Raw genomic sequence first — 115,343 nt, 5'->3', positions numbered from 1 at the left:
AGCCTGACGCTCTTCCTTTTTCTCTTGTTTGTCTTTCTGTTTTTTTAATCGTTTTTTTTCGTTCTCTTTTTTACTGTATGTTGCCTGAGATTTAGCCATATATATTTAATTGTTTTGTTTTTTAAAAAGGTGAGTGGAAATGGAGATTAATGCAAATATAACAATACTAAAACTAAAACACGACTTTATTCTATTGAGCGCCGTTGATAATTCGTGAAATGTTAGTTGCTTTCTGCTAAGTGTTTAACAATAGCTATTACCTGTTTTCCCATTTAGCTTTATCAATCTGATATTCAAAATTCCATTTCAGGGGTTCGCCATAATAGGCTACCTCAATTTCATTTACTTTTACCGCACCTAGTTTTTCTGTTGCCTTTTGCGATCGATAGTTGGTGGCGCCAATGTGCAAAATCACTTTATCAACAAACTGAAAGGCATAATCTAACATTAGTTTTTTTAAAGCAGTGTTATGTCCCTTGCCCCAAAAATTGCGGCCAATGAAGGTATAGCCCACCGCGACAGAATGATTCTCTTCATTGGGCTCGTAATATCTCGAACTGCCAACAACATTGCCGCTGGCCTGATCGTAGATGATAAAAGCGCCTTTAGATTCCATAGCGCCTTTGAAAAAGTTTTCGAAAACTTCACGTTTATACCGATCTTTGTTTGGGTGTTGTTCCCAGATCAGTGGGTCGGAGGCAACTTCGTATAATTTCTCAAAATCATCGGCTTTTAGGGGAACAGCCTTAATCAGCTCATTTTCCAAGGTAGGTTGTAAATCGAAAATCATTTTCTTTTGATATAAAAAAGGCTGGCTAATTAGCCAGCCTTATAAACTATTTAACGATACAAATTTTTAGCTATTGATGCGCTCATTAACAAGGAGCGTAAGTCATCCTAAAATGATCGAAAGTATTTCTACAGGATCATGAAGATGACTAATCTACTAATCCTTCAATCTCTACCACCTCATTCGCTTCTTTTTGGTAATCCACCTTGTCAATTTCGAAACCAAAAAGACTCAAAAAATCTGAGCGATAACCAGGTAAATCGCCGATTGCGGGTAACGTTTCGGTTGTAGCTTCTTCCCAAAGTTGAGCAACTTTAGTTTGTACATCGTCACGCATTTCCCAATCGTCGATTCTTATTCTTCCTTTTTCGTCAACCGGAACTTCGCCGCCGGTATATAATCGCTCAGCATATAAACGCTGAATCTGTTCGATTGTACCTTCGTGAATACCTTCTTCTTTCATTATTTTGTATAACAACGAAATGTATAAAGGAATTACCGGAATGGCAGAACTTGCCTGTGTAACCAAAGCTTTGTTTACCGAAACATAAGCCTTACCGTTAATATCTTTCAACTGATCAGCAATGGTAAATGCTGTAGCTTCCAAATCATCTTTAGCACGGCCAATGGTTCCTTTACGGTAAACCGGTTCGGTTAATTTAGGACCGATGTATGAATAAGCAACAGTTGTAGCACCTTCAGCCAACAAATTTTCTGCTTTCAAAGCGTCAATCCACATGGCCCAATCTTCGCCACCCATTACGGCTACTGTATTTGCAATATCTTCTTCGGTAGCAGGCTCGATAGAAATTTCACTAACGTTGCCTGTATGAAAATCTACCGTTTTATTGGTGTATGTGCCACCGATTGGTTTTAGTGTAGAACGGTGTAAAACTTCGGTATCAGGGTGTTTTCTTACTGGAGAAGCTAAACTATAAATTACTAAATCAACCTGGCCTAAGTCGGCCTTAATTAATTCAATGGTTTTTGCCTTTATTTCTTTTGAAAAGGCGTCTCCATTAATGCTTTTCGCATATAAACCAGCTGCATGTGCTTCCTTTTCAAAAGCTGCACTATTGTACCAACCTGGTGAAGCTGTTTTGCCCGCCGAAGGTGCCTTTTCGAAAAATACACCAATGGTAGCAGCATCCGAACCGAAAGCTGCAGTAATTCTGGATGCTAAACCAAAGCCTGTTGAAGCACCAATTACCAATACTTTTTTAGGTCCGCTAATCGCACCCTTTGATTTAACATATTCAATTTGGTTCTTAACGTTTTGAGCGCAACCATCAGGGTGTGCAGTCAAACAAATAAAGCCCCTCATTCTCGGTTCAATAATCATTTTGTTCTTATTTTACGTTTTGTGATGTCGAAATTGGCTCTTCACAGTGTGATGTAAAAGCCAAATCTTTAACGAAGATAAATTTTTAATTCCTTACGGCTAAATGAAATTTAAATAATGCTTGCTATAGCACAACATTAAAGTAAAGATATTGTTAAGGTAATATTAATTTAATGTTATTAGAAGTCTTTCTTAGAATTCTATTATTTTAGCGGCACACAGATAAACCGAATATATTTATGAGAAAATTAATACTTTCCACAGTCTTTTTACTGGGGATAATTGGAAAGCTTTTTGCGCAAACACAATACCAGAACTCTGGATGGTTCATGTTTGTTAACAACACCAAATTTAACGAGAAATGGGGTTTGCAATTTGATGCCCAAGTTCGCTCTGCTGATGATTGGGACCATGTTCGAAACACTTTGATCAGACCAGCTTTACAATATTTTATCAATAAAGATCATAACGTGGCTTTAGGGTATTTATGGCAAACTACCCAAAACCAGGTTGAAGGCACTTCAAATACTTTCCTGCATGAACATCGAATTTTTGAGCAGTATATTTTTAATCATAAACTCAGCTCTATTTATGCCAGCCATAGGGTAAGGGTAGAACAACGTTTTATAGAGCGTACCAATGATGATGTTTTTGCGCAACGCTTTCGTTATTTCTTCCGATTAATTCAGCCTTTACAAAAAACAGCGGCAACATTTGATCGGGGTGCATTTGTAGCCTTGCAGAATGAGGTTTTTTTGAATATCCAGAATAAAGATCGAATTAATAAAAGTGTTTTTGATCAAAACAGGCTTTATCTGGCCGGCGGATATCGGTTTTCGAAAAAGGTAGATTTGGAAATTGGCTACATGAATCAGGCTGTGAAAAACACGACAAACTACACCAATAATAGTATAGTACAATTTGCTGTTTATACCAGGTTCTAATATGTTATTAATGTTTTAAAGTCATTTTTTGTAAATCGGCAACTACAAAATGTTAAAGATGTTGTAATTGATTGCGGTTTTTGCTCAATTTGCCGCGTGAAAAAATTCTCGATCCTATTTTTAGCACTCTTGTTTGGCAAGCGGATGCAAGCACAAGAGGTGAAAACTTCGTCTATTAATAATACACCTAGTTCAAAAAGTTTATTCAACCCAGAAAACAAAAGAAACTTTTCCCGGAAAGGAGATTTTTATTTCCATTGGGGTTATAACAGTTCATGGTATGGCAAAAGTGATATCAGATTTCAGGGGCCAAATTACGATTTTACGCTGCATGATGTTGCTGCACACGACAGGCAATCGAAACTCAATTGGTCATATTTGAACCCGAGTTTAATTACCGTTCCACAATATAATATTCGCGTAGGTTATTTTATTAAAGATAACTACAGTATCTCAATCGGCTGGGATCATATGAAATATGTAATGGATATTCCTCAGGCGGTTGCCATTACGGGAACTATTGGGGCAAATATTACACCCGAAAATGTATCGACAGGAGCCATGGCCGGAACCTATAATGGTCAAACCATTAATGTTAAAGAAAGCATGCTAACTTATGAGCATACCGACGGTTTTAATTATGCCAATGTGGAATTGGAGCGTTACGACGACATTTGGGTTGCACCGGGTGGAAATACATCTTTAACATTAGAAACGGGAATAGGCGGCGGCTTAATGGTACCGCGGACAGAAGCCCACCTTTTTGGTTTAGGTAGAAATAACCATTTCAGTATTTCGGGTTATGGTGTATCTGCTAAAATCGGATTGAAATTTTACGTTTGGAAACATGTATACCTGCAAAATTCTACCAAATTCGGGGCAACTAATTTAACCCGGGTACATACCACAGGTTACGATGAGTTTGATAAAGCAAGCCAGAAAATAAACTACATTGAAAATTTAACCGTTATTGGCGTACAGTTTTAAGTTTACTAATCATTTAAACCTTTACCACTGAGTATTTGCTGTATATATTTTTCAACTCTTGCTGTTCTGGTTTTTGATTGTTTAGGCGCTGAAAAGTAAATGTTATAAGCCCGCTGTCGGCCAGGCGTTAATGCGTTAAACGCAGCTTTCAGGTTAGGGATATCAGTTAGTTTACGTTCAAATTCTTCCGGAAGCCTCATCTCTTCAGGCTGAGCAGCTTCCACCTTTAATCCTGTTTTTTCAATTTCAATGGCTTCGAAAATATTGGCCTTAATAACGGCCTCCATTTCAATGATATCTTCCGTATTGGTAAACCGGATCTGCCGGCCTACACGTGTGTTCTCGCCGGTTTTAACTAAAATGCCATTTGCATTGCTCATTAACATCCCTTTAAAAAACAAAAGGGCACAATAGTCTTTAAAACCCTGGATGACAATAATGTTAGTTCCCTGGAAAATATAGCAGGGTTTACTCCATTTTAATTCTTCAGTTAAACCGCAGTCGAGGAGTATTTTTCGCAGTTGCAGCATCTCTTCCTGCCATTTTTTCGCTGAGGTAAAGAAGAGGTCAACCTGGGGATTAGTATTCATTGTATTCTTGTTGTTTTTCTTTGATGGTCGGCTAATTTTGTACAGAGTAAAGTTATCATTTATCCTCTCGGATGAATTTCAATCATGTTTTACTGCAGATCAAGCATTTTTTTAATGAGCACAACCTGCCCAAGGTGATAATAACTGTGTTCAATTACACCTTCAATATTTCGTAAATAGGTATCGTATTTTTTATCGATGAATATTTCATCTAAACGACTGTTGTCGAGCGCTAAAACTGCGTTTGCAAATTTTTCCGCATTGCTGATGAAATCCTTTACGAGATTATTCCAATCTTCCGCTGATGCGATCGGCTGAAGGTCAAAACTAAACCGATCATTAATTTCGAGTTTACCGTTTGCCAAAGCTTTTAACAATCCATCTAAATAATAATTAATATGAAAGGTAAGCATTGCAATTGAGTTTATGTTGCCTATTTTTTGAACGGCTTTTTCCCAGTTTACATTAATTATCTGTTCTTTAAAGTTTGTATTGGCAATCCACTTTCCATTTAAAAGAACCTCTCTTATTCTATTCGCAAGGAATAATTTTCTTGTCATTAACGATTTACTTTTGAATGTTTTAACTCAGATAATTTAATAAATAAAAATTGAATCGCCAGAAAATTCAGATTTATCATCAGGCTGTGCCGTATAAACCCGATAAAGTGGAAAGCCCACAGCGAGGAACGAGCGAGGACTTGAAACGATAGCGGGACTAACGATAAATTAAATACGGTAATTGCTTTTCAAAAAAAAACGCCCCAAATTTCTCCGAGGCGTGAAAATAAATGTTTAATCCTTAAATTTTTCTAACTCTTCCAGAACCGATAATGGTTTTATCTACAGTTGCATTTCCAGAATAATTTACGCTTCCCGAACCGCTGATGACTGCTCTGATGGATTGATCTGCCTTGATATTAACTGTTCCTGAGCCACTAATGGTGGTGGTTAAATCATTTACTGAAAGTCCTTTCCCTTCGAAAGCCCCCGAACTGCTGATCACTACTTTTGCACGATCTGCACTTCCCGTAATGTTTAGGGAGCCCGAACCACTGATTACGCCGTTGTAGTGATCGACATCGGCAGCTGCCTTGATGCTTCCAGAACCACTCACGGTAGTTGTTAAATCTGTCATGCTGATTTTTCCGTTAACCACCATGTTTCCTGAACCACTCATGGTTAAACTTGCCAATTCTCTTGCCGATACGTAAGCCGTTATTTTTTTTCCTTCGTATTTTCTAGACCAACTGGTTACACTATTTTGAGGACGGATAATCAACACGTTTCCTTTTACTTCTGTGATGATGCTTGCAATGGCTTCAGCATCTCCTTCCAATCGGCAACTCTCTTTGCTGCCCAGTGTAACTACAACATTTATCGGCCCTGCCGAGGCAATGCCGTTAAAATTTCTAACATCCCGGTCATCATCGCTATGTTTTGATGAGCTGATGTTAATTTGATCATTCGCTATTGCATTAACACTTGTTAATAATGTTGATGCGGTAAATAAGAGTGTGAATAGTTTTTTCATAGGTATAATTTTTCTGCCATTTAAGGATCGACTTAAACAGTTAATGACTTAATTTTTGTTTATAAGACGATCATTTTTATAAAAAGTTGCATGGCCGATGAAATTTCTTGATTTTAAATCGCTCCTCCCGACGCTCATGTGCACTTCGTTTCTGGTCAGCTTAACCCTTTTTTATATCGATGTAAAAGGCAGGATCATTTTTAAAGTTCTCTGCATTTACACTGGCATCAACTTTTATTGTTTTCCAATCGTTTGTAGGTTTAATTAAAGAAAAGGTGCCGCTTTTTAAGGTTACCCTCACAGGCATATCAAAGCCTTTCACATCTGTTAGCCAGCGGTAAGAAAGTATTCCCTTATCAATTTTATATTCCAATACCGGTATTTTAGTGTATCTCAGGTATTGGTCGAAAACTTTATCGAGCTTTAATCCACTTTGTTTCGCGATGTAATTTTCGATTTCAGCTGTAGTTACGGTTTTATGATAGAAAGTTTTGTTTAACCCACGCAGAATCTGTCTGAATTTTTCGTCGTTATTGATCAGTTGGCGGATGTTGTGAATCAAATTGGCACCTTTTGGGTACATATCGCCAGAGCCTTCTTTGTTTACGCCATAAGGCCCAATGATTGGAATATCATTACTAATGCCTCTTCTGATGCCAATCACATATTCATCTGCTGAAGCTTTGCTGTCAGTACATTCGGTAAACAGCGTTTCAGAATAATTGGTGAAGCCTTCGTGCACCCACATATCGGCAATATCTTTTGTGGTGATGTTGTTGCCAAACCATTCGTGGCCGCTCTCGTGAACGGTTATAAAATCCCACTTCAAGCCATGACCAGTTCCGCTCAAATCTCTTCCCAAATAGCCTTTTTTGAATTGATTGCCATAAGCCACTGCACTTTGATGTTCCATGCCTAAATGTGGCGCTTGTACCAATTTGTAGCCGTCTTTATACCAGGGATAAGGACCAAACCAATATTCGAAGCACTTCAACATGGGTTTCACATCTGCATCCCAATGAGGACGAGCTTTTGCACTATCTACCTGCAAAGCCCAGTAATCAATGCTCAGTTTTCCGTTTTCACCGTCATAGCTATCCGTCCAGTGTGCATATTTTCCAATATAAAAAGATACATCGTAATTGTTAATCGGGTTGCTTACAAACCAATTGTATTGTCTGTAACCATCAGGCTTTTCTACGGTGCTTCTTAATCTGCCATTTGAAACTTCCTGCAAGGTATTTGGTACGCTAATGCTGATCAGCATACTGTCTACCTCATCGCTTTGATGATCTTTATTAGGCCACCAAACACTGGCTCCAAGACCCTGGCAGGCCACAGAAACAAATGGGTTACCCGCTGAGTCTTTCTTGAAAATGAAACCACCGTCCCAGGGTGCGTTTTTAGCCACACGTGGATTTCCAGCGTAAAAAACAGTGAATTTATCTTTACTTCCTTTTTTGATGGTTTTAGGAAAGCTAACAAAAACAGCATTGTATTCTCGTGAAAACTTCAAATCACTGCCCTGGTAAACTACTTTTTCTACTTTTAAATTGTCAAAAAGGTCAAATTGTAATTTGTTGAAATCCTGAGTGGCGGTAAATGCAAACTCGTTACTTCCCGCAACTGATTTTTGATCGATGTCGATTTTAACATCTAAATGGTAATAGTTGATGTCATAACAAGTACGAAGTGGCGTGAGCGTTCCACGCAGACTATCTGCTCTTGAGTTTACCTGGTTTTTGCCAAGCATTTGTGCCTGTGCATTTGCCACGCATAGCGTAATAGCTAAAACTGCGAGTATTTTTTTCATTTAATGTTTATTTACGTCATTGCGAGGCACGAAGCAATCTCACAAAACAAATTAAGTGCGATCGAAATGGAGATTGCTTCGTACCTCGCAATGACGATCGCGTTTATCAATTTTACTTCAAAACCGAAACCGTAACAAAAGAACTGTTATTCACGTCATGATAAATTCTGTGTGTTGCTTTTTGAAAATCACCTGGTTCTGCCTGATAAATATCCATAAATTTTTGTGGATTTCGATCAGCTAAAGGGAACCAAGAATTTTGAATCTGAATCATAATTTTGTGTCCTTTTTTAAAGGTGTGTGCTACATCTGGCAGCGGATAATTTACTTTAGTGATAATGCCAGGCGTAAACGCTTCAGGTTTTTCGAAGCTGTTGCGGTATTTTCCACGCATAATTTCTCCGCGTACCAACATCTCATAACCACCCATTACCAAATTTTTAGGGTTAGGATTTGGGTTTGGTGCATCCTCAGGATACACGTCAATCAATTTCACCACATAATCAGCGTCAGTGCCAGTGGTAGAAACCACCAGATTGGCCAATACAGGACCAGTTAAAGTAATATCTTCTGTTAGTGCGTCTGTTTGGTAAGTTTTTACATCCGGTCTGCGGGCCGCAAAACGCTGGTCGTCGATCATATATTCCCGGGTTCTTCTGGCCTGAATGCCATCCTGATAAGGAACAGGGTTATTCGGGTCACTCACGTATTCGTCCCAACTATCCGTTCTTTTCACCTTTTCAAAACTTAGCTTTCCGTTAGGCTGTAAATAGAGGTTTTTGCTTTCCACATCTTGTGGTGGCCAGCTGGCGAATTTTTTCCACTCGTTGCTTCCCGTTACAAAAATATTAGCCTCAGCAGCGTTGAATTCGCCTTCTCCTTTTAAGTGGTGTTTGAAAAAAGGCAATTCGTATTGCGTTTGATAATCTATACTCGTTGTTCTTCCAAATGGGATATCTCCAAAATATGAACCATCACCGCGAACCCAGCCACCATGAAACCAAGGGCCGGCAACTAAAATATTATTCGCTCCCGGATTTTGTTTTTCAATGGCCTTGTAAGTATCAAAAGTGCCATAAGCATCTTCCGCATCAAAGAAACCACCAACCACCATAACCGCTGGTTTAACATTTTTTAAGTGTGGGGTAATTAATCTTGCTTTCCAAAAGGTATCTAAGTTTGGATGTTTAAACAAGTCGTTCCAAAATTTGATGCTATCGGCAAAGTACTTATCCTTTAGGTTTTTTAATGAGCCTGCTTCTAAATAAAATCTGTAATTATCTTGGATAGGAAACTGAAAACCTTTGGGTCCTTTATCTGGTGTGATGGGTTTTGGGCGGGGAACGCCAAAGCTACTCATAAAACTGAATGCATCCATCACAAATAAAGTTCCGCGATGGTGGAAATCGTCGCCTAAAAACCAATCGGTAACCGGCGCCTGTGGAGAGACAGCTTTTAAAGCCGGATGTGCATTGGGTAATGAAGTAGTGGAGTAAAATCCCGGGTAAGAAATTCCATAAATTCCTGCCTTGCCATTATTGTTTTTGATGTTTTTAACCAACCAATCTATGGTATCGTAAGTATCTGTACTTTCATCGATAGCTGTCTTGCCTTTTTTTGTTGTTTGCGGACGAATATCCTCAAAAGTACCTTCACTCATCCATCTTCCCCTTACATCCTGGTAAACAAAAATAAAGCCTTCACGCATCATGGCAGGGAAATTTCCTAAACTCAGCTTATACTTATCCGCTCCATAAGGCGCTACAGTATAAGGTGTTCTGTTAATTAGAAAAGGAAATTTTTTGGTTTGATTTTTGGGTAGGTATATCGACGTGAAAAGTTTAACCCCATCTCGCATGGGGATTTGGCGCTCTATTTTGGTGTAGTTTTCTCTAACAAAAGCCGAATCAGTTTGCTGAGCCAACAATTCATGAGAAACAAACAGACAAAATATAAGACAAAAAAATCTTGAAAGGTTCATTTGGGATTAGTTTTAGGTAATAAAATTTAAATATAGGCGATTAAGAATTGATTAGAAAAAACATCCCGTAAAAGGTTTGTTAGTTGTAGAATTGGCCTGGTCATTATTTTATCAAAATTTAGTTAAATAATGTTAAGGCGTAATCTTTTAGCATTTTTTATCGTCATACCAATATTAATTAAACACATACAATGAAAAGGTTATTAAGTAAAGGATTGTTAGTTTTCGCTGCAGCAGCGATGATTACAACTTTAAATTCGGAAGATGTTCTTGCTCAACGGCCAAGTAGAGCTGGTGGGGGCGGAGGTTCAGTTGGTGGTGGTCGCTCAGGTTCGGTTTCACCATCCAGAGGTGGATCTATATCCAGAGGTCCATCTGTCCAAACGCCCAACAGAAACGGATATGTGCCACGGGCGAATGGAGGAAGTATCAGATCAGGCCGCTCAGATTATGGCTATAACAGGCCGGGTTATCGCCCGGGCATAGGTTACAGATATGGCTATCGTCCGGGCTATGGAAGAGGTTATTATCGGCCATATTATAGCTATTATAATTTCTACAGACCGTTTTTAGGTTTCAGAATTGGTGTGTTGCCGTATGGCTATTATCCCTTTAGTTTTGGTCCTAATCAGTTTTATTATTCCGGAGGATTATTTTACCAGCAAAATAACAATCAATACGAAGTTGTGGTGCCACCGGTAGGAGCAGAAGTACCAAACCTGCCACAAGAAGCAAATTTGGTTACCATTGATGGCGTAGACTATTACGAATACAAAGGTGTTTATTATACTGAAGGGCAAAATGCTGATGGCGCAAGGGTTTATATTGTAGCCGGGAAAGATGGTATTTTGAATACCACCGATGGGCCGGTTGATACACATCAAATTGGTGAAATTATTGCTCAATTGCCAGAAGGCTGTAGGGAAGTGACGATCAAAAACGAGAAATATTTTGTTTCTCCAAACGATGTTTATTACGAAGAAGTAGTAGATGGAAAAAATATTTCTTATCGTGTGATCGGAAAATTATTCTAATTACTCAAAGTGAATAAATTTAAGCCGTTTCATCATTTTGGAACGGCTTATTTATTTCATCAATTTCGATACTTTTGCAATAAAAAAGCAATTTGAAAAAAATACCTTCTAAAATCTCCCTTCTCCTGTTTACTGTTGCAGTTATGCTAAGCGCTTGTTCCACAACAAAAAATGTGGCGAAGCAAAAGGAACGCAATATATCATCAATCAAATTTTTGAGTGAGTACATTATGCCACTTAATGGTACTTTTCAAAATACGCTGGTTGGCGGTTTATCAGGTATTGATTACGATGAACAGAATGATCAATATTATATGATCAGTGATGATCCGTCACAATTTAGTCCGGCAAGGATTTACACGGCAAAAATTCCCATCAAAGAAAATAAAATAGATACTGTTCAGCTTACCGGCGTAACATTCATATTGCAGGAAGATGGAACCCAATATCCTAAATACCAATTCGGTAAAAACTCAAAAGCCGATGGAGAATCCGTTCGTTACAATCCAACAAAAAAAACTTTTGTTTGGAGCAATGAGGGTGAAAGACTGTTTCGCAAAACGGATACGACCATTGTTCAGCCTGCATTAACTTTCATTTCTACCACAGGAAAATACCTGGATACCGTTCCATTGCCTGCCGGTTTTCATATCACCAAGCAAAATTATGGGGTACGTAAAAATGCATTTTTTGAGGGATTAAGTTTTGCTGATCAATATAAAACCTTATACGCCAGTTTGGAAGAGCCACTTTATCAGGATGGTGAACAATCTCACTTTGAGTTTGATGGGGCATTAACCAGAATTTTAAAATTTGATGTAGCGAAGAGAAAAAATGTAGCTCAATATGCTTACAATTTGGATGCTTTACCTATTAAACCCACTGTTGAAAGCGACTGGAATTTAAATGGTATTTCTGAAATACTGGCGATTAATAACCACACATTATTGGTAATGGAGCGTGCCTGGGCAAAAGGCCGGGATGATCATTCATTCGTGAAACTCTATTTGGTTGATTTAAACGGAGCGGAAAACGTCATAAACAATTCTTCCTTCATCAAAAATCCACCTAAACCATTAACCAAAAAATTACTTTTTGATTTTGACACCTTAAATACACATATTGACAATATTGAAGGGATTACTTTTGGTCCAAGATTAGCTAACGGAAACGAATCGTTGGTGTTTTGTGTAGATAATAATTTTGGTAAAACGCAAATTCAGCAGTTTTTTCTGTTTGAAGTAATACCTTAATTGCCGGAGGTCCGAAGTCGCGAGTCCGAAGTCGTGAGTGCGAAGTTGTGAGTCCAAAGTCGTGAGTCCGAAGTTAAGGAGTCGAAGAAAAAAATAATCAGTGTAATCCAATAATCTGTGTAATCAACCCAACGAAGAAATGAGTAAAATAAAAGCATTATTATTTGATTTAGATGGAACACTAATAGATTCAGAGAAATTTCATTTTAATTGTTGGAATGAGTTTTTGGAACAATATGGGGTAACACTCGATTTCAAAGATTGGTTAAGCAATTATGCAGGAATTCCTTTACCTCAAAATGCCAATACCATTATCAAAAAGTATAAAATAACGGAAGATCTGGAGGGTTTTATTGAGCGGCGTGAACAATTAACTTTTGAAGGATTCAGGACAAAAGATATTGAGCTAATGCCCCATGCCTTAGATTTTGTGAAGTATTTTTATGAAAGAGGTCTTACCCTGGCTGTTGTTACAGCAAGCCCCCGCATGGATGTAGAAGCGGTTTTTGAACGGAATGGCCTAGCTAGATATTTCGAACTTTTTATTACCCGAACTGATGTTTCGAAAAGTAAACCTGACCCGGAAAGTTATAATACCTGCGTTGAAAAACTGGGTTTTGCAAAAGAAGAGTGTATTGTTTTTGAAGATACACTGAATGGCGTAAAATCTGCAGTTGCTGCGGGCATTACAACTTATGCCGTTCAAAACAATATCAGGGCACACCAAAAATTAAAAATTGCTGATCAATTATTCTTAAATTTCTCCCACGTAAAAAATTACATTTTGGAGCAGCGGTTGCTATCCTGATCAGTTAAACTAGGGTCTTTTAATTTAAGACACGATAGAACCGCTATCTTCTGATAGCGGAAATTAGAATGGTATTAAAGATTTTTTGTGCAATCCATTTTCATTGTAAAATTGTGCTTTTTGTGCTTAGTGTTTAAGCTTTTGACTTTCAGCTTTCCGCCTTTTTTCCCTACATTTGGGCAATCAAAATTCTAAAGAAATTATGCAATACGATGTCGTTGTTATCGGTTCAGGGCCGGGCGGTTATGTTGGCGCAATCCGTTGTGCTCAGTTAGGTTTAAAAACTGCAGTTATAGAAAAATATAAAACTTTTGGAGGTACTTGCTTAAACGTAGGTTGTATTCCATCAAAAGCTTTGTTAGATTCTTCTGAGCATTTCCATAACGCTGCTCATACTTTTACAACTCACGGTATCAACTTAAAAGATTTAAAAGTTGATATGAAACAGATGATCGCCCGTAAAGATGATGTTGTTGCTCAAAATACGGCCGGTATTACTTATTTATTCAAAAAAAATAAAATCGATTCTTACGTAGGCCTTGGCTCTTTTGTAGATAAAAACACCGTTCTGATTACTAAAGAAGATGGTTCTACCGAAACGTTAACCGCCAAAAACGTAATTATTGCTACAGGTTCTAAACCAACGGCTTTGCCATTTTTACCAATTGATAAAAAACGCATCATTACTTCAACCGAAGCTTTAAATATTAAAGAAGTTCCAAAATCGATGGTTGTAATTGGTGGTGGTGTTATTGGTTTAGAGTTGGGTTCTGTTTATGCCCGTTTAGGTACTAAAGTTTCTGTAGTTGAGTTTTTACCATCGATCATCGCTACCATGGATGCTGGTTTAGGTAAAGAGCTTCAGCGTGTGTTGAAGAAAAACTTAGGCATGGAGTTTTACATGGGGCATAAAGTTACCGGCGCAACTACAAAAGGCAAAACCGTTACCGTTACTGCTGAAACGCCAAAAGGTGAAACCATTTCATTAGATGCTGATTACTGCATTGTGGCGGTTGGTCGTACGGCTTACACTGAAGGTTTAGGTTTAGATAAAATCGGAATTACCATAGAAGAACGTGGTAAAAAAATCCCGGTAAATGAGCATTTAGAAACTTCGGTTAAAGGCGTATATGCTATTGGCGATGTGATTACAGGTGCGATGTTGGCACACAAGGCAGAAGACGAAGGAACTTACGTTGCTGAAACTATTGCCGGGCAAAAACCGCACATCAACTATAATTTAATTCCGGGTGTAGTTTATACCTGGCCAGAAGTTGCATCTGTTGGTTTAACCGAAGAGCAATTGAAAGAAAAAGGAACAAAATACAAAGCAGGTTCGTTCCCATTTAAGGCAAGTGGTCGTGCGAAAGCAAGTATGGATACCGATGGTTTCATCAAAGTTTTAGCTGATGCTTCAACGGATGAAGTTTTAGGCGTACACATGATTGGTCCACGTGCTGCGGATATGATTGCCGAGGCGGTGATAGCAATGGAATTCCGTGCTTCAGCAGAAGATATTGCCCGCACCTGCCATGCTCACCCAACTTATACAGAGGCGTTAAAAGAAGCTGCATTAGCGGCTACGGATAACAGAGCAATACATATTTAATACAAACCCGTCATGCTGAACTTGTTTCAGTGTTACTTTTTAAATAATAGAGCCGATAAGAAATTGTCGGCTTTTTTTGTGGCAGAGGTTTGAAATCAAAAATTACTTATTGCCATCTGTTATAGCTGACGGTTAATAAAAATTCTGGGCATGCCTCAATCCCGAAGAAATATGGAGAAAGAATCGGGCTATGCATTCAAATAAACCTCGCAGGTTTTCAAAACCTGCGAGGTTTCCACTATCAGCCCAACAAAAAGGATTTCCACTGCATCCCTCATGCAAAACCCACCTTAAAATAAAACGGCTGATATATTAATCAGGTCGTCATTTCGATCGTAGTGGAGTAATCTTTTAAAGTTGCTACCTCTTGTGTAAAACCTCCCATGAATGCAAACCGCCCTATGCAATTATTTTATTGTATTAAAATGATAAATACATCTTTCAATTGCCGATTGATTTAAGGAACTTTGCGGCGCAATCCCGTTCATATAAAAAAAACAAATTTTGGAAGACACAAAGGCTAATCAGGAAATTTTAAATCAGCTAGAAGTTAAACCTTTGCCCATCCAGAGCGCTCCAAACAGAATTCGTTTAGCTGTTTCATTGTTTTATTTTGGGCAGGGCATTGCCTTTGCATCCTGGGCGAGTCGAATTCCCGATATCAAACACAGTTTAAATTTATCAGATGGAGAATTAGGGAGTATTCTGTTGGCACTGCCGCTGGGTCAGTTGGTTACTATGCCAATTTCTGGTGGTTTGGTAACTAAATACGGAAGTAAAGCAATCCTTACCATCACTGCTCCCTTGTACGTTTTAGCTTTAAGCAATTTAGGTTTAGCAACTGCATCCTGGCACCTGGCTGCTTTTCTTTTTCTATTCGGTGTCATTGGCAATATGTGTAACATCGCAGTAAATACTCAGGGCTCTGAAGCAGAAAAATTATTCGGCCGACCAATTATGACTTCCTTTCACGGTGCCTGGAGTATTGCCGGCTTTACCGGGGCGCTGGTCGGATTATTAATGGTTAACCTTCACATTGTTCCGTATCATCACTTCTGGATTATTGTTGCGCTAATTTTCATCAACGTATTTTTAAATTATAAACATCTTGTCCCTGGTAAAGGCACCCGAACAGAACGCAAAGGAAAACTCTTTATGAAACCTGAAGGCATACTTTTACAATTAGGGATCATCGGTTTTTGCAGTATGGCTACAGAAGGAGCAATGTTCGATTGGAGCGGTGTTTACTTTAAGGAAATTGTTAAAGCACCATCATCGTTGGTTATTTTGGGTTATGCATCTTTTATGGTGATGATGGCCACTGGCAGATTTGTGGGCGATAAAATCATCGCTAAGCTAGGCCGAAAAAAAACTATTCAGATCAGTGGATTAATCATATCTACAGGGATGTTCATCTCGGTATTTTTGCCTTATGTGGTAACCGCCACCATCGGTTTTATGCTAGTTGGAGTAGGGGTTTCGAGTATTGTTCCAACCGTTTACAGTGTGGCTGGAAAAAATGGAAAAATCTCTGCAGGGATGGCGATTGCCATGGTTTCTAGTGTGAGTTACCTAGGTTTTTTAATGGGCCCGCCATTAATTGGATACATTTCTGCATTATCCAGTCTGCAGTATTCTTATGCCGTAATTGGATGTTTCGGGTTATTTGTGAGCTTCCTGGTTACAAAAATGAAGGCTATTGAGTAGGTGGATTTTTAGTTAAGCTATCTTTCTGGATCATGGGGTTTTCTTTTTTGATGAGCCCATGTTCTTTCAACGTTGCTATCGCCAGTTCGATCAACCTTAAATTTTCTTCCTGATGCCCGTGTTGTACCTCTACGTTAATATATGGAATGTTCTGTTGCATGGCATAAACCGATAAGGAGCCATCATTTTCTGCAAATTTTGATTGCAGAATCACATTTACATTCGCTTTTTTTAAACTCGTAAATAAGCGTGCTTCGGTAACGTAAAGTAAATCATCGCCATCCATCCCAAAGTTAATAAATACTGAGTCAGCTGTGCTGGATAAATCGTAACCCGGAAGGTAAGATGAAATGCCAAATCCGCCATCGGCATTGTTATGCAAAGTTAAAATGTAGCCCAACGATTTTGGATTGTAAAAATCCACAATCTGCTTGCCGGCATCCAAAATCAGTTTTTCTACTTCGTTCGAACTGAAGTAATCTTTTTTTAATCTGCTGCTTACACCACGTTGGGTATAAATCGCGTTTGGATCGATGCGGTATTGATCATCCATGTGGCTAAAAACGTAATCTCTCACGCCACCATATTGGCTGTCAATCAGCTCGCCGCCGCTCCAGCGGATGTAATCAAAACCCGCTTTTACACCCGTATCTTCATTATCATGAACTACTAAAAACCTCACGCCATTAGGCTTGTATGAATATTTTACGAGGTTGATATTTAAATCGGAAATTTTAATAAAGGATGAATCGGTGGTCATTGCTGCAAAAACCGGAGGGTGCTGGGCTTTTGCCAAAAAAGATGCGCTGACTAAGAGGAGGGATAAAACAACTTTAAGCATACCTCTAATATACAATGTTGTATATTATTTTGTTTGATACAGAAGATATTGCACCTTACTTTGTTCCTAAACTGGATGGAAGCGGTATCCTTATATTGGTTAAAGTTTACTAACGCCAATAACTATATCGCCGGTTAGCGTGAGAACTTGGCCAATAAAAGATTTAGCGGACAGCCCGGCTGTACCACCCGATGAAAAGCTTTAGCACCTTTTCCAAAAAAAAATAAATAAAAAAAGGTCGCCTTTGGGGGGCGACCTAATCGATTGTTAATTTGGATGGTATTATATTTTAATGTCCGTGATCTAAATCGTATTCGTTCACATCTTTGTGTTTGTAAGGTTCAACCAGTAAATCATCAATGGTTTTTCCTTTTTTATCAAAGCCAAATTTATGAAGCATGTTATCGAAAATCTGGTACATCACGGGTACAACAACTAAAGTCAGAAATAACGAACTCGTTAATCCGCCGATGATTACCCAGGCCAAACCGTTTTTCCAGTCGGCACCCGCACCGCTTGCCAATGCAATCGGCAACATACCAATTACCATGGCAATGGTTGTCATCAAAATCGGGCGTAAACGGGCATGGTTGGCTAAAATTAGCGCTTCATGTGTAGATTTTCCTTGTGCTTTCATCTGGTTGGTAAAATCGACCAAGATAATCGCGTTCTTTGCCACCAAACCCATTAGCATGATAAAACCTAAGATGGTGAAAATACCCAATGCATTATTGGTTAGGGCCAGGGCAAGCAAGGCTCCAATTAAGGCTAGCGGCAGCGAGAACATTACCACAAGAGGATACACAAAACTATCGTACAAGGCAACCATAATTAAGTATACCAATACAATTGCCGCAAGTAAGGCGATACCCAAAGTACCAAAACCTTCACTTTGATTTTCCTGATCACCCGCCCAGTAGAAACTGATACCCGCAGGTTTTTTTAACTTGTCTAATTCAGTTTGGAAGTTGGTTACCACCGTACCTGTTGGAACACCTACAGTTTGTGCTTTAACCGTTACCGAAGTTGATTTGTTTAAACGCTCCAATAAACTTGGTCCGGAACCTTCTTTAATATCTGCAAACTGCGAAAGTTTAATCTGCGCACCAGCCTGATTGGTGAAAATCAGGTTACGTACATCATCGATATCTTTTCTGTCGAAATCCTGATACTGAATGTTGATGTCGTACTCATACTCACCCTGGCGGAATTTACCATCGGTGTTACCGGCAAAAGCAGTTTGCATGGTTGCACCAACCGTTTGTAAGGTTAATCCTAAAGCCGACATTTTATCACGATCTACCTTTACGTTAATCTCGGGCGTTCCTTTTTCAACCGAAAGTTTAGTTTGCGTAGCACCTGGTATTTTTGCAAGTACATTCTGCGCTTTTTGTGCAAAAGCCAATACGCTATCTAATTCAGAACCCATTACTACCAACTGGATTGGCGCATCATCTGCAGTACCCAAAATACCGATTGGAACGGTCTTGATTTTAGCACCTACCAACACTTTCTCCAATTCACGGGTGTAAGTAGTAGAGATGATATCTGAAGAAAGATTTCCACGCTCTTCTTTTTCTTTCAGTTTTACGTTAATCTCTGATTTATAAGCGGTAGACTGACTAGCACCCATACCTTCACTCGATTGACCAACCGTAGCGATGGTTTGGATCACATCTTTTTGTTTACTTAAGTAATCTTCCGCTTTTTGCGTGTAGAAGTTGGTTTGCTCTAAAGAAACATCTTTAGGCATCTCAATTTGTAATAAGAACTCACCTTTATCAGATTTAGGGAAGAATTCGAAACCGATGTAACCGCCAGCTAATAAACCACAAGATGAGAAGAACAATACCACCATCATCACCAAAGTAAGTGCTTTGTGTTTTAATGTCCACTCCAATAGGTTTGTAATCCACTGGGTAAATTTGCGCAATTGTTTCTCAAACCAAAGGATAAATTTACCGAAGATGTTTTTACCTTCAATACGTTCCAGCTTACCAAAACGAGAGAAAATTAACGGTACAATGGTAAATGAAGCAACCAATGATAACAAGGTTGAAATAATTACCACCACACAGAACTGGCGTAAAATGTTGGCTACCATACCTGTACTTACTGCAATAGGGAAGAACACTACCACAATTACAAACGTAATGGATACAACGGTGAAACCGATTTCGCGGGTGGCATCAGAAGCTGCCCTAACCTTGTTTTTGCCCATTTCCATGTGGCGTTGGATGTTCTCCAAAACCACAATCGCATCATCGACCAGGATACCTACCACGAGAGATAAACCAAGTAACGACATTAAGTTTAGCGTATAACCAAATAAGGCAATACCGATAAATGTTGCAATTAACGATGCCGGAATCGAAATCATTACGATTACCGCATTACGTAAACTGTGTAAGAAGAAAAGCATCACGATAGCCACCAACACAACGGCAAGCATTAAATCGTGGATAACCGCATCGGCTGATTCTAAGGTATAAACCGAACTATCATTTACAATTTTAATATCCAAACCAACATTTTTATAGTCGGCTTTAAGTTGTTCAATGGTTTGCTTGGTACCCTCACTTACCGTTACGGCATTGGCATCACTTTGTTTAATAATTTGTACCGCAATAGAGTTGGCACGGTTAATACGGGCAATTTTTTCTGTTTCTTTCTGTGTATCCTGAACATCAGCGATGTCTCCCAGACGAATCTGTGCGCCATCTTTGCTGGTGCTTACAACAAGCTTACGCATGTCTTCTACATTGGCATACTTACCAGATAGACGAACTAAGATATCCTGAGCTTTTGTTTTTACACTTCCGGTAGGGAAATCTAAGTTTGATGATAAAATAGCTTGTTGAACTGCAGGCACTGATAATCCGTAACCTTGCATTTTTTTAGCGTCTAACGCTACTTTAACTTCACGTTCAGAGCCACCAATTAAGTTAACCTGGGCAACCCCTGGTACACGTGAAATGATAGGCGCAATACGCTTGTCCATCAAATCGTAGAACGAAATATCATCCATGTTTCCTGAAGCAGACATGGTAATCACCGGGAAGTCATCCAATGAGAACTTACTTAACGATGGTTGTTTTACATCATCAGGTAAATCTGCGAGGATTGCATTAACTTTCCTTTGCGCATCATTCAGTGCAATATCTATTTCTGCTTTATCTGTTAGTGTAATAATTACTACTGATAAACTTTCGTAAGAGTTTGCATTGATTTTTTTGATGTTTTCCATTGAAGAAACGGCATCTTCAATTTTCTTGGTAACCGTACTTTCAACCTCATTAGGTGAAGCACCCGGGTAAATGGTTGAGATAGACACCACATTGGAACTGAACTTTGGTAAAAGCTCATATCCCAGGGAGAAATAACTCAACAGACCCATCAAGGTTAATGCGGTAAATACCACAATTACCAGTGATGGCCTTTTTATAGATATGTCAGTAATTTTCATTGTATTACTTATAGTTTTAATTGTGATGAAGCTAATCCGATTTTATTTGATTGGTTTCATTTTTTTAGTGTTGTGTTTAGCGCCCAGCGTTTTAAGCACGGAGCTTTTTACTTTGTACTTTCGACTTTTTACTTTATTACAGTAACCGCTGTACCGTTGTTCAGGTTAATCTGGCCACTTGTAATAACAGTTTCACCTTCTTTTAGGCCATCTACAACCTCAACACTTTCGCCTAAAATACGTCCTGAAACAACTTTACGCGTTTGAGCGGTATTATTCGCTTTGTCTAAAATATATACTTCGTTACTGCTTACACTACCCACGAAAGCCGTACGAGGAACCAAAATAGCTGGAGCCTGTTTAGGGAATTTAAATACTGCTGTTCCGTACATTCCTGCTTTTAAGCTGTTTTTAATATTGTTGGTTACCACTACTTCGATAGGAAAGTTTAAAGTTTCATCAGCTTTAGCCGCAATGAAAGTTACCCTACCTGAAAATTTATCCTGAGGGAATACTGACGACTGGATTTCAACCGCATCACCAAGCCTTAAATTAGCTACCTGGGTTTCGTTTACGTTAACTTTTAATTTCAATTTAGAAACATCAACCAGTTCGAACAACTGCGTTCCAGGAGCTACAACTGCACCAACTTCGATCATTTTTTTATTTACGATACCGTTGATAGATGATCTGATGTTTGCATCATTTAATTTACGTTGCTGAGATTGTAAACGAAGTTTAGCATTTTGGCTATTTAAACGAGCCTGATCAACCTGCTGTTGGGTTACACCACCAGTTTTGAAAGAGCTTTCGTAACGTTGCAAATCTTTTTGTGCATTTTGATAAGTAGCTTCAGCAGTTTCTCTATCGGTATTTAGAATTTCAGCATCAATCCTAGCCAATACTGTTCCCTTGCTTACACGGCTACCTTCTTCAACATATATTTTGCTAACACGACCAGAGTTTTCTGCCATAAAGTTTAATTCCTGGTTTGCAGCAAAAGTTCCATTTACTGTAAAGTCTAAATTAATTTCTTTACGTTCAACCGAAGCTGTTTTTACAGCAACAGCACCACTGCCTTTGGCAATAAAAGCTGTTGTTTCTTCTGCTTTCTTCTTGTTGTTATTTAAAACATAAGCAATTGCGCCAAGGGCAACAACAACTACAACAATGATTATAATTACTCTTTTCATTTCTATTGTACTAGCGATTTAATATTTCCGTTTGATTTTATTAATTGTATTTCGGCTATTTTATAATTTAATAAAGCCTGGGTATAACTGTTTTGAGATGAAGTAAGTGAATTTTCTGTATCTAATAAATCAGTTAAAGTAGCCAACCCATTATTGTAGTTGTTTTGTGTACTTCTGTAAATTTCCTGAGCCAGCTCAACGTTTTTGCGTTGGGCATTAATGGTATTTAAGTTATTACGAAGTTGGATCTTAGCATTTTCGTAAGCTAAATTCAGAGAGTTAACACTTTCTTTTCTATCTTCTTTTGCCTTCATAATCTCCACATTGGCCTGGCGTACTTTTGAACGTGTTAAAAAACCATTGAAAATTGGAACGCGTAAAGTTAAGCCGATGGCCGATGCGCCGTAGCCAATCGCTGCTGCATTTGAACTTAAAAAGTCGAAGCCATCACTCTGGCTGGAATAAGTGTAATTTCCTGTTAGTGATAATGATGGATAATATTCAGCCAAATAAGCTTTACGCTGTAAACTCAATAACTTATCCTGCGTATCCAGAATTTTCACCTCTGTTCTGTTTGCCAGATTAACTGAATCTGCAAAAAGAGGAAGTTGCGTAACCTGAGTTAACTCAGTTGCTGGTAACTGAATAGGATTACTCACCGGCATACCCATCGAAAATTTCAATTGATTTTCCAATTGTACAATAGCGTTAACCACTTGTTCCCTTTGCGTATTTAGGTTTGTTAAGTTAACACTGATCCTGTCAACATCAATTTTTCTGGCTAAACCATTTTGGAATTGATTTGATATTACCTTTTCAACCGTTTTAACGTTTTTAATGTTGGTATCCAGCACACTTAACTGTTCTCTGTTCACTAAAACCTGATAATAGTTATTGGCAACCAGTTCGATGATTTGCTCTTCTGTTAATTGAGAAGTAAGATTGTAATATTCTTCACTAGAACGTGCAGCCTGCAAACCCGTAAAAACCTGTTGGTTAAATAACTGTTGCGAAAGTTGTACCCCAGCGGTAGAATTCCAGTTCTGACCCAATTTAATGGCTTGTGCCTGTCCGCCAAAGTCGGCTACCAACTGCCCAATAATTGGGTTGTAGGTTAAGCCAGCATTACCAGTAAGTTGTGGTAAGGCCTGTGCCCGCACTTCCTGAACCTTATATCGGCCGCCTTCAATGTCGAGTTTCGCTTTACGAACACGGGCATTATTTTGAAGCGCATAGTTAAGCGCATCTTTTAGGGTAACCTGCTGTTGTGCAGCTACCAATCGTGGTAAACCAATGCCGATAATTAATACGAGCATTAATTTTACCATTTTTACTCTAAGCATAATGTATTGTTTTTTTTGTTTTTGGGTTCTTGTATAGTATAAAGTAGTTAGTATTAAGTATCAAGACGTACTGCAAACTATATCTGATTTATTGCTGTGCTGCTCTTTAATCCTTAATCTTTGCTCTTTTTTCTTTGCTCTTTGCTCTTTGTTCTTTGCTCCTTAATCCTTGCTCCTTATTCTCCCTAGCACCTTAATCCTTTTGTGAAAATTGAAGAAAGGTCTTTCTGCTTCTGCGACATCTTATTAAGTGCTTTTTTGTCAGGGAAAATATCTTTAGCCGTTTCCATTACGCACATGGTAGTTAAACCCATCAAACTCTCCAGGTATAATTCGGCCAGGTGCGGCATGTCTTCGTGAGCTATTTCACCCTTTTCTTTAGCGCTACCGAAAACCTTTGCGAAGAAATCCTTTTCGATATCTTTTAATCCGTTAAGCTTGGTTTTGATGGTTTCATCGTTAAGTAAATCAGGAACACCTTCTGCAATTTTTAACATGTAGTATTTCTGAAAAAAAGTATTTCTCACATCGATGGTGTGGATCAATATCGTTTCTAGTTCCAGTTCAGGATTATATTTCTTTTGTATGGCTTCGAAAAATTCGTTGAAAATCTTTTCAATAACACCAAGAATCAAGTGTTTTTTATCCGGAAAATAATAATACAGAGATGGTTTTGACACCGAAAGATCTTCAGCAATATCATTCATTGTTGTTTTACCAATTCCGAAATGACTAAATCTCTTAATGGCGCCTTCAATAATTTGTTCTCGCTTTTTATCAGCTACAATCATTTTACTTTTCTACTTTCTGACTTTTTTAATATTTTGGTCAAAAATAGATCTAAAATTTTAATTGTTAATCGATTGATTGATAAATTGTCATAAGCTTACAATGTAATGACATTAAAAACGCTTTTCGTTGGTTTCTATATATTTACGATGTAGATTTACCCTTAATGAATGTAGTTACAAGCTTAATTATCTTACTGTTCACCATTATAGCAATGGAATGTCTATCCTGGTTTATCCATAAATATTTATTCCACGGGCCACTTTGGTTTATGCATAAAAGTCATCATCAAAAAACACATTCATTTTTTGAGTGGAACGATTTATTCGCTTTGCTTTTTGCAGGGCTATCGCTTTACTTGATGTACATTGATCGCAAAAATTTCGGTTTAAAATTTTTCATCGGAATGGGGATTACGCTATATGGCTTAATTTATTTTATTGTTCATGATTGGTTTGTTCACCGCAGATTCAAAACTTTTAAAAGCAATAATGCCTATTTAAAAGCCGTGAGGAAGGCACATAAGATCCACCACAAAAATCAAGGGAAAGAAAAAAGCAAAGCTTTTGGTTTGTTGTTTGTAAGAAAGGATATTTTAAACAGTTAAATGCAGATCACCAAATTGCTCCCTAACATTTATAAACTTCTGATATGAAAAAAATCATTTATCTTTTGATGATGACATTGTTAATTTATTCCTGTTCAAAAAAAACAGATAAAGACCGGGCAATTGAACTGGTTGAATCAAAATATGAAAGTTCAGATCAAAAACTAAATTTCGATGAAGCCTCATTAGACAGTCTTTATAACATCCATCCTCAGGCTTACGCAGACAGTATTAAAAAAGGCAATGAGTTAGATGACACACTTGCTGTTTTAGAAAGTCAGATTGAACATCTCAGCCAAAAGGAATCAGATAGTGTTGGTTTAATTAGTGCTGCGCTTACCAAAAGACGTTATCAATTGCTTGAACTTGCAAAAACAAAGCAGTTTGTGGGCTGGAAGTTATCGGGCGTTAGGATAAAAGACGTTAAAAGAGAGGTGATCAGTTTTAATTTTGATAAGGCGATTACGGAAATTGTGGATTAATCCATTCCCTCTCCGGTGATTTGATTGATGATATCACCCCTTTTTATTTACTTTTGTGGGCAAACACAAAATCAATATGCTTCAAATTCAGGAAAACATTTCGCTTAAGCCCTATAATTCATTTGGTATCGATGTTAAGGCAAGTTATTTCGCAGAGATATTTTCTGAAGCAGATTTAAAAAGTTTATTTGAAAACGAGATCACCAAATCGCAAAAGCTTCTAATTATCGGTGGAGGAAGTAATGTGCTCTTCACAAAAGATTACGATGGGTTAGTTATCAAAATCAGCATCAAGGGAATCGAATCAATAGCAGATGGTGAGCATATTTTGGTTACTGCGGGTGCAGGCGAAGTTTGGAACGACTTTGTAAATTACTGTGTTCAACACAATTTTGCAGGCGTAGAAAATTTAAGTTTAATTCCCGGAACAGTTGGTGCATCGCCCATTCAAAATATTGGTGCTTACGGTATTGAGCTTAAAGATGTTTTTGAAAGCTGTACAGCTTTTGAAATAAAGACTGGAAAAATCAAAACCTTCAATTTCAGCGATTGCCATTTCGGATACCGCGAAAGTATTTTCAAGGGTGAGTTTAAGGGTCAATATATCATCACATCAGTAACTTTCCGTTTATCTACACAGCCTGCTATCAATACATCTTATGGCGCAATTGAAGCTGAACTACAAAACAGAGGAATAGAAGAGCCAACTATTGCCGATGTTTCTGCTGCGGTTTCGCATATCCGGGTAAGTAAACTGCCAGATCCTTCAACCATAGGAAACGCCGGCAGTTTTTTTAAAAACCCGGTAATTGATAAACATGAGTTTGCGGAAGTAGTAGCTAAACACCCTGATGTGGTACATTATCCAACAGCCGACAATAGGATTAAGCTTGCCGCAGGTTGGTTAATTGAGCAATGTGGTTGGAAAGGTAAAATAATCGGTCAAACCGGAACATGGAAAAATCAGGCTTTGGTACTGGTAAACCATGGCAAGGCAACGGGCTCAGAAGTATTCAATTTTTCTGAACAGATTATAGACAGTGTAAAGTCTACTTTTGGAGTCACTTTAGAACGCGAAGTAAATATTCTGTGACGAAAATGCGTATTAAACGGGTTTTAAACTTTTAAGCCTGTGCCAGAAAAAGTTGGTATTAAGTTTGTTTAGGTTATCACGAATGAACATCAATTCATTTTTTTAATCTTACCTAAAGCTACATATCATGACAAAATTTGAATTCAACCATCTGGTTAACCATCACTCAGTATCATTAAGATCATATGCTTTAAACTTCACTAAAGATGCGGAAGATGCAAATGATTTAGTTCAGGATACGATGTTGAAAGCAATCACTTATTACAATAAGTTTAAAGAAGGTACGAATTTGAAAGGTTGGTTATTTACCATCATGAAAAATACCTTTATCAATAACTACCGTCGTTTAGTTAAAACAAATACCTTGATTACGCAAAGCGAAGATATCTCTTCGGCAAACTTATCATACAGTGCAACAAAAAATCAGGCAGAAAGTAAATTTGTGCTTGGTGATATCGATAAAGCATTGGCGCAATTGCCAGAAGAATATTACGTGCCTTTTATCCGCTACTTCGAAGGTTATAAATACCATGAAATTGCAGATATACTACAAATTCCAATCGGTACCGTTAAAACCCGTATTCACGTAGCAAGAGGAATCTTGAAAAAATACTTAAAAACATACGCTAAAGATACTGCCCTTTCTGAAGTGGCTTAAAACACATCAAATGAAAAACAGAAACGTCTCAATGAAAATTGAGACTTTTTTTATGATATTTTTTTGAATGATAGCAGTGCAGCAAATTAATCTTTTTAGATAGTCTAGGTAAATCTGCACTCCATAAAGTTTGGTAAATATTTAACTGTAAAGAATATTATAGAGTCTGCAAAAAAAATCGTGTAAAGCAAAAGGCCTGGATATTTTCCGGGCCTTATTTGCTTATCATATATTTGGTTAGTTGATTCTTATGTTTGCTTTCAACAATTCGCCTTCTCTTTCGTTTCGAAACAAATGCAAACCTCGAACAATATTGCGTTTTAAAGGTTATTTGCAGTGTTTTTGTTTTGTGGATATAAAGATAAGGGAAATTTTAAATTTGTCAAGCTTTTTTTAACTTTTTTATTATTTCTTTTGCTGCCACTTGACCTGAGATGATAGCTGGAGGCACTCCAGGGCCTGGAACGGTTAATTGTCCGGTATATAACATGTTTGTTACCTTGTTATTTTTCATTTTTGGTTTCAAAAAAGCCGTTTGTTTCAAAGTGTTTGCCAGTCCGTATGCATTTCCTTTGTAGGCATGGTAATCTGCAACGAAATCATTCATGGCATAACTTCGTTTAAAAAGAATGTTTTTGCTAATGTCGTTTCCGGTTAAATCTTTGAAACGCTGAACAAGCAGATTGAAATATTCTTCGCGTTTGGTTTCGCTGTCTTGCAATCCCGGCGCAACGGGGATCAGAAAAAATAAATTTTCACATCCCGAAGGAGCAACATGCTCATCCGTAACCGATGGGCAGCAAGCATAAAATAAAGGTTTGGCCGGCCATTTGGCATCAGTATAAATTTCCTCTGCATGTTTATCGAAATTTTCATCGAAAAATAAATTATGATGAAGTATGTTTTGTAATTTTTTATCTAAGGCAATATAAAATAGCAAACAGGAGGGAGCCATGGTTCTGGATTCCCAATATTTTTCATCATAATTTCGGTAAGCTTGGTCTAACAGGTGTTGATCAATGTGATGATAATCTGCGTTGCCAATTAAAAAGTCGGTTTTGAAGTTCCCCTTATCGGTGATTACCTCTTCTGCAACATTATTTTTAACTACAATTTTTTTTACTTCGGTATCAAATTCAAATTTTACACCCTGCTGTTCGGCAATGGTTTGCATGGCAGCTACAATTTTATGCATGCCTCCGATAGGATACCAGGTGCCCAGAATCAAGTCGGCATAATTCATTAAACTATATAAAGCAGGTGTGTTTTGTGGTGTGGCACCTAAAAATAAAACCGGAAACTCCAACAGCTTACGCAGTTTTTCATTTTTAAAAAGCTGATGTACATGTTTACGCATATTGCCCAACAGTTGCAGTTTAATGCCGCTGATGGCCAAGCGGGGATCAAAATATTCCATTACACTGTGTGATGGCTTGAACACATATTCGTTCATGCCAACATCGTATTTGTATTTGGCTTGCTTTAAAAAAGAATCAAGCTTGGTACTGCTGTTGGGCTCCAACCTTTCAAAAAGCTGATAAAGTTCTCTTTGTGTGGATGGCACATCAAGTGTATCTTCTTTTCCAAAATAGATCCTATAAGATGGACTCAATCTTTTTAAGTGATAGAAATCAGCAGTGGTTTTTCCGAAAATTTGATAAAAATTTTCAAATACATCAGGCATCCAATACCAGCTCGGACCCATGTCGAAAATAAAGCCATCTTTTTCCCATGTTCTGGCCCTACCTCCGGCCATTTCATTTTTTTCTAAAACAGTAACATCAAAGCCATCTTTAGCTAAAAGTGCAGCAGCAGAAAGCCCTGAGAAACCAGCACCAATAATGGTTACCGTTGGTTTTTTATCCATAATGTAAATAAAAGAATTTTTGATGGTTTTGTTTGGTCTAATTTGCTTCACCTTATTAAAAATGATATAAAGTTTTTAATGTAGCATTGAAATGTTATTTTGTGGCATTCCTTATTTTATTGTACATATCCGTTAAAATCAGTCATTAAATTCAAATTCGTTATGAGATCCGCTGCTATATTTTCACTTTTCACTTTTGCTTTCATGTTAAATTCTTTTGCTCAGGAGATTGATACGAAAAAGTTAGACAGCTTTTTTTACGCATTAAAGGATCAAAATAAAAGCATGGGCAGTTTTGCCGTCGCTAAAAACGGTAAAATTGTTTATGAAACATCTATAGGGTATAGCGCTTTAAGTCCAGATAGCATTTTAGCCAGTTCGGCTACACAATATAGAATAGGCTCAATTTCTAAAATGTTTACAGCTGTAATGGTCTTCCAGCTTATTGATGAAGGCAAGCTATCTTTAGATACCAAATTATCTAAATATTTTCCTCAGATGCCGAGGGCAGAAGAGATCTCGATCAGGAATTTACTGTCACATACCAGTGGCTTAATGGATTATGTGAATGATGTTGTGGATAAAGATTGGATTACCAATCCGCATCCGGCAGCAGAATTGCTGGATACGATTGCTAAGCGGAAATTGCATTTCGCTCCCGGAGAAAAGCAGCAATACAGTAACTCGGGTTACTTGTTAATGGGTTACATTCTCGAAAAAATAACTGGTAAAAAGTATAGCAAGCTGTTGGAAACAAGAATTGTAAAAAAGATAAATCTAAAAAATACCTTTTCTTCAATAGCGAACAACCTCGGAAAAGAGGAAGCTAAACCTTATAGAATGATTAAGAACTGGAGTGATATTAAAGATATCTACTTTCCGAATGTAATTGGTGTTGGCGATATTTTATCTACACCTGCAGATTTGCTCGTCTTTATAAATGCATTATCAACAGGCACACTAATCAGTAAGGCAAGTTATGCTCAGATGAGTACTTTTAATGGTCGAAATAGTTTTGGTATGGGTTTAATCAGCGTTCCGTTTTACAGCCAGGTAGGTGTTGGGCATAATGGTGGTACTTATGGTAGTTACAGCGCAGTTTACAATTTTAAAGAAAGCGGCATCTCGATTGCGTCTTGCATAAATGGCCTAAACTATCCCTTAAATGATATTAATATTGCGGTATTGCAAATTAGCAATGGGATGCCGTTTAAAACACCCAATTTTAAAGCAATGCAATTAACTGCCGAAGAATTGAAGGCTTATCCAGGTGTTTATGTCAATAAAATACTTCCTTTTAAAATGATGATTGCTGAAAACAATGGTACATTAACCGCTCAGGCAACAGGTCAATCGGCATTTCCAATAGAAGCTGTATCGAAAGGTGTATTTAAGTTTGATGGTGCAGGAATTGTTTTAGAATTTAATTTAGAGAAAAAAGAAATGACTTTAAAGCAAGGCGGGCAGAAGTTCGTTTTCAATAAACAGGATAATTAATGAAGGGTAAATAGGTAGCATAAATGACCTTTATCATAAGAAGTATACATCTTATCAACGATCTATTAAACCAATTCCCTATTCTTACCTTTGCCCCAACACATGATTAAAAATAGTATTTTATTTCTCCTGCTTCTGGTCTCAACATCCATTTGCAAAGCTCAACTGTCGGGCAAAGAAATTGCGGTTTTAAAGAGCGATTTAGTTAAGGCGGTAGAAAGTTCTAAGCTTACAGATTCTTTGCATGAGAAACTTTCGAAATTACCGAACCGATCAGGACTTCTTACTGCTTATTTAGGAACTTTGGAAGCGCTAAAGGCAAAACACGCATGGAACCCCTACAATAAAATAAAATACGTTAAAGTTTCTTTGAGAACCATGCAAAAAGCTATCGACATGGATAAAGAGAATTTAGAAATCCGTTTCATGCGCTTTTCAATAGAGCATTTTACACCTGGTTTTCTGGGTTTTAGTAAAGATTTGAATGTAGATCGGAAAGAGATTATAAAACATTACCAAAACCGCAATTTTGGAATAGCTGATGATGGCTTAATAAAAAGTGTTGCTAAATTTATGATCGATAGTAAACGTTGTACCGCCGAAGAAATTAAAATTTTAAAGAAATTTATTTAAATGAACTACATTTATCTCCTCATAAATATTGCTGTTATTTTTTTTCCATTCATATTGTCGTTTGATAAGAAGGTACACTTTTTTAGCAAATGGAAATTTGTAGTGCCCGCCATTTTAATAACGGGTATCATTTTTTTAATATGGGATTTGCTGTTTGTCAAGCTAAACGTGTGGTCTTTTAATCCTGATTATTTGGTTGGCATAAGCTTATGGGGATTACCGTTAGAGGAAATGTTATTTTTCCTGACTGTGCCATATGCCTGCATTTTTATCTATGAATGTTTAAATGCCTATTTCCCTAAAAATGAATTGCAAAAATACAGTTTGGCCGTAAGCCATGCCCTGCTTGGAATTTGTTTCGCCATTCTTTTTTTCGGCTACAGCCGTTGGTACACACTTATTAACTTCGGCTTTTTGTTCGTGGTGTTGTTTGCAGTAGAATATGTAAATCATAAACTGAGGTTTATGTACAAATTTTACCGGGCATATTTGGTTTCATTAATTCCTTTTTATATCGTTAATGGCTTTCTAACAGCCATTCCGGTGGTAATTTATAATAATAATGAAAACTTAAATTTCAGGGTCGGCACCATTCCTTTCGAAGATCATTTCTATTTAATGTCGTTACTTTTAATGAATGTTTATTTATATGAGTATTTTAAAAGCAGGGCAGTTAATAAAGAACTTTCTTAAGATTTTTTGGAAATGAAAGGGCAGAAGTGTTTGGCGGTTCTCGGTCCTGCCATTCGTTTCAATCTTTTTTGGCAACATGAAAGCATATTTGTGGCAACTGCTGCAAACAAGTATTTCCACTGTTGTCAGGTTTAAAAACGATGTTTCTGCACCTTGCAACCCGAAAAATGAAAAGCAAATTTTGCCATTTAGCCCCGATTGAAGCGGGCACGAAGTAAAGCGGAAAGCGGGAAGAAAGTTATTACTTTGCACAACAACTGCGCTGCTAAACATTAGAAAAATTAATAAATGGATTTACCGGTTTACACCAAACAACAACTTGCTTTGCGGAACGGACAGGACAAACCGCAGATTTGGGTAGCTTACAAAGGCCTGATTTACGATATGACGGAGAGCCGTTTATGGCGAAATGGAAAACATTATGAGCATTGGGCCGGACAAGATTTAACAGATGAATTGCCCGATGCGCCGCATACTGAGGCGGTTTTTGAGAAGTTTATGCCCATAGCCAAAATGATCTAAATAAGAAGCCGCAGGTTTGCAGATTATTTTTAATCGGCAAACCTGCGGCTAAATCTTTATACCAAATTAAGCTTCGATTGTGAACGAACTTAAACTTACAAATTGCTGAATTCTTGCTGCAACTTCTTCTTCGGTTAGGTTTAACAATTTCTCTGTACCAAATTTCTCTACACAGAAAGATGCCAATGCTGAGCCGTAAATAATTGCGTTTTTCATGTTGTTGAAATTGATGGTTCCAACTTTTGCTAAATAGCCAATAAAACCGCCTGCGAAGGTATCGCCTGCACCTGTTGGATCAAACACTTCAGCCAATGGCAATGCCGGAGCAGAGAAAATCTGATCTTCGTGAAACAATAATGCGCCATGTTCTCCTTTTTTAATAATCAGGTATTTTGGTCCCATTGCAAGAATTTTCTTGGCGGCCTTAACTAACGAATATTCGCCAGAAAGCTGACGTGCTTCAGCGTCGTTAATGGTTAAAACATCTACTAATTTGATGGTTTCTAATAAATCATCCATCATAATGTCCATCCAGAAGTTCATCGTATCCATTACGATTAATTTCGGGCGGTTTTTTAAACGTTTAATTACCGTTTGCTGTACTTGCGGTGTTAAGTTGCCTAACATTAAATATTCGCAATCCTGGTAGCTTTCCGGAATAATCGGGTCAAAATTTTCCAATACATTTAATTCAGTGATTAAAGTATCGCGGCTGTTCATGTCGTTATGGTATTTTCCCGACCAGAAAAACGACTTTTCGCCAGCTTTAATTTGTAAGCCTTCGGTATCAATGCCGTGTTTGTTAAACGTATCTATATCCGATTTTGCGAAATCATCTCCTACAACTGCCACGATTTTTGCTTTGTTATAAAAGTAGGAAGCAGCTAAACTTGCATATGTTGCCGCACCACCTACAATTTTATCCGTTTTTCCGAAAGGAGTTTCAATAGCATCAAAAGCTACAGTACCTATGATTATCAGACTCATATATTTTATTTTGAATTTTTTTAAAAATTTTTCACTGCAAATATTGCATAAATAATTTAAAAGCCCTAATATTGCATTCCCAAAACGAACAAGGGTATGCAAGCTGCAAAGCACACAGAACCTCGTTTTAGGAAACAACCAGCACTCCTTCTTAGCTCAGCTGGTTGAGTCCCGCACTTGCGGGATTAATCAGAGTTAAGAATGCTAAAGGATTTTAGCGATTTTTTTTACAAACCAGAATAAATATTCCTTCTTAGCTCAGCTGGTTAGAGCATCTGACTGTTAATCAGAGGGTCGCTGGTTCGAGCCCAGCAGAGGGAGCAAAATCCTCACAGTAATGTGGGGATTTTTTATGACAAAATTGCCAAAGGATTTTGGTAAGTTTACCAATAACCAGGAAAAATATTCCTTCTTAGCTCAGCTGGTTAGCGTCCCGTAGGTACGGGATTAATCAGAGGGAAAGAAGATGCGAGAAAATATTCCTTCTTAGCTCAGCTGGTTAGAGCATCTGACTGTTAATCAGAGGGTCGCTGGTTCGAGCCCAGCAGAAGGAGCTTGAAAATTCAAGCCAAGCCCCCACTCCGTCCGAGTGGGGCTTTTTTTTTGTCTTTAATTTTCATTTTTTTTCTAGCTCGGCTGGGTTAACGTCCCGTAAGTACGGGATTAATCAGAGGGTTGCTGGGGAGTATGATCCCGATTATTCGGGAAGCCCAGCAGAAGGAGCTTGAAAATTCAAGCCAAGCACCACTCCGTCCGAGTGGGGCTTTTTTGTTATATTGATGTTATGTTTTACATCTATATTCTTTACTCCCAAAGCGCTGATAAATATTATGTTGGTTATACAAACAATGTTGAGAAACGCTTAAATGAACATAATAGCAGCGATCGAAATACCTATACCTCAAAGCATAGACCCTGGGTTTTATCTGCGGCTTTTGAATGTGGGGATATAGCAGCTGAAGCCATGAAAATTGAAAAATTTATTAAAAAACAAAAAAGTCGTCAACTTATCGAAAGGATAATTGGTGGAGACAAACTTACTGGGATCCTAGCTCGGCTGGTTAGCGTCCCGTATTTACGGGATTAATCAGAGGGTTGCTGGGGTTACGATCCCGAGTATTCGGGAAGCCCAGCAGAAGGAGCTTGAAAATTCAAGCCAAGCCCCACTCCGTCCGAGTGGGGCTTTTTTTTGTCTTTATTTTTCATTTTTTTTTCTAGCTCGGCTGGGTTAGCGTCACGTATTTACGGGATTAATCAGAAGGACGCTGGGGTTATGATCCCGAGTATTCGGGAAGCCCAGCAGCTTGAATTTAATCTGATCAGGTATCCTTTTTCGTTATTAGGGTTTAGCAAAAATCTAGTTTAAGGTTTCGAATTTTCTTTGAAAAACTTAATGATTACTTCATCGGCAGCTGCCGGATAAGTATGGTTACCGGCATGTGAATACCATACAAAAGGATTATTGGTTTTGGAAGGGTAAATTATCGCATTTTGAGCATAAAAATTTCCCTGTTCGGTACATCCATTTATTTTCATTACCTCCTGACACATGAGTTTTTGCCATAAAGGTTTCACCAATGGATCATTTTCTCCCATAATGTGCATCGCAGGTTTTGGTTTAAGCAACTTAACGATTTTGCCAGCAACCGCTGACGATGGTGCAAAAGCCGCAAACTGGTCTCCCCTTGCAGCCCAAAGCAGATAAACAAAACCGCCACCATTTGAATGTCCTGTGGCATAAACACGCTTTTCATCAACTCTATAGTCATGTTTAAGGGTTTTCATCATGGCATCAAAGAAAATAAGATCTCTGTCGATCATATCTCCAGGCATTTTTTGCCATCCAGACCGCTTTCCTTGCGGATCCGTTAGTTGTCCTGGAGTATTCAGCCCTTGTGGATATACAATGATGGCCTCTGGCCAAAACTTTTCGTAAGCCCTGCTCTTCATCAGGTTTGTCATATTTCCTCCGTGTCCGTGAAAAGCTAAAATAACCGGAGTTGCGTTTGTTTTTGCGGTAGTTGGAATTGATACCAAAGCTTCTCTTTCAACCCCAGCAATTGTCCAGTGCATCAACTGAAGCTTGGAACTGATTGGTTGTGATAAGCTTTTTGTAATAGAAACCTGAAAAATAAAAATAAAGGCCAAAATGCACTTTAGCATCATTGATGACGTATGATTTTTGAACATAACCGTATGACAAATAATCTCTCATTTGGTTTAAATCTTTTCACGCGTAGGGCCAATACCCATTGCCGCGTGTTTTGTCTTTTCTTTATTAAATCATTTAGCTAATCTTCTTTAAGAATTAAATAAAAGATAACCGTTTTATTCTTTTAATCTGAAATCGAATTTCTATTTTGCGGCATAATTATAAGATACAATGGCTTCAGGTTTTTTTGCGATTTTAGATGATATAGGTGCTTTAATGGATGATGTGGCCATGGCAAGCAAACTGGCTACACGTAAAACCGCCGGCATACTCGGCGATGACTTAGCCGTAAATGCAGAAAAAGCTACTGGTTTTTTAGCTTCAAGAGAAATACCTGTGTTGTGGGCAATTACTAAAGGGTCTTTTTTAAACAAATTGATCATTGTTCCCATAGCTTTATTACTTCAGGCATTTTTCCCCATAGCCATTAAAGTTATATTAATTTTGGGTGGATTTTATTTGGCTTATGAAGGTGTAGAAAAGATTATCGAATATTTCTTCCACAAATCGAAACCTAAAGATGAAGCTGCCGTTGAGGTAATAAAAGATGATGCCGAAGCTGAAAAAGCAAAAGTAAAATCGGCAGTATTAACTGATTTTATCCTTTCCATTGAAATTGTAATTATAGCGCTTGGGAGCGTACTAGATAAATCTTTAGCTATTCAGATTTTAACTGTATCGGTAGTTGCTATTTTGGCAACCGTTGGTGTTTATGGCATTGTAGCCTTAATTGTACGCATGGATGATGCAGGTTACAAACTTATTAAACGTTCAAACGATAAAGGTTTCTTTGGCTCTTTGGGTCACTTGCTGGTTAAAGCGCTTCCTATCATTATCAAAGTGTTAGCAGTAGTTGGAACCATTGCCTTAATATTAGTAGCCGGCGGTATTTTCGTCCACAATATCGAATTTATGCATCATGTTTTGCCGAATCTTCAATCTACTATAAAAGAATTTGGGGCTGGCATTGTTGGTGGTTTAATTGCAATCCCTATCATGATGGGTGGCAAGAAATTACTTTCATTGGTTAAGAAATAACAATATAGTTGTCCGGATCATAATCCTGTATTTTCGGCAACCCTACAGGCTTCCATAGCGTTGTTTACCTTTAACTTTCGAAATATATTTTGCCTGTGGCGGTTTACGGTATTAATGCTTAGCGACAATTTATCTGCAATTTCCTTACTTCTGTGACCATGTTTAATCAGTTGCAAAATTTCTTTTTCGCGTAGCGATAACAATGTTCCAAACCGGTCTTCGTAATCATCAATTACTTTACCTGTTCTGCTGTTGATAATCACTCCCTGCGGGATTTCAAATTCAGGATGATCATAAATTATATTATAGAGGCAAAGTGCTAACCAAACGCTGCCATCTGCTGAGCTGGCAACATAAATCAAACGGTGTTGCACAAAGGTATACTTTCCATCTTTTTTTCTGATTCTTAGTTTAGTGATGACCTGATAATCTGTGCGGTGATCAACCTCAATGGTGGTTAGTAACTGAAAAAAATCAAACTCAAGCTTGTATTTCTTTTGCAAATCTTCTGGGTGTACTTTGTTTAACAACTCATCTTCCCAGATGGAAGTAATTTCAGTCTCATCAGCCGACAATCCAAGCAGCTCAGCTACTGCGCCGTTAAAGATGTAACTTTTTCTTGCCCTTAAATCACTTAAAACACTGATGCAATTTTCCATCATGCTGTACATCCTGGCCATCGATTTGGCATGATCCAACATCAGGTGAGGTGTGGGGTTGAATTCAAAAGTTTGGGCCAGAAGTTTCGTGTCAAGTATTTTTCTCATCTTTTACAAAGGTAATGGTTATTTATGACCATTGAATCTGGCTTGCAGCTTAGATAGCTTTGCGATCAAATGTTTCGGGTAACATCCGGGCAATTAAAATATGATATGATCAACATGAAGAAATTATTACTCCTCGCAACCACGCTGTTCAGCCTAAACAAAATACATGCGCAAAGTCTCGAAAAGATGCAATGGTTTAATGAACCCGAAAAGTGGGAGATTAAAAATAATAGCCTGTTGATGCAGGTAACGCCAAATAGTGATTATTGGAGAATCTCTCATTATGGTTTTACCGTTGATGATGCGCCATTTTACTACGGAACCTATGGTGGAGAATTTGAAGCGAAAGTAAAACTCACCGGTGCCTACAAAGCACGTTTCGATCAAATGGGTTTGATGCTAAGGATTGATCATCGAAACTACATCAAAACAGGTGTTGAGTTTGTTGATGGAAAATTTAATGTGAGTACGGTGGTGACGCATGAAAAAAGCGATTGGAGTGTGTTGCCTTTGGAAAAAGTGCCACCTTTTATCTGGATTAAAGTGGTGCGAAGGTTAGATGCTGTTGAAATTTTTTATTCGTTAGATGATCAGCATTACATCATGACACGTAATGCGCCTTTACAGGATAATACTCCGGTAATGATTGGTTTGATGGCGGCTAGTCCGGATGGAAAAGGTTTTGAAGCAAAGTTTGAAAATTTCAAAGTAAAGCATTTGCCAGATCAAAGAAGATTAGAGTGGCTCAAAACACACCAATAATATTTTTTCCCGCATTAAATTTAATTTGACTGATAAGGCGTTAATTTCTAATTTGCAGCAAATTAACGATCGATCACATGATGAATTTCAGATTAAGGCTGGCAGTTTTCTTTGCTTCAGCAATTATTTGTTTTTGTGCAGCTGCGCAAGAAAGTCCGGTAAAATTGTCTTATAAAGTGAATGCAGACAAGAGTGTAACTTTCAATTTCGACAAAACAGATCCAGGGTTTTATACCGTGGTGTTAAAATTTGATCAGTTAACTAATGCCGCTGATCCAGGAAACCGCAAGTTTGAAACAAGAGGTTATTCAGGAAACGCTACAACCTTAACTCCTACAAATAAAGATCAGGGAATTGGTTTTTCTTCTTACAGTTATTCGTCGATCAGGGGAAAGTTGAATCCAAAATATAATGCTGCTTTTGTATATACTTTGCCAGCTAAAAATGGAGCAAGGGTGAGGGCTGTGGAGTCATCTTTTGTAAATGCTACTTATTTTGGAAATACTACACCCGAAGATTGGAAAGTGTATCGATTTTCTACAAAAGAAGAAGATACGGTTACCGCCATCCGTAAAGGTGTGGTAGTCGAAGTGAAAGATTTATACGATTCAGAATCTGTTGATGGCGTAGCCTATACCAGTAAAATCAACGATTTGATTATTGAACATGCTGATGGTACATTGGCCAGCTACAGAGGGCTCAAGAAAGGGAGTTTTGCAGTTAAGGTCGGACAAACCGTTTATCCGGGCACTACCCTTGGGTTGAACAGCAAATCAAATGGAGGCAATTCTTATGGTGTATCTATTTTGCTGATGTACCTCAAGTCTGCAGATTTTGAAAATGTGAGAAACAAAACCATGGCCACTACAAAAAGTCTTTACGGATTTATCACTCCACATTTTTGTACAGATGGAAATGCCGACGCCATATTAACTTCACAACAGGAATATACCGCATCATACCTGCCCGAAATCATTAAAAAGGAATTTACCAAAAAAGAATTAAAGCAGCAGGTAAAGTAAATTTCATTAAACCATCAATAAATTGATGGTTTTTTTGTTGATTTTACCACCATATTAGGTTTAGGCGATAAGCTGAATTCATTATAATAGTTGATATTTGCAGCTGTAATTATCCAGTAATGAAACCTTATCTCCAACTTTTCGATTTTTCGAAGAGCATAAATTACCGAATCGAAATTCTGGCTGGGCTAACCGTAGCGATGACCATGATTCCCGAATCATTATCGTTTGCAATCCTGGCAGGCTTTCCTCCGTTGACAGGATTGTATGCGGCGTTTATTATGGGTTTGGTAACGGCAATACTGGGCGGTAGGCCGGGTTTAATTTCTGGCGGAGCTGGTGCTACGGTAATCGTATTAATTGCTTTGATGAAAAGTCATGGTATTGAATATGTATTCGCTGCGGTGGCGTTAGCGGGTATCGTACAAATTCTTGTTGGTCTTTTTAAGCTTGGCAAATTTGTCAGACTCGTTCCGCAACCAGTCATGTTTGGTTTTGTGAATGGGCTAGCGGTAATCATTTTCATGTCGCAGCTGGAGCAATTTAAAACCGTTGTGAATGGCAACACGGCCTGGTTAAGCGGTTCAGCGCTTTATATAATGCTGGCTTTGGTAAGTTTAACTATTCTGGTTGTAGTGTTGTGGCCGAAAATAACAAAAGCTGTTCCAGCTTCTCTGGTAGCGATCATTGTGGTTTTTATCGTTGTATTGGTGTTTAGAATCGACACTAAACTGGTTAAAGACATCGCCTCGGTAAGTGGTGGGTTCCCGCCATTTCACATTCCGAAAATTCCTTTTGAACTAGAAACCTTAAAAATTATTTTTCCTTATGGTTTAATTATGGCTGGGGTGGGCTTAACTGAAGGTTTACTAACGTTAAATCTGGTTGATGAGATTACGGAAAGTAAAGGAGATGGAAACAGAGAAAGCATCGCACAAGGTATTGCCAACATCGCCAATGGCTTTTTTACCGGTATGGGCGGTTGCCCGATGATTGCACAGACACTCGTAAACTTATCAGCCGGGGCGAGGGCAAGGCTTTCTGGCATTATTGCAGCACTTACTATACTTGTTATCATTTTAGTTGGGGCGCCTGTTATTGAGCGGGTACCCATGGCGGCGTTGGTAGGCGTAATGATGATGGTGGCCATTGGAACTTTCGAATGGATGAGTTTCAAGGTCATTAACAAAATGCCCAAGCAGGATATTTTTATCGGAATATCGGTGGCGGTTATAACCATTTGGCTTCACAATCTTGCGCTTGCAGTATTGATCGGCGTCATCATTTCAGCATTGGTGTTTGCATGGGATAGTGCAAAAAGGATTCGCTCAAATAAGTTTATAGATCAGAATGGTGTGAAACATTACGAAGTTCTTGGTCCACTTTTTTTTGGTTCAGTTGCGAATTTTAACGAAATATTCGATGTGGCCAACGATCCTGAAAATGTGGTGATCGATTTTAAAGAGTGTAAGGTTTTCGATATGTCGGGAATTGATGCGCTTAACAAACTCACAGAAAAATATAACACTGCGAACAAAAAGTTACACTTGCAGTACTTAAGTGAAGATTGTAAGCGATTGCTTAAAGATGCTGATGGGATTATTGAAGTAAATATTATGGAAGATCCGGATCATCGCATTGTGACGCAGAAACAAGTTAAATGATTTGCTGGAGACTAAAAATCAAATTCCAGTTGATTATCTTCCGACTTTTCTGAAGGATGTTCATCATAAAATCTAGATAAGGTAATGCCTAATAACCTTACTTTTAAGGCGCCAATATTTGCATCATTTAATAGTTTGATCGCCTCGGCATAAATATTTTCTGCTTTATGTATCGCCAAAGGGAAAGACCGGCTTCTGGTAATTAGTTTAAAATCCTCGAACTTAATTTTCAGCGTAACCGTTTTGCCCTTTAACTGATATTTCTCCAGCCGTTTCGCAACGGTTTCACTAATCTGTTTTAATAAATCATGCATTACCGAGTCTTCATTGGTATCTTCTGCAAGGGTATCTTCTGCACCCACTGATTTTGTTTCCCGATTGGCTCGAACGGGCCTGTCATCTATTCCACGAACGATTTTGTAGTAAAACTTACCCGATTTCCCGAACTGGGCAAGAAGCTGAGATTCGCTCAAATTCTTTAAATCGGAACCCGTATGGATTTGCATTGCTTTCATTTTTGCAGCGGTGACCTTTCCTACGCCGAAAAATTTTTCTACAGGCAATTTCTCCATAAAAGCCTTAATTTTTGATGGACCAATGAAGGTAAGTCCATCCGGTTTATTCATATCCGAAGCAACTTTTGCCACAAATTTATTAATGGAAACACCAGCCGATGCGGTTAAATTCAATTCATTTTTAATTGCATCCTTGATGGATTTTGCAATATCAATGGCCGAACCGATACCTAATTTATCTTCTGTAACATCAAGGTATGCCTCATCTAAAGAAAGTGGCTCTATAATGTCTGTGTAGCGACTAAAAATTCCCCTGATCGATTTTGAAACGGAGCTGTAAGCATCAAAGCGGGGATAAACAAAAATAGCAGTAGGGCAGAGCTGATAAGCTTTGCTGCATGACATGGCCGATTTTATTCCAAACTGCCTGGCTTCATAACTCGCAGTTGCCACTACACCTCTACTATCCGGTTTCCCACCAACAACAATCGGTTTTCCTCTATATTCCGGGAAATCCCGTTGCTCTACAGATGCATAAAAAGCATCCATATCGATATGAATTATCTTTCGTAAAAGCGGTGGATTCTGATCAGACATTTAATCTTTAAATTTCGGAATTTTTATGCTCATCACCCAATTAGATTTATTTCTTTACATCATGGAAAGAATATATCATATAATAGCATGCAAACGGATGTAGTCGGTATGAAGAATTGGGGGTGTTTTAAAATTCAGCGTTGAACATACCGGTGATCAGGTAGATTTTACCATGATCGATAAGGATGTAAACCTTTCAACTTAAAGCTGGAGAGATGGTTGAAATAATATAAATTTAAAAAAAATTTTTATAAAGATGTAGAACGTTTTTGATCTGGTCACGCTAATTTAACAGAAAATCTACTTTATCGAGTAAGGAATCCATTTCAAAAGGCTTCTCCATAAAATCGTTGGCGCCGGCATCTAAAGCCGATTGGCGAATGTCTCTACTGGCAGAAATCATCAAAATGGGAATTTCCTGATATTGTGGATCACCTTTTAACTGGCGGCAAATATCGCGGCCATCGTGTCCGCTCATCCAAATATCAAGCAAGATTAAGTCGGGCCGGTCTTTTACAGCATCAATCACGGCTCCTCCGTCGTAAGTGTATGCCACCTCGTAACCCATAACTTCCAATATCATCGTCACAGCATCCACAATTCCTTCGTCGTCATCAGCGATGAGTATTTTCTTAGTTCCCATTAGTGTATATATTGACCAAATTGTTGATTTTATGATTTAGACGGCAAAGATGATAATTTGTGTAATACTATTAATGTTTGTTTACGGTTTTTTGTTTTTCAAAAATGAAATTAATTTTGCAACTCATGCGTTGCGACAGTATTGATTTTAAGGAAGATAATTTAAATAAAAGCAACAGAAGGCGTAACATCCGTAATATTTTATACTCAAAACAACTAATTTTCTGTTTTACGGAGAAATACATCACTTTGTTTCGAAATATTATAGTTTATATTTACAACTGAAATTAGATTAACAAGGTTTAATAACCCAAATGGATAGCATTAATATTAAGAAATTAGCCGAGGCACTAAATTTATCTACTTCGACAATTTCAAGGGCTTTTAGAGATAATAGTGATATTAGTGGGGCTACCAAAGAGCGCATTTTAGCGAAGGCTAAAGAGCTTAACTATCAACCTAACCATTACGCCAGCAATTTAAGGGAGCAAAAAAGTAAAACGATAGCGGTTATCGTTCCGGAATTAGCCAATAATTATTTCTCGCAGGCCATTCACGGTATTGAAAGAGTAGCCCGTGAAAATGGTTACCACATCCTCATTTATGTAACAGATGATGATTATCACAAAGAGGTTAATTTTATCGGCCACTTACATAACGGGAGGGCAGAAGGCATCGTGATGTCGGTTTCAGGTGAAGCAAACGACCACAATTATTTAAATAAATTTGGCGCCAAACGCCTTCCGCTGGTATTTTTCGATAGAATTTATGAAGATATCGAAACCCCAAGGGTGATCACAAACGATTACAACAGCAGTTTTCTGGCAACAGAACATTTGATTGAGCAGGGTTGTAAACGTATTGCCTACCTGGTGGTAAACAAAAGCCTTTCTATTGGTAAAACCAGGATGCAGGGTTACATTGATGCTTTGGCTAAACACCAGGTCTTATTTGATGAAAGTTTAATTGTTGATTGTAGCAACAGTTACGATGAAAATAGCGTAATCATTAAGGAGGCATTGAATCAGCTGAAACCTGATGGCGTATTTACTTCCGTAGAGCGTTTGGCATTTGCAACTTATTATGCTTGTTACGATTTGAAAATTAGTATACCTGATGATTTGAAAGTAATCAGTTTTTCGAGTCTGGAGATTGCGCCTTTACTCAATCCTTCTTTAACTACCATTACCCAGCCGGCAACAGAAATAGGCGAGCAGGCGGCCAAATTATTGTTCAGAATCCTGGATGATCATCAGGATAAAAATCGCCCGACCGAGGTGGTTTTGCAATCCAAAATTATCAAAAGAAATTCGACCGCCAATCCGTCAAAAAACGCCTAAAAATTCCCGCTGTTTTTGAGGCTGAAAATTTCAAAAAAAATCATCACTTAGTGTAAAATACGCAGAATTTTGCCTGTTCGTCGGGAACGTTCCCGAAAAATAGTCGGTTTTGACTTGTGATTTTTCGGGAACGTTCCCGAAAAGTGAGTTAAAAATGGCTTAGTGTAAAAAATACACATTGATTTAAAATTTATAGTTTTCAATTTATTGATTATCAGTAATTTAATTCTGTTGTAATAAGTTTTTATTACAGCGGCTACATTTAAAATTACCGAATTTCACCCGCTTTCGTTTGCTTCTTTTTGGTTGTGAAATATATTTTTTAAATAAATTTTGAAATCTCATTAAGTGCTGTAAATTAGGCCTATGTGTAATTCACTATAATATTTAACCAAATTTTTATACTTAAACGAGCTTCGAATATGAAAGTATTTTACCTGTTAAAACAGGGGCTTTTGGTGCTGTTAGTTCTTTCAGCATTAATCGTAAAAGCACAAACCGGATCAATATCTGGAAAAGTGCTTGATGAAACCGGCCAACCTTTACCTGGTGCTTCAGTTGTTGTAAAAGGTACAACCAGAAGTACATCAACAGATGTAAACGGAAATTTTAAATTGGCTGGACTTACAAATGGTGCCATCACTTTATCAGCAAGTTTCATTGGGTATCAAACCCTTGATAAAGCTGTTACTGTTTCGGCAAACGCTACCGCAAATTTCCAGTTAGTGCCCGATGCACAAAAACTGAATGAGGTTGTTGTTATCGGTTACGGTACTGCCGAGAAGAAAAATTTAACCGGATCAATCACTACGGTGAATTCAAAAGATTTCCAGAAAGGTACTATTACTACACCTGAACAGTTAATTCAGGGTAAAGTTGCGGGTGTGAACATCATCTCAGGTGGCGGTGCGCCAGGCGGCGGTAGTACCATCCGTATTCGTGGCGGTGCTTCGTTAAACGCCAGTAACGATCCTTTAATCGTGGTTGATGGAGTACCTTTTAGTGGTAACGGCATTGGTAATGCACCAAGTCCGCTTTCATTAATTAACCCGAATGATATTGAGACTTTTACCGTTCTAAAAGATGCAAACGCAACTGCTATTTATGGTTCAAGAGCTTCCAATGGTGTAATCTTAATCACAACCAAAAAAGGAACTTCGGGTGCACCGCAAATTACGCTGAGCACTAATAATTCCATTTCAACAGTAGCTAGAAAAGTTGATGTACTTACTGCTGATGAGGTTCGTGCTTTTGTAAATACCAATGGTAACGCTGCACAAAAAGCGTTGTTGGGTACTGCAAATACAGATTGGCAAGATGCAATTTATCAAACTGCATTCACCACTGATAATAACCTAAGTATCGCTGGTTCATTTAAAGGTGTACCTTATCGTGTTTCTGGCGGTTATTTAGATCAGGAAGGTGTTTTAGTGAGAAGTAAATTGAAAAGAGCAACAGGTGCATTCTCTATCTCTCCTAAATTATTTCAAGATCACTTAAAAATCGAATTGAACTTAAAAGGTTCATTAACCGATTCTCAATATCCAAATGACGGTGCCATTGGTGCGGCCATTCAGTTCGATCCAACACAGCCGATTTATTCAAATAACAAATTCGGAAATTATTTCGAATGGATTACTTCTGCGGCTGTTCCAAATCCAAATGCTCCGCGTAACCCACTTGCTTTAATTGAACAACAAGATAATCATGGTAATGCGGCCAGAAGTTTTGGTAACTTAAAATTAGATTACTCTTTCCATTTCCTACCTGAATTACATGCAGTAATTAATGCTGGTTATGATTATTCAAAAGGTTACGGACGTACAATTGTTCCAATTTATGCTGCACAGAGTTTCTCAACCGAGGGTTCTTTCTCAAGAAGATTGAACACAGAGATGAACAAATTCTCTGAAGCTTATTTAACTTACGCTAAAACCTTGGGCAAAAGCAGATTTGATGTGACTGCCGGTTATGGTTATTATGATGATGCAGTAACCAATTATAACTTTGCTACTTACAGAGGTACGGGCGTTTTACAAACTACTCCAGTTTTCCCTTTCTCAATTGATCAGAATAAGTTGCTTTCATATTACGGTCGTTTCAACTATACTTTTGCTGATAAATATATCTTATCAGGAACAATGAGAGCTGATGCTTCTTCGAAATTTGCTGAAGATAACCGTTGGGGTTATTTCCCGTCAGCAGGTTTTACCTGGAGAATTATTGGTGAAGATTTCTTGAAAGACAGCAAAGTAATTTCTGATTTGAAATTGAGATTAACCTACGGTGAAACCGGTAATAAAGATGGTATTGGTAACTACGATTACTTATCAAAATATTACGCAAGTACCAACAATGGCCAGTATCAGGTGGGTAATACTTTTTATAACTATTACAGCCCTGCAGGTTACGACCCTGATTTAAGATGGGAAACTACTACCACTTATAATGCAGGTTTAGATTATGGCTTTTTAAATGGCAGATTGTATGGTAGCATTGATGCTTATTACAAAAAAACCAAAGATTTATTAAGTACAGTAACCATCCCGGTGGGAACAAACTTTAGCAATGTGTTAACTACGAATGTGGGTAACATGGAAGTAAGAGGTGCTGAGGTTAGTTTAAACTATGTGGCTATCAAAACTGAAAACACTACATGGGATATCGGCGTAAATGGTGCTTACAACAAAAGAAAAGTAACCAATTTAACGTTAAACCCTAACTCAGGTTTTAAAATTGATGCTGGTGATATTACCGGTGGTACAGGTATCCACTTAAAATATAATGCAGTAAATCAGTTGCCAGGTTCATTCTTTGTTTACAAACAAGTATACAATGCTGACGGCAAACCATTAGAAGGTGTTTATCAGGATTTAAATGGCGATGGTGCAGTAAACGATGCTGACCAGTATTTTTATAAATCACCAGATCCGGTAATTACTTTAGGTTTCAATACTTCTTTCACTTACAAAAGATGGACAGCAAGTACCGTATTGAGAGCTAACTTCGGTAACTACATCTATGATAATATTTCTTCAAACTTTGGGATCAGAAATAACGTGTTAAGTACTCAAGGTATTCTGAACAACTCTACGTCAGATTTGTACAATACCAATTTCTCAGGTGCATCAGGCGTTCAGTATTTAAGTGATTACTATATCAGAAATGCATCATTCTTAAAAATGGATAATGCTGGTTTATCTTATAACGTTGGTAAACTTTCTAAAACTGGTACAGCTTCAATGCGTATATCAGCAAACTGCCAAAATGTATTTGTCGTATCTAAGTATAAAGGAATCGATCCTGAATCAGTTTCAGGTATTGATTACAACTTATACCCACGTCCAAGAACATATACTTTAGGTTTAAATGTTGGTTTTTAATTATTAATAGCGATGAACACGATCAATTTAAATGCTGAAAATAAAGCTGGCAAGGCGATGGTGATCAAAACCTATCAAAGAAAAGATATGAAAATGAAAAATTCATTTAAAATGATACTGGCTTCAGGCGCATTACTGTTGTCATTAAATTCATGCAAAAAAGAGTCATTCAACTTAACACCAACCAACGATGTAACTTCTGCTACCGTTTATGCAACGCCGGCAGGTTATAAAAACAGTTTGGTTAAGTTATATGCTACTTATGCGTTAACCAGTCCTTCAGGTTCTGATAATAGTGATGTGGGCGGATTAAACGCTGGTTATGCAGATTTCCTTCGTTTATTCTGGACCTCGCAAGAATTGGTAACCGATGAGGCGATTTGTGCCTGGGGTGATGTGGGTATTCCTGAATTGGATTACGGAACACCTACACCAGATAACCAGTTTTTACGCGGTTTATATTCAAGAAGTGTATTGCAGATTACTTTCGCCAATGAGTTTTTACGCGAAAGTACAGCAGAAAAATTGGCAAGCAGAAATATTACCGGTGCTGATGCCACTGCCATTACCCGTTACCGTGCTGAAGCCCGTTTCTTACGTGCTTTCCAATACTGGGTATTATTAGATGCTTTTGGTAATCCACCTTTCATCACTGAAGATGATGCCATTGGTAAAGTAAACCCTAAACAAATTCAAAGAGCTGCTTTATTTAACTATGTTGAATCTGAATTGAAAGCCATTGAAGGCGATTTGGCAGAGCCAAGAGCAAATGAATACGGACGTGCTGATAAAGGTGCGGCCTGGGCATTGTTAGCCAGATTGTATTTAAATGCACAGGTTTACACCGGTACAGCAAAAAATACAGAAGCGATCACTTATTCAAGCAAAGTAATTGCAGCCAGTTATTCGTTAAAAGCAAACTATATGGATTTGTTTAAAGCAGATAACGAAGTAAACAATACTGAAAACATTTTAACCATTAACTACGATGGGATTAATGGAACCAACTATGGCGGTACAACCTTCTTAATCAATGCAGGAATCAACGCAGATATGAACCCTACATCTTTTGGTGTTCCATCTGGTGGTTGGGGTGGTAACAGAACACGTCAGAACTTGCCAAACTTATTTCCTGATGCAAACGGAACTTTAGATAAACGTGGCGCTTTCTTCGGAACCAAAAGAGCTGTTGATGCAGTTGGTGAATTTACAGATGGTTTACGTGTAACTAAATTTAAAAATGTTACTTCAACTGGTACACCAGGAAGATCATTAAATGGAACTTTCAGCTCACTAGATTTTGCTTTGTTCCGTTTGGCAGAACAATATTTAATTTATGGAGAAGCAGTTGCCCGTGGTGGTTCAGGTGGTAGTGCAGCATTGGCGCTAACTTACGTAAATGCTTTACGCACCAGAGCCTATGGCAATACTTCAGGTAATGTGAGCGCAGCTGCTCTTACAACTGATTTTTATTTAGATGAGCGTGGTCGTGAGTTATACTGGGAAGGACACCGTCGTACCGATTTGATCCGTTTCGGCAAGTTCGCTGGCTCAACATATTTATGGCCTTACAAAGGTGGTGTGCAGGCAGGTGCTGCTTTACCAGCTTTCCGTAATCTTTACCCACTTCCATTGGCCGATTTAATTGCCAATCCGAATTTGGTTCAAAACACAGGTTATTAATCTTTATTGATAGAAAGATATGAAATCAAAATTATTCAAATCCTTAGCTTTAGGCTTAATTGCCGTATCGCTTTGGTCGTGTAAAAAGGACGAAACCAGAACGGTTTCTAGCGTTGCTGCGGCAGGAACACTTACGGCATCAACCACTACATTAAGTTTAGTGCAGGCTAATGGGTCGTTACCGGCAACAACTTTAACTTATCCATTGGCTACATCTACTGGTTATGTAGTGCCAGTAACATCAACTTTGCAATTTGCCTTAAAAGGAACCAACTTCGCTACACCAAGAGAAATTGTTGTTACAGCAAAAACTTATGCACCAACAATCACTGAAGTGAACAACATGATTTTGGCTTTAGGTGGAAAAGTAGGTACACCAGCACAAGTTGAAGTGAGATTAAAATCAGGCGCTGCGGTAAATGATCTAACTTACTCAAACGTGGTAACATTAAGTGCTACGCCATATCTGGCCTCTGCATGGATTTATGCACCTGGTGCTTACCAGGGATGGAATCCATCAACTGCTGATAGCTTAATTTCTTTATCAAGCAATGGTGTTTACACAGGTATGATCGCTTATACTGCTGGTAACTTAGAATTTAAAATTACGCCAGCTAAGAAATGGGATGTTGCTTATGGCGATGCCGGTGCTGGTAAAATCAGCTCGAGCGCTGGCGATAACTTAAAATCTCCAGATGCAATTGTAAAACAGGTAACTGTTGATTTAAACAAGAATACCATCGTTTTTGGTACACCAAACGAGTGGTCGTTAATTGGCGATGCAACACCAGGCGGCTGGGGAGCTGATACCGATATGAAAGGCGTTAACGATGGTAAATACACCGTTTATTCGTTAAAAACTACTTTAGTTGTTGGCGAATTTAAGTTCCGTTTCGCCCATGATTGGGGTGTTAACTTAGGTGGCGGTGCTACACTTACCACAGGTGGCGACAATATTAAAGTAACTACAGCGGGTACGTATACCATTACCCTAACTGTAATCAAAACAGCAGATAAAGTAACTGGTGGTACATATACCATTGTTAAAAACTAACTCTTAAAATTTGCCCCGTGGTATTTACTACGGGGCTTTTTATAATCTATAAAGTTTCAGCATGATCAGATCCCTCAACATATTACTTCGTCCGTTATCATTTAATGCTCAGACTCTCACTTTGCGCTTTGCAAGGAAATCATTTTTATTTTCTTTAATCTTACTTTCCGGTTTCAATTCGTTTGCTCAAAAATTAGAGCGTATCGAACCCATGTTCTGGTTCGCCGGAATGCATAATCCAAAATTGCAATTGCTTGTTCATGGCGAAAATATTGCAACGAGTAATGTAACCTTATCTTACCCAGGCGTTAAACTGGTAAAAGTTAACAAAGTTGAAAATCCTAACTATCTGTTTTTGGATTTAGAACTTTCTTCTGCAGTGAAGTCGGGAACGTTCCCGATTAATTTTACTGCTAAAGGCAAAAAAATATTTAGTTATACCTACGAATTAAAAAACCGCGATAAAAGTGCGGGCAGGATTCAGGGTGTAACGCAAAAAGACTTTATTTACTTGTTGATGCCTGATCGTTTTTCGAACGGCGACAAAAGTAATGACGTTGTTCAGGGCTTAGCCGAAACAGCACTCAATCGCGATAGCATGTATTACCGCCATGGCGGAGATATTCAAGGCGTAATCAATCATTTGGATTACCTTAAAGATTTAGGAATTACCACTGTGTGGATGACTCCGGAAATCGAAAACGATATGGCAAAAGCATCCTATCATGGTTATGCGGTAACGGATCATTATAAAATCGATCCCCGTTACGGAACAAATGAGCTTTTTAAAAAATACGTAGAAACCGCTCATGCTAAAGGCATGAAGGTGATTAAAGATATAGTGCACAACCATATTGGTACCGGACATTGGTTCTTTAAAGATTTACCAATGAAAAGCTGGGTACACCAATGGCCAACATATACGCAAACGAGTTATCGCGACCAAACGGTAATGGATATCCACGCCGCTGCTGCCGATCGTAAAAAAATGCTCGATGGATGGTTTGTGCCATCTATGCCCGATCTTGATCAGACCAATCCTTATGTGCAAAATTATTTAACCCAAAACCACATCTGGTGGATTGAATATGCAGGAATTGACGGCTTACGTTTAGATACTTATGCTTATAATGATCCTGTTTATATGGCCGATTGGGCGCTTAAATTAAAGGCCGAATTTCCGCACTTATCGGTATTTGGAGAAACTTTAGTTACAGCTGTTCCAAATCAGGCTTATTTTACCGAAGGAAATACAGTAAGCCGCGGTTTCGATACACACCTGCAAGGAATTACCGATGCAGTTTTAAAGGATGCCATTTATGAGGGAATCAATGGAAAAAATGGCTGGGTTGACGGTATTAACCGAATTTATGCAATCTTGTCTCATGATTTTCTTTACAAAAACCCAAATACAAACTGCATATTTCTGGATAACCACGACATGAGCCGTTTTTATTCGATGGTTGGTGAAGATTTCGACAAATATAAAATGGGGATGGCATTGTTATTAACCATGCGTGGTATTCCGCAAATGTATTACGGTACTGAAATTTTAATGAAAAACTTCTCAAATCCTGATGGATTGGTTCGTTCTGATTTTCCTGGCGGATGGGATGGAGATAAAAAAGATAAGTTCATCGCCGATGGCAGAACAAATAAAGAAAATGAAGCCTTCAATTTTGTGAAGACTTTAGCAAACTACCGCAAAAATAGCCCAGCGCTGCAGAGCGGAAAGTTAATGCAGTTTGTTCCTGAGGATGATATTTATGTTTATTTCCGTTACAACAAAACTGTAAAAGGTACTGTGATGGTGATCTCGAATAATACTGAGAAAGAAAAAACATTAAATACCGAAAGATTTGCAGAGCGAATAACTGGAGTTACAAGTGCAAAAAACATTATCTCAGGCGAGAATGTTCAAATCAAAGAGATTAAAGTTCCTTCAAAAACGACTTTAGTTTTAGAGTTAAATTAAATAGAGCAGAAAGCTAAAAGACTACAGCGAAAAGCAGGCTAATATCCTGATACTTGATGCTCGCTACAAAAATACTATTAAACAATGCAAGACAATAAACATCCGGAACTTTCAACCTTTAACCTTCAACCTTCAACCTCAATCAAAGCCTGTCTTTTTGATTTGGATGGTGTACTCGTAGATACAGCCGTTTACCACTACAAAGCCTGGAAACGTTTGGCCAATACCATGGGCTTCGATTTTACTGAAGAACAGAATGAGCAATTGAAAGGCGTAAGCCGGGTAGAAAGCTTAAATAAAATTTTGGCCTGGGGCGGCGTCGAAAAAACTGGTGCAGAGAAAGAAGAACTGGCTACTTTAAAAAATAGCTGGTATGTAGATATGATTACCAAAATGACACCTGCTGAGGTTCTGCCAGGAACCGTAGATTTTTTAACTGAAATTCATCAGGCGGGTTACAAACTGGCTTTAGGTTCGGCAAGTAAAAACTCGGGCATTATTTTAGAACGCACCAATCTGGCTCATTTCTTCGATGAAATTGTAGATGGAAACATGGTTACCAAATCAAAGCCAGACCCTGAAGTGTTTTTAAAAGGAGCAGAACTTTTAGGTTTTAAACCTGATGAATGTGTGGTCTTTGAAGATGCCGTTGCTGGCGTTGAAGCTGCAAAACGTGGCGGTATGAAAGCCATTGGTATTGGTGAAAAAAGTGTGCTTACCGAAGCCGATGTTGTAGTAAGTGGTTTAGATAAATTAACAGCTAAAGATTTAGAGGAATTATAAACTTGCCAATGCCGTCATTGCGAGGCACGAAGCAATCTAATAATAAGGAATCAATAATTGGGAGAACGAATCCTCTGAGAAGAGATTGCTTCGTGCCTCGCAATGACGAAAGTATAAAAGATGAAGAATTACATTAAAGCAGATGAGTGGAACATAATCGAAGAAGGCTTTGATCCACATTTAAATAAAATTTCAGAAAGTATTTTCAGTTTGGGTAATGGCCGAATGGGTCAGCGTGCCAATTTTGAAGAAACTTACACGGGCGAAACCCTTTTAGGGAACTATGTTGCTGGTGTTTATTATCCCGATAAAACCCGTGTGGGTTGGTGGAAAAATGGCTATCCGGAATATTTTGCCAAAGTTTTAAATGCGGCAAACTGGGTGGGTATTGAAGTGAAAATAGCAGATGAAATTTTAGATTTAGCTACAGCCGAAGTAAGTGATTTCAAACGCAATTTGAATATGCATGCGGGTATTTTGGAACGTACTTTCACTGCAAAATTAAAAAGTGGTAAAACCGTAAAGGTTAAATCAACTCGTTTTTGCAGCATCGCTGATGATGAAGTTGGTGCCATCCGCTACAGCATTACACCTTTAAACTTTGATGGCAAAATCACCTTGATGCCTTTCATTGATGGTGATATCAAAAATCAGGATAGTAACTACGATGAAAAATTCTGGACAATGGTTTCTGATGAAATTACCGGGACAGAAGCTTACATCAAACTAAGAACAAAGAAAACCGAGTTTGAGGTTTGCACAGGAAGCAAGATCGAACTGTATCAAAATTCGGAGAAAGTAAACATCCATCCTGAAGCGGTTCGCAAAGAAAAATTTGTGGGACAATCTTTTTCAGTTGATGTAAAAGCAAACGAGGAAATCACTGTGGTTAAGATCGCGGCTAATTTATCTTCCGAAAATTATCCAAAAGAAGCACTTTTAGAAGAAGCAAAAGCAGTTATCGCGAAAGCGACCGCTAAAGGTTTCGATACTTTATCAAAAGAACAAACGGAAGCCTGGGCAACCAAATGGGAAGAAAGCGACATTGTAATTGAGGGTGATGTTTCGGCGCAACAGGCCATTCGTTTCAATATTTTCCAGCTTTTCCAGACTTATACAGGTAAAGATGACAGGTTAAATATCGGTCCAAAAGGCTTTACCGGCGAGAAATACGGCGGTTCTACTTATTGGGATACCGAAGCTTATTGTGTGCCATTTTATTTGGCCACTGCTCCACAGGAAGTAAGCAAAAATTTACTCGTTTACCGCCACAAGCAATTAGGTAAAGCCATCGAAAATGCTGCAAAACTAGGTTTCAAAGATGGCGCAGCATTGTATCCGATGGTAACCATGAATGGCGAAGAATGCCACAATGAGTGGGAAATTACTTTCGAGGAAATCCACCGTAACGGCGCTATTGCTTTCGCAATTTATAACTACATCCGTTACACTGGCGATGAAAGTTATTTATCAGATTTCGGGTTAGAAGTTTTAATTGGCATTGCCCGTTTCTGGAAACAACGCGTAAACTGGAGTGGCGAAAAACAGCAATATGTAATGTTGGGCGTTACTGGTCCGAATGAATACGAAAACAACGTAAACAACAACTGGTATACCAATTTATTGGCTACATGGTGCATGAAATATGCAACCGAAGCCGCTGAAATTGTAAAAACGCAGCAACCAAAAAAATACAAAAGTTTATTAAAAAGCTTAAACTTCAATGCGCAGGAATTTGCCGATTGGGCAGATATCATCGAGAAAATGTATTATCCGGAAGATAAAAATCTGGGTGTCTTCTTACAGCAAGATGGTTATTTAGATAAAGAACAAACTTTAGTTAAAGATTTGCCGGCAAGTGAAAGACCAATTAACCAGAAATGGAGTTGGGATAGAATTCTGCGTTCGCCATTTATTAAACAAGCTGATGTTTTACAGGGATTGTATTTCTTCGAGGAAGATTACGATTTGGAAACCATCAGAAGAAACTTTGATTTTTATGAACCACGTACCGTTCACGAAAGTTCTTTGTCGCCTTGCGTTCACAGTATTTTAGCGGCAAAATTAAATGATGAAGCCCGTGCTTACGAGTTCTATTTACGTACCGCCCGTTTAGATTTGGATGATTACAACAACGATACCGAAGACGGTTTACACATCACCTCAATGGCTGGAACCTGGATGAGTGTGGTTGAAGGCTTTGCAGGTATGCGTGTTCGCGATGGTAAGTTACAGTTTAATCCTTTCTTGCCAACACAGTGGAAATCGTTCTCGTTTACCATTGGTTTTAGAGGTGCAACTTTGAAAATTAACATCACAGAAAACGGCATCAATATTAAAAACAACAACGCTGTTGATTTGGAAATTGGTATCAGAAACCAAATCTATAAGCTGGCTGGAAACGCAGAACTAGAAGTGAATAACGCCGAGTTGGTATGATTGTAGAGGTAAAATGTAAGATGGAAAATGGATTGAAAATTGCCTCAACTCCTCGTCATTGCGAGGAACGAAGCAATCTTAATGCGGCCGCTTTTTTGATTGTGGTTTTCCTTTTGCTAATTTCTCATTCATCCTTTGCACAAAAAAAGAGTAAAAAAATGAACGATAGACAAATCGTTATATATCAACTATTACCGCGTTTATTCGGTAATAAAAATACAGCAAACGTTCCTTACGGCACCATTGAGCAAAATGGTTCTGGTAAGTTTAATGATATCACAGATAAAGCTTTAGATGGCATTAAAGAGCTTCACGTAAATTACGTTTGGTACACAGGTGCCATCGCTCACGCCAGTTTGACCGATTATTCTGCTTACGGAATTAAGGTTGATGATGCAGATGTGGTAAAGGGTAGGGCTGGTTCGCCTTATGCTATTCGCGATTATTATGATGTGAACCCGGATTTGGCGGTCGACGTTAAAAACCGGATGAAAGAATTTGAATCTTTGGTGAAAAGAACACATGCAAGAAACCTGAAAGTTATTATCGATTTCGTTCCGAATCACGTAGCCAGAAGTTATCATTCTTATGCCAAACCTAAAAACGTAATCGATTTTGGTGCGAAGGATGATGTTACTAAAGCTTTTAGTGCCCAAAATGATTTTTATTATATCCCAGGTCAGCCTTTTGTGGTGCCAACCAACGGACAAAAAACACCGCTTTCAGTATTGCAAGATGGAAAGTTTGATGAAAATCCGGCGAAAGCTACGGGTAATGATGCATTCACGGCATCGCCGAAATACGACGATTGGTATGAAACCATTAAGTTAAATTATGGTATTGACTATCAAAACGGCAGACAAAATCATTTTGAACCCATTCCACCGGTTTGGACTAAAATGCGTGATATTTTAATCTACTGGACGAAAAAAGGTGTTGATGGTTTCCGCTGCGATATGGCAGAAATGGTGCCCATTGCATTCTGGAACTGGGTCATTCCGCAGGTTAAACAGGTTAATCCCGATTTGATTTTTTTAGGTGAAGCTTACAATCCGCAGGTTTACAAGCAATATTTAGAGGAAGGAAAATTCGATTACCTGTACGATAAAGTTGGCTTATACGACGGCTTGAAACGATTAATTAGAAACGAACCATCTGCAGATGTAGCCGCTATTCGTTATGTGTGGCAGAAGGAAAGCGCTGGTTTTGGCAAACATATGTTACGCTTTCTGGAAAATCACGACGAGGAACGCATCGCATCGGCAGGTTTTGCAGGAAAAGCTGAATTGGCTTTGCCTGCAATGGTAGTTTCATCAACATTAGGTTCTGGCCCTGTAATGCTTTATTTCGGTCAGGAAGTAGGCGAACCAGGAAAAGGAGCTGAGGGTTTCGGTGGCGACGACAACCGCACCACAATTTTTGATTATTGGGGTGTTCCAAATCATCAGAAATGGATGAATGGCGGTTTATTCGATGGACATAAATTAAACGCAGCGCAACAAAATTTAAGGGCTTACTACAAGCAGCTTTTAAAAGTTACTTCTACAAGTGATGCGGTTGTAAATGGCGAGATTTACGATGTTCCGCAAGTGGGAAATATGAACAACCGCATGTATGCCTTTATCCGTTACTCGGGCAAGCAACGTTTATTGGTTGTAGCAAATTTCGATAGAACCCAAACTTTAGAAGCCAACATCGAAATCCCTGACCATATTTTGAAAGTGAAACATTCATCACCAGTAACAGATCTACTAACTGATAGAAAATTAAACATACCTGCAGGCACGAGTATTCCTGTTAAACTTGGACCGGTTTCGGCACAAGTAATAGAATTTTAAACCAAAGAAAATAACCGCAAAGAACGGAAAGATTTTCGCAAAGTTTAAATACCCAGCTTTGCGACTTTAGCGTTCTTCACTTAGTGTCCTTTGTGGTTAAAAAAACCAAATGTACATTTAAATTAAACGCAAAGAACACAAAGAATAAACGCCCAGCTTTGCGCCCTTTGCGCTTTAACTTGGTGCCCTTTGCGGTTAAATAAACCAAATACAATGAGCTTAAAAACAGTATTCGAGAACCCGAAATTAACCCTTGCACAAATCATTAACATGAGTGTGGGTTTCTTTGGAATCCAGTTTGGTTGGGATTTACAACGTGCCAACATGGGCCGTATTTACGAAAACCTTGGCGCCAACCCCGACCAGGTTCCATTGTTGTTTTTGGCAGCGCCCTTAACTGGGCTTTTGGTTCAGCCGATTATTGGCTATTTAAGCGATAGAACCTGGCATCCGAAATGGGGTAGAAGAAGACCTTATTTCATGATTGGTGCCATTGTAAGCAGTATTGCTTTGGTTTTTATGCCACATAGCAGTGCCTTGTGGATGGCTGCAGGATTACTTTGGATTTTAGATGTTTTTGGAAACATCGCCATGGAACCTTTCCGTGCTTTCGTTACGGATAAATTGCCTGATAGTCAGGTTAATCGCGGTTTTATTATGCAAAGCATGATGATTGGTTTGGGCGGAAGTGTAGCCTCGGCATTACCATGGTTGATGAAAAACGTATTTAGTTTAGAGAACACCGCAACGCAGGGGAATATTCCGGAAAATGTGAAGTTCTCCTTTTATATTGGTGCATTTTTCTTTTTTGCAGCCGTACTTTGGACCGTTTTAACCACCAAAGAATATCCGCCACGTGAAGAAGAACTCAAGGGACAAACTGATAAAGGATTCAGCAATGGGGTAAAGGAAATTTTCAGTGCATTGAAAAACATGCCGAAACGCATGCAGATTGTATCTTTGGTTCAGTTTTTTACCTGGCCAGGATTATTTTTAATGTGGTTCTATTATACCACTGCCGTTGCAGTAAACGTATTTGGCGGTAAAGATGCGTCAGATCCGATTTATGCTCAGGGTGCAGATTTTGGAAGTTTAACTTTAGCCTATTATAGTGTAATTACTTTTCTTTTTGCTTTGGTACTGCCGAAAATTGCGGATGCCCTGGGCAGAAAGACTACACATGCAATTTGTTTATTGTGTGGTGCCATTGGCTTAATCAGCGTGGCATGGGTACACGATAAAAACATGCTTTATCTATGTATGACTGGAGTTGGTATCGCGTGGGCGAGTATCCTCTCTATGCCTTACGCCATGTTAAGCGGTTCGTTACCTAAAGATAAAATCGGTATTTACATGGGGATTTTCAATTTCTTCATCGTACTGCCAGAAATTATAGCATCACTGGGCTTTGGCTGGTTAATGCGAAACGTATTAAATAACGACAGACTTTTAGCGGTTCAGCTAGGTGGAGGATTAATGATTCTTGCCGCGGTGATTTGCTATTTATTTATCAGAGAACCAAAGAAAACAGATGAAGTTTTAGCTTCGGAATTGTCCATTGAAGAAAATAGATCGGTATAGTAATACTAGTGAAATCTTAACATATAACCACAGGAAACACGAATAAGACACGAAGTAAACAGAGTTGAATCTTTGGCTCTGTTCGCTCTGTGAAAACTCCGTGTGCTCAGTGGTAAAATCTCTTCCAATCCCTAACCAAATGAAAAAAATCATCTACCTATTGCTGCTCGTAGCAGCATTTAATACTTCCTGCAAAAAGTCTTCAACTGACGGCGGAACAGAAACACCCACAAACCCAACCACCGATTTACCTGTTGGTGCAAAAGATGGTGTGGCCTTTATCAATAACGGAACATCGGCCATAGTTACCCTTTATGCACCTGGAAAAAATTCGGTTTCTTTAATCGGAGAGTTTAACGATTGGTCGACAACGGCTTCGGTAATGAAGAAAACCAGCGATGGAAATACCTGGTGGGTTCAAATTAATAACCTAAATCCGAATACGGAATATGCTTATCAATTTTATGTTGATGGAAATTTAAAAGTTGCCGACCCTTATTCTGAGAAAGTCCTCGATCCGGATAATGATAAATACATTACTTCGAGTGTTTACCCAAACTTGAAAGCTTATCCAACGGGAAAAACTACAGGTATAGTGAGTGTAATGCAGGCAAACCAGCCAACCTACACCTGGAAAAACAATAGCTTTACTCGTCCGGAAAAAAATAACCTGGTGATTTATGAATTGCTTATTCGCGATTTTACCACAGAACATACTTATGCTTCAACCTTAGCAAAGCTTGATTATTTGGTAAATATGGGCATTAACGCCATTGAACTGATGCCCGTTAACGAATTCGAAGGAAATTTGAGCTGGGGTTACAATCCCTCATTTTATTTCGCTCCTGATAAATATTATGGGACTAAAACAGCTTTACAAAACTTCATCGATGAATGCCATGGAAGAGGAATTGCTGTAATTATGGATATGGTGTTAAATCATTCATTCGGTCAGTCGCCTATGGTACAACTGTATTTTGACGGGGCGAAACCAACCGCAAATAGTCCGTGGTTTAATGTTGATGCGAAACACCCTTTTAATGTAGGTTACGATTTTAATCATGAGAGCGCTGCCACTAAAAAATTCTCAAAAGATGTCATCAAATTCTGGATGCAGCAGTACAAAATTGATGGTTTCCGTTTCGATTTATCAAAAGGTTTTACGCAAACCCAATCTTCCGGAGATGATGTTTTTAGAAAATATGATGCAGGCAGGGTGGCCATCTGGAAAGACTACAACAACTATATTAAAAGTATCGATCCAAATAATTTTTATGTTATTCTGGAACATTTTGCTGAAGAATCAGAAGAAAAAGTATTGGCGGATGATGGCATGATGCTCTGGAACAATTTGAATTATAATATGAATGAGGCTACAATGGGTTGGTTAAGCAATTCTAATTTTCAGTGGGGATTTTCTGCAAATCATGGCTTTTCTAAATCAGAAAATTTAGTGAGTTATGGCGAGAGCCATGATGAAGAACGCTTGAACTTCAAAAACATCACTTATGGCAATGCATCTGGAAATTATACGATTAAAGGAAATTTAGCAACATCATTAAAAAGAGAAGAACTGGCAGCAGCATTTTTATTTGCTATTCCTGGGCCGAAAATGATTTGGCAATTTGGCGAGTTGGGCTATGAGGTAAACATCGATTTCAATGGCAGAACCGGCGAAAAACCAATAAGATGGGAATATTTTAACGAACCGAATCCAAAAGCGTTATATGATGTTTATTCAAAACTAATCAAGCTCAAAAGAAACAATTCAATTTTTAATACTACAAACCCAACCTATAATTTAACCAGTGGAGTTAAATACATCAAGCTGGTTGAAGGTGCAAATACTGTTGTAGTTGTAGGGAATTTTGATGTGGTGAGCCAACCTGCAAATATTGATTTTGGCACATCAGGAACTTGGGTTGATGCTTTTGGAAGTAGCGTAAACTTATCGTCAGGTACATATACTGCAAATTTGGCTCCTGGAGAATATCATGTGTTTAGCAAGGTCGCTTTAAAATAAAACTTACATGCTTCTGCGTTCGGCTGCAGATTGGAGGACTAATTTATAAAATCCTCTAATCTGCGGCTTTGTTGTTAATAATCTTGATGTTTTTAGTTAATATTGTTTTAACAACTAAACATCCTAAATGAAAGATAAATTGGCGCATCATTTGCTATGGGAAAGACTCCGTTCCGGTGATAAAGATGCGTTTTTTGATCTCTACAAGGAGCTTTACTACCCTTTGATCAATTTCGGTATCAGGGTTTGTGCTGATGCCGACACCTCGAGTGAAGCAACCGATTTGGTTTTTACCACGGTTTGGGAAAAACACGAAACGTTATCGAGAGTTGATAATGTTGAAGCTTACCTGCGAACTTTCCTTAAGCGTAAATTAATTCGAATCCTCGAGCGTAAGAAAAAATTAAACATCGCTTTAAATAACGCCGGTGCAGATGGCGATTGGATGGAAATGAGTTACGAAGAGTTTATTGTTAAAGTGCAAAGCGATGAATTGGTCAAACACCAACTCAAAAGTGCGCTGGAAAAACTAACCTTTCGACAAAAGCAGCTGATTCATTTAAAGTTTTTTGATGGTCTGAGTTATGAGCAAATCGCCGAACAAACCAGCCAAACTATAAAAACGGCATACAATACCATTTACGATGCGCTTAAAATATTAAGAAAAGAGTTCAATGCTTAATTTTGCCACTTGCTGTTCAAAGATTTCTCGGCTTCGCTCGAAATGACGGTCTTTAATCATTGCGTAAAATTTTATTTCCTTCCTCAAGGCCTCTGCAACGCATTTATTCCGTCATGTTAAAAAAAAGTTAAAATTTCCTTAGGAAAAAGTAAAGCTTTTTGGCACTGATATATAAAAGGCGAATTAGAATGGTTGATAGAAGTCAATTCAATGCAGAAGATTTTCTTGTCGATAGTACGTTTCAGCAGTATTGTGCTGGAACCGACAAACTTTGTATTGGATACTGGGAAAAGTACATACATGCACACCCCGAACAGAAGGAGATAATAGCAGAGGCTAAAAAACTATATGTGATTCTGAGTGGGAATAAACGTCAGTTAAATGGTCAGTTAGCGGATTTCAAAAAGAAGATGATTCCACAAGAAAAGGTTCTGAAACTGAAACGCTTTTTGTGGTTAAAAATTGCAGCAGCACTTATTTTAACGATTGGTTTATTTCTACTTTTTAAAAGCTACATCAACTTTAAGAAAAACGAGCCAACGCAAGAAGTATTTACCTGGGCAACAAAAAGTGGCGAGCGTAAAAAAATCAGGCTTCAGGACGGAACATCAGTTTTATTGAATGCAAAAAGCTCCTTATCCATCATCAAAGGATTTAACACAAAAACAAGAGAAGTGAATTTAACCGGAGAAGCTTTTTTTGATGTGGTTCATTGTAAAGATGTTCCTTTCAAAGTGCATACAAACGATTTTGAAATCAATGTATTGGGAACGGCTTTTAACGTTAAAGCTTATCCCGATGAAGTCACTTCCGAAGCGACCTTGATTCGCGGACTAATCACCATGGAAGCCGTAGATGGTAAAGGTGGAATAATAACTTTGAAACCCAGTCAGAAAGTTACGTTCTATAAAAAAGTGATTGCCACGAAAAAGACAAACTTGCGTAAACCATCGCTTCCAAGACCAGAGATTGCGATTAACCACTACACGCTAATTAAAGACAGTACAATTGTAGAAACAGCATGGACTAAGAATCGCATCGAAATCTACGACCAGGATTTTGATGAGATTAAAGACATTTTCGAAAAATGGTACAATGTGGAGATAAAATTTACCAATACCGCTGTAGAAAAATATCGTTTTACGGCAACATTTAGCAATGAAACAATAGAGCAGGCCCTTTCGGCTTTACAAGGTGTAGAAGATTTTAAATATGAGATAAAAGGAAAACAGGTAATCATCTCAAAATAGATAAGAAAGGACGGTGTTGGAGCACCGCCCTTTACATCTCTTTTTTGATTAATTAATGGCAGTTTATGCGCAAACAGATTGCTGCCAAGAACTTACGCAACCAAAAAAAACAAAAATATGATTAATTATTACTTACTGCAAGGGCATCCGCTACGCCGGAAGCTTTTAAAATTCATTATGCTAATGAAATTGGCCTGTATTATGGTTTTCATTACTTGCCTTAATGTTTCTGCATCGGTTTTTTCTCAGGAAAAGATATCACTCGATGTGAAGAAAACAAAACTGGGTAAGGTTTTACAAATTATTGAACAGCAAAGTAGCTATCATTTTGTTTATAGCGCTTCATACGTGCCAGTAAATAAAGACGTAAGCATCACTGTGACCAATACTTTGGTGACGGATGTTTTAGCTGCCATTCTAAACAGAACCAACCTGAAATATTCTGTTTCTGAAGGGGGATTAATCGTCATTAGCAGAAATAAAGAGGTGCCGATTACAGGCACAATTAAAGATGCACTGGGTGGTGCGCTTCCTGGCGCAAGCGTTCGTGTGAAAGGTACAGGTATCGGAACCTCAACGGATATTAATGGAAAATTCTCCCTGAATGCGCCCGAAAATGCCGTGTTGGTGGTTTCTTATGCAGGTTTTCAAACCAAAGAAGTTTCCATCGGTACTCAAACCACAATCAGCATTGTTCTGGTTGAAGATACCAAACAACTAACCGATGTGGTAGTTACGGCGTTAGGAATTAAAAAGGAAAGAAGAGCGCTTGGCTATTCTGTTACGCAGATTGGTGGTGAAACGCTGACCCAGGCCCGTGAAAATAACATCACCAATTCTTTGGTTGGTAAAGTTGCAGGTTTAGACATTGCCGGAACTTCTGGTGGTGCCGGTGCCGCAACCAACGTAACCATTCGTGGTGTTTCCAGTATGGGTCCATCGAGTCAGCCGCTTTATGTGGTAAATGGTATCCCAATGGAAAACGCTCCGGTAGGTTATAAAAGCACTATCGGTATTGGGAACAATGGTGGGCAATATGACAATGCACCAGATTTAGGCGATGCGATCAGTAACATCAATCCTGATGATATTGAAAGTATTTCGGTTTTAAAAGGTGCTGCAGCATCTGCACTTTATGGCAACAGGGCAAAAGCTGGTGTTATTTTAATTACCACCAAAAGTGGCAAAGGAAACAGCATAGAATTTAGCAGCAATTATGTTGCTGAACAGGTAATGGACAGAACCAACTGGCAATATGTTTATGGTCAGGGGGTAAATGGGCAAAAACCGGCCACACAACTGGCTGCCGCATCTACAGGGAGTTCGAGCTGGGGTGCACCCTTAGATGGATCGAATGTGATTCAGTTTGATGGCGTAAGCAGGCCATACACGGCTCAAAAAAATAATATCGAAGATTTTTACAGAACCGGTGGAAGCTGGACCAACACTTTGGCATTGAATAAATCTTTCACGGGTGGTGTAATTCGTTTGTCGGCAAGTGATTTAACCAACCGTTCTGTGGTGCCTAATTCGGGTTTGAACAGGCAGAATTTCACTTTATCAAGCACTTTTGATCCGATAAAAAATCTGGTGATTGATGCACGGGTAAATTATATTTTAGAGCAGGCTAAAAACCGTCCGATGTTATCTGATGGTGCAGGCAACGCCAATTACAATGCGGCTTTTTTACCAACCAGTGTAAACATTGCAACCTTACAGCCGGGCAAAAAGCCAGATGGAAATGAGCTTTCATACAATACCGGCAATCCGTATGCAACCAATCCCTGGTTCGCGGCAAATGATTTTATCCACGATACTAAGCGAGAACGTTTGTTAAGTTCGGTAAGTGCGAAATATACTTTCGATAACGGCTTATTTTTACAAGCCCGGGCAGGAAGAGATTCTTATAACGACAACTACATCGCCGTTACGCCTTCAGGTACAGCCTATGATGCTGATGGTGGTTATACCGAACAGAACAGTAAATTTTCTGATATCAATGTAGATGGTTTGATTGGTAAATCATTCAAAATTGATGACATCTCCATCACACCAAATATTGGCGCAAGTTACCGCAGAACACAAAGTGAAGGTGTAACCAACGGTGGTGCAAATTTTCAACTTTTTGGCATTTATACTTTGGCCAATACGGGTGGGAAATCAGTATCGGCATATAAACAGGATCAGGAAACACAATCTCTTTACGGAACTTTAGAAGTAACGTATAAGGATATTTTATATTTAACAGGAAGTGCAAGAAGTGATTGGTTTTCTACTTTGGCAACGCCTGGAAGAGATAATAAACTATATACAATCTATCCTGCTATTAGTGGATCATTTGTGTTTTCTGAATTATGGAAACCATCTTTTCTAAGCTTTGGTAAGTTAAGAGCTGGATACGCTGGCGTTGGCCAGGCTACTAATCCTTTCCAAACACAATTGTATTACAATTTGCGTAGCGAATCCATCAATAATAATCCGTTGGGTAACATTGTAAACGGCGCCATTCCCAATGCATCTTTATTCGCATCAAGTGCTACTGAGCTGGAAATTGGAACAGAATTGAGGTTTTTCGGAGATCGTTTGAATGTTGACTTTACCTGGTACAACAAAAATTCAAAGGATGAAATTATTGATGTACCAACCTCAACAACAACCGGTTATAATGGTGCGGTTTTGAATATTGGTAAACTGAGAAATCGTGGTTTCGAAGGTTTGATTTCTGGCGTAGTGCTGAAAAATCAGGATTTCAGCTGGACTTCCAGTATCAACGGATCGCGTAACGATAATATGGTAATCACCCTGGCTCCGGGTACTGCATCGCAACCTTTGGCCACTTCGAGAAGTAATGTTGGCTTCTTGCAAAACCTTGCCGGAAAACCAATTGCTCAGATTATGGCTTATGATTTCTTATACGACGGTAATGGAAATATCGTAAAGGATACTAATGGTGTACCACAACGCGGTGAATTAAAAGATTATGGCTCGGCTTACCACAAGTGGGCTGCCGGATGGAATAACGAATTTAGTTACAAAGGGGTTAACCTGTCATTTTTAATAGATGGTAAATGGGGCGGGAAAATTTTCTCTGCTACTGATTATTACGGTTATGTTTTCGGTTTACATCAGGCCACACTCGAAAATCGTGATCAATTGGGTGTTAATGCGGCAAATTACTACGGCACTTATGCGAACAATGTTTCAAAACAATTCGTACAGGATGCAAGCTTCATCAAATTCCGCCAGGTAATCCTTGGTTATAATTTCCCGGCTAAAATGTTTAACAACAAAATTAAAGGCTTAAACGTGAGTTTTGTTGGGCGTAACTTATTTATCCTGATGAAAAGAACGGATAACATCGATCCGGAATCGAGTTATAACGCTACTATTCCAGGGATGGAGTTGGGTGGTGTTCCACCGGTACGCACCTATGGTTTAAATTTAAGTGTTAAGTTATAATCCTTTAAAAGAATTGAAAATGAAAACGATCATAAAATTATACGTACCACTTTTATTATCAGGCCTAGCACTCATAACAGGTTGTACCAAAAACTTCGAAAAAATTAATACCGACCCTTTGTCGGTTAATCAGGAACAATATAACCCGAACTACTTACTTTCAACCGCTCAGTTAAATTACACCGGTAGTGTCGATTTTGCTTATGAAACCTGGCGTGGCAACTTGATCTATGCATCTACCATGATGCAAGGTATGTCATCCGTAATTGGTTATTGGGCTGGCGATAAATACATGTTAAACGAAGGTTACACTGCGGCCTACTGGGAAAAAGCTTATCCTGATCAGGTTAAATATGCAGCAGATTTAGTAGAGTTTACCAAAGGCAAAGCACAGTATAATAATGTACACCAGATTGGAAGAATCTGGAAAGCGTTGATTTTTCAACGGTTGACGGATTTGTATGGCGACGTTCCATATTTTGATGCCGGAAAAGGTTATTACAGCGGAAATCTTTATCCAAAATACGATGCACAACAAGCCATTTATACTGATTTGTTAAAAGAAGTAGATGAAGCCGGAACTGCACTGACTGTAGGTGGCGATGCCGTAACTGGTGACTTGGTTTATGCTGGCGATGTGAATAAATGGAAACGTTTTGCCGCAAGTTTAATGTTGCGCATGGCGATGAGGTTAACAAAAGCTGATGCTACTTTAGCACAAACCTATATCAACAAAGCAGTTGGAAAAACCATGACTGGCGATGCCGACAACGCTTTATTTAAACATGATGCAAATGGTGGTAGGGTAACGCAAAACAGAGCTGCCCAGGTTTTACTAGGCGATGGTGGTCAGGAGAATTATTATACCAGATGGAGCAATACATTTATCAATTACCTAAAAACAAACAACGACCCACGTTTAAGCAAGGTTGCGGTAACCAAATTGTATTTAACTGATGTAACGAAAGCTCAAAATCCTGCATTCGTAACCACAGCAGCTGTACAAAAGGGAATGCCGAACGGTAAAGATTTAAGCGGTATTGCAGGAAGAGATGTTCGTCAGGATGCTTCCTACACTGATTTTACTGATTACTCTTCACCAAATCCAGGCATGTTGAAAAGAGATGGCAATACCATTATTTTAACTTATGCCGAAACAGAATTGCTTTGGGCGGAGGCGGCACAACGTTTTAATATAGGTGGTTCGGCGGCAACACATTACAACGCCGGTGTAACTGCTGCAATGACTTACCTTTCTCAGTTTGATGCGAGTATGGCTGTAAGTGCAGGAGATGCGGCTGTCTACCTGGCTGCACACCCGTATGTTGCTGCAAATGGTTTAGAAATGATATCTACGCAGTACTGGGCACATACCATTACCATGCTTGATTTTTACGAAACCTGGTCGAACTGGAGAAGAACAGGTTTGCCAGCTTTGGTGCCTATTGTTTACCCAAATACAAATACTGGCGGCTCCATTCCACGCCGTTTTCCTTATCCGCTTATTGAAGGAGTATCTAATGCAGCAAATTACAAAGTTGCATCAGCTGCGGTTCCTGGCGGCGATAAATTGGTAGGAAAAGTTTGGTGGGATAAATAAGAGATTTATATCCATTGTAGAACCGGCATCAATTAAATTCGATGCCGGTTTTTTTATGCGTAACATTTCTAATGGGCGTTTTGATTAAAGCCAGTTTAATTTGATATTTATCCACCAAACTCAACTAAATGAAATTCAAACTTATACTAAGCACCATTTTGCTCACTGGCTTTTTTAGTCATGCACAACAAGCACCTAAAAGAAATCCGACAAAAGATGCCGCTGGTTCACCTCAGGCTATCGTAAAAGATGAACCAAAATCAACAGGAAATGAACGTGCCATTAAGGTAGAAAGCACGGTAATTACCAACCATTCCGTAAATGTAGATGGCAAAACTATTCCTTACAAAGCCACAACCGGTACACTGCCGGTTTGGGATGAAGATGGAAAACCAATTGCAGGCCTGTTTTATACTTATTATGAAAGAAGTGATGTTGCCAATCGCGATAAAAGACCTTTGGTTATTTCGTTTAACGGCGGACCAGGCTCAGCTTCAGTTTGGATGCACATTGCCTATACTGGGCCGGTAGTGTTAAATATTGATGATGAAGGTTATCCGGTTCAGCCTTATGGTTACAAAGAGAATCCATATTCTATCTTAGATGTGGCCGATATCGTTTACATCGATCCGGTAAACACCGGCTATTCACGTGCCGTGAGCAAAGATATTCCAACCAACAAATTTTTCGGTGTTCGGGCAGATATCAAGTATTTAGCCGAGTGGATTAATACTTTCGTTACGCGAAATAACCGCTGGGCGTCGCCGAAGTTTTTAATTGGCGAAAGCTATGGAACTACCCGTGTTTCGGGTTTGGCTTTAGAACTTCAAAATAACCAGTGGATGTATTTGAATGGTGTTGTGCTGGTTTCGCCGACAGAATTAGGCATTGAACGTGGTGGTCCGGTAGAAGCGGCTTTACGTTTGCCGTATTTTGCAGCAACGGCCTGGTACCACAAGTTGTTGCCTCAGGATTTACAATCGAAAGATTTAACGGCCATGTTGCCTGAAGTGGAAACTTTTACCATCAATGAACTGATCCCTGCCATTTCTCAGGGAAGCATGTTAAGTGCCGAAAAAAAGAAAGCCATTGCCGCTAAAATGGCCCGTTATTCTGGCTTGTCTGAAAAAACAATTATTGATTATAACCTGAATGTGCCTACTAATTTCTTCTGGAAAGAACTGATGCGGGATAAGGGATTTACCGTAGGCAGATTGGATTCCCGTTACCGCGGTATCGATAAAATGGGCGCAGGCGATGGACCGGACTACAACGCGGAGTTGACTTCGTGGCTGCATTCGTTTACGCCGGCCATAAACATGTACATCCGCAACGAACTCAACTACAAAACCGACCTCAAATACAACATGTTTGGCTCGGTTTATCCATGGGATCGGAGTGGCGATCAAACCGGTGATAATCTCCGCCAGGCGATGGCGCAGAACCCTTATTTACACTTGCTCGTACAATCGGGTTATTACGATGGTGCTTGCGATTACTTCAATGCCAAATACAGCATGTGGCAACTGGATGCTGCAGGGAAATTTCAGGATCGGATGAGCTGGGAAGGTTATCGCAGCGGGCACATGATGTATTTACGTAAAGAGGATTTGAAAAATTCTAACAATCACATTCGCGAGTTTATTAAAAAGGCTTTGCCAAAAGCAGGTGAGGCGGCCAAGTTTTAACCAGAATTTTTGAGGATAAATGGATTTTAGGAAGATTGAGGTTAAAATTAAATCAGTTTAAATCTGCGTTTATTTATCTGCGTAAATCTGCGGGAAAATCTTATAAAAACAATTTGGAGCGCAAGGGCAGTTCAACTATTTAAGTTCGTCCTGCTTTGCGCTTCAATCTTTTTAAACAGCTGTCATCCTGAGGCACGAAGGATCTCTTTCATCGGTTGCAGATCCTTCGTGCCTCAGGATGACAGTTTATTTAGGGCTGCTGCTACAAAAAGTATTTCCGCTGCAATCAGGGCTAAATTACTTTGGCTTTTTGCTGTAAACCGCAAATAGCAGAAATGGCCTGTGTAAGCTAAACCCGACCTGAGTGGAGGCCCACGATTCTTCATCGTGGCAGGAACGGGGGCGGGGCTACACCAACCTAAATGTGCTGTCAGTGCTTTCCAAAATCTACAAGAAAAAAAGCATTTATGATTACAAGCCTGCAAACTAAAAATAATTACTTATTTTTGTGGTTCAATTATGCAGCAAATAAAAACTTCATTCGATTTTGAGAAACCTATTGCCGACTTAGTTCAGCAAATAGAAAAGGTTAAACAAGTTGCCGACAAAACCAAGGTAGATATGTCTGCCACGTTAGACGAGCTTGATGGCAAATTAGAAGAAACCACCAACAATTTATATAAAAACTTAACGGGATGGAATAAGGTTCAAATGAGCCGCCACCCTGATCGTCCGCAAACGCTTGATTATATCAGCATGATTTGCGATGACTTTATCGAGCTACATGGCGATAGAACGGTTAAAGATGATAAGGCAATTGTAGGCGGTTTTGCTACGGTAAATGGTCAAACGGTGATGGTGATCGGTCATCAAAAGGGTAAAAATACCAAAGAGCGCCAGTTTCGCAATTTTGGTATGGCTAATCCGGAAGGTTACCGTAAAGCTCTGCGTTTGATGCGCCTTGCCGAAAAATTTAATAAACCTGTAATTTCTTTTATTGACACCATGGGTGCTTACCCTGGTTTAGAAGCTGAAGAACGCGGTCAGGGCGAAGCAATTGCCCGTAATTTATTAGAAATGTCAGTCCTTCGTGTGCCAATCATTTGTGTGGTTGTTGGCGAAGGTGCATCTGGCGGTGCCTTGGGTATAGGTATCGGCGATAAGGTTTATATGTTGGAACATACCTGGTATTCTGTTATTTCTCCTGAGTCTTGCTCTTCAATTTTATGGAGAAGCTGGGATTTCAAAGAGAAAGCTGCAGCATGCTTAAAGTTAACTTCTGATGATATGTTTGGCAACAAGCTGATCGACGGAATTATTCCTGAGCCGCTTGGGGGTGCGCATCAAGACCCGGAATTAATGGGCAAAACGTTAAAAGAATATATCGTGAAAGATTTGGCTGCTTTAGGCAAAATTAAAACGGATAAAATGATTGAGCAAAGAATTGAGAAATTCTGTGAGATGGGTGTTGTAAACGAATAATCATTAATTAAATAAATTTGGAATCCCGCCTGGCTTTGCCAGGCGGGATTTTTTGTTTTACAGGTTGTTCAAAATGCCCACGCTCGTTTCAAACGAGCGTGTAAATAGATGATCGTATTTTACGATAGAATCGTAAAGCTATTAATGCGCTCGTTAGAAACGAGCGCAAGCACAAAACGATTGCAAGCACTAATTTTTGTCTTTATGGTAAAATGCCCACATTCGTTTCAAACGAGCGTGTAAATAGATGATCGTATTTTACGATGGAATCGTAAGGCTATTAATGCGCTCGTTAGAAACGAGCGCAAGCACAAAACGATTGCAAGCACTAATTTTTGTCTTTATGGTAAAATGCCCACGCTCGTTTCAAACAAGCGTGTAAATAGACGATCGTATTTTACGATGGAATCGTAAGGCTATTAATGCGCATAAACCTCATAGGTTTTTAAAACCTATGAGGTTTGGGCAAAAAAAAAACAGCTTCAAATGAATGAAGCTGCTTTTAAAAATTTCTAAGCGCAATAATTACTGCGGCGCTTGTTGCGAATAGTAAGCAGAAAATTTAGCTTCTAAGCCAGAGAATGTCTTCTCTAATTGAGCGCTTACTTTATCTTGTCCACTTGCTTTAGCAATTCGAATCATTCTGTCTAAATAATATAAACCTGTTTGAATATTTTGCGATCCAGTTAAGCCTTTTGTAGCAGAAAGATCGGCAAGATAGGTTAACTCCTTATTGATGTAATCTCCAGACTGCGTTAAAATCTCATTGGCCCTGGCTGTTTCGCCAAGCTTATATAAGTTTTCTGCCATGTAGAATTTAACCACTACAGTACGGATGCCAAAGAATTTTTGAGGCATTACCGCATAATATTTTTCAACTACTTTTTTAGCCTCTGCGGTTTTACCTTCTTTAATTAAACTTCCCGTAAGGTTGCTGAAAATGTTAGTAAAAATGAACGTATCATCAGATGACTGTGGATCAAGGTATTTAGCCGTTTTCATATTGCCCCACTTAAATTTGTTCATTACATTATTATACAGCACTGGTGTGTTTAACTGTTCCGCTCTTTCTTCAGATGCAGTAGTATCTGGTTTCAAAGGCATTAAACGTAAAGCTAAACCTTCGTTGTATAAATATTTATCTAAACCGTTGTACTGGTCTGATGGAACTGTAGAAGCAAAATAAATCGGACGTTTCCAGTCGTTGTGTGCAAGGATATCAAGCATAGCTAAAGTCCCTTTAGTTACGTAACCTTTATTGAAAGTCCAGGTCATTTCAGGAACAATTTTCGATGCATCAGCTGCGCTAACTGTACCAGTGCTTAATACTTGCTGCGGGTTAATGGTGATTTTAAAGTTTTTAGTCGGCAGGAAGTTAGATTTTGTTCCATCCTGCATCATTACTTTATCGCCATCATTATCAGAAAGCAACAACTCAACAATATCTTTCAATTCAACTGTTCCGTCAATTTTCTGGTCAAAAGGCATCACGTCACGTTCGCCTTGAACATATTGCTCAGGTTTCATTGAAATTGGAAGCGGTTCTGATTCGTTTTGTTTCTTTTTCGCACCATTGATGTACCAATCTGTATCAAACAAACTCAGGTTCACAATGCGGATGTCCGGACGAACATTCTCCACTTCCTGAATGTACCACAATGGGTAGGTATCGTTATCACCGTAAGTGAATAAGATTGCATTCGGTGCGCAAGATTGTAAATAATCCAATGCAATATCATGAGGAACCATTTTGGTTGAGCGATCGTGATCGTCCCATCCTTGTTGTGCCATTATTACAGGAGCAGCCAATAAACCGATCACTGTGGCGGCCACAGCACCGTTGGTTGGTGACAATTTTTTAAACAACCATTCTTTAATGGCCAGTGCCCCGAGACCAATCCATATCGCAAAGGCATAAAACGATCCTACATAAGCATAGTCACGTTCACGTGGCTCCAAAGGTTTTTGATTCAGGTATAAAACAATGGCAATACCAGTGAAGAAAAACAATAAAGCCACTACACCTGCATCTTTTTGGTTGCGTTTAAAATGCCACAATGCACCAATGATTCCCATAATTAATGGTAAAAAGAAGAAGCGGTTGTAAGCATTATTGTCAACTGTTGATGGTGGTAAATTATCCTGATTTCCTCTCAACAATGCATCAATTGGTTTAATTCCACTAATCCATGTGCCTTCATGGCCACTTCCTTGCCCTTGTTCATCATTCTGGCGACCAGCAAAGTTCCACATGAAGTAGCGCATGTACATATAACCAATCTGGTAGCTGAACAAGAAACCAACATTATCAACCAGGTTAGGCACTTTGGCATCATCCAAACGCATCCATTCTTTGTAAAAGGCTGCATGTCTGGCGTCATCGCTATACATACGAGGCAATAAAGTATTGTTATTGTACTCGTAATCAGTTTTTACGCCAGCTTTCTCATATTTGTCGTTGCCTTTTCTCCAGATGGTTTTGCCACCTTCTTTAATGCCTGTACGTTCTGAATTATAGTTTGGACCATAACCTAAAGGCCTATCGCCGTATTGTTCACGGTTTAAGTAGCTTAAGAAAGAGAAAGCATCTTTTGGCGCACTGTTATTTAAGTTAGGGTCAGCTTTAGCCCTGATGATAATCATTGAGAACGAAGCATAACCAAAAATGATCAATACCGTAGAAATCAAACCCAGGTTTAATAATTTCTTTTGGTGTTTGATAGAATAACGAATTCCCCAAACCAATGCTGCGATTAACAAAATGGCAAAAAACAATACACCGGTTCCAAAGCCTAAACCTAGGGTGTTTACAAAGAATAAATCGAAGTAAGCGCCGAATGAAACCAAATACTGGATAATACCATATTGAATTACAGCCAGAATTAAAATGCCAACAACCAGGGTTTTTACAATTCCTGAAGTGGTTGCTTTGCCTGTTCTTTTAAAGTAATAGATGAACGCTAACGCTGGAATGGTTAATAAGTTTAATAAGTGAATACCAATTGATAAACCCATAATATAAGCGATAAATAGTAACCAGCAATCGGCTTTTGGTTCATCAGCATGCGCTTCCCATTTTAATATTGCCCAGAATACAATGGCAGTAAATAATGACGATTGGGCATAAACTTCAGATTCTACAGCAGAAAACCAAAAACTATCAGAAAATGTATAAGCCAGAGCACCTACGGCTCCAGCACCCATAATACTGATTAAGTTGCCGGTTGTTAATTGTTCGCCAGCTTTTACAATGGTTTTTTTAGCCAATGCAGTAATCGTCCAGAATAAAAATAAAATGGTTGCTGCACTTGAAATGGCCGAACCGATGTTCATCCAGTAAGCAATGCGGGTTAAATCTCCTGCGGCAAAAACCGAAAAGAAACGTTGGATCATCAAGAACAATGGTGCACCTGGCTGGTGTACTACCTGCATTCTAAATGCTGACGCGATAAATTCTCCGCAATCCCAGAAACTTGCTGATGGCTCAAGGGTTAAAACGTAAGTTATTGTGGCAATTAAAAAGCAGATCCAGCCTACTATGTTATTGACTTTTGAATAATTCATTGGTTTATTTAATGATATTAAAAACTGTTTTCACATAAAAATGCTGCCGAAATTAACTATTCTAGTCGATAAAACAGGTAAATTTTTGGATTGATTTAACAATATTTAACGGCTTCAGTGCATTTTGATGAAGCATTTTCACACCTTTCAGGCCTGGTTAAAATTAAAAAACCCATAAACAGAATCTGAAATGCTGTTTATGGGTTATATTGATGTGCTTTAATTTAGCTTGTAGCAAATGGCGTAAAGCGATTAATCAATTCATTATACTGATTTTCTATTTTTTTACTAAGCTGATGCTGCTTAAATGTTTGGGTTAGCTTTACCATCTGTGCCAGATAAGTCAGGTAAATACGAACATTTTGTTCTGATGCCAATTGATTTTTACTCTCCGATACATCGGCTAAATAAGTTAGCTCTTTATTGATGTGCTCCGCAGTTTTACTGATCATTGCGTTTGCCCGGTTTAAATCGTTTAAGCGATAAAGGCTTTCTGTAACATAAAAAGTGCTCACCACTTGGCGCATCGTATAAAAACGGTTTGGAATCACCTGGAAATATTTATTCATCAATTCTTTTCCTTCATTAATCTTCCCTTCGTCGATTAATTTTGTTAACAAGCCGCCGAACATGTTCGACACATAAGTTACGTCATCTGCCGATTGTCTGTCGAGGTGATTGGCGTTTCTAATATTTCCGTACGCATACACTTTCATCAAATTGTTGAACATGGGTTTCGGATTAATCAATTCCTCATTTTCTGATGCAGCGCTATCTGGTTTTAACGGAAGTAATCTTTTGTTCAGGCCTTCTGTATAAAGATATTTATCGAGGCCTACATATTGATCTTTCGGCATGGCACTCGTAAAATAAATCGGCCGTTCCCAATTGTTGTGTGTTAAAATATCAAACAAAGCCAGGGTGCCTTTACCAACATAGTTCCCGGCATAAGTCCATTCCATGCTGTTGGCAATTTTGCCTGCATCTTCTTTAGGAACGGTTCCGGTATCTAAAACCTGCTTAGGGTTTACCGTTAATTTTAGGTTTTTAGTTGGCAGGATATTATACTTCGAGCCATCACTCATGGTTGCTTTATCCTGATCGTTTTCAGAAAGCAGCACCTCCAGAATATCTTTCAGCTCAACATGCTGAGCGATTTTAAAATCCTGGTAATACATCACATCTCTGGTGCCCGCCACATATTGTTCAGGTTTAATGGTTAGCGGCAAAGGCTCAGATTGATTTTGCTTCTTTTTCATGCCGTCGATGTACCAATCGGCAGTAAATAAACTTAAATTCACTACGCGAACATCCGGACGAACATTCTCAACCTCCTGAGCATACCAAACAGGATAAGTATCGTTATCGCCATAAGTGAAAAGAATGGCGTTTGGAGCGCAAGATTCGAGATAATTTACAGCCATATCATGCGCCACATGACTGTCAGAACGATCATGATCATCCCAGCCCTGACTTGCCATTAAAACTGGAACGGCTAAAACTGCCATCAACGAAGCAAAAATACTCGCCTTTGCGGGAGAGAATTTCTGAAAAATCCAGTCTTTCAGTCCGAAAACACCTAAGCCTATCCAAATGGCGAAAGCATAAAATGAACCCACGTAAGCATAATCTCTTTCGCGGGGTTCGATGGGAACAGAGTTCAGGTAAATCACAATCGCCACGCCAGTAAACACGAACAAAAGTCCAATAATACCGGCATCTTTTTGATTACGTTTGAAATGCCAGATGGCACCGATCAAACCTATAATCAATGGTAAAAAGAAGAAACGGTTATAAGCTTTGTTTTCAGTAATGGAAGGCGGCAAGTTGGTCTGGCTCCCCAGCCTTAATGCATCAATTGGTTTAATGCCGCTTAACCAGGCCCCGTTGCGACCGCCCAATTGCCCGTCTTCATTATCTTGCCTGCCTACAAAATTCCACATAAAGTAACGCATGTACATTTGTCCGGTTTGAAAAGAGAACATGTAACTTAGGTTGTCACTCAAAGTTGGTTTGTGTGCATCATCAAAACCCATGTAATTTTTGTAAAAATTAATATGTTCTGGTTTATCGCTGTACATTCTTGGCGCCAGGGTTTTATCAGCAAATATGTATTCTGATTTGCTTCCTGCTGATTCATATTTATCTTTTCCTTTTCTGTAAAGTTGCCCGGTTTCTTTAATATCTATTTTTTCTGAGTTATAGTTTTCTCCATAAAGTAACGGACGATCTCCATATTGAGAACGGTTTACGTAGCTTAAGAAATTAAAGGCGTTTTCAGGATCGGTATTGTTTAAATTGGGTTTTGCATGTGCCCGAATAATTAACACTGCGAAAGAGCTATAGCCAAAAATGAGAAGTGCTGTAAACAACATGATTAAATTCAGCCCTTTTTTATGCTTACGGATGGAATAAAGTACGCCATAAACCAATGCTCCAATAACCAAAACGGCGAAGAACAAAATTCCGGAACCGAAACCTAAGCCGATGGTGTTTACAAAAAAGTAATCAAAGCTCGCTGCGAAAGAAATCATATATTGGATAATGCCAAACTGAACAAATGCCAGCGCCAAAATAGAGATCATGAAAACTTTGAACACACTTTTCCAATTTGGATTTGGATTCTTTTTGAAATAATAAACGAAGATTAAAGCGGGGATAGCCAATAAGTTTAACAGATGCACACCAATTGAAAGCCCCATAATGTAAGCCACAAAAAGCAACCAACGGTCTGCCTTTGGTTCATCTGCTGTAGATTCCCACTTAAGTATTCCCCAGAAAACAATTGCGGTACAAAGAGATGACATCGCATATACTTCTGCCTCAACAGCCGAAAACCAAAAACTATCAGAGAAAACATAGGCCAATGCACCAACCAAACCGGCACCAATAATACTGATGATTTGAGCAGTCGTAATTTCTTCTGCTTTTTTGATGATGGTTTTCTTGGCTAAAGCAGTAATGGTCCAGAATAGGAAAAGAATGGTTCCGGCGCTGGCCAAGGCCGATGAAATATTCATAAAATAAGCAATCATATTTTTATCGCCCAGGGCCAAGGTAGAAAATAGCCGCTGAATCATCGAAACGATAGGCGCACCGGGCTGATGAACCACCTGCATCCGGAAAGCAGAAGCAATAAATTCGCCACAATCCCAAAAACTTACTGATTGATCTAAAGTGAGAATATAGGTGATTGCAGCGATACAAAAGCACAGCCAACCCGTGATGGTGTTAATTTTTGAATAATTCATAGTAAAATTTAGTCTTTGATAATAAATGATTTAAGTGGTTCTCACTTAAAAAAGTCGTATAAAAAAATAAAATGTTGCATCCGATATGATGATTTTTTTATCTTTGCAACGCAATAAAGGAAGGGCAGGAAGAAATTTAAAATATTTTAAAAACACTCTTGCAAAATTAAAATAAGCTTCCTACATTTGCATTCCCTTTCGAGGATACGTTCTCGGAAAAGATTGTCCGATAGTATAAGGGTAGTACAACGGTTTTTGGTACCGTTTGTCTTGGTTCGAATCCAGGTCGGACAACGAAAATTTAATGTCGGATCGTGTTTGTAAAATGACATGATCCGATTTTTTTTAACCGTAAACTACACGGATCATGCCATTGCAGTTTAACCCGGTAAAGTTATTTTCCGGAACAGGTTCTAGAGGACTATCACTAAAAATTGCTGAAAGTTACGGCAAACCCCTTGGTGATGTAACCATTCACAAATTCAGTGATGGTGAATTTCAACCCTCTTTTGATGAATCGATACGTGGCTGCGATGTTTTTTTAATCCAATCTACTTATCAGCCCAGCGATAATTTAATGGAACTTTTGTTAATGGTTGATGCTGCTAAAAGGGCATCTGCACATTATATTACGGCTGTTGTTCCTTATTATGGTTTGGCCCGTCAGGATAGAAAGGATAAACCGCGTGTAGCAATCGGGGCTAAACTGGTAGCTAATTTATTGAAATCTGCAGGTATTCACCGCATCATGACGATGGATTTGCATGCCGCTCAGATTCAAGGTTTCTTTGATATCCCGGTAGATCACTTAGATGGATCGGTAATCTTTGTTCCTTATATCAAAAGCTTAAATCTGCCAAATTTAACCATTGCATCGCCTGATATGGGTGGTTCATACCGGGCCCGTACTTTTGCAAAGTTTTTCAATGCTGAAGTGATTATCTGCGATAAACGCCGTAAACGTGCCAATGAAATCGAATCAATGTCGATTATTGGAGATGTAACCGGACAGGATGTAGTGTTGATTGATGATATCTGCGATACCGCAGGAACTCTATCAAAAGCTGCAGCCTTGATTATGGAAAATGGTGCTGCAAGTGTAAGAGCGGTTTGTACGCATGCCGTATTATCTGGTAAAGCTGTAGAAACGGTAGAAAATTCAGTTTTAACGGAATTAATCGTAACCGATACGATTCCATTAAGAGTGGAGAGCGAAAAAATAAGGGTGCTAAGCACAGCAAGTTTATTTGCAAGGGCAATTGCCAATGTAAATGAACACGGTTCGATTAGTGACTTGTTTAGGGTTTAGAGATAAGCGTTTTGCGATTAGCGTTTTATAACGCCAAACGCCATCCGCTAATCAAAATAAGAGTTTAAAAAGTTGAAAGTAAAAGGTATATGACTTAAGTCTTAATACTCGATACTAAATACTTACTACTAATAAATAAATATAAATAAAATGAAAACAATCGCAATTAGCGGTTCTCCAAGAGAGAACGTAGGGAAACGCGATGCCAAGGAACTTCGTTACGAAGGTAAGGTTCCGGCGGTATTGTATGGTGGAAAAGAGCAACAACACTTAGCTGTAGTTATTGCTGATTTAAGAGATGTTATTTATACCCCGGAAGTAAATTTTGTGGAAATTGATGTTAACGGTACTAAAACTAAAGCAATCGTTAAAGATACTCAATACCACCCACTTACTGACGTGTTAATGCACATCGATTTTCTTCAGTTATTCGACGAGAAAGAAATCGTGATGGAAATTCCGGTTAAATTAACAGGAACTTCTCCAGGTGTTAAAATGGGGGGTAAATTAATTCAGAAATTACGTAAACTTCGCGTTAAAGCTTTACCAGCTAACATGCCACAAAACGTTGAAGTAAGCTTAGAGAAATTAGAAGTAGGTAGTTTATTCCGCGTTCGCGACCTTAAAGTTGACGGATTCGTAATCACTAACACTCCTGAAGATACTATCGTTTCTGTTGCAATGTCTAGAGCATTAAAACAAGCAGAAACTGAAGCTGCTAAAGGTAAAAAATAATCAGAATTTTCTTGATTATACAGAGAACGGCTCGAATTTATTCGAGCCGTTTTTTTTGATCAGGATTATTCGGGATTTGAGGGTTTTAAGGATTCATGCTGTTTGTTTTGCTTTCAATAATCCATTTTCCATTAAACATTCGCAATTGCCTGTTCTCCATCTTCCATCGCACATCAAACATCTTCCATTTATCCTTGGTCTTTCCGCTTTTAGCTTTTACCTTTGCGCCATGAAATATCTTATCGTTGGCTTGGGTAATATAGGCCCGGATTATGCACATACCCGTCATAACATAGGTTTTGATATTGCCGATCAACTTGTTAAAGAGTTGAATGGAAGCTTCGATAACATTCGTTTAGCCTATTATGCTGAGGTGAGTTTTAAAGGAAAAAAACTTCACGTAATTAAACCCACAACTTTCATGAATCTAAGTGGTAAGGCTGTAAATTACTGGATGAAGGAACTAAAAATTGCGCCGGAAAATGTTTTGGTAATTGTTGATGATCTTGCCTTGCCACTTGGCAAATTGCGATTAAAACTTCAGGGCTCCAGCGCCGGGCACAATGGTTTAAAAAGTATAGAAGAGGTTTGCGGTGGGCAAAATTATGCCCGTTTACGTTTTGGAATTGGCAGCGATTATCCAAAAGGCCGTCAGGTAGATTTTGTTTTAGGTTTATTTGATAAGGATGAACAGCTGGAGCTTCCAGCCTTGATCGATAAAAGTGTAGATTTGATTAAGAGTTATGTAACTGTCGGGCCGGCGCACACCATGACCGCTTTCAATAAATAATCTAAGATCATCAAAAAAACGCTTATGACTTTTGCTGAATTCAAAGAATCCTTAAAATTAGATCAGCCAAAGCCAAATTTGTCTGTTCCATTAAAGGCACTTTGGTATGATGGCAAAGGAGAGTGGGACAATGCTCACAATGAAGTCGATCATTTAAACGATGTTTCCTCTTCGCGTATTCATGCCTATTTACATCGAAAAGAAGGCGATAGCTGGAATGCGGATTATTGGTACAGGAAAGCTAAAGAAGTTCGTCCGGAGGTTTCTTTGGAAGAAGAGTGGGAGATGTTGGTAACCAGATTTCTGTAAAGCATTCTAGGTACAAACGTTTTCAGTTTCTTTGTTGATTTGAATCTAAAAAAGAACAAATATCTCACACAAAAAAAGAGACTACCTTTCGATGATCTCTTCATTATATTGTATAAGTTAATGATTATTTAACTTGTTCTTCAGCTCTTGCGATATACGAATCAATCATTTGCGCCTCTGCACTTTCAGGGTATTGCGTTTTGATTTTAGTGTAAGCCTCAACCGCACCTTTAAAATCTTTTTGATTTTCTGCAACCAAACCTAATTTTTTAAGGAACATTGGAGAAGTAAATTTGCTTGCTTTATCAGAAGCTTTCTTGTAATAAGTTGAAGCTTGTTTGTAATCTTTCAATTCACTGTAAGCATCACCCAATAAACCTAAAGCTAAAGGATCTGCAACCGGGCTACCAGTAGCGCTATATTTACTTAATGATTCCACTGCTTGTTTGTAGTCGCCTTTACGTAAATAAATTCCGCCCAAATATAAATTTGCTAAGTTAGCCGATTTTGTATTGTCGTATTCTTTAGCAATTTGCTCCAAACCAGGGTAACCGCCTTCGCCTTTAATTGCTTTATTAGATAAAGAATCTACACCGATATATTGCTCTGCTTTAAACATTTTGCTTGCAGCTTCTTCGGCACGACCTTTCAAGTACACATTTTGATACCAAAAATATACACCAATTAATAAAACCACAGCACCTGCTATAAATAGTAAGCTCTTGTTATTTTCCTGTAAGAATGAACCTTTTTTAGTAGGTTGAATTGTCTGGTTATCTGTTGTAGACATGTTTGTTTAAAAAATTTAAGATTGCAAAAATACATTTTTCAATCAAAGAATCAATCTTTATTTTGAAGTATTTAATTAAACATTAGTTATTTAGAGGGTAAAAAACGGTAAATTGCGCCATATTTATGTGGTTAAAGAATATTACGCTTCTAAATTTCAAAAACTATAATGATGCTGATATCCAGTTTTCGGATACGGTAAACGTTTTTACGGGTGATAATGGATCTGGCAAAACAAATATGCTCGACGCGATTCATTACCTCTGCCTTTGTAAAAGCTATTTCAACCCGATTGATGGCCAGCAAATAAAAGCAGGGCAGGAAATTTTTATGATTCAGGGCGATTTTGACCGAAGCAATAAAAATGAAAAAATCTCATGTGGAGTAAAGCGTAATCAAAAAAAACAGTTTAAACGCAATAAAAAGGAATACGATAAACTTGCAGATCATATCGGATTATTTCCTGTTGTAATGGTTTCTCCTTATGATGTGAATTTGATTATGGAAGGGAGCGAGGAGCGCAGGAAGTTTATTGACAACGTCATTTCTCAAACCGATTCACACTATCTCGATCAGCTCATCTCGTACAACAGAATTCTGCTCAACAGAAATGCATTGCTAAAACAAATTGCCATAACGCGGAAATATGATCCTACGCTGCTGGAGATTTTGGATGAGCAGCTGGTTTTAGCGGGGAATAAGATATTTGCTACCCGAAAGGCTTTTATGGATGAGTTTATTCCACTGTTTAACCAATATTATACTTACCTTACCGAAAACAAAGAAACCGTTGAGTTGAATTATCAATCTCAATTGAATGAAGCTGCTTTTGGTGAGCTTTTGCAAAAGTCGGTTGAAAAAGACCGGGTTCTGGAACGTACCACCACTGGAATCCATAAAGATGAACTGGCCTTTGTAATTAGCGGCATGCCGTTAAAGAAGTTTGGATCGCAAGGTCAGCAGAAATCTTTTTTAATTGCGTTGAAGATAGCACAATATGCCTATCTCGCTAAAAACAAAGGATTCAAACCCTTGCTGCTGCTTGATGATATATTTGATAAATTGGATGATAGCCGTGTTCAGAAGTTAATGCAAATGGTATCTCATCACGATTTCGGACAAATATTTATTACCGATACAGGCAAAGAAAGAGTGAAATCTATTTTTGAAAAAATAGAAGTTGATGTAACTTTGTTTGAAGTAGAAGAGGGACAAATAAAAAATGCGTAAACCGAATGATATTACCATGAAAGATGCCGTGAGCAAAATGCTTGACGTGTATCGCTTACGCCGTAAATTCGATGAAACCTCTATTCTGGCGGTGTGGCCTGAAATTATGGGAACCGCTATTGCCAACAGAACAACTCAACTTTACATTCATGATAAAAAACTTTTTATCAGAATTGAATCTTCGGTGATTAAAAACGAACTGGTAATGGTTCGTCAAGGGATTATTCAAAAACTAAATGAACATGCCGGGAGCGAAGTAATAACTGAAATGGTATTTTTATAAGTTTGATAGTTGACGAATCCCGGTGTTGTTAGGATAAGTGCAAGACCATCAAAATTCATACATATGACTTCCCAGTAAATTTTCAATTGCACATTTCGCGTTTGATAGGATATTGTGAGGAAAAAATGCTTCTTCAGGTAATCCGAACGATTTGAAACCATACTGATCCAGAAACTTTTGGGTATGCACATGATAGGCTGTCAAAAAATCGATAAGCGACAATATATCTACATCATAACCCTCATTTTCAAGGTTAAACTGGCAGGAACTTTTGTATGACATCAATATGTCTCCAGCACCTTCTGCTACGGTAGATGAACCTACAACTAAGAGCTCATTTGGTCCATCGGCGAAGAATATTTCTTCTTCATAATCCCCATCTCCAACAGTGTGAAGAATTTCAAATGTGATGATCATGGTTTTCTGTGAATCAATCACTTTACAATCAAAATCAAATCCGTAAGAACTGCTGTGGCTACTGTGGCTTTGGGCTAAAAACGATTTATTAAAAATGTATTCTTTGACTGTAATGGGTTCGAGATTGAAAATTTTCATGATCACAAGATAAAAAAAAGGGTTGATAGTGATTAGTTATCAACCCTTTTGATGGGATTTAATTCTTAGGCCAGATTAACTTCTTCCACCGCCGAATATTTTGGCTAAAATCCAGATGAGTAGTGCAACCACCACTACAACTATAATGATACCAGACCAAATGCCGGCTTTAAATATACCTCCAACAAGTTCACAACTGCTTAAGGTAGTGCATAAAAATGCGATTAGTGCTATAGGTAGTATCTTTTTCATATGATGTTAAATTATGTATATGCTAACATCAAAGCGTAAAGAAAGTTTTGATTAAGGCTATTTGCCATTAACTTTTAACAGTTCAACCTCAAAAATTAAAGCACTATATGGTGGGATATCAGCACCAGCACCACGTTCGCCATAAGCTAAATTGTACGGAATGAAGAACTTATATTTTGAACCTGCTGGCATTAATTGTACACCTTCAGTCCATCCTGCTATAACCCTGTTTAATGGGAAACTGATTGGTTCGCCTCTGTCATACGAGCTATCAAATTGTTTGCCGTTCAATAAAGTTCCTTTGTAATGAACCAAAACTGAATCGGTAGCCGTTGGTTTTACGCCAGTTCCGGCAGTTAAAACCTCGTATTGTAAACCACTGGCTGTAGTTTGTACGCCAGCACGTTTTTTGTTTTCTGCTAAGAAATCTTGTCCTTCTTTTATCATGGGTGCAAATTTAATTTTGTTTGCTTCTGCTTCAGCTTTATTTTTTACAGCTGATGCTTTCGTAATGGCTTCGTTAATGCATTGTTGAGCCTGTTCCTGAGTTAAAACTACTTTGCCGCCGGTAAATGCGTCTTTCAATCCCTTTAATAAAACGTCGTAATTTAAGGTAGATAAACCGGTAGATTTTAAGCCTGATCCGATCGAGGTTCCGAAAGCATAACTGGTAGAATCAAGGCCTGATCTCAGCCCTGTAATAACCGTAGTTGTTTTAGTAGTGGTAACTGTTTTTTTGGCAACAGGTTTTTTAGCAGCAGTTTTAGTTTGTGCAGTTGCTGCAACAGCGATACCAGAAACGCATACCGCTAATAAAAATTTCTTCATTGTGTTTCGTGTTGTGATTATTTCCAACGTTTAATTGGATAGATTATTTTATGCTGGAAAGATACAAAATTGGTAAAACAATAAAACCCCGAATGACCGGGGTTTTATTGTAATTTTCTTTTGTTTAAAAACTAGAAACGTTCGTCTGCTTTGAAAAAGAAGTTACCTTCAATTTCAGCATTCTCATCAGAGTCAGATCCGTGAACCGCATTAGCATCAATTGATTTAGCATATTTCTGACGGATAGTTCCTTCAGCAGCCTCAGCTGGGTTAGTAGCACCAATTAATTTTCTGAAATCTTCAATTGCATTATCTTTTTCTAAAATGGCAGCAACAATAGGTCCTGAAGACATAAAGCTTACTAAATCTTTGTAGAAAGGACGTTCAGCATGAACTGCGTAAAACTGACCAGCAGTTTCGTCAGTTAACTTTGTATATTTTAATGCAACGATTTTGAAACCTGCATTGGTAATGTCGTTTATGATCGATCCGATATGTCCGTTTGCAACCGCATCAGGCTTGATCATTGTAAAAGTTCTGTTAGTGCTCATTGTATTGATATGAAATTTTCTGCAAAAATACGTTTTAATTGATGAATATTAAAAGGATAACGTTAAATAAGCTGACATTAATATTAATTTTTACTTAGCTTTGCAGCGCAAAAATATATGTTGACATTAACAGAATTAAAATCCCTACTGGCTACGCCACAACGAATTGTGATCACTACGCATCATAAACCTGATGGCGACGCAATGGGTTCATCATTAGGTTTATACGGATATCTGATTCAAAAAGGTCATCATGTAAAAGTGGTTACGCCAACAGACTATCCGAGTTTTTTACACTGGATGCCGAACAATGGCGATGTAATCATCTTTACTGAGGAGCAGGAAAAAGCTGCCAAACTGGTAGATGAAGCTTCGATTATATTTTGTTTAGACTTTAATACCTTGAGCCGCATCAATGAGCTTGGTGAATTGGTGAGGGCTGCAGGTGCTAAAAAGGTAATGATAGATCATCACCTTGAACCAGAAGATTTTGACGATTATCGCCATTGGGATATCAATGCCTGTGCTGCTGCACAATTGGTTTACGATTTTATTGTGAACCAATTAGGTGACAAAGCAGGAATCAATAAAGATGTGGCATCGTGTTTATATACGGGAATCATGACAGATTCAGGTTCGTTCCGTTTTGAATCTGCAACATCAAATGTTTATCGCATTGCTGCAGATTTGATTGATCTTGGCGCAGAGCATTGGAAAATTCATCAGGCGGTTTACGATAATGCCAGCGAAGATCGTTTGCGTTTTCTGGGTTACTGTTTATCAAACAAACTGGAAGTGATCAGGGAATATAATACCGCGATTATTTCAGTTACAAAAGAGGAACTTTCACGCTTTAAAAGTGAAACCGGCGATACCGAGGGTGTTGTAAACTACGCCCTATCAATTAATGGTGTTCGCCTGGCTGCCCTGATTATTGAAAGAACAGATAAAGTGAAGCTATCGGTTCGATCTACAGGCGATTTTCCGGCGAATGAAATTTGCAAGAAATACTTCAACGGCGGTGGACATAGAAATGCTGCTGGCGGCGCTTCAGAAAAACCTTTGGCTGAGGTGGTAAGTGAATTTAAATCCATATTGGAAGAATATAAAAATCAATTAATTGCATAAAGCAAGAAACCAAATAAAAACAAGTTTAATTACAAAAATGAAAAAAGGAATAATTGTTCTATTGGCGGCAACTTTAGGTTTAGCTGCTTGTAACAAAGAAAAAAAAGGAGCGGGTGGTTTGTTATATACTATTCACCATTCTGAAGGAAATGAAAAAATTAAAGAAGGTGATATCGTTAAAATGAACTTTATTCAGAAAAATGATAAAGATTCGGTTTTAGGCAGCACTTATGATATGGAAAACCCTCAGGTATTTCCTGTTCAGAAAAAAATGTATGCTGGTGATATGAATGATGTATTAACCTTATTTGGAGAAGGCGATAGTGCAACTTTTAAAGTTAACCTTGATACAATGGCTTTCTACAGCAAACAGCCTAAGCCAGAACAATTCAAAAATGATAAATACATCACTTTTACCGTAAAAATTGAAAAAGTATTTGCTAAGAAAGCTGGCGAAGCCGATTCAACTTTCAATAAAAGAGCTGGTGAGTTTTTCCAGGCGGATTTCAAAGCAAGTGCTGATAAAAAGAAAAACGCTGAAGAAGGGAAATTGAAAGCTTATATTGCAGATAACAATTTGAAAACAACAACTTCTGCATCTGGTTTGCAATATATTATCAAAGCTCCAGGAAACGCTGAAAGAGCTGCTTTAGGTGATACTGTTACCTTAAGCTACACCGGTAGAGTGACAAAGAAAAATGATAAAGGAAAATACCCAATTTTTGACACCAGCGATGAAAAAACGGCTAAAGAAGAAGGTAAGTTTCAGGCAGGAAGACCATACGGGCCAACTAAAATGGCTATTGGCTCAACTATTCCTGGTTTTACAGAAGCAATTCAGTTGATTGGAAAAGGTGGTAAAATTACAGCAATTATCCCTTCAAAACTTGGATACGGTGAGCAAGGTGCTCCTCAGGTTGGTATAATGCCTTACAGCCCTATCGTTTTCGAAATTGAGATTACTGATATTAAAAAAGGTACAGCACCTGCTCCGGCAGCATCTGCAGCACCAGCTATTAAATAAGAACTTTACAACCTAAATAATAAAAAATCTTGCCCGGTAATATTGGGCAAGATTTTTGTGTTTAAAAGCGGTACCAAACGAAGAAATGAACGCAAATGAGGTTCATGGTCTGCAATACAATCTAAGTAATAATGAAAAGAACATTAATAATTTTATTTGCTGCAATTTTAGGTTTAACTTCTTGCAATAAGTTCGAAAAAGGCGAAGGAGACATGACCTATAAAATTTACAAAAACGAAGGAAAGCCTAAAATTCAGGAAGGTGATTTCATTAAGTTTAATGGAATCCAGATGATTGAAACCAAAGATGGAGACTCAACGCTGGTGAATACTTACGATAACGAGCGTCCGGCATTTTTTCCGGTAACGAAATCAATGTTCAAAGGCGACCTGGTTTCTGCATTAAAGCTTTTAGGTGAAGGCGATAGTGCCTCGTTTAAACTTAATTTGGATTCAATGGCTAAATATTCTGGGCAGCCGAAACCTGCAGAAGCTAAAAATAACTACGCAACCTTTACTGTAAAAATTGAAAAAGTATTGCATAAAGTTGCAAATGAAGCTGATTCCGTTTTTGAAAATAAAAAAAGAGATTTTTATAAAGCAGAATATGAAGTTTTGATTGCGAAAAACAAAGCAAACGAGTCAGCCAAAATAGCAAAGTACATTGCCGATAATGATTTAAAAATTACAACTACGGCATCGGGCTTAAATTATATTATTGAAGCACCGGGAAATGCCACCCGGGCGGAGTTAACGGATACCATTTTGGTGGATTATACTGGCCAGTTTACCAATAAAAAAGCTGATGGTAAAATTAATGTGTTTGATACATCGAACGCAAGAACTGCGAAAGAAGCAGGGATTTATTCACCTATGGCACAGTACGCCGCCAGGCCACTTGTTTTAAATCAGTTGCCGGCAGGTTTTGTAGAGGGTGTTAAAATGATCGGTGTTGGAGGCAAGATTAAAATTATCATTCCATCTAAATTAGGTTATGGAGAAAATGGTGGTGGTCCGATCAACCCATTTACACCCCTGGTTTTTGATATTGAACTAAAATCGATTGTAAAGCCAAATGCGTTAGCCGCAGGAGGAAGATAAGTTCCGCAATAATGTCCTTTGATCCCAAAAACTGAGATTTTTTGCTCAGTTTTTGGGATTTTTTTTGTCTGCATAATTTCGCATGTTAATCGCAATAATTTTTATAAATTAGGTCATCACTAACCAATCTATATGATGCGCCTGCAGCAGTCTACTTTTTACAAGTACGGCAAAATCGTGTTGTTGTTTTATCTTTTGGCTGCTTATTGCCCAAAAGTTCAAGGTCAGCATAAACAAAAAGAAATCGACCGGCTGATTTTACAGGTACCCATGCTCATGCGTAGCGATGCAAATCGTGCAAAAAAACAGATTGCGATAATCAATCGTCTTTCCAATGAATATCATTATCAGCATGGGAAGATTGAAAGTGCCTTTTTTCGATCCTGGATAAAATATCGTGAAGCCTCAACAGATGATTGCATCCTGTCAATTGATAGTGCGCTTAAAAATATTGCTTTAATTGAAAAAGATTCTTCAGTAGTTAAATTTTACATTCTAAAAGGCCAGTGTTATGTTAAAAAACGCTTGTTTAATCATGCAGTAGATCACTTTAGTCTGGCACTCGATATTGCTGAAAAAAACAAGGATCATGCTAATAAAACAGGCGCTTTAATCAGCATTGGCTGGGCATACATGGAAAATGCTAAGCCGCTCGAAGCCATCAATTTTTTTAATGAGGTTCTTGTGCTTAATCCTCAAAAAAATTATCAAAACAGGGCAACGGTATTATGCAATATCGCTTCTTGTTATAACTTGTTAAAGCATTATCAATATGCCGAAAAATATGCGCTGCAAGGGATTCAGACTGCCAAAGAACTAAATAGTGTGATGGACTTGGCGAACGGCTTAAATATTCTGGCTAGAAGTTATTACCACCGGAATCAGTTTCCAAAGGCCATACTTTATTTACATGAAGCCAGCATAGCAAGAGCAAAAATTGCCGATCCTGCAATGCTTGCCAGTGATTATCTGGAGCTTGCCGACGTTTATGATAAATCGGAAATGCCTGTAGCAGGTATTGAGTATGCCCGCAAAGCGGAATTGATCGCACAAAAAAATAAGATAGATTTAAAATTAGAGAATGCTTACACCATACTGAGCAAATTATACAGTAAAACCGGAGATTATAAACGTGCTGCTTCGTACTATGAAAAGCTCATTTCATTAAAGAAAAAAACCGAAAACGAAGATTATGCCGAAGCACTTGCAGAATTGCAGGTGAAATATGATAGCGAGAAAAAATCATCTGAGAACCTTAAACTTAAGAAAGAAAACCTCGAAAACAGGCTTAACATTAGTAACAAACAGCGTTGGCTTATAATTTTAATTGCCAGTTTATCTGTATTTATATCGAGCAGCATTTATTTTTATTTCTACATTCAAAATAAGTATAAAAGCCAGAATGCGGTACGGAGGTTTTTTGAAGAAAAAAACAAAGCTGTAGCGATTTTGGAAACTGAAGAAAACGAACGCAGGCGGATATCCGGAGACTTGCATGATGGGGTTGGGCAAACACTGGCCGCTGCATCGCTTCAACTTAAAAAGGCGAAAAATGATATTGAACAACTGCAGAAAGTAGACGACCTAATTGATCAGGCAGCGAACGAAGTGCGAACGCTATCGCATGAGATGACGCCAGAAATGGTTTTGCACTTCGGTTTGGTGAAAGCGATTGAGCAGGTAATTGATCGGCTTAATGATGTGCAAAACTTTACAGTTTTCAAATTTTTTAAACACGTTGAGTTTGATGATGTTAATCAGGTAAGGGCTGTGGTGATATACCGTTCGTTTCAGGAACTTAGCAACAATATTTTGAAACATGCCAAAGCGAAAAATGTTGGCGTTCATCTTAACATGAGTGATGATGAAATTTTGCTTATGATTGAAGATGATGGTATTGGCTATGATAAAAATGAAATTAAACTAGGTTTAGGTTTGCAAAATCTGGAAAGCCGTATTCGAATTTTTAATGGACATTTAGAAGTTGATTCGACTATTGGTAGGGGCACTACCACCATTTTAAAGTTCTCTAACTAGTAAATTTAATTCTTAAAGAGCTGATATGAAAAAGGTTAAAGTGTTTTTAGTTGACGATCATGATATTCTCATGGATGGTATTGAGGCAATTTTGAAAGATGCGGATAATCTGGTTGTTGTAGGAAAAGCAAATTCGGTTGATAAAGCCCAGGAACTCATGAAAAATAATATTCCTGATCTCATTTTAACTGACATTAGCCTTGGTGAAAAGTCGGGATTAGATTTAACCAAATATGTAAAAAAGGAATACCCTCAAACCAAAGTGATGGTACTTTCTATGCATGATGATTTTTTAAATATGACAAATATGCTAAAGGCTGGAGCCTCTGGCTATTTGCTCAAAAATGTAAAAAACGCTGAACTGCATAAGGCCATTGTAACGGTAATGGAGGGCGGAAGTTATATTCAGGATTCTATTGCCTCTAAGTTGAAAAATATCTCTCAAAATGGGAATCAACATCAGATAAACAATTTATCTGCTCGAGAAATAGAAATTATCAGACTCATTGCAAAGGAACACACCTCAGCAGAAATTGGCAAAATATTATTTATTTCTGAACATACCGTTGAAACCCACCGTAAAAATATCTGGAGAAAAACCGGGGTAAAATCAACCATAGGTTTGCTAAATTTTGCCAATGATCATAACCTGTTATCTTGAAGCAAATGTGGCTCATCCTTCAAATTGTTAAATAAAAAAATCCGCTTCTGTAACAAAAGCGGATTTAAGCTAAAACTAGAATTGATTAATCTTGAGGTTCGAGATACTGGGCATAACAATATCCTTCTTCACCATCTTTTGTTCTTACCAGCCACCACAAATCGTTGCTGCGATTTACCAGGGTGATTATTTCATGATGTGCCGCTTTACCAACAATCGGTTGATCTGTTCCCGGACCTTTTCTAATATTTAAATTGCTGCTCTGGGTAACTACTTTAACATGGGTTGTAGCCGCATCAACGCTCACATTTACGTTCAGCACTAAATCCCCGGATGTAAAATTAGGATCAATCTGATTATAAACTTCCCATAAATGATCTTTCGTAGCGCCATCGGCTGCTGTTCCGTCTACATATAATATTCCGTCTTGCGCTCTTACTGCAAGATCACTTATCCCAGCAGCAACAGCTGCATCAGTTAATGCTTTATATTTTTCTTGTAATGCCATTTTGCTGCTTATTTTACAGTTAATTTATTTTCGATTTTTTTTGGTTTTAATGCACTTAACTGCTGCATTAATGTAATTAACGATGCTTTTTTTATCTCGCCCGTAAGGGTAACTACGCCATCTTTAATATCGGCTTTTACCGTTGGGAAATCTTTGGTTGCATCAGCCACATTTTTTGTTAAAACAGGATCTTCCGCAATCACTACTGGCGCAGCCGCCGGTTTAACGGTTAAATTGTTTACTACTGATTTTACGCCCTTTTCAGCTTTGGCTATTTCTTCAGCCTTAGTTTTCGCGGCGTCGTCAGTTACTTCGCCAGTTAAAGTCACGGCACCCTTGGCTACTGATACGGCAATACCTGCAGCTTCTTTTGCCTGCACTGCAGCCTGGATATCTGCATCCTTAGGAGAACAGCTCGCTAAAAACAGCGTTCCTGCAATCACAGCACTCATTAAAAATTTACTTGTTTTCATCCTTTTATATAATTGTTTAAAATTCTAAAAATTAGGAAAAGGTATTTTAGGGATAACCAGTTTCCAAAATTAAACAAGGATGATTTTTGAAGGGGCTAATATAAGAATTGAGTTGATCTAAAAGATTATCCAACCCTTTTATTTATTCACATTCAAAGTTGGGAATACTATTAAGGTTTTTATGAAGATGCTTCAAATTGAATTTAAATCCAGTTTTTATATGGATGAGTGGTTAAGCAGGAGTTGTAATATTTTTTTTCGTGGGTAACCTCTTCGGCCACCCATGCTGGAAGAGAGAAGTTTTCCTCTTCGGATTCCAATTCAATTTCTGCAACAATAAGTCCGGCATTATCGCCAGAGAAAACATCAACTTCCCAAATCTTGCCTTCATAGGGGATTTCGTATCTGATTTTTTCAAGTTCTGATTCGGCAAAATGATCCAGCAGCTCAAGTCCTTCATTTAAAGGAATTTCGTATTCATATTCCAATCGCGAGGCACCGATGGATATTCCCTTAACCGTAATCCATGCTGCATTTTCAGCAGTGCGCACACGAATAGTTTTATTTGGATCACTTACTAGATAACCCTGCCTCAAATGTTTTCCGGCTGGTTTTGCAAAGTTATTCCATTCCGCTTCCTTAATTAAAAACTTCCTTTCGATTTCTTTACCCATTATTTAGCCCTTTTTTGTAAGTCGGAAATAGGCATGCTGATTAATCTTCCAACAACCTGTTTTCCTTTGTAAGTAATTACCCTTAACATACTGGCATCTTTAGGTGCTGTTAATGCACTGGTATATTTTGGATAAAATCGATCCGGGCTCGAATTATCAAAGCTGTAATAAATATCCAGGCCTTCAATTTCTGGCGTTAACTCAATCATCAATTGTTTATCAGCGTTGCGTTTAACTGTAAAAATCGGGTCGTAAATAGCAGGAGAATATTTGATTTCTGCCAGATTTAATCTTTTAAAATGCTCTTCGGTACGGTCGATGAAATTTGTCCAGTTTTTCTTTTCTATCGGACTCCAAACAGATTCTGAAATGGCAAAAGCACGTGGCCAAAGCATGTATTGTACTTGTCTGAAATTGAAAATCTGTTCGGTCCACAGGTTTGCCTGTCCGCCGATAATGTATTTTGGATCAGCGCCCGCTGGAATAGGATTAAACTGATAAGCTTTATTCAATCGTAGAGAAGCATAAACCTTCGGTTCTGTAACCTGATCGGCTTGCATATAATCCAGATAGGCGAAATCAGTTGGACTCATCACAACGTTATGTTTATCTTTTGATGCCTGGATGCCATATTTTAAACCTCTCCAGCTCATTACCGAAGCGGTAGGCGAAACACCACCTTCTAAAATTTCATCCCATCCCATAAATTTTTTACCTTTTGAAACCACGATTTGTTCCACACGTTTCTCAAAATAAGCCTGAACCTGTGGAATGGTTTTCAGTCCTTCACGTTGCATCAATGCCTTCACCTGATCATTTTTCTCCCAGAAATTATGCGGCGCTTCATCTCCTCCCATGTGAATATATTCAAAAGGGAAAAGCTTCGCTACTTGTGTAATTACGGTGTCGAGGAACGTATAAACTTTTTCATTTGCAGGACAAAGGGTATTATCTACCAAAGCCGTTGGAGGTGCCCCGCGGCTCCAATCCATGATTTTTTCACCAGAACGTACTTTGTAATTTACCGCGTCTGCTGTGCATGAAAGTTCTGGATAGGAAGCAATGGCCGCCAAACTATGACCGGGAACATCTATTTCGGGCATAATATTCACAAAACGATCTTGCGCATACTGTACCAGCTCTTTAATATCTTCCTGCGTATAAAAGCCGCCGTAGGTGCGGGGTTCATTTGCCGCTGGTGGAATAAAATCGCCAAAGGTTCCGGTTTTTTGGACGCTCCATGCACCAACTTCTGTTAGTTTAGGTAAGCCTTTGATCTCAATTCTCCAGCCTTCATCATCAGTTAAATGAAAATGTAAAAGATTGAATTTATAGCGAACCATGTTATCGATAAACTGCTTCACTTCTTCTTTGGTGAAAAAATGGCGGGCAACATCAAACATCAATCCCCTCCAGCCCAGTTTAGGATAATCGATTACATCCACACAAGGAAGTTTCCACTTTACGTTTTCTACCAACTCCTTACTTTCAATTTCTACAGGAAAAAGCTGAATTAAGGATTGAACACCCCAGAAAATTCCAGCGGGTTTGTTTGCCGAAATCACAATTTGAGTTGGGTTTACATTCAGTTTGTAACCTTCCAGGCCCAATTGAGCATCAGGCTGTGCATTGATAATTAATTTAATGGTAGGATGATTTGCAGTAGTTACACTGCTTACAAATTTTCCTGTAGCCGTTTCAATCCGCTCTGACAGCACAGCGATGGCTTGTTGCAAACCTTCACTTTTAGATGCCTGAATGCTGATGTTTTCAGGAAGCGTAAATGTTCCAGCCTTTTTCATCAATGAGACAGGTTCGGGTATAATGGCAATTTGCGCCTGTGCAACCGGACTGTCGCCCTCAGCAACTTCAGGTTCACTTATTATACTTTGAGCGTAAGAATTTGCCGTGAATAAGCAGATGGAAAAAATCAGAAACAGGTTTTTCATTATCAATAAACTGCGGTATAATCAAATCATTATTAATCCGCAATTTATTAAAAAAAGATGGCTTTGATTTATTTTAGTAGATTTTGCCTAAATTCCAATGCTAAAATGAATAACAAAATCTTTTATACCGATATAAATTTTTAGATGAGCAGAAAATTTATTTTCCTGATTGTAGCAATAGGTATTGCTTACATGGTTTACGGGTTTTTCAATCAAAGATTTAAAGATGAACAGTTTACAGATAATTGTGAGCAAAATCCCAATCAATCAACAGCTTTAATTTTTGTATTGCCAGAAAGTGCCAGTACTAACAAATTAACTCTGCAGCTTAAAAATGGTACTGATGGGCCAGTAAAGAAAGTGATAACAGAAGATCCGAAAACAGGAGAATTTCGCTACGTAGATGGATTTTCCATTCATGATACAGTTGAAGTATTTACTCCCGAAAAGCAGTACAAAATTTATGGTTTTGAGTATAGATCCATCACCATTAATGAAAAAAAAGGGTTAGAATGTGCCTATAATGGCGCTTATGTTAATGGAAAGTGGAATGACAGCAATGTGTTTAGGCTAAACTGATATTTATTATCGCTTACCGGAAATAATCGCATTAATAAACGCCTCATGCAGGTTTTTACTAAATGGGCTGAGCTGATCTTTTAACCTTTCAGGGTGCCATTGCACAAAAAGTAAAAATGATTTGCCATTTGGATCAAGTCGTTCCATCGCTTCGGTTACGCCATCAGTTGAGAGCGCACTCACTACCAATCCTTTCCCGGTACGATCAGTACTTTGATGGTGGTTGCTATTCACCAATCCTTTAGTGGTATGTACAATGGTATTCAGCCACGATGATTCATTCACATTAATTTCATGGTAACGATCACTTTTGTCAGGCATTTTACTGTGATCAAATTTCCCCCAGGAGGCGATATCAGGAATTAAGGTACCACCAAAAAATACATTGCCCACCTGCATGCCTCGGCAAATTCCTAAAACAGGAACATTATTTTTCTCCGTGTAGGTCAAAATCCGAAATTCAAATTCATCACGCTGCTCATCAATGTCATCCTCATGACAATAATGATAATATTCAGGAAGGTTGTAAAACCTGGGGTGAACATCTTCGCCTCCTGTTAAAACAATTCCATCACATTTTTCAATGTCGTTAAAATTATCCAGCTTGTAGCCCAGTTTTACCACCTCAACCCGCTTGTCATAACTTAAAACCCAATCGCTGTAAATATCGAATTTGCTACAATCGCTAACGCCTATAATGATTTTATCCAACATGGTTGTTTTTGTGCTTTCCCTTTGAAATATCTGTTAATTATCCTGCAGGCAAATATGCTTATAAATTTTTTATGCTGTTTACAGATTGTAGAAAATCATGATTTTGTTATCTTGCATGAACAAACACTATTTCATGTTGGAAAACGCACTCAAGCCATCCAAAGATTTCAAAAGAACGGCTATTCAATCAGTATGGGCAATTTTGCTATTCATTTTTACCTATATTTTTCTCATCATAGTTTCCATTACACTAACTGTGGTTTGTGGTTATTTGGGCATAAAGTTAATGGAGTATTTTACCAACTTTTACACCATTCTGTTAGGCCTTGGTATGATTGGTTTTGGCTTTTTGATCCTCTTTTTTCTGATCAAATTTATGTTTAAGCATAAAAAAACAGACCGTTCACATTTGATTCAGGTTACAAGGGCTGAGGAGCCAAAATTATTTGCGATGATTGATGAAATCATAAGTGCCGTACAGACCGATTTTCCTAAAAAAGTTTATCTCTCTGCTGAAGTTAATGCCTCTGTTTTTTACGATTCAAACTTTTGGAGCATGTTTCTGCCAATTCGTAAAAATCTTCAGATTGGTATGGGCCTTATTAATACCACAACCATTAATGAACTAAAAGCAATACTGGCGCATGAGTTCGGGCATTTTTCGCAAAAAAGTATGAAGGTTGGCAGTTATGTTTATAATGCAAATAGCATCATCCACGACATTTTATATGATAATGAGGGTTATAATCAGGTAACAGGAAAAATTGCCGAAGCAAACTCGTACTTGGGGATATTTGTACTTGCATCCGATAAGATTATTGTTGCAATGCAGGAAATTTTAGTCACGGTTTATGGCATACTTAACGCAAACTATTCCAAACTGTCTCATGAAATGGAATACCATGCTGATGCCGTGGCCGGGCATGTGGTGGGTTCGAAGCCACTAATCAATTCTTTGTTGCGGATGCAGCTCGCTAACCAGGCGTTTGATACGGTGCTTAACTATTACAATCGAAAAATCGAAGCCAACGTTAAAACCGAAAACGTTTATCCGCAACAATTGGTGGCCATGAATTTTATAGCCAAGGCCAATAAACTGACATATAGTAATTTTTTCCCCGAAGTAAATCTGAGTTATTACAACCGTTTCAACAAATCTAAACTCAGTTTTAACCATGAATATTCATCACATCCCGAAACCGGAGATAGAATAAGACGACTAGAGCAGTTGAATGCCGTTGTTCAAGATGAACACGACGGATTAGCGGTGGATTTATTAGGGAACAAGGATAATATTGCCGCCCAACTTACAGGTTTTATGTTTGCTGGTGTCAATTACAGCAATGAACCGATCAATCAAAGTGCTGGTGATTTCGAAATAGACCTTATTGGGCAAAACAGTGATTACGCTTTTCCTGATGAATTTAATGGATATTTTGATTTTCGGAATCCATTCACAAAGTATAGCTCAAGTGATTTTAAAAAACCAACTATCACAACCAACTTGAGTGTTGAAGAACTATTTGGAGAAGAAAATTTGAGTTTGATTTATGAGTTGAATGCGCTGGAAGCAGATTATAATGTGATCGACAGGTTGGATTCTGGTCTGATCGAAGCCAAAACATTTACCTATAATGGGCTAAAATATTCGAAAGCTGATAGCAGAAAAATGCTGGAATATTTGAATGCTGAAATGAAGACTAAAATGGAACGGCTGGATGATATTGATTTCAAAATTTTTGAATATTTTCGCCTTGAAGCCAGAGAACAGGATGTTTATGAACCGTTCGAAAAGTTGGCGATTGCCTATCAGGAAATTGCCAATAAATTTAAGGAGCAACAGGTGATCTATACCGATTTATTAAACTCCACCTCCTTTTTGCAAAGCGTTAACCATCCTAACTTTATTAAAAATAAGATGGTGCTGGTTAAAAAAGAAGAAAAAAAGTTTAAAGAAAGTATCCACTTCATTTTGGAGGATGATCGATATAGTGAAAGCTTAAAAACAGAGGAGCGTCTACGTTTGGAAGAATATTTGAATCAAGATTACAAATATTTTGGCGCCGATTTATACTTTGATGAGGAATTGAAGGTTCTATTTGCTGCCCTTGAAGATTATTTGAATGTAATTACTCAAACTCATTTTGCAGCAAAGAAAGCATTACTTGTATACGAAGCAAGTTTAATCGCTCCTGTGAAACATCAAAAAGCCGATAGCGTTTAACTACCGGCTTCAATCAGGTTATTGCGAATCCCTTAATTTGTTAAAAATCTGGCTGTCTCTCGTATTTTTTTGTACCGTTATGGCACCAAATAACGAGAGGAGAAAGGCAAAGGCATAAAATCCCTTCTCGCTTGGCAAAAGTGTAGCATTCCATAAACCGATAACAAGCAGTGTAATGGTGAGCAGGGTAGAGAACCAGCTTAAACCATAATAAATTTCGGTTACAGGAATACCTTCCAGTTTATCGCGAACAGCTTTTTGTAATGATATTACGGCAAAAAGGCCAAACATCAGTACGGTAAAATAATATCCTTTTTCGTTTAGGAGCATATCAGAACGCCAAAGGCCTACAATAAAGCCAATCATTCCAATGCCCAATGCAATCCAGGCCGCAGCCACAAATGCATTTGATGGTTTTTGATTCATTTGATTAGAGTTTAATTTAATTTCAATACAAACGCTAAAAGATGGGTAAAAGATATATGATGTGTAAACTATTAAGATCAGGTATTGGTTAAATTCAAATAAAATCACATCTTTTTAATCTTATATTAGAGATATGCAAACATTGCTTACTTCTACACAAATGCGAAAGGCTGATGAGTACACGATTACGAATCTGCCTATTGCCTCGATCGATTTAATGGAAAAGGCCGCCCGTGCTTTTGTTCAAAGCTTTTTGAGAGATGAGTTTGATGCCAGTAAAAACATAGCTGTATTTTGTGGAAATGGAAACAACGGTGGAGATGGATTGGCCATTGCGCATTTGCTATGTCATAATGGCTGTGAAAATGTTAAGGTTTATATCTTAAACTTCAGTGATAAAGAAAGTAAAGATTTCCTCATCAATTTACAGCGTTTAGATGAATCGAAATGTAGAAAAACACTCGTTAATAGTGTTGCTGAATTAAAAAATATTAAAGCAGATATCATTATTGATGCGATTTTAGGATCTGGCTTAAACAAGCCTCTGGAGGGAAAATATGCCGAATTAGCTGGTTACATTAATAAGCTGAATAAAAAAGTTTACGCCGTTGATGTGCCGACAGGTTTTCCTGCTGAAGGAAAGATAGATGCAAATTATAATGGGATAAAAGCTTATAAAACCATTTGCTTTCAACGGCCCAAAATCAACTTCTTCTTCCCGGAATCGGCAATGGCAACTGAAACTTATGAAGTTGTTGCGATAGGGTTGGATGAAAATTTTATCCAGAAACAAGAATCTGATTTCCTTTTAACAGTGGAAGCAGATATCCATCATATCTTGAAACCCAGAAAAATTTTTAGTCATAAAGGCACCTATGGACATGCTTTAATTGTGGCGGGTAATACCAATACCATGGGCGCTGCGCTGCTTACCGCAAAAGCTTGTTTACATGCGGGAGCGGGCTTAACCACAGCCTGCATTCCACCGAGCGGATTGATAGCGTTGAACACAACCTTGCCCGAAGTGATGGCTTTGCCCAGAGAGGAATTTACGCGTATTGAAAATCCTGCTAAATTTCAAGCCATTGCCATTGGCCCGGGTTTAGGAGTTTCAACGGAAAATGAGCGACTTTTAGAACGTCTTATTTCCAGTAACCAAGCTTTGGTTATTGATGCTGATGCACTTAATATGTTGGCAGAAAGGCCAGATCTTATTGAAAAAATTCCTGAAAAAAGCATCATCACACCGCATATGAAAGAATTCGACCGCTTGTTTGGCGATCACGAATGCTGGTGGGATCGGGTAAATACGGCAAAATCACAGGCGCAAAAAATTAAAATAGTCATTATACTAAAAAATCAGTTTACTTTTATTTGTTTACCAGATGGAAAGATTTACATCAATCCAACCGGCAATCCGGCAATGGCTCAGGGAGGAATGGGCGATGTTTTGACTGGAATAATTGTGGGCTTTCTTGCTCAAAAATACACATCAGCAGAGGCCGCTATTTTAGCCTGTTACATTCATGGTAAAGCTGGCGATTTTCTGGCCTCAGATAGGATAGTGGTTAGTGCTTCTCAAATAGCCGAACAAATATCAAAGGAAATTATGAAGCTAACATTTTAACTAATTAACTGCAGGCTTTAAATTTTAATTTCAAACCTTTAAAATAGATTTTTGGCTGGTGAATTGATTAAGATGTTTGGCTAAATTAAATTATATCAAACCAAATTTGGATGGAAAAGAAAGAATATACACTCAACGAATTGATTCGGGAATCGGCAGAAGATCCGAACGAAAATGACTTTTTTGAACTGGAAAAGCCGGCGATGCTGGAAGTAAACCTTAAAAACCAAAAGATATTAGCCAAAGCCGGATCGATGGTGGCTTATATTGGCAACGTTGATTTTAAACGCGAAGGTTTGCTGAGCAAAGGCTTGGGTGGTTTATTAAAAAAGGCAATTTCAGGAGAAGGCACATCATTGATGCATGCTGCAGGAACAGGTAAACTTTACCTGGCAGATGAGGGCAAGAAAGTAAAAATCATTAAACTGCAAAACGAATCTATTTTTGTGAATGGCAATGATGTTTTGGCACTCGAAGAAAGTATCAAAAATGAAATTAAAATGCTGAAAAGCGTTGCGGGGATGATGAGTGGAGGTTTGTTTCAGGTTAAATTATCTGGCAGTGGCTATATTGCCATCACCACACATGGCGAACCAATTTTATTAAGGGTAAGCGCAAACCAACCGGTATATACAGATCCAAATGCTACTGTTGCCTGGTCAGAAAATTTATCGCCAAATATTAAAACCAACCTCACCTTTGGCTCTTTTATTGGGAGAGGAAGTGGCGAATCCTTCCAGCTGGAATTTTTCGGCGATGGCTGGGTTTTGGTTCAGCCTTACGAGGAAGTAAAGTATGCACAGAAATCATAGCACAAAACAAATCCCGACAGTTGAACTGCCGGGATTTGTATATTTTAAGTATTTTGAAACTAACTAAACACCGCCCATCACTGAAAGCTTTTCCATTGTTGGGTTAACACTACCGCCCATCGGTTCGATGGTAACAGCAAATGCCTGTGCCTCTTGTATGGTTTGCATTTTTTGTAAAGCCTCATTAGTAGTTGAATCAGTTTTGCCGAAAACTCCTAAACTTACGGGTTTACCATTAACCATGGCCCAAAGTTGATATTCATGCTGGGCATCGGTTTTTGGTAAATCCATCGCCACATAGTTAATTAATACACTTTTATCTTTTTTATTCCAGTACACGTTCATTTTCGAATTTGGACTGAAAGGCTGCCCCGCCATACGAATGGTTGCCCATTCTTTACTATCGGCCATGGCTACCATGTTATCCAAACCCTTATTCTCAAACTCCAGCTGACTCACCACACCGGCAAATTTTTGTTTATCTAAGTTTAAGCTGGCAATTTGATCATGAGCATCATTTAGTTTGTTGTAAGTAATGAAAAGGGCAGCAGTACTAACAACCAATAAAGCTACACAAGCAACTAAAGCAAAACGTAAAGTTCTTATTTTTCCATCACTGTTGTCCAATCTAACAATGCGAGGTTCATCTGAATATTGAGGGGTGGCCGAAGTTGTTTCCAAATCATCATCTGCTCTTATTCCTAACTTCTCAAACAACTTTTTCTCCACATCTGCAGATGGCTCTACAGCATTTTGCATTGCATAGTTTTCCATAGCGAGCTCAATAGCTGCAATCTCATCTCTTACCTCAGGGTTTTGAGATGCTATTTCTTCAACCTGCAACGCTTCCTCTGGTGATAAATCACCTAAAACGTACAACTCAAGTACTCCAGATTCGATATATGCTTTTAAATTTTCCACGCTCAATTAAAACTCCTTCTCAATTCAATAATAGCCAGGCGGATTCGGGTTTTTACCGTTCCTAATGGCAGATCTAACTTTTCTGCAGCCTCCACATGGGTATAGCCTTTGTAATAAACTAAATTGAGAACTGCTTGTAAGTCTGGTTTCAGGTTCTCTACAAGTTGCTTAACCCCAAGTACATCAGGGTTAAAAGTCACCTTGTTTTGTTCATCAACGAAACTTACGTTATTTTCTATATCTTGGTTTTTGAGTGAATTCTTAAAATCTTTAGATCGCAACTTATCAATAGATAAATTCCTGGCAATATTCATCATCCAGGTAAACAAACGACCTTTGGTATTATCGTAATGACCGGCAGATTGCCAAATTTTAACGAAGGTTTCTTGTAACACATCCTCTGCAAGTTCGGTATGCGTAATAATACGTGAAATAACACCATAAAGTGCCGAGGAATACATGCTGTACAATGTTTTTAATACTGCAGGATCTTTCGATTGCAATGCAAGAACGAGTTCAGGCTCTGTTAGGGATGATTTTTTTAATGCAGTCACTATTGGTTACTAAGATACAATACACAACATTAAAACCAAAAAAATGTTTTATAAACCTATTCCTTGGTGGAATGCGATTTCTAAAACATTTTTTAGATTTAAACTATAAAATTGCGTTTATGCAATGCCCTCGATCGGGAAAAGATGTTTTTCTGCATGATAAGATGAGCGAACCAAAGGACCACTCTCAACATATTTCAGTCCTTTTGCCAATCCTGCTTCTTTGTACATGGCAAAAGTATCGGGATGAATCCAATCTACAACCGGGTGGTGGTTGCGGGTTGGTTGTAAATATTGACCTAGCGTTAAAATGTGAACACCGTTTGCAACCAAGTCATCCATGGCCTCAAAAATATCTTCTTCGGTTTCACCTAAACCAAGCATTATGCCGGTTTTAGTTCTTAAACCAAATTCGGAGATTCTTTTCAAAGCCTCTAAACTTCTATCGTATTTGGCCTGTATACGTACTTGTCTGGTCAGGCGTTTTACGGTTTCCATATTATGCGAAACCACTTCAGGGCGTTCTTCCAAAACACGGTATAAGTTATCCCACTGCCCTTTAAAGTCAGGAATTAAAGTTTCAAGCGTAGTAATCGGGCTTTCCCTGCGGATGGCCTGTAAAGTTTCGGCCCAAATAATTGAACCTCCGTCTTTCAAATCATCACGATCTACCGAGGTAATTACGCAGTGTTTTACGCCCATTAATTTTACCGAACTGGCAATGCGATTGGGTTCATCAACATCAACAGCTAAGGGGCGGCCAGTTGCTACAGCACAAAATGAGCAGCTGCGGGTGCAAATATTTCCCAAAATCATGAATGTTGCCGTACCTGCTCCCCAGCATTCGCCCATATTCGGGCAGTTGCCGCTCTCGCAAATGGTATGTAGTTTATGTGTATCAACCAAACTGCGCACTTGAGCGTATTCTTTTCCAACAGGTAATTTAACGCGTAACCAATCTGGTTTACGTTTAACTTCAGTCACAGCAGGTACTACCGGTAAATCAATCATATTGCAAAGTTAAGGATTAGGATTGAAATGTTGTAACGTTGAAATGTTTGAAGGTTGTAATAATAACAGTTGCCGACTAAAAATGATATGGAAAGATACTGAATTGCATTTGATAAAGTTTGGCCCGTCTTTCCGCTATATCCCCGATAAAACCTGTGCCGGAATATAAGCGATCCAGTAAAAACAAATGCAAAGGTTAAAAATCGGGGTATGCCGCTCCAATACGGTTTAGGTGGCTACGTCAGTTCAACTCATCACGTAAACTCTACCAAAGCGATTTTGCCTTATCTAACAGTTCACTGCCTTTTTTGGTAATTTCCTTTTTGCCATTTTCAATTGTTGAGGGTTGCGTGTACTGGCTTACAGAATTTGATAAGGCTTTGAATTTATTAATGCCAGCAAAAATCTCTTTGGTGTGCGGCACATTATTCTCCCGTAAAACTTTCTCCCAATCTATTTTTGCTAAAACCGAAATCATGTACTTCGAGGCCAGCTTTGCCATAAATGCCTTATCATAAACACCATTTAAGGCAGCATCCGATTCTCTACCTTTCACATAATCAATTGTTTTTTGGATGGCTTCGCGTTCACTATCTGAAAACAATGGGCTAGTTTTAAGCTTTTCTAAAGCAGGTACTGCTTTTTCAGGCTTCTCTCTTTTTATATTTAAATAAGCATCAACCATCCAAACCAACTCGCTTTCGAGGCCAAGTTTATTCATGTCTTTCACAAAAAAATCAAAATCTTCAAGCGATCTTTCCTCATCTATTTTTCGTTCCATCCGCATTCTGTCAAAACCCCTAAAAAGATAATTCATACCATGAAAAGCGGTGTGCGTTTGATCATCGCTCAAATTTCTCCAGCCAAAAAATGCTTTAGTGTAGGGAAGTGGAATATTCTCATTTTTATCCAGCCATTTAATATTGCGAGATAAACCATCCTCAGAAAGATAAAAAAGGTTGTTCCCGAAAAACAAAAAACCGCGGACAAACTCCAGTAAAGTTTTAATCTCTGAATCATCCAGAAGTTCTGGCTGTGTTTTAGAACATTCGTATAAGGCAAAGGGCTGACCTAAATCTCTGGTTGTTAAAACGGCCATACTTAAAATGGCATGCTCTATGTTTTGGATGCGGATTTTTTCTTTTGGATCCAGGGTGTTCAAATCCACTTTAGGAGCACCGTACAGTACATTAAAACCCTGAATTAAACCAGGAAAAATATCCTCATCAGTTTCTTTCACCAAATTTTTAACTTTCCTGTAATCGTTGTAAAGTTGTAGCGCTTCGATAACCGAAATACTTTTTTTATTTGTATCCAGCTGGTGCATGGTGTTTACAATGTTTCTGGTTTGTGATGAGAATTTTTGATAATCTACATTGTTTGTATCTAAAACTGCATTTGAGCGAATGGCAATTTTAGCAAACTTGTAAAATACAATCTTGTCATAGTTGATATTTTCTTCCAGTTTTTGTTGATCAAGTTTCAGTAAAACCTCATCAGTTTTCTCTTTTGAACAACTGGCCAGCAAAATAATACAGCTCAATAATATTATATTCTTCATTTTAAAAACATCGGTTAAATCAGCAAACCATTCAGCAATTAAAAATATAATTTTAAAGTGGCATGTTCTTTTAAGATGATTATTCGCTTGGAGTAGCAGAAGTTCTGTGTCATTTGAGCTATTATTCGATCTGAAATGACCTGCTGTAGATCGCTTTGTGTGCTCCAATTTGCAGATTGACAGATAAAGTTGAAATTTCTATTCCAATGTTAATGAAGATTTGATAATTTCACTTCAAAATTTGACGTTTTGGATTAACTTTTGCTAATTAATTCTACCCGATTTAAACAAAAACACATTTTTTAGCAATTTTACAGTTTTCATATGCGAAAATTCGTTTCATGTTTAAAATGATTCTAAATTTGTAACTCCTTTAATATAAGATGACAAAAAAGAAAAAGACAGTTGGTAAAACTGACGCAGATGTAATTCTAATTGGCGCCGGAATCATGAGCGCAACCCTTGGTGTTTTATTAAAAGAGTTAGAGCCAAACCTTAGTATCGAAATATATGAAAGGTTAGATATTGCGGCTGCAGAAAGTTCTGACGCCTGGAATAATGCAGGAACTGGTCACTCTGCGTTTTGCGAATTAAACTACACGCCTGAAAAAAAGGATGGTACTGTTGAAATTAAAAAGGCAATTCAAATTGCAGAACATTTCGAGGTATCGAAACAATTTTGGGCTTATCTTATTGAAAAAGGCTTGATCTCAAATCCTGAGAACTTCATTCGTAAAATTCCGCACATGAGTTTTGTATGGGGGAAAAAGAATGTAGACTATCTTAAAAAACGTTATGAAGCTTTGCATGAATGCAATTTGTTTGCAGATATGCAATACACGGAAGATGCTGAGCTGGTGAAGCAGTGGGCGCCATTAATTATGGATGGACGTAAAAAGAATGAACAGATTGCGGCCACTAAAATGGATTTGGGAACTGATGTTAACTTTGGTTCTTTAACCCGCGATATGTTCAATCATCTTAAAGAACACCAAAATGTTAGCCTTCACTTTAACCATGAAATCCGTGATTTAAAGAAAAATAAAGATGGAAACTGGATTATAAAAGTTAAAGATTTAGAAACTAAAGAGAAACGCAAACGGGTAGCAAAATTTGTATTTATAGGCGCTGGTGGTGGTTCACTGCCACTTTTAGAGAAATCAGATATTCCTGAAGGTAAAGGATTTGGCGGTTTCCCTGTAAGTGGGCAATGGCTAAAATGTACCAATGAAGATATTATTAAACAGCACCACGCGAAGGTTTATGGAAAAGCAGCTGTTGGTGCGCCGCCCATGTCTGTTCCACATTTAGATACCCGCATGATTAATGGTAAACAAGCATTATTGTTCGGTCCTTATGCCGGTTTCTCAACTAAATTTTTGAAGAATGGTTCGTTTTTAGATTTGCCGAAATCTATTAAATTTAACAATATCCGCCCGATGTTATCGGCCGGTTTGCAAAACCTCGATTTGACGAAATATCTAATTGAGCAAGTGAGACAATCTCCTGAAGATAGATTAGCCGCTTTGAAAGAATATTTACCTACTGCACAGTTGAAAGACTGGGAGTTGGAGTATGCTGGTCAGCGTGTGCAGGTAATTAAAAAGGACGAGAAGAAAGGCGGCATTTTAGAATTCGGAACAGAAGTAGTAAGTGCAGGCGATGGTTCTATTGCAGCGTTACTTGGAGCTTCTCCAGGTGCTTCAACTGCAGTTTCCATTATGATTGAATTATTGGGGCGCTGCTTCAAAGACGATTTGGCTACGGATGAATGGCAGGCGAAAATGAAAGAAATGATTCCTACTTTTGGTAAAGAGCTTGCTAAAGATGCCGAGCTTTGTAAGGAAACCAGGGAAAGAACCTCAAGGGTTTTAGAAATAGAAAAAGTTTAAAACTATGATATAAAAGAAAAGTCGCAAAATTTGCGACTTTTTTATTTTTGAAGGAATTAGATCAGATTAAGCTGCAATTACTTCAGCTACTTCTTCTGCAGAAATATCGCTATGCGATGCTTCTAAAACACAATCGCCATCCTTAATTAACAAAATTTGCGGCGATTGATGTGTCACTTGAAATAAATGAGCAACCTCAGTAGAAATTTCGCGGTAAGCAATTAGATCAAGGAAATATAATTTTGTATCTTCAGGAATAACATCCCAGCTAAATTCAAACTTTCTTTTCGCCATCGAACTGATGGAACAACGTGTACTGTGCTTAAAAATGAGGCTGTATCCGCTTGCAGATTTAATCTCATTAAGCTGATCTATTGAAGTTAAGTTAACCCAGGTCATAAAATATGGTTTTATAGGCTAACACTTGCAGTTAAATAAAGTTCTGCAAATGACCTAAAAATGAAAAATCTGATAATCAAAAACTAGTTTCTTCTGCGTTTGCCTTCAGGGTAAGAGCTGTAAGCCGGGCAAAGTTTAGAAGAACATGATTCTAATATGGTAATGGTGCAGAACACCGCCAATAACAAGATGGCAACTTTTTTCATTAGATTGGAGGATTAAACCGCTAAGTTACAAAATTTTATTAAAACGCAATTTTAAATATTTGCCGAAAAATCGGCCATTTTTATTGCTGTAATTGCAGCTTCATCGCCCTTGTTACCGTGTTTGCCGCCAGCACGATCTTGCGCCTGCTCCAAATTGTTAGTGGTTAATACTCCGAAAATAACTGGTTTACTATATTTAATGCCAACGTTGGTTATACCCTGAGCAACTGCATCGCAAATAAAATCGAAATGTTTGGTGTCGCCCTGAATAACACATCCTAAACAAATAACAGCATCGATATCGCTTCTTTTGCTCAACAAAATTTCTGCCCCACCGGTTAATTCAAAACTTCCAGGTACAGGTAACGACACGATATTTTCTTCTGCCACTCCATTTTCAAGCAGGGTTTTTAAGGCACCATTGTACAAAGCCCCGGTAATTTCGGCATTCCATTCCGCTACAATAATTCCAAATTTGTAATTCGCTCCGTTTGGAACAGTAGTGTGAGAAAAATCGGATAGATTTTTTAGTTGTGTTGACATGCGGCAAAGATACTGCTATGGTATTAATGTTGAAAGAGGTAAATGTTTAAATGTTGTAAGATTATGTCAACTGAATTCCGTTATAGGTAGCACCGATTGGGATGATCTTTTCACCTATCCAAATTTGGCTGCGGTCGAATTTGGATATTTTATTTTTGGGTACGATAAAAGCACGATGGCAGCGAATAAAATCAGATTTCGGTAAAAGTTCAGCAAGATCGTTTATGGTAATTCTGGAGCTCACCAGTTTATCTTTCAACTGAATTTGGGTGTAATTTCCTGATGCTTCCACATACATAATTTCGTCTAATTCAACTTTAATTTGTTCATAACCATCTTTAACAAAAATAAAATCAGTTTTAGTTTCCTGCTTTTGATTTCGAAGATTATACAATTCATGTGCCTTATTGCAGGCCTTTAAAAAGCGGGAAAGCGAAAAAGGTTTTAACAAATAATCAACGGCATCGAGTTCAAAACTTTGTACCGCATGTTCGGTGTAGGCAGTGGTAAAAACAACCATAGGCGGATTGCTTAAGCTTTTCAAAAAATCTATGCCACTAATGTCGGGCATTTTAATGTCGAGAAAGATTAAATCAGCTTTGTTGTGTTGTAAATAACCAATTGCTGCAAAGGCATCGGTGAAAGTTTCATTCAATTCTACAAACGGAACTTTTGATGCATGAGATTTAATAATCTCGAGTGCAATTGGTTCATCATCTATAGCAATGGCAATCATAGTTTTTTGTGGCAATATTACAAATTGATTATCCCAACTGCAAGGTTAAATGCACAAAGAACTCGTTTGCACTTTCGCGGATAATTAATTCATGTTTGCCAGGGTAAAGCAAAGCCAGGCGTTGTTTCACATTTTCTAAACCAATGCCACTTTTCAGTTTTTCAGGGTCATTGTCTGCTTTAATGTAAATGCTGTTGCTTACATCAAAAAATAAGGTCGCTTCTTTGGTTTGCAAAGTCATTTTAATATAGGAAGGTTGTTGCAAACTGATTCCATGTTTAAAAGCATTTTCGATAAACGGAATCAGCAACATTGGCGTAATCTGTAAGTTGTTTAATTGTTCTTCTATATGAGATTCAATTCTGATGTCAGCCGAACGTGATGTTCTGAGTTTTTGCAAATCGATATAATTATTTAGGTATTCAACCTCTCTGGTGAGTGAAATTTTATCTTGCGTATTTTCGTGAAGCATGAAACGCATCATATCGCCAAGCTTTTGAATGCCTTCGCCGGTGCGCTCCGCATTTTCTTGCAAAGCTGTACCAAATAAGGTATTTAAAGCATTGAATAAGAAATGAGGATTAATTTGCGATTTCAAAAAATTCAAACTGGCATCAGATTTCCCCAGTTCTGTTTTAAGCATCTGAATTTCGGTCTGCTTTTCAAACTTGTTTTTATAGATGTACCAGGCAAGTGGGGTAGATACACAGACCATACAAATTGATGTGAGTATTAACGCAATAGGAATTGCGGGGCCGTTTCGCATAAAGCCAACCAATAACAGCAGTAACAGCAGGCAAATCATAATTGCAAGGGCTACATTTCCCCAAAAGTATCGTCCGAAGCCCTTGTTTGATTTACGGAGATTTGGAATAACGTAATAAATAGAGAAAAAAGTAAAAATAATATTTACAGGAGGTGCAATTAACCAGATCACTACAAACTCATAGTCGCGGGTAGGTGAAAAAACAACTGCGAAAACCATTAGCGTAATGAGCCAGATTTTTATTGAAGTAAAAATTTCGTAGATAATGCTGCTGTTATATTGCTTTAAAAAAGAAACCTTTTCTAATAACGCCGTTCCCTTTTCGCTAAAATAGGCATAGACATTAAACAGCAGATAAAGTAAGAAAATATAGGTGAAAGCTTCACCAAACAAGATATCATAGCCGTGGTGGATATCATTTTCCTCTACCAGACGATCGGCTTGCGCATAAGTATTTGCCACCATCCAGGTCACAATTGAAAACCCGGTAATAAGAATGGTGAGGATAACGTTCAGCAAAACATTGTTCTTTTTAGCCAGGTGTGGCATAAAACAAAAATTAATTAGCAAGAAGCTGATATAGAGTAAGCTAACCTTGAAAGTTTCAGGCAGGAAAAAATTAATCAGCCTGCTATACTCAAGATGATTATCGATAAAACGATAAGCATTACCTGTTCCGTAACTTGTGGAAGTACAAATGCCTATGATGGCCAAGATGTAGAGCGTAGTCGAAATCCAAAATTCCAGTTGATTGATGCTTTTAATTTTCGGTGTGGTGTCTTCGCCAGAGATAATAATCATGTTGTGATTTGTTTATGCTACAATTTTACAAAGACTTACCTTTTTGATTTTTAAAATGTGACGGATGATTTAAAAAATGTGATGAACAGTTGGGTTGTAGGTTGTAAGTTATAGGTTGTAAGTTATAGGTTGTAAGTTATAGGTTATAAGTTATAAGTTGAAAGTAAAACTTACAATCCTTTTATCACCTTAAGTCGTAGACACTGAACTTATAACTTATCACGTAAAACTTACAACTCCTTTATCATTTTAAGTCGTAGACTCTGAACTTATAACTTATCACGTAAAACTTACAACTCTTTATTAACTTCGCTTCGTCAAATTGAGCTTAAAACTTATCACCTAAAACTTAAAACGTAAATGATCGTATACGGCATACCAAACTGCAATACTGTAAAAAAATCTATCGATTGGTTGAAATCACATCAAATTGATTTCGAATTTCACGATTTCAAAAAGAAAGGCATCACAGCTGAAAAAGTAGCTGAATGGTGCAATATTTTTGGTTGGGAAACAGTACTTAATAGAAAGGGACTAACCTGGAAAAAATTATCAAAAGATGAGCAATTGGCAATTGATACCCAAGATAAAGCGATAGCCTATCTGATTGAAAATACCAGTGCAATCAAGCGTCCGGTGATCGAAAAGGATGGGAAAGCAATTCTAATTTCTTTCGATGAGGAACGATATGCGCAAACACTTGCTTAATCCGTTTGTTGTAATGTTAAAGTTTGTTAAATGCAGCTTTGAAATGTTTTACTAAGTTACTTTTGATATATGTATAAGCTGATCGTTTTTCTCTTACTTGCGCTGCCTTTTGGTGCCCTGGCACAAACCGTTACCACTGGTGTGGTATTCGATTACAACAAAAAATCAGTTACCCTTCCTGGCGTTTCTGTTCGGAATTTAAATAGCAAAAAGGTAACCACTACCACCAGCACGGGTAAATATACTATCCCTGCGAGTGTAGGAGATTTAATTGAATTTTCTGCGGTAGGTTACCATACTGATACCTTATACTTAACCAGCTTACTGAACAGAAGCATTTATCTTCCTGTAAAATCAACCAGCCTTGCTGATGTTGACGTGAGGGCGGTAAGGATGAACAGTCAGGTTACCGATGCAAAAGATCCATTGGCTGAAAAATATACCCTGCTGAATACAGGTGGTAATTTGGGCCGGAAGAGAATGAAGGATAAGGTGGGTGGCCTGAATCTGAATTTGGGTTACGGAAAATATAAGAGACAGCAACGCAAAGAGGCCGATTTAGAAGAAAAGGAAATGTATCAGGAAGAAATTGATGCCAGCTTTAGTGAAAAAGCAATTACCGACTTAACTAAATTACAAGGAGAGGAATTAAAAAATTTCATGATTATTTACAGGCCATCAATTGAAGCGGTAAAAAGTGAAAGACCTTTTCGATACAATTATCATATTTCGCAGGCTTATGCAGCATGGCAAAAGCTAACCCCACAACAACGTAAACTTCAAGATTTACCCAAGTTGAAGGTGAACTAAAATATTCGGTCTTAAAAAGTAACATTATAAGCACATATGGCGTCATATGTGCTTATTTTTTATCTTTACGCCTGTATTACAACTTATTCACATGAAAATTAACAAACTAATTGCGTTGTGTTATGTAGGTTGCGCTTTTGTTTTCTCTGCAAATGCTCAACAAGCTGCACCAACTACAAACTACAGCCCGGCCGAGGCTTTCGGACCCTTATTTTATACCCAGAATGGAAATGAATTTCGTTCAGCAATGGGTATTCCCGGACCTAAATACTGGCAAAACCGTGTTGATTACAACATTACAGCCAGCTTAGACGAAACCAAAAGTTTAGTTACCGGTTCCGTTACCATCACTTATAAAAACAACAGCCCCGATAAGTTACCTTATTTATGGTTGCAGTTAGATCAAAATACGTTTAAAAACGATTCAAGAGGTAAACAGATTACCCCAGCCCGCAGCCGTTACGGTGCACAAGGTGAAACATTTGATGCAGGTTATAAAATTCAGAATGTTAGCGTATCACAAAAATCAGCAGCAGTAAAATTTAAGTCTATTGTCGAAGATACAAGAATGCAAATTCGCCTTGATCAACCAATGGCTGCAAATGGTGATGTAGTAACCATTAAAATTGATTATTCTTACATTGTACCAAAAGAAGGATCAGACCGAACAGGCCACTTGACTACTAAAAATGGCGAAATTTATGCCATTGCACAGTGGTTTCCACGCATGTGCGTTTATGATGATGTAATTGGCTGGAATACTTTGCCGTATTGGGGTGGTGGTGAATTTTATTGTGAATATGGTGATATCACTATGGCTTTAACTGCTCCTGCAAGCCACATCTTAATGGCATCGGGAGAATTGTTAAATCCTCAGGAGGTATTTACGGCCGAACAGCTGAAAAGATGGAACGCGGCAAAAAGCAGCGACGCTACAGTACACATTCGTACAGAAGCCGAAGTTACCGATCCAAAATCTCGCCCTGCGAAAGATAAATTAACCTGGAAATACAAAATTGTGAATGCCCGCGATGCTGCCTGGGCTTCTTCAAAAGCTTTCGTTTTAGATGCTGCCCGTTACAATTTGCCAAGTGGTAAGAAAGGTTTAGCGGTTTCTGCACAGCCTGTAGAAAGTAATGGCGTTGATGCCTACGGCCGTGGAGTAGAATATGTTAAATCAACCATCGAACATTATTCAAAACAGTGGTTCGAATATCCATATCCAATGGCGGTGAATATTGCTACAAATATTGGTGGTATGGAATATCCTGGTATTGTTTTTTGTGGATGGAAGGCGAAAAAGGGTAGCGCATGGGGTGTTATCGATCATGAATTCGGCCATACCTGGTTCCCAATGATTGTAGGTTCAAATGAGCGTAAATACGGATGGATGGATGAAGGTTTCAATACTTTTATCAACGGAATTTCATCTAAAAACTTCAATAACGGTGAATATGCAGAGCGCCCGGCTAATTTAAATGCTATCGGCAAACAAGTAATTGGTAACCCTAAATTCGAAAACATCATGCAAATGCCTGATGGAATGATTGAAGGTAATATCGGTATTAATTTATATGCTAAACCAGGATGGGGTTTAAACCTTTTAAGAAATCAAATTTTAGGTGAGGATCGTTTTGATTACGCTTTCCGTGAGTACATCAAAAACTGGGCATATAAACACCCAACACCTTTCGATTTTTTCCGTTCAATGGAAAATGCCGCAGGTGAGGATTTAGCCTGGTTCTGGAGAAGCTGGTTCCTAAACAATTGGAAAATGGATCAGGGAATAGGCAGCGTTGATGCGGTAAAGCAAGATAATAAACTAGTGGGTTATACCATTCGTGTAAACAATCTCGAAAAAATGCCGATGCCAATTATTCTTCAGGTAGAAACTGCAAGCGGTAAAAAAGAGATCGTTAAAGTACCAGTTGATGTATGGATGAAAAATACTTCATGGGTAGTTCGCTTCCCAACAACTGAAGATGTAGTTTCCGTTACATTGGATCCAAATAAAGTGTTACCAGATTCTAATCCTGATAACAATACCTGGACAGCGCCAGGAAAATAATTGAATATATTTCTGAAGCCCTTGGATGAAAATCTAAGGGCTTTTTTTTTTAAAAAATGTAATGAGCGAAAAGGAAAATGTATATAAAAGTTATAATAAAATTGCAGGGTGGTTTGCTGAGAACAGACCTGTTCAGCTGATTGAAAAACCTTACCTGGATCGGCTTCAATCACTCATCCCAAAGCCATCAACCATTCTTGATCTGGGTTGCGGAAATGGAAAGCCAATCATGGAATATTTACTACAATCAGGATTTAAAGTAGTAGGGGTGGATGCAAGCGAAAAAATGCTTCATTTGGCTAAACAAAACTTTCCGGCAGAAACGTTTTTACTGCAGGATATGCGTGATCTGGAACTGGATAATAAATTTAATGCCATTATAGCCTGGCATAGCTTTTTCCATTTACCCGCTATCGATCAACCCAAAATGTTTGAAATATTCGCCAATTATCTGGTTCCTGGCGGCATGCTCTTATTCACATCCGGCAGCGAAAGGGGAGAGGTCTGGGGTTTAAATGGAGGTGAAAATCTCTTTCATGCTTCACTCGATTCAGATGACTATCGACTACTCTTGCAGAAGCATCAATTTGAAATTATAAATCATACTGTGAATGATCCGGCATGTGGATACGCTACGGTTTGGCTGGCCCAATTTAATCCTCAATAGTTTTATAATTTCTTTAACTTTGCGCCATGGCCGATCAGCAAAAAAACAATCCGCTTCACGGAATTACGCTTGAGAAAATTGTGACCGATTTGCAGGTGCATTATGGCTGGGAAAAACTTGGTACCTTAATTCGTATCGATTGCTTTAATAATAATCAAAGCATCAAATCAAGTTTGAATTTTCTGAGAAGAATGCCCTGGGCCCGAAAAAAAGTAGAAGATTTATTTTTGGATACCTTCCATAAATAAAATTTACAGCTTGCCATGCCAGATTACGCTTCGGATAAGATAAGTTAAAAAGCTTATTTAAAATCTTTCTAATTTAGCTCAAAAGATCTATCTTTACGAGCAACACCATGAATAAAGAAAAAGTAAAATTATGGTTTAAGCGAGTGGGCTTAATCGGTTTTTTATTCTTCCTGATTAAAGGATTAATCTGGTTGGTGGTATTCTACTTTATTGGCAAAAATGTTACTTAAAAGTAAACAGCATATTAGCCAGGAAATTCCAAACAAATACAATTACAATCGCAAAAAATTTAGCAATGTAAAAGTTGGTCCCGTTTTTTCTCTGATGAAACAGATAAATGATGAAGGTATTTAAGCCAAGCCCAATTAAACTAACTACTAAAAATTTGCTAAATTCTGTTCCCCAATGGGCATTGGTACTTTGAAAAGTCCAGATTCTGTTGATTAAATAATTGTTGGTTACGGCCAATGTAAATCCAATGGCGTTGGCGAGATATTTATTTACTTTTATCTTTTCCTTAAAAAGCCAG

The 115,343-nt window shown here is 38.2% G+C and carries 100 protein-coding genes and 2 tRNA genes (2 of these 102 cut by a window edge); 60 read left to right on the top strand and 42 right to left on the bottom strand.

Annotated features, from left to right (window positions below; genetic code table 11):
* The 3 genes from R2Q70_RS15575 to fabV all read right to left on the bottom strand — a co-directional run.
* A protein-coding gene (locus tag R2Q70_RS15575; RefSeq protein ID WP_010601333.1) for a cold-shock protein crosses the window boundary here: on the bottom strand, positions 1-99 show its beginning. It extends 354 nt beyond the left edge of the window; the window shows 99 of its 453 coding nt (coding positions 1-99); it begins with the start codon at positions 97-99; its stop codon lies off the left edge, out of view.
* A 157-nt stretch (positions 100-256) separates the two neighbouring features.
* The gene (locus R2Q70_RS15570) at positions 257-790 is read right to left on the bottom strand and encodes a GNAT family N-acetyltransferase (protein WP_316808482.1); all 534 of its coding nucleotides are present in this window, start codon (positions 788-790) and stop codon (positions 257-259) included.
* Between the two features lie 148 nt (positions 791-938).
* The gene (gene fabV / locus R2Q70_RS15565; RefSeq protein WP_316808481.1) at positions 939-2,132 is read right to left on the bottom strand and encodes an enoyl-ACP reductase FabV; all 1,194 of its coding nucleotides are present in this window, start codon (positions 2,130-2,132) and stop codon (positions 939-941) included.
* A 239-nt stretch (positions 2,133-2,371) separates the two neighbouring features.
* Here fabV and R2Q70_RS15560 point away from each other — a divergent pair, with 239 nt between their 5' ends.
* Both R2Q70_RS15560 and R2Q70_RS15555 read left to right on the top strand, forming a co-directional pair.
* Entirely contained in the window at positions 2,372-3,076 is a 705-nt protein-coding gene (locus R2Q70_RS15560) for a DUF2490 domain-containing protein (protein WP_316808480.1), read from the top strand.
* Positions 3,077-3,172: 96 nt separating this feature from the next.
* On the top strand, positions 3,173-4,063 hold the full coding sequence (locus tag R2Q70_RS15555; protein WP_316808479.1) for a hypothetical protein: 891 nt from the start codon (positions 3,173-3,175) through the stop codon (positions 4,061-4,063).
* 5 nt (positions 4,064-4,068) lie between these two features.
* On the opposite strand, the gene R2Q70_RS15550 is transcribed toward R2Q70_RS15555, so the two are convergent.
* The 5 genes from R2Q70_RS15550 to R2Q70_RS15530 form a co-directional block, all read right to left on the bottom strand.
* Positions 4,069-4,653, bottom strand: coding sequence for a YdeI/OmpD-associated family protein (locus R2Q70_RS15550; protein ID WP_316808478.1), 585 nt, complete (start codon positions 4,651-4,653; stop codon positions 4,069-4,071).
* Positions 4,654-4,742: 89 nt separating this feature from the next.
* Positions 4,743-5,213, bottom strand: a complete 471-nt coding sequence (locus R2Q70_RS15545) for a DUF1572 domain-containing protein (RefSeq protein ID WP_316808477.1) — start codon at positions 5,211-5,213, stop codon at positions 4,743-4,745.
* A 241-nt stretch (positions 5,214-5,454) separates the two neighbouring features.
* The gene (locus tag R2Q70_RS15540; RefSeq protein WP_316808476.1) at positions 5,455-6,186 is read right to left on the bottom strand and encodes a head GIN domain-containing protein; all 732 of its coding nucleotides are present in this window, start codon (positions 6,184-6,186) and stop codon (positions 5,455-5,457) included.
* A gap of 160 nt (positions 6,187-6,346) precedes the next feature.
* Entirely contained in the window at positions 6,347-7,999 is a 1,653-nt protein-coding gene (locus R2Q70_RS15535) for a M1 family metallopeptidase (RefSeq protein ID WP_316808475.1), read from the bottom strand.
* A gap of 112 nt (positions 8,000-8,111) precedes the next feature.
* Positions 8,112-9,980 carry a CocE/NonD family hydrolase gene (locus tag R2Q70_RS15530; protein WP_316808474.1) on the bottom strand — a complete coding sequence of 623 codons (1,869 nt, stop codon included), beginning with the start codon at positions 9,978-9,980 and terminating at the stop codon, positions 8,112-8,114.
* A 191-nt stretch (positions 9,981-10,171) separates the two neighbouring features.
* Here R2Q70_RS15530 and R2Q70_RS15525 point away from each other — a divergent pair, with 191 nt between their 5' ends.
* The 5 genes from R2Q70_RS15525 to R2Q70_RS15505 all read left to right on the top strand — a co-directional run bounded on the left by R2Q70_RS15525 (position 10,172) and on the right by R2Q70_RS15505 (position 16,391).
* Complete coding sequence (locus R2Q70_RS15525; protein WP_316808473.1) at positions 10,172-11,014, top strand: DUF6515 family protein; 843 nt, start codon at positions 10,172-10,174, stop codon at positions 11,012-11,014.
* A gap of 92 nt (positions 11,015-11,106) precedes the next feature.
* Positions 11,107-12,267 carry an esterase-like activity of phytase family protein gene (locus R2Q70_RS15520; RefSeq protein ID WP_316808472.1) on the top strand — a complete coding sequence of 387 codons (1,161 nt, stop codon included), beginning with the start codon at positions 11,107-11,109 and terminating at the stop codon, positions 12,265-12,267.
* A gap of 139 nt (positions 12,268-12,406) precedes the next feature.
* On the top strand, positions 12,407-13,075 hold the full coding sequence (locus R2Q70_RS15515; RefSeq protein WP_316808471.1) for an HAD family phosphatase: 669 nt from the start codon (positions 12,407-12,409) through the stop codon (positions 13,073-13,075).
* 202 nt (positions 13,076-13,277) lie between these two features.
* On the top strand, positions 13,278-14,684 hold the full coding sequence (gene lpdA, locus R2Q70_RS15510) for a dihydrolipoyl dehydrogenase (RefSeq protein WP_316808470.1): 1,407 nt from the start codon (positions 13,278-13,280) through the stop codon (positions 14,682-14,684).
* A 504-nt stretch (positions 14,685-15,188) separates the two neighbouring features.
* Positions 15,189-16,391, top strand: coding sequence for an MFS transporter (locus tag R2Q70_RS15505; protein WP_316808469.1), 1,203 nt, complete (start codon positions 15,189-15,191; stop codon positions 16,389-16,391).
* On the opposite strand, the gene R2Q70_RS15500 is transcribed toward R2Q70_RS15505, so the two are convergent.
* The 5 genes from R2Q70_RS15500 to R2Q70_RS15480 all read right to left on the bottom strand — a co-directional run bounded on the left by R2Q70_RS15500 (position 16,381) and on the right by R2Q70_RS15480 (position 24,025).
* Complete coding sequence (locus R2Q70_RS15500) at positions 16,381-17,232, bottom strand: hypothetical protein (protein WP_316808468.1); 852 nt, start codon at positions 17,230-17,232, stop codon at positions 16,381-16,383. The two genes, R2Q70_RS15505 and R2Q70_RS15500, sit on opposite strands and share 11 nt — an antisense overlap.
* A 289-nt stretch (positions 17,233-17,521) precedes the next feature.
* Complete coding sequence (locus R2Q70_RS15495; protein ID WP_316808467.1) at positions 17,522-20,698, bottom strand: efflux RND transporter permease subunit; 3,177 nt, start codon at positions 20,696-20,698, stop codon at positions 17,522-17,524.
* 128 nt (positions 20,699-20,826) lie between these two features.
* Entirely contained in the window at positions 20,827-21,891 is a 1,065-nt protein-coding gene (locus tag R2Q70_RS15490) for an efflux RND transporter periplasmic adaptor subunit (RefSeq protein ID WP_316808466.1), read from the bottom strand.
* Between the two features lie 2 nt (positions 21,892-21,893).
* Positions 21,894-23,234, bottom strand: a complete 1,341-nt coding sequence (locus R2Q70_RS15485) for a TolC family protein (RefSeq protein ID WP_316808465.1) — start codon at positions 23,232-23,234, stop codon at positions 21,894-21,896.
* A 185-nt stretch (positions 23,235-23,419) separates the two neighbouring features.
* A complete protein-coding gene (locus tag R2Q70_RS15480; RefSeq protein WP_316808464.1) occupies positions 23,420-24,025 on the bottom strand; it encodes a TetR/AcrR family transcriptional regulator in 606 nt (201 codons plus the stop codon).
* Positions 24,026-24,189: 164 nt separating this feature from the next.
* On the opposite strand from R2Q70_RS15480, the gene R2Q70_RS15475 reads away from it, so the two are divergent.
* The 4 genes from R2Q70_RS15475 (at position 24,190) to R2Q70_RS15460 (ending at position 26,863) form a co-directional block, all read left to right on the top strand.
* The gene (locus R2Q70_RS15475) at positions 24,190-24,630 is read left to right on the top strand and encodes a sterol desaturase family protein (RefSeq protein WP_316808463.1); all 441 of its coding nucleotides are present in this window, start codon (positions 24,190-24,192) and stop codon (positions 24,628-24,630) included.
* A 44-nt stretch (positions 24,631-24,674) separates the two neighbouring features.
* Positions 24,675-25,112, top strand: coding sequence for a hypothetical protein (locus R2Q70_RS15470; RefSeq protein WP_316808462.1), 438 nt, complete (start codon positions 24,675-24,677; stop codon positions 25,110-25,112).
* Positions 25,113-25,188: 76 nt separating this feature from the next.
* On the top strand, positions 25,189-26,205 hold the full coding sequence (gene murB, locus R2Q70_RS15465) for a UDP-N-acetylmuramate dehydrogenase (RefSeq protein ID WP_316808461.1): 1,017 nt from the start codon (positions 25,189-25,191) through the stop codon (positions 26,203-26,205).
* 127 nt (positions 26,206-26,332) lie between these two features.
* Entirely contained in the window at positions 26,333-26,863 is a 531-nt protein-coding gene (locus R2Q70_RS15460) for an RNA polymerase sigma factor (RefSeq protein ID WP_316808460.1), read from the top strand.
* Positions 26,864-27,245: 382 nt separating this feature from the next.
* On the opposite strand, the gene R2Q70_RS15455 is transcribed toward R2Q70_RS15460, so the two are convergent.
* The gene (locus R2Q70_RS15455; RefSeq protein ID WP_316808459.1) at positions 27,246-28,730 is read right to left on the bottom strand and encodes a phytoene desaturase family protein; all 1,485 of its coding nucleotides are present in this window, start codon (positions 28,728-28,730) and stop codon (positions 27,246-27,248) included.
* A gap of 162 nt (positions 28,731-28,892) precedes the next feature.
* Between R2Q70_RS15455 and R2Q70_RS15450 the strand changes: the two genes are divergently transcribed.
* The 4 genes from R2Q70_RS15450 to R2Q70_RS15435 all read left to right on the top strand — a co-directional run bounded on the left by R2Q70_RS15450 (position 28,893) and on the right by R2Q70_RS15435 (position 32,075).
* Positions 28,893-30,227, top strand: a complete 1,335-nt coding sequence (locus tag R2Q70_RS15450; RefSeq protein ID WP_316808458.1) for a serine hydrolase domain-containing protein — start codon at positions 28,893-28,895, stop codon at positions 30,225-30,227.
* 102 nt (positions 30,228-30,329) lie between these two features.
* Entirely contained in the window at positions 30,330-30,860 is a 531-nt protein-coding gene (locus tag R2Q70_RS15445) for a hypothetical protein (protein WP_316808457.1), read from the top strand.
* Complete coding sequence (locus R2Q70_RS15440) at positions 30,861-31,553, top strand: lycopene cyclase domain-containing protein (RefSeq protein ID WP_316808456.1); 693 nt, start codon at positions 30,861-30,863, stop codon at positions 31,551-31,553. It begins immediately after the preceding gene.
* 288 nt (positions 31,554-31,841) lie between these two features.
* The gene (locus R2Q70_RS15435; protein WP_316808455.1) at positions 31,842-32,075 is read left to right on the top strand and encodes a cytochrome b5 domain-containing protein; all 234 of its coding nucleotides are present in this window, start codon (positions 31,842-31,844) and stop codon (positions 32,073-32,075) included.
* Between the two features lie 66 nt (positions 32,076-32,141).
* Here the strand turns inward: R2Q70_RS15435 and R2Q70_RS15430 are convergent, their stop codons facing one another.
* On the bottom strand, positions 32,142-33,062 hold the full coding sequence (locus R2Q70_RS15430; protein ID WP_316808454.1) for a PfkB family carbohydrate kinase: 921 nt from the start codon (positions 33,060-33,062) through the stop codon (positions 32,142-32,144).
* 247 nt (positions 33,063-33,309) lie between these two features.
* Between R2Q70_RS15430 and R2Q70_RS15425 the strand changes: the two genes are divergently transcribed.
* The 3 genes from R2Q70_RS15425 to R2Q70_RS15415 all read left to right on the top strand — a co-directional run bounded on the left by R2Q70_RS15425 (position 33,310) and on the right by R2Q70_RS15415 (position 34,149).
* A tRNA-Asn gene (locus tag R2Q70_RS15425) sits at positions 33,310-33,383 on the top strand.
* Between the two features lie 159 nt (positions 33,384-33,542).
* Positions 33,543-33,616: transfer RNA gene (locus tag R2Q70_RS15420), tRNA-Asn, on the top strand.
* A gap of 170 nt (positions 33,617-33,786) precedes the next feature.
* Positions 33,787-34,149: a GIY-YIG nuclease family protein gene (locus R2Q70_RS15415; RefSeq protein WP_316808453.1), complete on the top strand. Its 363-nt coding sequence runs from the start codon at positions 33,787-33,789 to the stop codon at positions 34,147-34,149.
* A gap of 275 nt (positions 34,150-34,424) precedes the next feature.
* Here the strand turns inward: R2Q70_RS15415 and R2Q70_RS15410 are convergent, their stop codons facing one another.
* Positions 34,425-35,228 carry an alpha/beta hydrolase family esterase gene (locus R2Q70_RS15410; RefSeq protein ID WP_316808452.1) on the bottom strand — a complete coding sequence of 268 codons (804 nt, stop codon included), beginning with the start codon at positions 35,226-35,228 and terminating at the stop codon, positions 34,425-34,427.
* A 217-nt stretch (positions 35,229-35,445) separates the two neighbouring features.
* Between R2Q70_RS15410 and R2Q70_RS15405 the strand changes: the two genes are divergently transcribed.
* The gene (locus R2Q70_RS15405; protein ID WP_316808451.1) at positions 35,446-36,312 is read left to right on the top strand and encodes a DUF808 domain-containing protein; all 867 of its coding nucleotides are present in this window, start codon (positions 35,446-35,448) and stop codon (positions 36,310-36,312) included.
* A gap of 17 nt (positions 36,313-36,329) precedes the next feature.
* Here the strand turns inward: R2Q70_RS15405 and R2Q70_RS15400 are convergent, their stop codons facing one another.
* Positions 36,330-37,079, bottom strand: coding sequence for a LuxR C-terminal-related transcriptional regulator (locus R2Q70_RS15400; protein ID WP_316808450.1), 750 nt, complete (start codon positions 37,077-37,079; stop codon positions 36,330-36,332).
* Between the two features lie 114 nt (positions 37,080-37,193).
* Here R2Q70_RS15400 and R2Q70_RS15395 point away from each other — a divergent pair, with 114 nt between their 5' ends.
* The 3 genes from R2Q70_RS15395 (at position 37,194) to R2Q70_RS15385 (ending at position 40,527) form a co-directional block, all read left to right on the top strand.
* Positions 37,194-37,841 (top strand): DUF1349 domain-containing protein, encoded by a 648-nt coding sequence (locus R2Q70_RS15395; RefSeq protein WP_316808449.1) that lies wholly within the window; start codon positions 37,194-37,196, stop codon positions 37,839-37,841.
* Between the two features lie 77 nt (positions 37,842-37,918).
* Positions 37,919-38,863, top strand: a complete 945-nt coding sequence (locus R2Q70_RS15390) for a M23 family metallopeptidase (RefSeq protein ID WP_316808448.1) — start codon at positions 37,919-37,921, stop codon at positions 38,861-38,863.
* A 119-nt stretch (positions 38,864-38,982) separates the two neighbouring features.
* The gene (locus R2Q70_RS15385; RefSeq protein WP_316808447.1) at positions 38,983-40,527 is read left to right on the top strand and encodes a SulP family inorganic anion transporter; all 1,545 of its coding nucleotides are present in this window, start codon (positions 38,983-38,985) and stop codon (positions 40,525-40,527) included.
* Positions 40,528-40,538: 11 nt separating this feature from the next.
* Here the strand turns inward: R2Q70_RS15385 and dinB are convergent, their stop codons facing one another.
* Complete coding sequence (dinB, locus tag R2Q70_RS15380; protein WP_316808446.1) at positions 40,539-41,639, bottom strand: DNA polymerase IV; 1,101 nt, start codon at positions 41,637-41,639, stop codon at positions 40,539-40,541.
* Positions 41,640-41,922: 283 nt separating this feature from the next.
* On the bottom strand, positions 41,923-42,282 hold the full coding sequence (locus R2Q70_RS15375; protein ID WP_316808445.1) for a PleD family two-component system response regulator: 360 nt from the start codon (positions 42,280-42,282) through the stop codon (positions 41,923-41,925).
* A 313-nt stretch (positions 42,283-42,595) separates the two neighbouring features.
* On the opposite strand from R2Q70_RS15375, the gene R2Q70_RS15370 reads away from it, so the two are divergent.
* From R2Q70_RS15370 to R2Q70_RS15295, 16 genes are all read left to right on the top strand, one after another.
* Positions 42,596-43,621 (top strand): LacI family DNA-binding transcriptional regulator, encoded by a 1,026-nt coding sequence (locus R2Q70_RS15370; RefSeq protein ID WP_316808444.1) that lies wholly within the window; start codon positions 42,596-42,598, stop codon positions 43,619-43,621.
* Between the two features lie 422 nt (positions 43,622-44,043).
* Positions 44,044-47,004, top strand: a complete 2,961-nt coding sequence (locus R2Q70_RS15365) for a TonB-dependent receptor (protein WP_316808443.1) — start codon at positions 44,044-44,046, stop codon at positions 47,002-47,004.
* Between the two features lie 12 nt (positions 47,005-47,016).
* The gene (locus tag R2Q70_RS15360) at positions 47,017-48,687 is read left to right on the top strand and encodes a RagB/SusD family nutrient uptake outer membrane protein (RefSeq protein WP_316808442.1); all 1,671 of its coding nucleotides are present in this window, start codon (positions 47,017-47,019) and stop codon (positions 48,685-48,687) included.
* A gap of 19 nt (positions 48,688-48,706) precedes the next feature.
* Entirely contained in the window at positions 48,707-49,741 is a 1,035-nt protein-coding gene (locus R2Q70_RS15355) for a SusE domain-containing protein (protein ID WP_316808441.1), read from the top strand.
* Between the two features lie 61 nt (positions 49,742-49,802).
* Positions 49,803-51,716, top strand: coding sequence for a glycoside hydrolase family 13 protein (locus tag R2Q70_RS15350; RefSeq protein ID WP_316808440.1), 1,914 nt, complete (start codon positions 49,803-49,805; stop codon positions 51,714-51,716).
* A gap of 84 nt (positions 51,717-51,800) precedes the next feature.
* Entirely contained in the window at positions 51,801-52,499 is a 699-nt protein-coding gene (gene pgmB, locus R2Q70_RS15345; RefSeq protein WP_316808439.1) for a beta-phosphoglucomutase, read from the top strand.
* Between the two features lie 120 nt (positions 52,500-52,619).
* On the top strand, positions 52,620-54,938 hold the full coding sequence (locus tag R2Q70_RS15340; RefSeq protein WP_316808438.1) for a glycoside hydrolase family 65 protein: 2,319 nt from the start codon (positions 52,620-52,622) through the stop codon (positions 54,936-54,938).
* Between the two features lie 158 nt (positions 54,939-55,096).
* A complete protein-coding gene (locus R2Q70_RS15335) occupies positions 55,097-56,776 on the top strand; it encodes an alpha-amylase family protein (protein ID WP_316808437.1) in 1,680 nt (559 codons plus the stop codon).
* A 213-nt stretch (positions 56,777-56,989) separates the two neighbouring features.
* The gene (locus R2Q70_RS15330) at positions 56,990-58,357 is read left to right on the top strand and encodes an MFS transporter (protein WP_316808436.1); all 1,368 of its coding nucleotides are present in this window, start codon (positions 56,990-56,992) and stop codon (positions 58,355-58,357) included.
* 139 nt (positions 58,358-58,496) lie between these two features.
* Positions 58,497-60,380, top strand: coding sequence for an alpha-amylase family glycosyl hydrolase (locus tag R2Q70_RS15325; protein ID WP_316808435.1), 1,884 nt, complete (start codon positions 58,497-58,499; stop codon positions 60,378-60,380).
* A gap of 127 nt (positions 60,381-60,507) precedes the next feature.
* On the top strand, positions 60,508-61,062 hold the full coding sequence (locus R2Q70_RS15320; RefSeq protein ID WP_316808434.1) for an RNA polymerase sigma factor: 555 nt from the start codon (positions 60,508-60,510) through the stop codon (positions 61,060-61,062).
* A 188-nt stretch (positions 61,063-61,250) separates the two neighbouring features.
* On the top strand, positions 61,251-62,312 hold the full coding sequence (locus R2Q70_RS15315; RefSeq protein ID WP_316808433.1) for a FecR family protein: 1,062 nt from the start codon (positions 61,251-61,253) through the stop codon (positions 62,310-62,312).
* 117 nt (positions 62,313-62,429) lie between these two features.
* The gene (locus tag R2Q70_RS15310) at positions 62,430-65,771 is read left to right on the top strand and encodes a SusC/RagA family TonB-linked outer membrane protein (protein WP_316808432.1); all 3,342 of its coding nucleotides are present in this window, start codon (positions 62,430-62,432) and stop codon (positions 65,769-65,771) included.
* A 19-nt stretch (positions 65,772-65,790) separates the two neighbouring features.
* Positions 65,791-67,371: a SusD/RagB family nutrient-binding outer membrane lipoprotein gene (locus tag R2Q70_RS15305; protein ID WP_316808431.1), complete on the top strand. Its 1,581-nt coding sequence runs from the start codon at positions 65,791-65,793 to the stop codon at positions 67,369-67,371.
* Between the two features lie 128 nt (positions 67,372-67,499).
* Entirely contained in the window at positions 67,500-69,059 is a 1,560-nt protein-coding gene (locus tag R2Q70_RS15300) for a S10 family serine carboxypeptidase-like protein (protein ID WP_316808430.1), read from the top strand.
* Between the two features lie 519 nt (positions 69,060-69,578).
* Positions 69,579-70,541 (top strand): acetyl-CoA carboxylase carboxyltransferase subunit alpha, encoded by a 963-nt coding sequence (locus R2Q70_RS15295; protein WP_316808429.1) that lies wholly within the window; start codon positions 69,579-69,581, stop codon positions 70,539-70,541.
* A gap of 525 nt (positions 70,542-71,066) precedes the next feature.
* Here the strand turns inward: R2Q70_RS15295 and R2Q70_RS15290 are convergent.
* Together R2Q70_RS15290 and R2Q70_RS15285 are read right to left on the bottom strand one after the other, a co-directional pair.
* On the bottom strand, positions 71,067-74,105 hold the full coding sequence (locus R2Q70_RS15290) for a DUF2723 domain-containing protein (protein ID WP_316808428.1): 3,039 nt from the start codon (positions 74,103-74,105) through the stop codon (positions 71,067-71,069).
* A 224-nt stretch (positions 74,106-74,329) separates the two neighbouring features.
* Positions 74,330-77,356, bottom strand: a complete 3,027-nt coding sequence (locus tag R2Q70_RS15285; RefSeq protein WP_316808427.1) for a protein O-mannosyl-transferase family — start codon at positions 77,354-77,356, stop codon at positions 74,330-74,332.
* 367 nt (positions 77,357-77,723) lie between these two features.
* Between R2Q70_RS15285 and R2Q70_RS15280 the strand changes: the two genes are divergently transcribed.
* The 4 genes from R2Q70_RS15280 (at position 77,724) to R2Q70_RS15265 (ending at position 80,499) form a co-directional block, all read left to right on the top strand.
* Entirely contained in the window at positions 77,724-78,665 is a 942-nt protein-coding gene (locus tag R2Q70_RS15280; RefSeq protein WP_010601960.1) for a ribose-phosphate pyrophosphokinase, read from the top strand.
* A gap of 150 nt (positions 78,666-78,815) precedes the next feature.
* Positions 78,816-79,400: a 50S ribosomal protein L25/general stress protein Ctc gene (locus R2Q70_RS15275; RefSeq protein WP_316808426.1), complete on the top strand. Its 585-nt coding sequence runs from the start codon at positions 78,816-78,818 to the stop codon at positions 79,398-79,400.
* 229 nt (positions 79,401-79,629) lie between these two features.
* Positions 79,630-80,190: an aminoacyl-tRNA hydrolase gene (gene pth, locus R2Q70_RS15270; protein ID WP_316808425.1), complete on the top strand. Its 561-nt coding sequence runs from the start codon at positions 79,630-79,632 to the stop codon at positions 80,188-80,190.
* A gap of 24 nt (positions 80,191-80,214) precedes the next feature.
* Positions 80,215-80,499 (top strand): hypothetical protein, encoded by a 285-nt coding sequence (locus R2Q70_RS15265; protein WP_316808424.1) that lies wholly within the window; start codon positions 80,215-80,217, stop codon positions 80,497-80,499.
* A 124-nt stretch (positions 80,500-80,623) separates the two neighbouring features.
* On the opposite strand, the gene R2Q70_RS15260 is transcribed toward R2Q70_RS15265, so the two are convergent.
* Complete coding sequence (locus R2Q70_RS15260; RefSeq protein ID WP_316808423.1) at positions 80,624-81,289, bottom strand: tetratricopeptide repeat protein; 666 nt, start codon at positions 81,287-81,289, stop codon at positions 80,624-80,626.
* Between the two features lie 125 nt (positions 81,290-81,414).
* On the opposite strand from R2Q70_RS15260, the gene recF reads away from it, so the two are divergent.
* Positions 81,415-82,518, top strand: coding sequence for a DNA replication/repair protein RecF (gene recF / locus R2Q70_RS15255; protein ID WP_316808422.1), 1,104 nt, complete (start codon positions 81,415-81,417; stop codon positions 82,516-82,518).
* Positions 82,511-82,801, top strand: coding sequence for a DUF721 domain-containing protein (locus R2Q70_RS15250; RefSeq protein WP_316808421.1), 291 nt, complete (start codon positions 82,511-82,513; stop codon positions 82,799-82,801). Before recF ends, R2Q70_RS15250 begins: the two co-directional genes overlap by 8 nt.
* Before the next feature lie 48 nt (positions 82,802-82,849).
* On the opposite strand, the gene R2Q70_RS15245 is transcribed toward R2Q70_RS15250, so the two are convergent.
* From R2Q70_RS15245 to R2Q70_RS15230, 4 genes are all read right to left on the bottom strand, one after another.
* Entirely contained in the window at positions 82,850-83,356 is a 507-nt protein-coding gene (locus R2Q70_RS15245; RefSeq protein ID WP_316808420.1) for a hypothetical protein, read from the bottom strand.
* 75 nt (positions 83,357-83,431) lie between these two features.
* On the bottom strand, positions 83,432-83,608 hold the full coding sequence (locus R2Q70_RS15240) for a hypothetical protein (protein WP_010601953.1): 177 nt from the start codon (positions 83,606-83,608) through the stop codon (positions 83,432-83,434).
* Between the two features lie 57 nt (positions 83,609-83,665).
* Entirely contained in the window at positions 83,666-84,436 is a 771-nt protein-coding gene (locus R2Q70_RS15235; RefSeq protein ID WP_316808419.1) for an FKBP-type peptidyl-prolyl cis-trans isomerase, read from the bottom strand.
* A gap of 131 nt (positions 84,437-84,567) precedes the next feature.
* Positions 84,568-84,987: a nucleoside-diphosphate kinase gene (locus R2Q70_RS15230; RefSeq protein WP_010601951.1), complete on the bottom strand. Its 420-nt coding sequence runs from the start codon at positions 84,985-84,987 to the stop codon at positions 84,568-84,570.
* Between the two features lie 117 nt (positions 84,988-85,104).
* Here R2Q70_RS15230 and R2Q70_RS15225 point away from each other — a divergent pair, with 117 nt between their 5' ends.
* From R2Q70_RS15225 to R2Q70_RS15205, 5 genes are all read left to right on the top strand, one after another.
* Positions 85,105-86,115: a bifunctional oligoribonuclease/PAP phosphatase NrnA gene (locus R2Q70_RS15225; RefSeq protein ID WP_316808418.1), complete on the top strand. Its 1,011-nt coding sequence runs from the start codon at positions 85,105-85,107 to the stop codon at positions 86,113-86,115.
* A 37-nt stretch (positions 86,116-86,152) separates the two neighbouring features.
* Entirely contained in the window at positions 86,153-87,139 is a 987-nt protein-coding gene (locus tag R2Q70_RS15220; protein WP_316808417.1) for an FKBP-type peptidyl-prolyl cis-trans isomerase, read from the top strand.
* A gap of 131 nt (positions 87,140-87,270) precedes the next feature.
* Positions 87,271-88,239: an FKBP-type peptidyl-prolyl cis-trans isomerase gene (locus tag R2Q70_RS15215; protein WP_316808416.1), complete on the top strand. Its 969-nt coding sequence runs from the start codon at positions 87,271-87,273 to the stop codon at positions 88,237-88,239.
* A 132-nt stretch (positions 88,240-88,371) separates the two neighbouring features.
* Positions 88,372-90,276, top strand: a complete 1,905-nt coding sequence (locus R2Q70_RS15210) for a histidine kinase (RefSeq protein ID WP_316808415.1) — start codon at positions 88,372-88,374, stop codon at positions 90,274-90,276.
* Positions 90,277-90,301: 25 nt separating this feature from the next.
* On the top strand, positions 90,302-90,937 hold the full coding sequence (locus tag R2Q70_RS15205) for a response regulator transcription factor (protein ID WP_316808414.1): 636 nt from the start codon (positions 90,302-90,304) through the stop codon (positions 90,935-90,937).
* An 85-nt stretch (positions 90,938-91,022) separates the two neighbouring features.
* Here the strand turns inward: R2Q70_RS15205 and R2Q70_RS15200 are convergent, their stop codons facing one another.
* From R2Q70_RS15200 to R2Q70_RS15185, 4 genes are all read right to left on the bottom strand, one after another.
* Positions 91,023-91,445: an SH3 domain-containing protein gene (locus tag R2Q70_RS15200; RefSeq protein ID WP_316808413.1), complete on the bottom strand. Its 423-nt coding sequence runs from the start codon at positions 91,443-91,445 to the stop codon at positions 91,023-91,025.
* A gap of 8 nt (positions 91,446-91,453) precedes the next feature.
* Positions 91,454-91,918 carry a BON domain-containing protein gene (locus tag R2Q70_RS15195; RefSeq protein WP_316808412.1) on the bottom strand — a complete coding sequence of 155 codons (465 nt, stop codon included), beginning with the start codon at positions 91,916-91,918 and terminating at the stop codon, positions 91,454-91,456.
* A gap of 203 nt (positions 91,919-92,121) precedes the next feature.
* Positions 92,122-92,592, bottom strand: coding sequence for a CYTH domain-containing protein (locus tag R2Q70_RS15190; protein WP_316808411.1), 471 nt, complete (start codon positions 92,590-92,592; stop codon positions 92,122-92,124).
* A complete protein-coding gene (locus R2Q70_RS15185) occupies positions 92,592-94,541 on the bottom strand; it encodes a beta-N-acetylhexosaminidase (RefSeq protein ID WP_316808410.1) in 1,950 nt (649 codons plus the stop codon). Before R2Q70_RS15185 ends, R2Q70_RS15190 begins: the two co-directional genes overlap by 1 nt.
* Positions 94,542-94,685: 144 nt before the next feature.
* Between R2Q70_RS15185 and R2Q70_RS15180 the strand changes: the two genes are divergently transcribed.
* On the top strand, positions 94,686-95,120 hold the full coding sequence (locus R2Q70_RS15180; RefSeq protein WP_316808409.1) for a hypothetical protein: 435 nt from the start codon (positions 94,686-94,688) through the stop codon (positions 95,118-95,120).
* Between the two features lie 6 nt (positions 95,121-95,126).
* On the opposite strand, the gene R2Q70_RS15175 is transcribed toward R2Q70_RS15180, so the two are convergent.
* Positions 95,127-95,834: a gamma-glutamyl-gamma-aminobutyrate hydrolase family protein gene (locus R2Q70_RS15175; RefSeq protein ID WP_316808408.1), complete on the bottom strand. Its 708-nt coding sequence runs from the start codon at positions 95,832-95,834 to the stop codon at positions 95,127-95,129.
* A gap of 115 nt (positions 95,835-95,949) precedes the next feature.
* Here R2Q70_RS15175 and R2Q70_RS15170 point away from each other — a divergent pair, with 115 nt between their 5' ends.
* The gene (locus tag R2Q70_RS15170; RefSeq protein WP_316808407.1) at positions 95,950-98,058 is read left to right on the top strand and encodes a M48 family metallopeptidase; all 2,109 of its coding nucleotides are present in this window, start codon (positions 95,950-95,952) and stop codon (positions 98,056-98,058) included.
* A gap of 18 nt (positions 98,059-98,076) precedes the next feature.
* Here the strand turns inward: R2Q70_RS15170 and yiaA are convergent, their stop codons facing one another.
* Positions 98,077-98,484: an inner membrane protein YiaA gene (gene yiaA, locus R2Q70_RS15165; protein WP_010602688.1), complete on the bottom strand. Its 408-nt coding sequence runs from the start codon at positions 98,482-98,484 to the stop codon at positions 98,077-98,079.
* A 133-nt stretch (positions 98,485-98,617) separates the two neighbouring features.
* Here yiaA and R2Q70_RS15160 point away from each other — a divergent pair, with 133 nt between their 5' ends.
* Positions 98,618-100,111, top strand: coding sequence for an NAD(P)H-hydrate dehydratase (locus tag R2Q70_RS15160; RefSeq protein ID WP_316808406.1), 1,494 nt, complete (start codon positions 98,618-98,620; stop codon positions 100,109-100,111).
* Between the two features lie 110 nt (positions 100,112-100,221).
* Complete coding sequence (locus R2Q70_RS15155) at positions 100,222-100,923, top strand: AIM24 family protein (protein ID WP_316808405.1); 702 nt, start codon at positions 100,222-100,224, stop codon at positions 100,921-100,923.
* 63 nt (positions 100,924-100,986) lie between these two features.
* Here R2Q70_RS15155 and R2Q70_RS15150 read toward each other — a convergent pair whose 3' ends face one another.
* From R2Q70_RS15150 to R2Q70_RS15135, 4 genes are all read right to left on the bottom strand, one after another.
* Complete coding sequence (locus R2Q70_RS15150; protein WP_316808404.1) at positions 100,987-101,844, bottom strand: anti-sigma factor; 858 nt, start codon at positions 101,842-101,844, stop codon at positions 100,987-100,989.
* A 2-nt stretch (positions 101,845-101,846) separates the two neighbouring features.
* Positions 101,847-102,398: an RNA polymerase sigma factor gene (locus R2Q70_RS15145; RefSeq protein WP_316808403.1), complete on the bottom strand. Its 552-nt coding sequence runs from the start codon at positions 102,396-102,398 to the stop codon at positions 101,847-101,849.
* A gap of 117 nt (positions 102,399-102,515) precedes the next feature.
* Entirely contained in the window at positions 102,516-103,409 is an 894-nt protein-coding gene (gene lipA, locus R2Q70_RS15140) for a lipoyl synthase (protein ID WP_316808402.1), read from the bottom strand.
* A 265-nt stretch (positions 103,410-103,674) separates the two neighbouring features.
* A complete protein-coding gene (locus R2Q70_RS15135; RefSeq protein WP_316808401.1) occupies positions 103,675-104,970 on the bottom strand; it encodes a hypothetical protein in 1,296 nt (431 codons plus the stop codon).
* A 383-nt stretch (positions 104,971-105,353) separates the two neighbouring features.
* Here R2Q70_RS15135 and R2Q70_RS15130 point away from each other — a divergent pair, with 383 nt between their 5' ends.
* A complete protein-coding gene (locus R2Q70_RS15130) occupies positions 105,354-106,862 on the top strand; it encodes a malate:quinone oxidoreductase (RefSeq protein WP_316808400.1) in 1,509 nt (502 codons plus the stop codon).
* A 66-nt stretch (positions 106,863-106,928) separates the two neighbouring features.
* On the opposite strand, the gene ytxJ is transcribed toward R2Q70_RS15130, so the two are convergent.
* From ytxJ to R2Q70_RS15105, 5 genes are all read right to left on the bottom strand, one after another.
* Positions 106,929-107,261 carry a bacillithiol system redox-active protein YtxJ gene (gene ytxJ / locus R2Q70_RS15125; protein WP_316808399.1) on the bottom strand — a complete coding sequence of 111 codons (333 nt, stop codon included), beginning with the start codon at positions 107,259-107,261 and terminating at the stop codon, positions 106,929-106,931.
* A gap of 83 nt (positions 107,262-107,344) precedes the next feature.
* Complete coding sequence (locus R2Q70_RS15120) at positions 107,345-107,467, bottom strand: hypothetical protein (protein WP_255352363.1); 123 nt, start codon at positions 107,465-107,467, stop codon at positions 107,345-107,347.
* Positions 107,468-107,518: 51 nt separating this feature from the next.
* The gene (gene ribH, locus R2Q70_RS15115; protein ID WP_316808398.1) at positions 107,519-108,010 is read right to left on the bottom strand and encodes a 6,7-dimethyl-8-ribityllumazine synthase; all 492 of its coding nucleotides are present in this window, start codon (positions 108,008-108,010) and stop codon (positions 107,519-107,521) included.
* A gap of 61 nt (positions 108,011-108,071) precedes the next feature.
* Complete coding sequence (locus R2Q70_RS15110) at positions 108,072-108,746, bottom strand: LytTR family DNA-binding domain-containing protein (protein WP_316808397.1); 675 nt, start codon at positions 108,744-108,746, stop codon at positions 108,072-108,074.
* Between the two features lie 28 nt (positions 108,747-108,774).
* Positions 108,775-110,313: a sensor histidine kinase gene (locus R2Q70_RS15105; protein WP_316808396.1), complete on the bottom strand. Its 1,539-nt coding sequence runs from the start codon at positions 110,311-110,313 to the stop codon at positions 108,775-108,777.
* 360 nt (positions 110,314-110,673) lie between these two features.
* Between R2Q70_RS15105 and R2Q70_RS15100 the strand changes: the two genes are divergently transcribed.
* The 6 genes from R2Q70_RS15100 (at position 110,674) to R2Q70_RS15075 (ending at position 115,044) form a co-directional block, all read left to right on the top strand.
* The gene (locus R2Q70_RS15100) at positions 110,674-111,021 is read left to right on the top strand and encodes a Spx/MgsR family RNA polymerase-binding regulatory protein (RefSeq protein ID WP_316808395.1); all 348 of its coding nucleotides are present in this window, start codon (positions 110,674-110,676) and stop codon (positions 111,019-111,021) included.
* A 69-nt stretch (positions 111,022-111,090) separates the two neighbouring features.
* A complete protein-coding gene (locus R2Q70_RS15095; protein WP_010602133.1) occupies positions 111,091-111,831 on the top strand; it encodes a hypothetical protein in 741 nt (246 codons plus the stop codon).
* A gap of 91 nt (positions 111,832-111,922) precedes the next feature.
* Positions 111,923-113,899 carry a M1 family metallopeptidase gene (locus R2Q70_RS15090; protein ID WP_316808394.1) on the top strand — a complete coding sequence of 659 codons (1,977 nt, stop codon included), beginning with the start codon at positions 111,923-111,925 and terminating at the stop codon, positions 113,897-113,899.
* Between the two features lie 61 nt (positions 113,900-113,960).
* Positions 113,961-114,566 (top strand): class I SAM-dependent methyltransferase, encoded by a 606-nt coding sequence (locus tag R2Q70_RS15085; protein ID WP_316808393.1) that lies wholly within the window; start codon positions 113,961-113,963, stop codon positions 114,564-114,566.
* 26 nt (positions 114,567-114,592) lie between these two features.
* Positions 114,593-114,814, top strand: a complete 222-nt coding sequence (locus R2Q70_RS15080; protein WP_316808392.1) for a VF530 family protein — start codon at positions 114,593-114,595, stop codon at positions 114,812-114,814.
* Between the two features lie 107 nt (positions 114,815-114,921).
* Positions 114,922-115,044, top strand: coding sequence for a hypothetical protein (locus tag R2Q70_RS15075; protein WP_010602346.1), 123 nt, complete (start codon positions 114,922-114,924; stop codon positions 115,042-115,044).
* On the opposite strand, the gene R2Q70_RS15070 is transcribed toward R2Q70_RS15075, so the two are convergent.
* A protein-coding gene (locus R2Q70_RS15070) for a GtrA family protein (protein ID WP_316808391.1) crosses the window boundary here: on the bottom strand, positions 115,037-115,343 show its 3' portion. Its footprint extends 74 nt past the window's final position; only the last 307 of its 381 coding nucleotides appear in the window; its start codon lies beyond the right edge, outside the window; it ends in the stop codon at positions 115,037-115,039. The genes R2Q70_RS15075 and R2Q70_RS15070 overlap by 8 nt on opposite strands.

Source organism: Pedobacter agri (genome assembly GCF_032678665.1).
Lineage (GTDB): Bacteria > Bacteroidota > Bacteroidia > Sphingobacteriales > Sphingobacteriaceae > Pedobacter > Pedobacter agri_A.
This window is presented reverse-complemented; position numbering and strand designations above follow the sequence as displayed.

Coding starts and splice junctions, on each gene's coding strand:
- R2Q70_RS15200 (WP_316808413.1), bottom strand. CDS start 91,445: ATGGCATTACAAGAAAAATATAAAGCATTAACTGATGCAGCTGTTGCT.
- lipA (WP_316808402.1), bottom strand. CDS start 103,409: ATGATTGATTTACCGGTAGTACCTGCTGTGACTGAAGTTAAACGTAAA.
- R2Q70_RS15530 (WP_316808474.1), bottom strand. CDS start 9,980: ATGAACCTTTCAAGATTTTTTTGTCTTATATTTTGTCTGTTTGTTTCT.
- ytxJ (WP_316808399.1), bottom strand. CDS start 107,261: ATGACCTGGGTTAACTTAACTTCAATAGATCAGCTTAATGAGATTAAA.
- R2Q70_RS15440 (WP_316808456.1), top strand. CDS start 30,861: ATGAACTACATTTATCTCCTCATAAATATTGCTGTTATTTTTTTTCCA.
- R2Q70_RS15285 (WP_316808427.1), bottom strand. CDS start 77,356: ATGAATTATTCAAAAATTAACACCATCACGGGTTGGCTGTGCTTTTGT.
- R2Q70_RS15470 (WP_316808462.1), top strand. CDS start 24,675: ATGAAAAAAATCATTTATCTTTTGATGATGACATTGTTAATTTATTCC.
- R2Q70_RS15235 (WP_316808419.1), bottom strand. CDS start 84,436: ATGAAGAAATTTTTATTAGCGGTATGCGTTTCTGGTATCGCTGTTGCA.
- R2Q70_RS15135 (WP_316808401.1), bottom strand. CDS start 104,970: ATGAAGAATATAATATTATTGAGCTGTATTATTTTGCTGGCCAGTTGT.
- R2Q70_RS15460 (WP_316808460.1), top strand. CDS start 26,333: ATGACAAAATTTGAATTCAACCATCTGGTTAACCATCACTCAGTATCA.
- R2Q70_RS15155 (WP_316808405.1), top strand. CDS start 100,222: ATGGAAAAGAAAGAATATACACTCAACGAATTGATTCGGGAATCGGCA.
- R2Q70_RS15185 (WP_316808410.1), bottom strand. CDS start 94,541: ATGAAAAACCTGTTTCTGATTTTTTCCATCTGCTTATTCACGGCAAAT.
- R2Q70_RS15365 (WP_316808443.1), top strand. CDS start 44,044: ATGAAAGTATTTTACCTGTTAAAACAGGGGCTTTTGGTGCTGTTAGTT.
- R2Q70_RS15560 (WP_316808480.1), top strand. CDS start 2,372: ATGAGAAAATTAATACTTTCCACAGTCTTTTTACTGGGGATAATTGGA.
- R2Q70_RS15410 (WP_316808452.1), bottom strand. CDS start 35,228: ATGATGCTAAAGTGCATTTTGGCCTTTATTTTTATTTTTCAGGTTTCT.
- dinB (WP_316808446.1), bottom strand. CDS start 41,639: ATGTCTGATCAGAATCCACCGCTTTTACGAAAGATAATTCATATCGAT.
- R2Q70_RS15435 (WP_316808455.1), top strand. CDS start 31,842: ATGGATTTACCGGTTTACACCAAACAACAACTTGCTTTGCGGAACGGA.
- R2Q70_RS15480 (WP_316808464.1), bottom strand. CDS start 24,025: ATGATTGTAGCTGATAAAAAGCGAGAACAAATTATTGAAGGCGCCATT.
- R2Q70_RS15230 (WP_010601951.1), bottom strand. CDS start 84,987: ATGAGCACTAACAGAACTTTTACAATGATCAAGCCTGATGCGGTTGCA.
- R2Q70_RS15490 (WP_316808466.1), bottom strand. CDS start 21,891: ATGAAAAGAGTAATTATAATCATTGTTGTAGTTGTTGTTGCCCTTGGC.
- R2Q70_RS15540 (WP_316808476.1), bottom strand. CDS start 6,186: ATGAAAAAACTATTCACACTCTTATTTACCGCATCAACATTATTAACA.
- R2Q70_RS15220 (WP_316808417.1), top strand. CDS start 86,153: ATGAAAAAAGGAATAATTGTTCTATTGGCGGCAACTTTAGGTTTAGCT.
- R2Q70_RS15305 (WP_316808431.1), top strand. CDS start 65,791: ATGAAAACGATCATAAAATTATACGTACCACTTTTATTATCAGGCCTA.
- R2Q70_RS15095 (WP_010602133.1), top strand. CDS start 111,091: ATGTATAAGCTGATCGTTTTTCTCTTACTTGCGCTGCCTTTTGGTGCC.
- R2Q70_RS15290 (WP_316808428.1), bottom strand. CDS start 74,105: ATGAATTATTCAAAAGTCAATAACATAGTAGGCTGGATCTGCTTTTTA.
- R2Q70_RS15400 (WP_316808450.1), bottom strand. CDS start 37,079: ATGAGAAAAATACTTGACACGAAACTTCTGGCCCAAACTTTTGAATTC.
- R2Q70_RS15175 (WP_316808408.1), bottom strand. CDS start 95,834: ATGTTGGATAAAATCATTATAGGCGTTAGCGATTGTAGCAAATTCGAT.
- R2Q70_RS15525 (WP_316808473.1), top strand. CDS start 10,172: ATGAAAAGGTTATTAAGTAAAGGATTGTTAGTTTTCGCTGCAGCAGCG.
- pth (WP_316808425.1), top strand. CDS start 79,630: ATGAAATATCTTATCGTTGGCTTGGGTAATATAGGCCCGGATTATGCA.
- R2Q70_RS15075 (WP_010602346.1), top strand. CDS start 114,922: ATGAATAAAGAAAAAGTAAAATTATGGTTTAAGCGAGTGGGCTTAATC.
- R2Q70_RS15180 (WP_316808409.1), top strand. CDS start 94,686: ATGAGCAGAAAATTTATTTTCCTGATTGTAGCAATAGGTATTGCTTAC.
- R2Q70_RS15325 (WP_316808435.1), top strand. CDS start 58,497: ATGAAAAAAATCATCTACCTATTGCTGCTCGTAGCAGCATTTAATACT.
- R2Q70_RS15295 (WP_316808429.1), top strand. CDS start 69,579: ATGCAGCAAATAAAAACTTCATTCGATTTTGAGAAACCTATTGCCGAC.
- R2Q70_RS15385 (WP_316808447.1), top strand. CDS start 38,983: ATGAAACCTTATCTCCAACTTTTCGATTTTTCGAAGAGCATAAATTAC.
- R2Q70_RS15450 (WP_316808458.1), top strand. CDS start 28,893: ATGAGATCCGCTGCTATATTTTCACTTTTCACTTTTGCTTTCATGTTA.
- R2Q70_RS15570 (WP_316808482.1), bottom strand. CDS start 790: ATGATTTTCGATTTACAACCTACCTTGGAAAATGAGCTGATTAAGGCT.
- R2Q70_RS15225 (WP_316808418.1), top strand. CDS start 85,105: ATGTTGACATTAACAGAATTAAAATCCCTACTGGCTACGCCACAACGA.
- R2Q70_RS15080 (WP_316808392.1), top strand. CDS start 114,593: ATGGCCGATCAGCAAAAAAACAATCCGCTTCACGGAATTACGCTTGAG.
- R2Q70_RS15370 (WP_316808444.1), top strand. CDS start 42,596: ATGGATAGCATTAATATTAAGAAATTAGCCGAGGCACTAAATTTATCT.
- R2Q70_RS15130 (WP_316808400.1), top strand. CDS start 105,354: ATGACAAAAAAGAAAAAGACAGTTGGTAAAACTGACGCAGATGTAATT.
- R2Q70_RS15515 (WP_316808471.1), top strand. CDS start 12,407: ATGAGTAAAATAAAAGCATTATTATTTGATTTAGATGGAACACTAATA.
- R2Q70_RS15550 (WP_316808478.1), bottom strand. CDS start 4,653: ATGAATACTAATCCCCAGGTTGACCTCTTCTTTACCTCAGCGAAAAAA.
- R2Q70_RS15485 (WP_316808465.1), bottom strand. CDS start 23,234: ATGCTTAGAGTAAAAATGGTAAAATTAATGCTCGTATTAATTATCGGC.
- fabV (WP_316808481.1), bottom strand. CDS start 2,132: ATGATTATTGAACCGAGAATGAGGGGCTTTATTTGTTTGACTGCACAC.
- R2Q70_RS15195 (WP_316808412.1), bottom strand. CDS start 91,918: ATGAAAACAAGTAAATTTTTAATGAGTGCTGTGATTGCAGGAACGCTG.
- R2Q70_RS15265 (WP_316808424.1), top strand. CDS start 80,215: ATGACTTTTGCTGAATTCAAAGAATCCTTAAAATTAGATCAGCCAAAG.
- R2Q70_RS15405 (WP_316808451.1), top strand. CDS start 35,446: ATGGCTTCAGGTTTTTTTGCGATTTTAGATGATATAGGTGCTTTAATG.
- R2Q70_RS15120 (WP_255352363.1), bottom strand. CDS start 107,467: ATGAAAAAAGTTGCCATCTTGTTATTGGCGGTGTTCTGCACCATTACC.
- R2Q70_RS15170 (WP_316808407.1), top strand. CDS start 95,950: ATGAACAAACACTATTTCATGTTGGAAAACGCACTCAAGCCATCCAAA.
- R2Q70_RS15215 (WP_316808416.1), top strand. CDS start 87,271: ATGAAAAGAACATTAATAATTTTATTTGCTGCAATTTTAGGTTTAACT.
- R2Q70_RS15430 (WP_316808454.1), bottom strand. CDS start 33,062: ATGAGTCTGATAATCATAGGTACTGTAGCTTTTGATGCTATTGAAACT.
- pgmB (WP_316808439.1), top strand. CDS start 51,801: ATGCAAGACAATAAACATCCGGAACTTTCAACCTTTAACCTTCAACCT.
- lpdA (WP_316808470.1), top strand. CDS start 13,278: ATGCAATACGATGTCGTTGTTATCGGTTCAGGGCCGGGCGGTTATGTT.
- R2Q70_RS15360 (WP_316808442.1), top strand. CDS start 47,017: ATGAACACGATCAATTTAAATGCTGAAAATAAAGCTGGCAAGGCGATG.
- R2Q70_RS15240 (WP_010601953.1), bottom strand. CDS start 83,608: ATGAAAAAGATACTACCTATAGCACTAATCGCATTTTTATGCACTACC.
- R2Q70_RS15090 (WP_316808394.1), top strand. CDS start 111,923: ATGAAAATTAACAAACTAATTGCGTTGTGTTATGTAGGTTGCGCTTTT.
- R2Q70_RS15545 (WP_316808477.1), bottom strand. CDS start 5,213: ATGACAAGAAAATTATTCCTTGCGAATAGAATAAGAGAGGTTCTTTTA.
- murB (WP_316808461.1), top strand. CDS start 25,189: ATGCTTCAAATTCAGGAAAACATTTCGCTTAAGCCCTATAATTCATTT.
- R2Q70_RS15500 (WP_316808468.1), bottom strand. CDS start 17,232: ATGCTTAAAGTTGTTTTATCCCTCCTCTTAGTCAGCGCATCTTTTTTG.
- R2Q70_RS15395 (WP_316808449.1), top strand. CDS start 37,194: ATGAAGAAATTATTACTCCTCGCAACCACGCTGTTCAGCCTAAACAAA.
- R2Q70_RS15110 (WP_316808397.1), bottom strand. CDS start 108,746: ATGATTGCCATTGCTATAGATGATGAACCAATTGCACTCGAGATTATT.
- R2Q70_RS15310 (WP_316808432.1), top strand. CDS start 62,430: ATGATTAATTATTACTTACTGCAAGGGCATCCGCTACGCCGGAAGCTT.
- R2Q70_RS15210 (WP_316808415.1), top strand. CDS start 88,372: ATGATGCGCCTGCAGCAGTCTACTTTTTACAAGTACGGCAAAATCGTG.
- R2Q70_RS15250 (WP_316808421.1), top strand. CDS start 82,511: ATGCGTAAACCGAATGATATTACCATGAAAGATGCCGTGAGCAAAATG.
- yiaA (WP_010602688.1), bottom strand. CDS start 98,484: ATGAATCAAAAACCATCAAATGCATTTGTGGCTGCGGCCTGGATTGCA.
- R2Q70_RS15260 (WP_316808423.1), bottom strand. CDS start 81,289: ATGTCTACAACAGATAACCAGACAATTCAACCTACTAAAAAAGGTTCA.
- R2Q70_RS15330 (WP_316808436.1), top strand. CDS start 56,990: ATGAGCTTAAAAACAGTATTCGAGAACCCGAAATTAACCCTTGCACAA.
- R2Q70_RS15160 (WP_316808406.1), top strand. CDS start 98,618: ATGCAAACATTGCTTACTTCTACACAAATGCGAAAGGCTGATGAGTAC.
- R2Q70_RS15085 (WP_316808393.1), top strand. CDS start 113,961: ATGAGCGAAAAGGAAAATGTATATAAAAGTTATAATAAAATTGCAGGG.
- R2Q70_RS15350 (WP_316808440.1), top strand. CDS start 49,803: ATGATCAGATCCCTCAACATATTACTTCGTCCGTTATCATTTAATGCT.
- R2Q70_RS15475 (WP_316808463.1), top strand. CDS start 24,190: ATGAATGTAGTTACAAGCTTAATTATCTTACTGTTCACCATTATAGCA.
- R2Q70_RS15205 (WP_316808414.1), top strand. CDS start 90,302: ATGAAAAAGGTTAAAGTGTTTTTAGTTGACGATCATGATATTCTCATG.
- R2Q70_RS15355 (WP_316808441.1), top strand. CDS start 48,707: ATGAAATCAAAATTATTCAAATCCTTAGCTTTAGGCTTAATTGCCGTA.
- R2Q70_RS15190 (WP_316808411.1), bottom strand. CDS start 92,592: ATGGGTAAAGAAATCGAAAGGAAGTTTTTAATTAAGGAAGCGGAATGG.
- R2Q70_RS15445 (WP_316808457.1), top strand. CDS start 30,330: ATGATTAAAAATAGTATTTTATTTCTCCTGCTTCTGGTCTCAACATCC.
- R2Q70_RS15275 (WP_316808426.1), top strand. CDS start 78,816: ATGAAAACAATCGCAATTAGCGGTTCTCCAAGAGAGAACGTAGGGAAA.
- R2Q70_RS15315 (WP_316808433.1), top strand. CDS start 61,251: ATGGTTGATAGAAGTCAATTCAATGCAGAAGATTTTCTTGTCGATAGT.
- R2Q70_RS15105 (WP_316808396.1), bottom strand. CDS start 110,313: ATGATTATTATCTCTGGCGAAGACACCACACCGAAAATTAAAAGCATC.
- R2Q70_RS15320 (WP_316808434.1), top strand. CDS start 60,508: ATGAAAGATAAATTGGCGCATCATTTGCTATGGGAAAGACTCCGTTCC.
- R2Q70_RS15495 (WP_316808467.1), bottom strand. CDS start 20,698: ATGAAAATTACTGACATATCTATAAAAAGGCCATCACTGGTAATTGTG.
- recF (WP_316808422.1), top strand. CDS start 81,415: ATGTGGTTAAAGAATATTACGCTTCTAAATTTCAAAAACTATAATGAT.
- R2Q70_RS15280 (WP_010601960.1), top strand. CDS start 77,724: ATGCCATTGCAGTTTAACCCGGTAAAGTTATTTTCCGGAACAGGTTCT.
- R2Q70_RS15100 (WP_316808395.1), top strand. CDS start 110,674: ATGATCGTATACGGCATACCAAACTGCAATACTGTAAAAAAATCTATC.
- ribH (WP_316808398.1), bottom strand. CDS start 108,010: ATGTCAACACAACTAAAAAATCTATCCGATTTTTCTCACACTACTGTT.
- R2Q70_RS15455 (WP_316808459.1), bottom strand. CDS start 28,730: ATGGATAAAAAACCAACGGTAACCATTATTGGTGCTGGTTTCTCAGGG.
- R2Q70_RS15390 (WP_316808448.1), top strand. CDS start 37,919: ATGATGAATTTCAGATTAAGGCTGGCAGTTTTCTTTGCTTCAGCAATT.
- R2Q70_RS15300 (WP_316808430.1), top strand. CDS start 67,500: ATGAAATTCAAACTTATACTAAGCACCATTTTGCTCACTGGCTTTTTT.
- R2Q70_RS15535 (WP_316808475.1), bottom strand. CDS start 7,999: ATGAAAAAAATACTCGCAGTTTTAGCTATTACGCTATGCGTGGCAAAT.
- R2Q70_RS15335 (WP_316808437.1), top strand. CDS start 55,097: ATGAACGATAGACAAATCGTTATATATCAACTATTACCGCGTTTATTC.
- R2Q70_RS15245 (WP_316808420.1), bottom strand. CDS start 83,356: ATGAAAATTTTCAATCTCGAACCCATTACAGTCAAAGAATACATTTTT.
- R2Q70_RS15340 (WP_316808438.1), top strand. CDS start 52,620: ATGAAGAATTACATTAAAGCAGATGAGTGGAACATAATCGAAGAAGGC.
- R2Q70_RS15375 (WP_316808445.1), bottom strand. CDS start 42,282: ATGGGAACTAAGAAAATACTCATCGCTGATGACGACGAAGGAATTGTG.